The sequence below is a fragment of the Ewingella americana genome (assembly GCF_006438725.1).
GTDB classification, from domain to species: domain Bacteria; phylum Pseudomonadota; class Gammaproteobacteria; order Enterobacterales; family Enterobacteriaceae; genus Ewingella; species Ewingella americana_A.
Window position 1 is genome coordinate 1 of the sequence record NZ_RCZD01000014.1, and the last position, 115,343, is coordinate 115,343.

The following is a 115,343-nucleotide window of genomic DNA, read 5'->3' on the forward strand; positions in this document are numbered from 1 at the left end:
CATTACTCACCCGTCCGCCGCTCGTCACCCAGAGAGCAAGCTCTCCTGTGTTACCGCTCGACTTGCATGTGTTAGGCCTGCCGCCAGCGTTCAATCTGAGCCATGATCAAACTCTTCAATTAAAAGTTCGATTTGCTTCAACTCGTGAAGCGGTGCTCAAAAATTAACTTTCGTAATAATTCACTTAAATGAATTACTGCTTGGTCACTCTTTAAGACTTGATATTTTTTGCCACCGAAGTGGCTGATATCGTCTTGTGAGTGCCCACACAGATTGTCTGATAAATTGTTAAAGAGCATGCCGCTGTTCCGATAAGAATCTTATGCGGCGCGGGAGGCGTATATTACGTTTTCCCGCTGAAGAGTCAAGAGATTATTCATTCGAACATTCTTCTTTTTCTCTTCCTAATCAGGCGACTTCGCAATCGTTGTTCCCGGTCAGTGGAGGCGCATTATAGGGAGTTCTCAGACGGTGGCAACCCCTAAAATACAAATAATTTACCGACAGCTGAATCTTTCAGCAAAAGCTGTTTAAAGCGACAATTCCTGGATGCTTTTAAAGCCATATGCCTGCAAAACAGGCAGCAGAACTTCCGTCTCCGGCGTTGCCGCCATGCAATACGCCAGACTCTCTATTTCAACGCCCTCTTTCTTAGCAGGCATTTTCTGGTGAGAAGTTTCAATCAACCAGTGCGCGCGGCGTGCAATCGCTGAACCGGAGTCAATCAGCCGCGTACCGTCAGGTAATACCTGCGCCAGTTCATCACTCAGCAGCGGAAAGTGCGTACAGCCAAGAACAACGGTGTCAGGCGGCTCTTGCATTCGTAACCAGGGCTGAAGGATTTTCTTTAATACCGGCAATGGCACTGCAGCGCCATGCAACTTCGCCTCAGCGATTTCTACCAGCTCGGCGGAACCCAGCATCAGAATTTTGCAATCCGTCGCAAAGCGGGCGATCAAGTCGTGAGTATAAGGACGCTGAACAGTAGCGCGTGTTGCCAGCAAGCCGACGACACCATTGCGTGTCAGTTTTGCCGCCGGTTTGATGGCAGGAACGACGCCGACGACCGGGCAATCGAATTTGGCTCGCAATGCAGGAAGTGAAACCGTGCTCGCGGTGTTGCAGGCGATAACAATAATAGAAAGGGGATGACGTTTTTCGACTGCGCTGACGATTTCGACCACACGCTCGACAATGAACGCTTCGGACTTCTCACCATAAGGGAAAGCCACATTATCAAAAGCGTATATATAGTGAAGGTCCGGCAACATCTGCCGGACCTCATGATAAACCGACAACCCGCCGACGCCAGAGTCAAACACCAGCACGGTCGGGCGGTCGGGAATTATCGAGTGATCAGAAGGTATAGCTTCCAGTGAGGTAGTATTCCCGGCCAGCAGTTTGGTATCCATATGCCGTCTCGTAATTTTTATCAAACAAGTTAGCAATTCTACCACGAACGGTCAGATGGGAAGTGATTGGATAGGACGCGGCGAGATCGACCGTGCTATAACCTGGCAGACGTCGTTGTTCGCTATTGTATATCGACGTATTGTTGTCGAAACGCTTCCCAAAGTACTGATATGAAACATCCATATCGACGTCAAAGACCGTCCAGTCGAGCTGATACTTGGCTTGCTGTTTGGAACGACGGGCAAGAACCTCATCATCTGAATCACGACGGGCATCTAAATATCCCAGCGTAATACGATGGCTTAATGGACCCGTATCAAAACTCCCGGTCCACTCCACACCCTTCAGGGTTGCGGCTTCGATATTGTAATAGCTGCCTTCAAACGTAGTTTCGTTATAGTCGTAAGTGATCAGATTATCGATCTTGTTACGATATGCAGACAGACGCCAGTTCAATGGCCCGGTGTCCCCTTCCAAACCGGCTTCCCACTGTTTTGACTCTTCAGCTTTTAAATCCTCATTAGAGGAAATGTAATAACGTTTCTGGCCATACATTTGTCCCAGGGTCGGGGCCTGGAAGCCTGTGCCATAAGAAAGCGTGACGCGGTAATCAGGAACAAACTCCCAGGCGGCTGCACTCTGCCATGTCCCATTCCATCCAAACTGATCGCTATCATCACCACGCACCGCACCTTCGAACGTCACGGTGCCAAATTGCTGCTGTCCGGTCAGGTAAACACCCGTGTTATCGCGTTTATAGTCGTCCGAGAGATACTGGTCAGAGGAAGTCAGTTTCTGTTGTTGCCAATCGAGGCCCGCACTCAGCATGCCGTGGCCAATACGATAGGTATTTCCCCATCGAAGATTACGCTGTTCCATATCGTCCAGCGAGGTCCCGTCGCCATAGAGTCCATTCGTGCTGACGTAGTTGTAATCTTTATAGGTTTGATCGCTGGCGGTAAACTCTGTCGCGTAATCACCCTGAGTGAAACGAAGACCGGTATCGTAGGTGTGGTTAAACAGCTGGCGTTCATCACTGCCACCTGAATATCCCGCATCATAGTCAGAGTTGTCACCATAACCATAGCCACGGAAGAAACCTGAAAGCTGGTCATTGAACTGATGTTCAATCCCCGCCCAGAACGATTTACTTCTCCAGCCATCGCGATCACGGTCAACAGAATAGGTGGAATCAGGTTGAACATTGAAACCACGAGTATCCTGAAAAGCGCCCGCGACGGTGACCATCGTGTTATCACCCACTTTCTGCCTGACGCTACCGTCATATTGTTGATAGTGGTTTGAACCGACGCCAGCTTCGACCATCGCGCCAGGGGTTGTGGTTTGCGTAATAATGTTAATCACGCCACCAATGGCATCCGCACCATATACCGCTGAACGTGGGCCGCGAATAAACTCAATACGCTGTACCAGTGAAATGGGAATTTGATTGAGATCGGCAACACCGGTTATCCCAGGTTTAGCCAGCGGAATACCATCAACCAGAACTAATGTATGGCGAGCCTCAGACCCACGCACATATAAAGAAGCGCTTTGCCCCATTCCGCCATTTTGCGCAATATCCACACCCGGCAAGCGGCGCATAGCCTCTAAAATATTTTTCGACTGCCAGCGGTCAATATCATCACGGGTGACAATATCCATTGGTGCTAATACGGTTGAAACAGGCTGTGGAAAACGGTTGGCAGTGACAACGAGGTTATCGCTATTATCCGAAGAAGAGGTACTGTCTTGCGCCCACCCTGAAAAAGCTGTGACAGATAAAACCGTCAGCAGCACGTGCTTTTTAATTGTCATTAATCGAGCATCCAAACTTAATTGGCGGATGCCGCAGAAAGACACCGACGTTTTCGCGACGACAGTGAAGTTGCGACGTAATATCGGCAGGTTTTCGGACTTAGGATTTGTTGGTTATTAATGAAGGAATAATAAACCGCCACCGGGCGATGACTTCCCATCTCTCATTTTTCTATAAAAGAAAAAGAAGACAGTGTCTGCATAAGAAAAATGCTATCGCCGTGCTTTCCCCATACCGCTGCGCGCCAGTTCCGGATTCACACCGGATTCCCTTTTAACTCAGTTATTGAGGCCGAAGGCCAATCCTACGATCAACCCGTTTGGAAATCCAGACATCCATCGTGGAGAAAGAGTATTCCTCTTATAAATACAACAAGACTGGACATAATGGGGACATTCCCTACAATCCCCCGCAAAGTTAGCCAATTTATTGCCCGTTAGACGAGATAACCAATGACGCCTGAAAACCTGCCTATTGAACAATACGACGACCAACTGGCGGAAAAGACCGCACGTCTCGCGGCGATGATGTCGCCTTTTCAGGCACCGGCCCCCGAGGTTTTCCGTTCCCCCGTCAGCCATTACCGCATGCGTGCAGAATTCCGCGTTTGGCATGACGAAGGCGATCTGTACCACATCATGTTTGATCAGCAGACAAAAGCTCGCGTGCGTGTGGACCAGTTCCCCGCTGCCAGCGAGATTATCAACCGCCTAATGCCGGTGCTGATCGCGGCCATCAAGCTGGAACCCGCGCTGCGGCGGAAAATATTCCAGATTGATTATTTATCCACGCGCAGCGGCAAAATTATTGCCTCACTGCTTTACCACCGCAAACTGGATGACGAATGGACGCAGGCCGCGACGGTGCTTCGAGACCAACTGCGCGAGCAGGGGTTTGATGTACAACTGATTGGCCGTGCCTCTAAAACCAAAATCATGCTGGATCAGGACTACATTGATGAAGTGTTACCGGTAGCCGGCCGCGACATGATTTACCGTCAGGTAGAAAACAGCTTTACCCAGCCGAATGCTGAGATGAATATTCAAATGCTGGAGTGGGCGCTGGGCGTAACGGAAGGGTCAACCGGTGACTTGCTGGAGCTGTATTGCGGCAACGGTAACTTCTCGCTGGCCCTGGCGCGTAACTTTAACCGCGTACTGGCGACAGAAATTGCCAAACCCTCGGTCGCAGCGGCGCAGTACAACATCGCAGCTAATCACATCGACAACGTGCAGATCATCCGTATGGCCGCTGAAGACTTCACTCAGGCGATGAACGGCGTGCGCGAGTTCCGCCGTCTGAAAGACATTGAACTGACCGCCTACAACTGCAACACGATTTTTGTCGATCCACCGCGCAGCGGGCTGGATGACGATACGGTGAAAATGGTGCAGGCGTACGACCGCATTCTTTATATCTCCTGCAACCCGGAGACGCTGAGCGCTAACCTAGACACGCTGAGCCACACGCACCGTCTGACCAAACTGGCGTTGTTCGATCAGTTCCCCTATACGCACCACATGGAATGCGGTGTATTGCTGGAAAGAATCTGACTGGCGAACGCTTAACATAGAAAATGGGCACCTCGGCGTGCCCATTTTTATGCAGACGATAATAAAAACCCGTTTTACAGATACACCCGCAGATACTCCGACAGACACAAAATCGCCATCGCCTGTCCGTACGGCATAGAAGTCAGCGCAATTTCACGATAAAAATCCAAATTCGATCCCATTGCCGTCCCAAACGAGGTTTGCGTCAGTTCGCCCGCCGGATTGATGTGTTTAATCACGCCCTGAATGGCTTTTTCCGCCACCGGCGCATAAGAGGCCTCGATATAACGCTTGCGTACTGCTTTCAATATTCCGTAGGCAAAACCCGCGGTCGCAGAGCTTTCGAGATAAGACTGAGGGTCATCGAGCAGCGTATGCCACAGGCCACTGTCATCCTGGCATCTCGCCAGCGCAGCAACCTGACTCTCCAGCACCTGTAACAAATAGCGTCGTGTCGCGTTGTTCTCGGGTAAATCGACCAGTTCGAGAAACTCCGGGATAGCAATCGTCAGCCAGCTGTTACCGCGTGCCCAGCGGGCATTGGCAAAATTATGATGACCGTCGAATGTCCAGCCATGGAACCACAGGCCGGTTTCGCGATCCATCAGATACTGGATATGAACCAGGAACTGATAGGTTGCCTCTTCGACGAATTCCGTGCGGCCTAACAGTTTGCCTATTTTCGCCAACGGCAGCACGCTCATCATCAGCGTGTCATCCCACATTTGCTGATGGTTTTCATTGTTATAAACAATATGCTGCATCGCGCCTTTATCGGTACGCGGCATCTCGTACATCACCCATTCTGCCCAGCGCTCCAGATAAGGCCGCCATGCCGCATTACCGGTTTCCTCATAGCGGTAAGCCAGCGTCAGGAACGGGCTCATGGTGTTGACGTTTTTGGTGGGCGTGCCTTCTGCCAGCCGCGCGGTGAACCAATCATCAATAATCGCGCGCATCTGGTCGTCACCCGTCTGCTGGTAATACTGATAAATTCCATATAAGCCAATGCCATGCGTCCACTCCCAGCCCGCCCAGCCTTTGGTATCGATCACCCGGCCATCGTCAAGACGCAGCAGAAACTCACCGGTTTTATCTTCGATATTGACCAGATTGTCGGTCACTTTGTGGATCAGCCCCTGCAATTCGCTGCGCGAAATAAAATGCTCTGGCTGTCTCAGCAACGCGCTGTGCTTAACTTCAAAAACTTGCATGCGGTTCTCCTTGATTTATAAACGGTGACCGGGCTGTTGTACCGACAGGTCGGGTGCCGTGTGACGAGTCAATTTTTGCGGTGGCGGATTGTGGCGATGCAAATAACCGATGTTGTTATTGCCCCACAGCGATTCGTATTTCATCCCCGTCAGTTCTTCCACCGTGGCGCGGTCCTCCGGCGTAATTTGCTCAGGAAGAATGCGGTTAGCATCACGCATCTTTTGCGTTTCTCTCGCCAGCACGCGGTGAGTTTTCAGGTTGAGGCGGAAATAGAGGGAAATGACGAAGCCCATGGTCAGCATCACCAGCGAACCTATCGTCAGCACACCGAGAATGGTGTGGCCCACCGACGGCAACTGCTCGCTTTTGCCCGAGACAAAACCGGCCAACTGCAAAATAATCCCCACCAGCATGACGGCACCAGCCTGTGAGGCTTTGCGGGTTAACGTCATCACACCGGCGAAAATCCCCTCGCGGCGCTGACCGGTAATGGTTTCATCAACATCAGCAATGTAGGTATAGATGTTCCACGGCACATAGTTGATGCCGCCACGCCCCAAACCCGCCAGTGCCGAAATCAGCAGTAACAGAGACATCGAATCGCTCATGTTGGAGAAATAGAGCACACCGTAAGAGATAACCGCCAGCCCGAATAAACTGACCGCCAACCGGTAAGAAGGTGCAGGGCCGAAGCGGATACAGAGCGGGATCATGGCGATAACCGCCACAAATTGCAGGATGGCCATCATCCCCATCAGGTTCGATGCCACCGTGGCGGTTTGCATCAGCACAAACACCACGTAATAGGTAAACACGGCATTGAAGACGTCCTGAGCGATATAACCGCCGAGGTACAACCCGAGGTGCTGGCGGAAAATCTTGATGCGCAGCGTAGAGGACAACTCTACTTTCAGGCGTTTCAGGCTTTGTGCCAGCGTCAGTTGCTGACGTTCCCGTTCAATTTTTAATGTCGCTTCTGACTTAAGCTCCGCAGGCCGCTCCCAGGTAAAGAAATACACCAGCGTCAATACCAGCGCACAAATCACCGAGAAAACCAGACTCGAATAGAAGAATGAAATTGGATTGTCTTTACCAAGGTGCGAAAGCAGAATGCCCGGCAAAAATGCCGCCAGAATCGCCGAGAGCTGAGCCAGCGCAATGCGTGCGCCAGAAAACTTAGTCTTCTGTTTGAAATCGTCAGTCATTTCCGGCACCAACGTTTCATAAGGCACCAGAATCATGGTGTAGACGATATCGAACAGGAGATAAGTCAGCAGATAATAGACGTATCCCATATCGCCGACCCACATGAAGCTGTAGCTGAACACGCAAGGAATACCGAGAAGAATGAAGAATTTTCGGCGACCAAAACGCTTACCAAGCCAGGTGCCACCGAAGTTATCGGTGAGATAGCCCATCAGCGGACTGAGTACCGCATCCGCCACGCGGGCGGTGGCGAAAATAAAGGTCGCTTCGATGGGACTTAGCCCGCAAAACGTGGTGTAAAAATAGAGAAGCCAGGCGGCAGTCAGCGCCGTGGTCCCGGCGCCGAGGAAATCCCCTGAGCCGTAAGCCAGATAATTTAATAATCCGATTTTGCGTGTTTTCATTACCGTCATGCCCCTGATTGAATCACCGATAGGCCTTGGCAGAATGCAAACGACCTCCGGCCCGTTCTGCCATGATCCAAATTAGCGGGGGGTAGCAATGAAAACCTTTCTCGTTTTGCCACCTGACTAGACTTTATGGCAAAAAAACGAAGATGGGGGCGATCAACTTCTAAATATTGAACATAGGTTCGATATTAATGAAATGGCAGTTCATTAACTTGCGCTGATCAGGCAGTTTTAGCCTATCGGGCTTGGGCAAAAAACAGGAGTAACCAGTCATCAAAAAAGGCAACCCGCAGGTTGCCTTTATGACGGTGTGCGACGCAATATCGCAGAACGTCGGCATCAAATACTTTGCGATTTTCGTCGCTTCAACTTCACACCAATCCAGAAAACCAACGCGACACAAATCACCGACGGCAGGAAGTTGGAACCTATCTGCGGATATTCGGCCCGCACAATGGTGCTGTAAAGCAATAGCCCCAGCAGAAAACAGGCGGCGGCCAGCGTCGGTAAGCCTTTAGGCATTTCACCCTGGTGATAACGCAAATGCAGACAATACACCGCCAGCACCAACGCAATGACCGGGAAAATAGAGAACACGACAACGGAACTGAAAAATGCATCGAACGTACCGCTGATCGACAATCCGGCAATCAAGGCCAGGATCAGGGTGCCATTATCCTGGTTCGGTTGTTCAGTCATTTTCTATTCCTCCGGACTTATTCATGGGGGACACCGCCGTTCTTTCCTGCTGACGGCGATACCAGTAATACGCGCCTTTGGAAATCATCCGCAACTGGAGTACCAGCCGTTCTTCAAGCTGGCGCCGCTGAGCAATGTCGACATCCAGCGCTTCGGCACCGGCGTTGAACACGATGATCACCATTGCTTCTGCCTGCGCTTCAGTAAAACTGCGCGGCATATGGTTTTCGAGTTGCAGATAGTCAGCAAGTTCCGCAATGAAATGCTGAATTTCTCGCGCAACTGCAGCACGAAAGGCGGAAGATGTGCCGGAACGTTCACGCAACAGCAAACGGAAGGCGTTCGGATTGTTACCAATGAACTCCATAAAAGTGGAAACAGATGTGCGGATCACGCTGCCACCTTTGGCAATACGCTGGCGCGCCTGACGCATCAGTTGACGAAGCATTAAGCCGCTCTCATCTACCATAGTCAGACCGAGTTCATCGACGTCACGGAAATGCCGGTAAAAGGAGGTCGGCGCGATCCCTGCCTCACGCGAAACTTCACGCAGACTCAAACTGGCAAAGCTGCGTTCGGCACTGAGTTGGCTGAATGCCGCCTCAATCAGTGAGCGGCGCGTGCGCTCTTTTTGTTGTGCTCTTACGCCCATAACCTTCATACGGAGTCTTTTCTTCTTATTAGCTGTTAGTCCAATGCAATTTCACTATACCAAAGTTTTTGATCGGCCGAGGTAAAGAAACTACAGCATAAAGTGGGTCAGAATGTTGCGGTTTTCCCACGTTTTGACAACTGCATGTAGGGGAAACCAGACTAATATGTTACTTTCTCGTTGTTATTTTGTATAAAAATAGGTTTCGAACCATGCAACAGCAATCTCATTTTGATGCCATCATTATTGGTTCAGGCCCTGGCGGAGAAGGCGCCGCAATGGGACTGGTTAAACAAGGGGCCAGAGTTGCGGTCATCGAACGCTATAATAACGTCGGTGGCGGTTGTACTCACTGGGGCACAATTCCTTCCAAAGCCCTGCGCCACGCCGTCAGCAGAATTATCGAATTCAACCAGAACCCGCTTTACAGTGATAACTCGCGCACCATGAGCTCCAGTTTCCCGGATATTTTGCGCCATGCGGATTCCGTTATTAATCAGCAAACCCGTATGCGTCAGGGTTTCTACGAACGCAACCAATGCCAGCTTTTCGCCGGTGATGCCAGCTTTGTTGACGAACATACCCTCAGTGTTCGCTATGCCGATGGTACCCATGACCAGTTAACTGCCGATAACATTGTTATTGCCTGCGGCTCACGCCCGTATCGCCCGCATGGTGTCGATTTCAGCCATCCGCGCATTTACGACAGCGACTTAATCCTCGAGCTCAGCCACGAACCGCGCCACGTGATCATTTACGGTGCTGGGGTTATCGGTTGCGAATATGCGTCGATCTTCCGTGGTCTGAACGTCAAAGTAGACTTAATTAACACCCGCGACCGCTTACTTTCGTTCCTCGATCAGGAGATGTCAGACGCCCTTTCCTATCACTTCTGGAATAACGGCGTGGTTATCCGCCATAACGAAGAGTTCGAAAAAATCGAAGGTGTCGAAGATGGCGTGATCATGCATCTGAAATCCGGCAAGAAAGTGAAAGCAGACGCCCTGCTGTTTGCCAACGGACGCACCGGTAACACTGACAAACTGGGTCTGGAAAATATTGGTCTGGTCGCCGACAGCCGCGGCTTGCTGAAAGTAAACAGTATGTACCAGACAGCACTGTCGCACATTTATGCGGTCGGTGATGTGATTGGCTACCCGAGTCTGGCTTCTGCCGCTTACGATCAGGGCCGCATTGCCGCGCAGGCGATGATTCAGGGCGAGGCCAAGGTGCATTTGATCGAAAACATTCCGACCGGCATCTATACCATCCCTGAAATCAGCTCCGTCGGTAAAACTGAACAGGAACTGACGTCAATGAAAGTGCCCTACGAAGTGGGTCGCGCGCAGTTTAAACATCTGGCTCGCGCACAAATTGCCGGTATGAATGTGGGAAGCCTGAAGCTGCTCTTCCATCGCGAAACCAAGGAAATCCTGGGTATTCACTGCTTTGGAGAGCGTGCGGCAGAAATTATCCACATCGGTCAGGCCATCATGGAACAGAAAGGCGAAGGCAATACTATCGAGTATTTCGTTAATACCACCTTCAACTATCCGACCATGGCCGAAGCCTACCGCGTTGCCGCGCTAAACGGATTAAACCGCCTGTTTTAATGCAGCGGCTTCCATGTGCGCCTGCATGTGAACCTTAATGGCTTCGGCAAGTTGCTCATAGCGGCCACGCAGCGGGGAACCGGGACGATACACCAATGCAATGGTGCGTCTCGGTTCCGGTTTGTCACACACCAGATAAGTCACACCATCACGGCTGCGTTCTTTGGGTACGGCAAGCGCAGGTAACAGCGTGATCCCACTGCCAGCGGCGACCATATTGCGCAGCGTTTCAAGACTGGTGGCACGAAAATGCGTGTCCTCGTCAGCCCCAGCCTGGAAACAGAATCCCAGAGCCTGATCGCGCAGACAGTGCCCATCTTCCAGCATCAACAACTTTTCACCGGCCAGATCAGCCATCGCCACGCGATCGCGCGATGCCCACGGATGTTCATCATAAATCGCCAGTTTCATCGGCTCATCAAACAGTGGCACTTCGATAAAGGCTTCGCTCTCTTTGACCAGCGCTAAAATCGCACAGTCCAGCTTGCCGCTGTCGAGCTGCGCCAGCAATTGCTGGGTCTGCGCTTCGTGCAGGTACATCTCGAGTTTCGGAAAGGTTTTGTGCAGTGTCGGAATGATTTGCGGCAGCAGATAAGGCCCGACGGTCGGAATAAGTCCGATATGCAGTGGCCCGGACATTGCCTCGCCCTGCTGGCTGGCCATTTCACGTAAGACTTTAACTTCACGCAGAATAGTCCGCGCCTGATCCACCAGCAACAAACCGGCCTGGGTAAATAACACTTTGCGGCTGGTTCTTTCCAGTAGCATCACGCCCAGTTCATCTTCCAGCTTGCGGATCTGCCCGCTTAACGTCGGCTGGCTCACATGACAAGAATCAGCGGCACGGCGAAAATGACGAAACTCAGCCAGTGCGACCAGATACTCTAAATCACGAATATTCATATATACCCCATGCCCATAATGGATCGCGACGATAGCTCGCGGCGATAGATAAGATAGCAATCAACGATTATAACTATCAACAACAATCGTCAATAATGTCCCCCATCGAAACGGCACAGCCAAAAAATCAGTTTTATTTGTTTTTTATTAAGAAAAATTAAGAGGTTATTCATGTTTGTAAGCCACGAAGGGAAACAAGTACCGCAAGTTACGTTCCATACCCGTCAGGGCGATCAGTGGGTGGACCTCACCACCAATGAGCTGTTTAAAAATAAAACAGTGATTGTATTTTCATTGCCGGGAGCTTTCACTCCGACCTGTTCTTCAAGCCATTTGCCACGCTACAACGAACTGGCTGGCGTATTTAAAAGCCATGGCGTAGACAGCATCCTGTGTGTTTCCGTCAACGATACTTTCGTCATGAATGCATGGAAGGCCGAGCAAAGCGCCGCCAACATCACCTTTATTCCTGACGGCAACGGCGAATTCACCAAAGGCATGGGCATGCTGGTCGAAAAAGCTGATTTAGGCTTCGGTCCGCGTTCATGGCGTTACTCCATGCTGGTGCGTAACGGCGTGGTAGAAAAAATGTTTATCGAACCGAACAAACCGGGCGACCCGTTTGAAGTCTCCGACGCCGACACCCTGCTTAAATACCTGGCACCGGATTTTAAAGTGCAGGAATCCGTGTCGATCTTCACCAAACCGGGCTGTCCTTTCTGCTCCAAAGCCAAACAGATGCTGCAAGAACGCGGCATGCAGTACGAAGAGATTGTATTAGGTAAAGATGCGACGACTGTCAGTTTGCGCGCCGTCACCGGCCGTGCAACTGTGCCACAAGTCTTTATCGGAGGCCGCCACATCGGGGGAAGCGACGACCTGGATGTCTATCTGAACAGCGAAGCAGAAGTGTGCGAAGTGGCACAATAAGACGACGCGTTAAGATAAGAATTACGATAATAAAACAGAGTATGACTACGTGAACATTCGGCGGACCTTAGGTCCGCCTTTTTTATGCCTGATGCTAAAACGTTACGCCAACCGCGCTTTCGCTTCACGGATCGCCAGCGCAACCTGCTCAGGCGAGACACCGCCCTTGGCCGCACGCTTGTCGAGACAAGATTGCAGTTCGAGGATGGGGTACACGTCGTCACCAATCACGCTGCTGAACTTCTGCAAGTCCGCCAGCGTCAGGGCTTCCAACGCCTTGCCTTGAGCAATGGCTTCCACCACGGCTTCGCCGACAATATGGTGCGCTTCGCGGAACGGCATACCTTTGGCGACCAGATAATCGGCCAATTCGGTAGAGTTCGCGTAGCCCTGCTGAGCCGCTTCTTTCGCGCGCGGACGTTTCACCTGAATACCATCCAATACCAGCGCCGCCATGTTCAGACAATCCATCCAGGTATCGAGCGCGTCAAACAGCCCTTCTTTGTCTTCTTGCATATCTTTGTTATATGCCAGTGGCAGGCCTTTCATGGTCATCATCATGCCGGTCAGTGCGCCCTGCACACGGCCGCATTTGCCACGAATCAATTCCAGCGCATCCGGGTTTTTCTTCTGCGGCATCAGGGAAGAACCTGACGTCACGCGATCGGACAAATCAACAAACGCCGCTTCACCGCTATTGAAGAAGATCAGATCTTCGGCAAAACGCGACAGGTGAACCATGCTGATGGCCGCATTGGAAAGCAGCTCCATCACGTGGTCACGGTCGGAGACGCTGTCGAGGCTATTGCGGGTGGCAGAGGCAAAGCCTAACCAGCCGGCCAACTGTTCGCGGTCCATCGGATACGCAGTACCGGCCAGTGCGCCGCTGCCCAGCGGGCTGACGTCCAGACGTTTCAGCGTGTCCTGCAAACGGCTTTCATCACGTGCCAGCATTTCGACGTAGGCCATACACCAGTGGGCAAACGTCACCGGCTGCGCACGCTGTAAATGCGTGTAGCCCGGCATCACGGCGTCCTGATTGGCTTCGGCCGTGACGACCAGCGCTTGCTGTAAATGATGAAGCGCTTCGCCGAGCTCAACCACCTGCGCTTTGCACCAGAGTTTGAGGTCAGTGGCTACCTGATCATTACGGCTACGGCCGGTGTGCAGCTTTTTGCCAAGGTCACCGACTTTGTCGATCAGCTTCTGCTCAACCCAGCTGTGAATATCTTCGGCATCGCTTGCCAAAATCGCACGAGGGTTAGCACGAACTTCTTCCAGCAACACGTTCAGTGCGGCTTCCAGTTGCAGCTGTTCGTCAGCGGTCAACACGTTCACGGTGACCAGCGCCTTCGACCAGGCCACTGACCCGACGATATCCTGCTCCGCCAGACGGTAGTCAAAACGCAGTGAATCGTTTAATTCTTTAAACCGTTGATCGGCTGCCTGGCTAAACCGTCCGCCCCAAAGTGCCATAACTTGTACTCCTTTAATTTATGCAAAAGGGCGCAGCATGTGCGCCCTTAATATAATCAATAAATAGGCGTTATTGTCGCAGCCAGTTTGGGTGCGGACAGCGCGCAGGAACCGCAGCGTACATACAGTACGTGAGGATTTCGAGCACTGCCCAAGCCCAAAATGGCAAGTAAAATAGCCTATTTTACTTCTTAGCGTTCAGTGCGCGAATACGTGATGACAGCGAGAACAGGCGAATAAAGCCGCCCGCATGGCTGTGATCATACACTTCGTCTTCACCGAAGGTCGCGAACTCTTCGGAGTACATGCTGTTTGGCGATTGTTTCTGAATTGCCGTCGCGGTGCCTTTATAGAGTTTGATGACCACTTCGCCATTGACGTCCTGCGCCAGCGAATCCGCAGCAGCCTGAATCGACTCACGCAGCGGTGCAAACCAGCGACCATCGTAAACAACATAAGACATTTCATGGCCCAACTGTTCACGCCATTTGAAGCTGTCACGGTCCAGAACCAGTTGCTCAACGCCACGCAGTGCCGCCATCATGATGGTGCCGCCCGGCGTTTCGTAGCAACCACGGGACTTGATGCCGACCAGACGGTTTTCAACGATGTCGATACGGCCGATACCGTGTTTCACGCCCAGCACGTTCAGCGCTTCAAGGCACTGATACGGGCTCAGTTCGACACCGTTCACGGCAACCACTTCACCTTTTGCTACTTTGACGGTGACGGTTTCGGCCTGATCCGGTGCATCTTCCGGTGCAACAGTCCATGCCCAGCAATCTTTGTTGGCTGCATTCCACGGGCTTTCCAGCACGCCGCCTTCGGTGGAAATGTGCCAGGCGTTCTCGTCACGGCTGTAGATTTTTTCCAGCGACGCCGTGGTGGGGATATTACGTTCTTTCAGATAATCGAGCAGGGCTTCACGGGAACGCAAGTCCCATTCACGCCATGGCGCAACCACTTTCAACTGTGGCGCCAACGCGGTGTAAGTGGTTTCGAAACGTACCTGGTCGTTACCTTTACCGGTCGCGCCGTGGCACAGCGCATCTGCGCCCACTTTCAGTGCCAGTTCAACCTGCGCTTTGGCGATCAACGGACGCGCCATTGAAGTACCGAGCAGGTAGCTGCCTTCGTACAAAGCGCCAGATTTCAGCACCGGATAAACGTAGTCTTTGATGAACTCTTCACGCAGGTCAACCACGTGGCACTCAGAGGCACCGGTACGCAGCGCTTTTTGTTCAATGCCTTCCAGATCACCACGTTCCTGACCGATATCCGCCACGAACGCGACAACTTCACAGTCGCCATAGTTTTCTTTCAGCCAGGGAATGATGGCTGAGGTGTCCAGACCGCCGGAGTAAGCCAGAACAATTTTCTTGATGCCTTTGGTTGCTGCCATGATGATTTCCTTTAAAAATTTTATTGATTCAACAAGTCGGTCAATGAGGTTTTACATACGGCGATCACGCCAGAATACGGGTGCCGATCGCGGTACCGTTAAACAGTGCCGGTAACTGCTCGGCGTGACGCCAACTGGCGATGTCTACCGGGCGTCCGAGCGTACGTGCAGCATCCAGCGCGGCGTGAACTTTCACGACCATGCCATCGGTAATAATACCCTGCTCAATCAGCAACTCGGCTTTTTGCGCTGACATTTCTGGAATACGCTGGCCTTTGCCATCAAGAATACCACTGACATCTGACAGCAGGATTAAATCTGCACCCAGCGTTGCCGCCAGGGCCGTCGCGGCCTGATCGGCGTTAACATTCATCAATTGACCCGAAGCGGTGATCCCGATAGAGCTGACAATCGGCAGATATCCGGCTGCGGTCAGCATGTTAATCAGCGCAGGGGAACCGGCTTCGGCTTTGCCGACGTTACCCAACTCTTCGCTCAACTGCGTCACACTGACAGAACCACCGTCGGCCAGGGAGAGGCCAACAGCACTGATGTCATGTTTAATCGCCCATGCCAGCAGGGTTTTGTTGGCACTGCCAGCCAGTGCACCGGTGATAATGTCAATCTGGTCAGCAGGGGTAACACGCAAACCCGCCTTTTTCACCACAGGCAGATTCAGTTTTTTCATCAGCTCATCGACCAGACAACCGCCGCCGTGAACGATTACCAATGGGCGCTGATATTGCTGGCGGTAAGTCACCAGCGCCATGAACAGGCGCTCGAGCGCTTCTTCATTGTCCAGCAACACACCACCTAATTTAATGACTAACGGATTCATAGCTGTTTGCGCCTCAATCGGTTAAAAGTAAGTATTTGATTTTAATATAAGGTTTTTCAAATCAGGGAGAGCGTTTCAGGGAAACCAAATCGCAGGTTCAGACATTGTACTGCCTGCGCTGACGCGCCTTTCAGCAAGTTGTCTTCTGTCGCAACCACAATCAGATGTTCACCTTTCACCGCAAAACCGATATCACAGAACGGCAATCCGACCACGTCTTTCAGCGCCGGAACACCTTGGGTGTACAAACGGACCAGAGGCTTGTCGTGATAAGCATTGTGGAAAGCTTGTGCCACATCCTGCGCCGTCACGTCGGCTTTCAGGCGGCAGGTGATGGTCGCCAGAATACCGCGCGGGAAGTTCCCCAGGTGCGGGGTGAAAATCACCGGCACGCCAAGGTGCTCAACAATTTCCGGGTGATGGCGATGATTAAACAGACCGTAAGGTTGCAGGCTGACTTCACAGAAACTGCTGCCCAAAGAGGCCTTGCGCCCTGCACCGCTGACGCCGCTGGTGGCGTTGATAACCGGCCACTGGCTGTCATTGAGCAAGTCGTTTTCGAGCAAAGGTTTAAGTGCCAGCTGTGAAGCCGTCGGGTAACAGCCCGGCACGGCGATCAGTTGTGCATCTTTGAGTTTGTCAGCCTGCCATTCGGCCAGGCCATATACCGCTTTGTTCAGCCAGTCGAGGTGCTGGTGCTCAAAGCCGTAAAATTCGGAGTAAAACTCAGGTTTTTTGACGCGGAAAGCACCGGACAGATCAAACACCACACAACCGGCCGCCAGAAACTGCGGGGCTAAGTCGTGGCTGACTTCATGCGCCGTGGCCAGAAAAACCACATCCACGCCTTTAGCCGCTTCCTGCACATCTTTCATCGCTAAAACAGGCAGATCAACGATGCCTTTCAACTGTGGATGCAAATCAGAAAGCAATTTTCCTGCATCTGCACTTTGCGCTGAAACCGTTAAACCGGTTATGTTCATATGTGGGTGGCGATTCAGGTAGGCCGCGAGTTCAGCTCCGGCATAACCTGTGGCACCAACAATCAGCGTATTCAACATGGGGTCTGTTCACCTTCTCAACTTAACTGTATGACTCTGCGATACAGCGTACTTCTTAGGTAACAGGGTTCACCGCGTTATACGCCGTTCACCCGCGAAATTTTCGACCATTTCGTTTACCCATCATTCTTCAAGCTTCATCGGCGTTCGTTTGCCGCCTTGATGCAACTCGAATAATTTTGGGTAAGGTACCGAAGGATTTTTTCGGTTTCCTTACGTGCTGGCTTACTGTATTTTTATTCACATAAACTGCATGAATATGAATACTACCCTAACTAAAGGCTGTCAACAGTGAAGATGAAATTACCTCCTTTTATTGAGCTATACCGGGCGTTAATCGCGATACCTTCGATCAGTGCCACCGACAGCGCATTGGATCAGAGTAATGAAACCTTAATCAACGTGTTGGCTGGCTGGTTCCGCGATCTTGGCTTTAAGGTTGAGATCCAACCCGTACCCAACACCCGTAATAAATTCAACATGTTGGCAAGCGTGGGTGAAGGCGCTGGCGGGCTGTTGCTGGCCGGCCATACCGATACCGTTCCCTACGACGATGGCCGCTGGACCCGCGACCCTTTCACCCTGACCGAACACGAAAATAAGCTCTACGGTTTGGGTACGGCGGACATGAAAGGTTTCTTTGCTTTTATCGTCGATGCATTGCGTGATGTCGACACCACCAAACTGACTAAACCGCTATATATTCTGGCGACCGCCGATGAAGAAACCAGCATGGCCGGTGCCAGCTATTTTTCCAAGAATACAGCGATTCGCCCCGACTGCGCGATCATCGGCGAGCCGACGTCACTGAAGCCGGTTCGTGCGCACAAAGGTCACATCTCCAACGCGATTCGTATCACCGGCCAGTCGGGCCATTCGAGCGATCCGGGCCGCGGTGTGAATGCCATCGACCTGATGCATGACGCCATCACTCAGCTGATCGGGCTGCGCAATACATTGAAAGAACGTTACCACCACAGCGGGTTTGTCATTCCTTATCCAACCATGAATTTTGGCCATATCAGCGGCGGTGACGCGGCTAACCGTATTTGTGCCTGCTGCGAGCTGCACATGGATATCCGCCCGCTGCCGGGGCTGACGCTTTCCGATCTCGACGCTCTGTTGCAGGAAGCGCTGGAACCGGTAAGCAGCCGCTGGCCAGGCCGCGTAGCTATCGAAGCGTTACACCCACCGATTCCTGGCTACGAATGCCCGCCGGACCACCAGTTGGTTCAGGTAGTGGAAAAGCTGCTCGGCGTGGAAACGGAGATCGTCAACTATTGCACCGAGGCTCCATTTATTCAGGCGCTGTGCCCAACGCTGGTGCTCGGACCCGGTTCAATAGAACAGGCGCATCAACCGGATGAATACCTTGATACCGCATTTATCAAACCGACCCGTGAGTTGATCACACAGGTTGTGCACCATTTCTGCTACCACTAATTCTGTATTCCCGATGAGACAGAAACAAACAGGGCACCTGCGGGTGCCCTTTGATACTGTACAAAAGCGTGATTAGCCAAACTGATATGCGGCTGGCGATGATGAAAATTCAGCAAATTTGCCAAAAACACCATTTTTATAGTGAGGGAATCGGTCTTTTTGGGGTAAAACAGGTGCTGTTTTTGAAAATGTGATCACGTTCGCAGCGTAAAAATGAATTAAGGCGACAGCGTCTTACGGGTGATAGTTATTTACAGAAAATATAATTTTAAATAAAAGAACGGGTAGAGGGTCAGAGGCGATATGAACGAACAATATTCCGCAATGCGCAGTAACGTCAGTATGTTAGGTACACTGCTTGGCGACACGATCAAAGATACGTTGGGAGAGCATATCCTTGATCGTGTTGAGAAAATTCGTAAGCTTTCCAAATCCTCACGCGCCGGTAATGATGCAGACCGCCAGGAGCTGCTGTCCACGCTGCAAAATTTATCTAATGATGAACTGCTGCCTGTAGCCCGTGCCTTCAGCCAGTTTTTGAATTTAACCAACGTGGCAGAGCAATATCACAGCATTTCGCCGCACGGCGAAGCCGCGAGTAACCCGGAAGCGCTGGCGCAACTGATCGAACGTTTGAAGTCCAAAAACCTGTCCTCCCAACAACTGCGTGATGCGGTTGAACAACTCTCCATCGAGCTGGTATTGACCGCGCACCCGACCGAAATCGCGCGCCGGACGCTGATCCACAAACTGGTAGAAGTAAACAGCTGTCTGAAACAGCTCGACCACAACGATCTGGCCGACTACGAACGCAAACAGATTATGCGCCGTCTGCGCCAGCTGATTGCCCAGTCATGGCATACCGACGAAATTCGCAAATACCGTCCGTCTCCGGTTGATGAAGCCAAATGGGGCTTTGCGGTGGTTGAAAACAGTCTGTGGGAAGGCGTTCCAGCGTTTCTGCGTGAATTCAATGAGCAGTTGGAAACCTCACTCGATTACAAAATGCCGGTGGAAGCCGTACCCGTGCGCTTCACTTCCTGGATGGGCGGCGACCGCGACGGTAACCCTAACGTCACCGCCGATATCACCCGTCACGTGCTGCTGCTGAGCCGCTGGAAAGCCACCGACCTGTTCCTGCGCGATGTCGCGGTATTGGTTTCCGAACTTTCCATGACCGAATGTACGCCAGAACTGCGTGAACTCGCCGATGGTGAAAGTGAGCCGGAAGCTTACCGCGTGATCATGAAACGTCTGCGTGCTCAGCTGCTTTCTACCCAAGCCTATCTGGAAGCGCGTCTGAACGGCGAGCGTCTGCCAACTCCACATGATTTACTGGTGAACAATGAGCAGCTGTGGGAGCCGCTGTACGCGTGTTACCAGTCACTGCAAGCCTGCGGCATGGGCATTATTGCTAATGGCCAGTTGCTTGATACGCTGCGCCGCGTGCGCTGTTTCGGCGTGCCGCTGGTGCGGATCGATATTCGTCAGGAAAGCACCCGTCACACCGATGCCATTGCTGAGATCACCCGTTATCTGGGCCTTGGTGATTACGAAAATTGGTCAGAATCTGACAAACAGGCCTTCCTGATCCGCGAACTGAATTCCCAGCGCCCGCTGGTGCCGCGTTTTTGGGAACCGAGCGCAACGACCAAAGAAGTACTCGATACCTGTCAGGTCATCGCCGAAGCGCCGGAAGGTTCCATTGCTGCCTACGTGATCTCGATGGCGAAAACGCCGTCAGATGTGCTGGCCGTGCATTTATTGCTGAAAGAAGCGGGCTGTCCGTTCACTCTGCCAGTCGCGCCGCTGTTCGAAACTCTCGACGACCTGAACAATGCCGATTCCGTCATGACTCAGTTGCTGAGCCTCGACTGGTACCGTGGTTGCATTCAGGGCAAACAGATGGTGATGATCGGTTATTCCGATTCAGCCAAAGATGCGGGCGTGATGGCGGCCTCATGGGCACAATACCGTGCGCAGGATGCCCTGATCAAAACCTGCGAAAAAGCCGGTGTTCTGCTGACGCTGTTCCACGGACGCGGCGGTTCGATTGGCCGTGGCGGCGCACCTGCCCACGCCGCACTGCTGTCACAACCCCCTGGAAGCCTGAAAGGCGGCCTGCGCGTCACCGAACAGGGCGAGATGATCCGCTTCAAATTCGGCCTGCCGGAAGTGACCATCAGTAGCCTCGCGCTCTATACCGGTGCGATTCTGGAAGCCAACCTGTTACCACCACCGGAGCCGAAAAAGGCCTGGGTGGACATTATGGAGCAGTTGTCTGACGTCTCCTGCACCATGTATCGCGGCTATGTGCGCGAAAATAAAGACTTTGTCCCTTACTTCCGCGCCGCAACGCCGGAACAGGAACTGGGTAAATTGCCACTGGGTTCACGCCCGGCAAAACGTAAAGCTAACGGCGGCGTCGAAAGCCTGCGTGCCATTCCATGGATCTTCGCCTGGACGCAAAACCGTCTGATGCTGCCTGCATGGTTAGGCGCGGGTGCGGGTTTGCAAGCGGTAGTCGATGCCGGTAAACGCGATGAGCTGGAGTCTATGTGCCGCGACTGGCCGTTCTTCTCCACCCGCATCGGTATGCTGGAAATGGTATTTGCCAAAGCTGACCTGTGGCTGGCGGAATACTACGATCAGCGTCTGGTGGACAAAACGCTGTGGCCACTCGGGCAGAAATTGCGTGACCAGTTGGCAAGCGACATCAAAGTGGTATTGGCGATTTCCAACGACGACCATCTGATGGCCGATCTGCCATGGATTGCCGAATCTATCGCGCTGCGTAATGTCTACACTGACCCGCTGAACGTATTGCAGGCTGAATTGCTGCACCGCTCACGTCAGTTAGAAAAAGAGGGCCATACGCCTGACGCCCGTGTTGAGCAGGCGCTGATGGTCACTATCGCGGGTGTGGCAGCCGGTATGCGCAACACCGGCTAGCAGCACCACAAAAAACAAAAAACCGGCGATTATGCCGGTTTTTTTTCGCCTGAAGTTGATGCCAACAGGCGTTTTCCTGAACAGGGAATCAGACCGCAGCGCGAATCGGCGCAGCGGCTTCCGGGCGCACGCCCAGCGTATGGCAAATCGCGTAGCTCATCTCGGCGCGGTTCAGGGTGTAGAAATGGAAGTCCTTCACGCCTTCGCGGCTGAGGATTTTTACCATGTCCATGGCAATATTAGCACCGACCATTTTACGGGTTTCCGGGTCATCATCTAAGCCTTCGAACTGAGCGGTCATCCAGTGCGGTACGCGCACGTTGGTCATGGTGGCAAAGCGGGTCAGCTGTTTGAAGTTCGACACCGGCAGAATGCCCGGCACGATCTCCACGTCGATGCCCTGCCCGGCGCAGCGGTCGCGAAAACGCAGGTAACTTTCTACGTCGAAGAAGAATTGGGTAATGGCGCGGTTGGCACCCGCATCGATTTTACGCTTGAGATTAATCAGGTCAGCCTGTGCGCTTTTGGCTTCCGGGTGGACTTCCGGGTAAGCCGCGACAGAGATATCAAAATCCCCCACACCTTTGAGCAGATGCACCAAATCAGTGGCGTAAAGATCAGGCTTACCGCCGCCCGGTGGTAAATCACCCCGCAGTGCCACGATGTGGCGGATCCCGCTCTGCCAGTAATCCTGGGCAATTTGAATCAGTTCTTCGCGGCTGGCATCAACACAGGTCAGATGCGGTGCAGCTTCCAGCCCGGTGCGCTCTTTGATGCCCTTAATGATGCTGTGCGTGCGGTCGCGCTCGCCGGAGTTAGCGCCGTAAGTCACGGACACAAATTTAGGCTTGAGGCTGCTGAGACGATCAATAGAGCTCCACAACGTATCTTCCATTTCGCTGGTACGCGGCGGGAAAAACTCGAAAGAGACGTTAATTTGACCCTGTAATTCGGCCAGATTCTGATTCAGCGCTTCGCGCTGGTTAGCGTGGAAAAAGCTCATAAACACTACCTCATAGATCACTGCGTTTTCATTATGGTTCTTTATGATAAGCGTCTAGACGTCTAAACGTATGGATAGACAATGAAGGAAGTCGGCAAAACTGTCAACGGCAAAAACGCATCCATCTATGATTAATCTTCACTCAAATTGAAGGAATTTCAAGTTGGGGATTTTGTACGGCGGGAAGTTGAGAGAAATACATGAAACTCCCCCCGGCTGAAGCCGGAGGGAGAGGAACATTAAAGCAGCTGCGCCAGACGGTTAAGATCAGATTGCAGAGCGCCCGCAGTCACATCGCGACCCGCACCGGGGCCACGGATGACCAGTGGATTGTCGCGATACCAGCGGCTTTCAATAGCAAAGACATTATCACAAGGCAATAACGCAGCCAGCGGGTGGTCGTCGCGCACGGCTTCAACACCGACACGCGCTTTGCCGTTAGCATCGAATCGTGCCACGTAACGCAGTACCAGTCCCATTTCACGCGCCGCTTCGAGACGTTGCAGCATTTGCTGGTTCAGCGCTTCGCCATCTTCAAAGAACTGATCCACCGAGCCGGTTTCGCAACCCAGTGGCACCAGAGACTCCACCCGCACCTGCGTAGGTTCGATGTCATAACCCGCTTCGCGCGCCAAAATCACCAGCTTGCGCATCACATCCTGACCGGAGAGGTCAACGCGTGGGTCGGGTTCCGTCAGCCCCTGCTGCCAGGCTAAATCCACCAGCTCAGTGAAAGGCAGCGTGCCGTCGAATTGCAGGAACAACCACGACAACGTGCCGGAGAAAATCCCGCTGATCGCCAGAATGCTGTCGCCGCTATCGCGGAGATCCCGCACGGTATGGTTGACGGGTAAACCCGCGCCGACGGTGGCGTTGTACAGCCAGTGGCTGCCGGTTTTGGCGAAGGCGTCGCGAATCTGACGGTACTGATTGCTGCTGGACGCACCCGCCACTTTATTGGCGCTGATGACGTGAAAACCGTAGCTGGCGAAATCCAGATATTGGTCGGCAAGTTCTGCGCTGGCGGTGACGTCCAGCACCACTAAATCATCATAGGGATGCGCCCGCATCCACAAGAACAGCGACTCTTCATCGTGGTCACGGGCTTCATCATCAAAGAACGCCAACGCGCGGCTGGCATCCAGCCCGTCATAACTCAACAGGCTGCGTTTACTGTCCACCACGCCCGCCAGAACGAATTCAAAACCACTGCGCGCGGAAATATTTTTCTGCTCACGGGCAAAGAGTTCGAGCCAGCGAGAACCGATGTTACCTTTGCCGAACAGCATCAGGCCGATACGTTTTTCCGCACGGAACAGCGTGTTATGCAGACCCTGCACCAAATGCTCTGTCGGCCCGAGGCGCAGCACGGCCACCAGACTGATACCATCTTCCGCCTGCCAGATAAACTCGACCGGTTGGTCTTTCAGTTCCTGATAGAAACGGTGACTGTGCAGTGGGTTCTTGCATACACCGGCACCGACCAACGCCACCATCGCCAACCCTTCGCGCAAAGAGAGACGCCCTGGCAAACCCGCCTCTTCCAACGCCTGCAAGGCGCTGCCGACCACTTCCGAGGTGTAGCAGAGTTGCAGCAGGTTGCGATCCGGATGGATACCGGTCGCCAGCGGTTTGACCTGAGCACGCTTAAGCAGCAGCTCGACATCTTTATGCGCCAGCTGGAAGTCGTGTTGAGAAGGGATGACAATTTCAATCAGGCAGATGTCGTCATGACTGGTGACGATTTTCGCACCGGTCCCGGAGGCCAGCACGCGTTCAATACGGGTTGAGCCTTGCTCGGGCTGATAGCTACAGCGCAGTTGCAGGTCAATGTCGCTAGCGGAAACGGGCTGTAATGTACGGGTATGCAACACGGGTGCGGCCAGACGGGCCAATTCACTGGCTTCGTCGAGGCGCAATAAAGGCAGCAAACAGGCATCTTTCACTTTACGCGGGTCAGCACTGTAAACCCCGGCGACGTCGCTCCAGATAGTGACCCGGTTAACGCCAGCCAGCGCGCCAATCTGCGTAGCTGAGTAGTCGCTGCCGTTACGGCCCAGCAACACCGTTTCACCCGCATCGTTACGCGAGATAAACCCGGTCACTACCAGATATTGCTGCGGATGCTGCGCCAGCAGTTGTTGCAGTAACGGGTAAGAGCGCCCTTCATCAACCTGAGGTTGGGCCGCACGTTCAGCCCGCAGGAAATCACGGGCATCCAGCCAGGCGGCTGGCAGATCTTTGGTTGCCAGCAGTGCGGCCATCAGGCGTGCAGACCACACTTCTCCATGCCCGACCACTTCGGCATAGGCGGCATCGGTGATTTTGCCATCCAGCAGGGATGCCAGACGTTCGAGATCATGAATAAACTTCGCAATAAGCGGTTCTGCCATTTCCGGTGGCAGAAGACCTGTGATCAAGTCACTTTGATAGCGGCGCAAGGCCTGCTGAACCTGATGCGCTGACAGGCGATCGGTCTGACTGAGTTTCAGCCAACTGATCAGCTGGTTAGTGGTGCTGCCCGCTGCGGACACCACCATCATGTCACCTGGATTACCATACTCGGCCATGATCCCGGCCACGCGCAAATAACATTTCACATCAGCCAGACTGCTACCACCAAATTTGTGCAGCTGCCGACTTCCCGCCGGTGCTGCTACCGCTATTGCATTCATGCTTACCTCGTTGCCGCCGCCTGGAATGCATGTTCCAGATCGGCAATCAAATCTTCACTGTCTTCAAGACCTACAGAAATCCTGAGCAAACTGTCGGAGATCCCGGCGGCTTTACGCGCCTCCGGTGCCATGCCCGCGTGGGTCATGGTCGCCGTATGGGAAATCAAGCTTTCAACGCCGCCCAGAGATTCTGCCAGGGTAAATAACGTCAATTCAGAGAGGAAGTGACGCAAACGGGCTTCATCTCCGCCGAATTCAAAACTTATCATTGCGCCAAAGCCATATTGCTGACGGCAGGCAATCTCATGCCCCTGGTTCTCTGGCAGGGAAGGATGATACAGCTTTTTGACCAAGGGTTGTTGCTGTAAATAAGTCACAATGGCCAGCGCATTTTCCTGCTGTTGTTTTACGCGAACGGTCAGCGTGCGCAGGCCGCGCAGCAGTAAATAGCTGTCGAAGGCAGCACCGGTCACGCCGATGTTATTGGCCCACCAGGCAAGTTCCGTCGCGTGCTCAGCCGTTTTGGAAATCACTGTTCCGGCGACGACGTCTGAGTGGCCATTAAGATATTTAGTACATGAATGGACCACTAAATCCGCGCCAAGTTTCAGCGGCTGCTGCAATGCAGGGCTGAGGAAGGTGTTATCGACCACGGTCAGCGCACCGGCGGCGTGTGAAGCATCGCAAATGGCCTGGATATCGACCACGCGCAGCAGCGGATTACTCGGGGTTTCGATCAGCACCAGTTTCGGTTTTTCAGCCAGCGCGGCGGCCAGCGCCTGCGGGTTGCCCTGATCGACAAACAGCACGCGATACGCGCCACGCTTGCTCAGGCTGTCAAACAAACGGTAGCTGCCGCCATAACAGTCATGTGGCGCGACCAGCAGATCGCCAGGCTTGAGAAACACCGTGCACACTAAATGAATCGCCGACATACCGCTGCTGGTCATCACCGCACCGGCTCCGCCTTCGAGATCAGCCAGTGCGCGCTGTACAACATCACGGGACGGATTTCCACGTCGTGAATAGTCGTGGGCTCTTGGCTGATTAAAATCTTCGAAATTGTAGGTGCTGGAAAGATGAATGGGAGGAACGACGCAGCCATATTGCTGGTCACTGTTCAGGCCACTGCCGACGGCAATCGTCGCTTGCTTGAGTGTCATAGTTGTTTCTCTCTGCCGGGATGCTGAGGATGAGGTAACAAAGATTAATCGCTGGCGAGATAGACGTCAATACATCTGGACATCTAAACTTCTTTGCGTATAGATTGAGCAACGAGGCAATACCCGCTAAAATTATAGCGTTATCAGTGACAGAGTGTTCAGGCAGGGCGTAGACAGGCCAGTCCGCGAAAGCGTTCACCGCCCGAATGAACAGCACGGCGCACATTTCTCTGATATTACCCGGTCCCACAGGGACATTTATTTAGTGAGATCAGCGAAAATCGGGCATAATCCCCCGGTTTTCAGAATATTATTTTTTTTGATAAATTTAAGGTGTCCCATGGCTGAGTGGAACGGCGAATATGTCAGCCCTTACGCTGAACACGGTAAGAAAAGCGAACAAGTTAAGAAAATCACGGTATCCATTCCGCTGAAAGTCCTCAAAATTCTCACCGATGAACGCACCCGTCGCCAGGTAAACAACCTGCGTCATGCGACCAACAGTGAATTATTGTGTGAGGCCTTCCTGCACGCCTTTACCGGACAGCCTTTGCCGAATGACGAAGATCTGCGCAAAGAACGCAGTGATGAAATCCCGGAAGCGGCGAAGATCCTGATGCGTGAACTGGGTGTGGATCCCGATACCTGGGAATATTAAGCGACATGATGAACAGCCTGTGCGCTCCGTCGCGCAGGTGAATCATTGACCGTGAGATATGATGTGCTGTGAAGAATGCTTAGCCTGAATAACAGGCAACAAAAAACCCGCCGAGGCGGGTTTTTTTGCTCTCAAACAGCGCTTACTTGCTGCTTGGCATGGTGAAACGCTTGTTGAAGCGGTCAACACGGCCACCGGTAGCGACTTCACGTTGCTTACCAGTGTAGAACGGGTGACATTCGCCACACACGTCCAGGTTCAAATCATGACCCACAGTTGAGTGAGTTTTGATAATATTACCGCATGAGCAAGTTGCAGTAATTTCTACGTATTTAGGGTGAATACCTTGTTTCATGGAAACCTCTTCTTAAGGCCGCGTCGCTATCCAACCCTGTTTTGTCGGACACCACGCGTAGTGGATGATAGGTTTTGATGCGAAATGCATCAAAGGCGGCGAATCATACAGAATCTAACCGGGCCGCGCAATGATGTTCATGCATTTCGAGTGACACAGTGTACACTATCTCGTCATTTTTTTAAAGTCTGGACCCCCGATGCCTGTTGCCCACGTTGCGTTACCCGTTCCGCTCTCCCGCACATTTGACTATCTATTACCTGAGGGTATGCAGGTGGTGAAAGGTTGTCGCGTTAGCGTGCCTTTTGGTAAACGCGACGCCATGGGTATTGTGACGGCAATCAGTGACTCCAGCGAGTTCGGCCTCGAGAAACTTAAGCCGGTACGCGACGTTCTCGACGCCACCAGCCTGTTCACTCCGGATCTGTGGCGCATTCTTCTCTGGGCGAGCGATTACTACCACTTTCCTCTGGGCGAAGTGCTATTCCATGCCCTTCCCGTCTTATTACGCCAGGGAAAACCCGCCGAGCTGACGCCATTATGGCAATGGTTCGCCACCGAACAGGGGCGTGCCACGCCACTCGACAGCCTGAAACGGGCAGCCAAACAGCAGCAGGCCATGGCTGCGTTGATGCAAGGCGGTATTTATCGCCATCAGGTGAGTGACCTCGAACTGACCGATGCCGCACTTCAGGCATTGCGAGCCAAAGGGCTGGCAGATTTACGCAGCATCGCACCAACGACCCAAGACTGGCGGAAGGATTTCAGCGTCATCGGCGAACGCTTGCGGCTCAATACCGAACAGGCAACCGCCGTGGGGGCAATTCGCAGCGAAGATCAGCAATTCTCCGCCTGGTTGCTGGCAGGTGTAACTGGTTCGGGTAAAACGGAAGTTTATTTGAGTGTGCTGGAAAATATTCTGGCGCAGGGCCGTCAGGCGCTGGTGATGGTGCCGGAAATCGGCCTGACGCCACAAACCATCGCCCGTTTTCGCGAAAGGTTCAGTGCGCCTGTCGATGTGCTGCACTCCGGTTTGAACGACAGCGAGCGCCTGGCCGTCTGGCTGCGCGCACGCAATGGCGAAGTAGGGATTGTCATCGGCACGCGATCTTCCTTATTTACCCCTTTTGCCCGGCTCGGCGTGATCATCATTGATGAGGAACATGACGGCTCCTATAAACAACAGGAAGGCTGGCGCTATCACGCCCGCGATTTAGCGGTGTTCCGCGCCCACGAAGAAAATATTCCGATCATCATGGGCTCCGCGACGCCCGCGCTGGAAACACTGCATAACGTCGGACTGGGTAAATACCGCCAGTTGAAGCTAACCAAACGCGCCGGTAATGCCAAACCGCCACAGCAGCATCTGATTGACTTAAAAGGTATGCCGCTGAAAGTCGGTCTTTCACAACCGCTGATCCAGCGTATGCAGCATCACCTGAAAGCAGACAATCAGGTGATGCTATTCCTAAATCGCCGTGGTTACGCCCCGGCGCTGTTGTGCCATGAGTGCGGCTGGATAGCAGAGTGCCAGCGCTGTGATCACTACTACACGCTGCATCAGAATCAACGCCAGTTGCGCTGTCACCACTGCGACAGCCAGCGCGCCGTGCCTCATCAGTGCCCACATTGCGGCTCAACGCAGTTGGTCTCCGTCGGCGTAGGCACCGAGCAACTCGAACACGAACTGGCACCCTTGTTCCCAGATACGCCCATCACCCGCATCGACCGCGATACCACCAGCCGTAAAGGGTCGCTGGAACAACATCTGGCAGAAGTGCATCGCGGCGGCGCGCGTATTCTGATCGGTACGCAAATGCTGGCCAAAGGCCACCACTTCCCGGATGTCACGCTGGTCTCGCTGCTTGACGTCGATGGTGCGTTGTTCTCGGCTGATTTCCGTTCCGCTGAACGTTTCGCCCAGCTTTACACTCAGGTGTCTGGCCGGGCGGGCCGTGCCGGTAAGCCAGGCGAAGTGGTACTACAAACTCATCACCCCGATCATCCATTGCTGAAAGTGTTGCTTGAGCAGGGTTACGACGCCTTTGCCAAACAGACGCTGGCAGAACGTAAGAGCGTGTTTTTACCGCCTTATACCAGTCACATATTGATTCGTTCGGAAGATCACGATAATCAGCAATCCGCGCTGTTTTTACAGCAGTTGCGTAATTTGTTTGAAGCCAGTCCGCTGAAAGATGAATCCCTGTGGATTTTAGGCCCGGTTCCCGCCCTCGCGGCCAAACGCAATGGCCGCTTCCGCTGGCAATTATTGCTACAGCATCCTTCACGCCGGGTTTTGCAGCATTTGATTAAAAGTTCTCAACCTTTGATTAGCAATTTACCACAGGCCAGAAAGGTGAAATGGACGCTGGATGTTGACCCGATCGACAGCTAATGGGTGAAAGCCCTGATGTTTTCTGCGTGATGGATCGAAAAAAGCATCTGCATCACACTTTTCATGCAAATTAGGTAACAAATCCTAACCACAAACTGTTTAGAATGTGATGAGCTACGCAGCCATCGTGAGCCGGACGCGTTAAGCGCCGGATTAACACAGGCTGAATCTCAGGGAACCAGGGTAGCGTTGAGGAAACATCCATGTTGTCGTATCAGAATGATGCAGTTGCAAGGAGAGATGCGTTGGACGAAAAGAAAGAATTAACCGCCGCTACGATGAAAGATGTGGCTGAAATGGCAGGTGTTTCGACAGCAACCGTATCTCGCGCCCTAATGAACCCGGAAAAGGTATCGGCACCGACCCGCCAAAAGGTGGAACAGGCTGTAATGGCTGTGGGCTATTCGCCTCACGCGCTGTCCCGTAACCTTAAACGTAATGAATCCCGCACGATACTGGTGATCGTCCCCGATATTTGCGATCCCTATTTCGCCGATGTGATCCAGGGGATCGAACGCACTGCTGCCGAAAATGGCTATCTGGTGCTGATCGGCGATTGCGCGCAACAGAATCAGCAGGAAAAAACTTTCATCAATCTGATCATTACCAAGCAGATTGACGGCATGCTGCTGCTTGGCTCTGATCTGCCTTTCGATGCCAGTAAAGAAGAACAGCGCAATTTACCGCCGATGGTCATGGCGAATGAATTCGCCCCGGAACTTGAATTACCGACGGTACATATCGACAACCTGACGGCCGCCTATGAAGCTGTACATTACCTGATTGGCTTGGGTCACCAACGCATCGGTTGTATTGCCGGACCAGACCACATGCCGCTGTGCCAGTACCGCTCGCAGGGCTACATTCAGGCTTTGCGCCGTAATGGGCTGACGGTAGAAAGCAGTTATACCTCCAAAGGGGATTTCAGTTACGAGTCTGGCGCGCTGGCGCTGAGCGAACTGATGAGCCAGCCGGTGCCGCCGACGGCAATTTTCTGCCATAACGACGTCATGGCCATTGGCGCAATGTATCAGGCTAAAAAAATGGGTCTGCGCATCCCGCAGGATTTATCAGTGGTTGGCTTTGATGACATCAAACTCAGCCAGTACTTTGATCCTCCACTGACCACCGTGGCACAGCCAAGGTTCCAGCTTGGACGTCAGGCCATGCTATTATTGCTGGAACAGCTCTATGGTAATTCAGTACAAAGCGGCTCGCGTTTGCTGGAAAGCGAACTTGTCGTCCGTGGCAGCACTGCCGCACCCAAGTGCTAATAAGATGTTTCTCCTTCCGCAAGTTTTCGTTTCAGTAACGGCGCAGGGTTGAGTAACATGGCGCACTTCTCTCATCATAACGACACAGCGAAACGATAGTGGCACAAAGAGACTATGTAAGCCGTGGGCGCTCAGGAGCGCGGCGGAAAAGTACCAGCCGGAAGAAAAAAAGCAGTTCCCCGATAATCTCCAAAACCATGGTGGTATTAGCCGTTGCGGTCCTGGTGGTGTTTATCGGTGGCCTCTATTTCATTACGCACAATAAACCTGAAGATGCTGCCATTTTGCCGACGCACCCTGTGCGGCCGGGCAACGGCTTGCCGCCAAAACCGGAAGAGCGCTGGCGTTACATCAAAGAGTTGGAAAACCGGCAGATGGGTGTGGCTGCGCCAACGGAGCCAACCGCAGGTGGAGAAGTACAGACAAAAACTCAGTTGACGCCAGAACAGCGCCAACTGCTTGAGCAAATGCAGGCCGATATGCGCCAGCAGCCAACCACGCTGTCTGAAGTCCCGTATAACGATCCTTCTCAGGTCACGCGCACCGCTCCGGTTCAGCGCCAGACCACGACGCAGCAACCTTATACGCAACCACCGGCTTATCAGCAAAATACGCAACCCCCCGTGACGACGCACAGAAACGTCCAGCCGGTCGTTCCGCAACAGCCAGTCCGTGCTCCACAGGCGCAGGCGCAAGTGCAGACACAGCCGGTTCGCGCTCCGCAAGCACAGGCTCAAACCCAGCCCGTTCAGCCGAAGCCAAAACCGAAAGAGCAGCCGCAAGCGCAACAACAGCAACAGCAACCAGCGGCCATCACGCAGGTCGCACCGGAAAAACCAAAAGACAAACCGAAAGAGCAGGAAAAAACGCAGCACTTCATGGTGCAGTGTGGCTCCTTCAAAGGAACCGATCAGGCAGAATCGCAGCGCGCCAAACTGGCATTTGAAGGCTTTGAAGGCCGGATAACCACCGGTGGCGGCTGGAATCGCGTCGTCATTGGTCCTTACAATAATCGCTCAGGGGCCGACGGCACCCTGTCCCGCCTGAAGAGCGCAGGCATCTCCGGTTGCATTCCCCTCGCAACCGGGGGTTGAAAACCCGTAATCCTTCCCCAATCTATACTTTCAATATGCCTCGTACTCTTGTGTGACACGCAGTGTGTAACACAAGAGCGCGAGGATCTTTTCCGTCTGCAACGAGGAACTGCTCGTGACAACAATTGTAAGTGTACGCCGCAACGGCCAGGTCGTTATCGGTGGTGATGGCCAGGCCACATTGGGAAATACGGTGATGAAGGGCAACGTGAAGAAAGTACGTCGCCTGTATCATGACAAAGTGATCGCCGGTTTCGCTGGTGGTACTGCTGACGCCTTCACGCTGTTTGAGCTGTTCGAGCGCAAGCTGGAAATGCACCAGGGCCATTTGGTGAAAGCCGCCGTGGAACTGGCGAAAGACTGGCGCACCGATCGCATGTTGCGCCGTCTTGAAGCGTTGCTGGCCGTCGCCGATGAAAATGCTTCACTCATCATCAGCGGCAACGGTGACGTGATCCAGCCGGAAAATGACCTGATTGCCATCGGTTCTGGTGGTCCTTACGCTCAGGCCTCTGCCCGCGCGTTGCTGGAAAATACAGAACTGAGCGCCCGCGAGATCGTTGAGAAATCGCTCAGCATCGCTGGTGACATCTGTATCTACACCAACCAATTCCACACCATTGAAGAATTGTCTTCTAAAGCGTAAGGATCGAAAACTATGTCGGAAATGACCCCGCGCGAGATAGTCAGCGAATTAGACAGCTACATCATTGGCCAGGATAAAGCAAAGCGCGCCGTCGCTATCGCCCTGCGCAACCGCTGGCGCCGCATGCAGCTCGACGAAGCACTGCGCCATGAAGTGACGCCAAAAAATATTCTGATGATCGGCCCGACCGGTGTCGGTAAAACCGAAATCGCCCGTCGTCTGGCGAAACTGGCTAATGCGCCGTTCATCAAAGTTGAAGCCACCAAATTCACCGAGGTGGGTTATGTTGGTAAAGAAGTGGATTCTATCATCCGCGACCTTACCGACTCCGCCGTGAAAATGGTGCGCATGCAGTCAATCGATAAGAACCGTCATCGTGCCGAAGAACTGGCCGAAGAACGCATTCTTGATGTGCTGATCCCGTCGGCCAAAAACAACTGGGGCCAGGCCGACGAAGCGCAGGAGCCATCTGCTGCTCGTCAGTCTTTCCGCAAAAAACTGCGCGAAGGCCAGCTCGACGACAAAGAGATTGAAATCAATGTTGCCGCAGCGCCAATGGGCGTTGAAATCATGTCCCCTCCGGGCATGGAAGAGATGACCAACCAGTTGCAGTCTATGTTCCAGAACATGGCCGGTCAGAAACAAAAACCGCGCAAGATGCCCATCAAAGAAGCCTACAAGCTGCTGGTTGAAGAAGAAGCCGCCAAGCTGGTGAACCCGGAAGAGCTGAAAGAACAAGCGATTGAAGCTGTTGAACAGCACGGTATTGTGTTCATTGATGAGATCGACAAAATCTGTAAGCGCGCTGGTCAGAATTCAGGCCCGGACGTCTCACGCGAAGGTGTTCAGCGCGACCTGCTGCCCCTGGTGGAAGGCTGTACGGTGTCGACCAAACACGGCATGGTGAAAACGGACCATATCCTGTTTATCGCATCTGGCGCGTTCCAGACGGCCAAACCATCCGACTTAATTCCGGAATTGCAGGGCCGTTTACCGATCCGCGTTGAGTTACAGGCACTGTCTACTGAAGATTTCGAACGCATCCTGACCGAGCCGAGTGCTTCGCTAACGCATCAGTACAAAGCGTTGATGGCAACGGAGGGCGTTACCATCGATTTCACCCCCGATGGCATTCGCCGTATTGCAGAGGCCGCCTGGCAGGTTAACGAAACCACCGAGAACATCGGTGCGCGTCGTCTGCACACGGTTCTGGAACGTTTGATGGAAGATATCTCCTATGACGCGAGCGAAAGTAGCGGTATTTCCATAAACATTGATGCAGATTATGTTAGAAGCCACCTCGATCAACTGGTAGCTGATGAAGATCTGAGCCGATTTATCTTATAATTTGCTCATACGTTCCGAAAGTGATCCATAGGGAGGCGTTATGCCTCCCTTTGTTATGTCTAAACGGGACTCCTGTTTTACTGAGCGAAAAATAATATGAGCATAATGACTCCCTGCAACACCACATCGCCCGCCAAAGCCTGGCTTGAAAGCCTGAGACTGCGAACCTTGCCCCTGGCCTTTGCCTCTATTGTGATGGGATCGGCGATTGCCAGCCTGCAAGGCGTATTTCACCCGCTGATCGCACTGCTGGCATTAGTGACCGCTGGCCTGCTGCAAATCCTGTCTAACCTGGCCAATGACTACGGCGATGCGGAAAAAGGCAGCGATACGCCGGACCGCATCGGGCCATTGCGCGGTATGCAAAAAGGGTTGATCACCGCCCCGCAGATGAAGCAGGCCATCATGCTGACGGTCGCACTGACGGTTATTTCCGGTATTGGCCTGATTGCCGTCGCCTGCCAAAAGCCCAGCGACGTGTTCGGCTTTCTTATCCTCGGCTTACTGTCGATTGGCGCTGCCATCACCTACACCGTAGGTACGCGCCCATATGGGTATATGGGGCTGGGCGATATCTCGGTGCTCATTTTCTTTGGCTGGATAAGCGTGGCCGGAACGTTCTATCTGCAGGCAGGTCATTTCGACTGGATCGTGATGTTACCAGCGACGGCGACAGGTTTGCTGGCAACGGCCGTGCTGAATATCAACAATCTGCGCGATATCGACACCGACAGCGCCAACGGTAAAAATACGCTGGCCGTACGTCTCGGGCCGAAAAATGCCCGCCGGTATCACGCAGTGATCGTCTCTGCGGCCGTCATTTGCCTGGCGCTGTTTGCTTTACTCTATCTGCACGGCTGGTCTGGATGGCTATTTGTTCTGGCGATTCCGATGCTGGCGAAACATGTTTCTCAGGTGATGCGTGAGCAATCCACCGAGGGCATCCGCCCCCTTCTGGAAAAAATGGTGAAAGCGGCATTACTGACTAATGTGCTGTTTGCGTTGGGTCTGTTGCTCAATTAAGAGGCTGAGCGCCGTTCATGCACTTGGCAAAATTTAACAATTGATGATTTTGCCAACACCCTTCAGAAAGGGATATACTGAAGACTCATGCAGCAACCAGATGAAATCCTATGAAATACGATACTTCCGAACTGTGCGACATCTATCACGAAGAAGTGAATGTCGTTGAACCCTTGTTCTCCAACTTTGGTGGACGTACTTCATTTGGCGGGCAGATCACCACGGTGAAGTGCTTCGAAGACAATGGCTTGCTTTATGATTTGCTCGAGCAAAACGGCTTAGGACGGGTTCTGGTGGTTGACGGCGGTGGGTCTGTTCGCCGTGCGTTAATCGATGCAGACCTGGCTGCGCTGGGGCTGGAAAATCAGTGGGAAGGTATCCTGATTTACGGCGCAGTCCGTCAGGTGGATGATTTGCAGGAGCTCGATATCGGCATTCAGGCGATGGCCGCCATTCCAGCGGGTGCGGCAAGTGAAGGCATTGGCGAGAGTGATATCCGCGTGAATTTCGGTGGCGTGACCTTCTTTACCGGTGACCACCTTTACGCTGATAACACCGGCATTATTCTGTCAGAAGACCCACTCGACATCGAGTAAGCCCCTTCCTGCGGCGGGTTCAGCGCAATAAAAAGGACGCCATGGCGTCCTTTTTTAATGGGAAAAAATCGGTATTCAGACTTCTTCCATTTTGCCCAACAGTGCACGCAGACGATCCTGCCACACGTGTTGTTCGTCTTTCAGCTGTGCATTTTCACGCACCAGCGATTCATGATTGCCGCTCGCTTGCTGAACTTCCTGAGAGAGTGTGTTGTTCTGCTCTTTCAGCTCTTCAATTTCCATCTGCAGCAAGGTAATGGTATCAATCGCTTGCTGAACTTTTGCTTCTAATTTCTCAAATACTTCAAATGACATTCTTCGGTCCCCTTATGTTCGCAAGGCGCACATCTTGTAAGTTCTGCCGCATCATCCGGATACGGCTCAAAAATTCTCGCACCGCGTAGATTTTCCTGATGTTTTCTGAAGAAAACGCCGTCAAACCTATCGATGTCTTGAAACACGATTGTATGTAGCCAGTCTTGCCCTGTCTAGCAACATACCGGCCCTACACGCAGTCTGTTGCAATTTTCTCGTCAAAACCATCAGCAAATGCTTAAAAAGCACGAGTTGTCGCGAGAATCTCAGGCTAATTTCGCATAACGTGCCCGGACATGGGGACTCAGAATGTCGGATGGACAAAACCCGCTGCAGAATACGAGACCACCAACAAGCGACAAACTGGGCACGGGAACGGTTTTTTAGGCGGGATAGAAAGCGCAAAACACTCGAATTCGCTCATTTTTATGACACAACACACAAATTTTGATTTCGCTATTTCTCGTTTATGCTCGTTAACGATAAATTCACATTACGTTCTCATTTGATGAAGAACGTCTTATTCCGATTACGTTCACGTACTTCTAGTAAGAAAAATTATAACTAACCCTTAACATCATCCTTTATAGGATCCGACTATGAGCCAAACCATGAGTTCCACATTAAAAGGTCAGTGCATCGCTGAGTTTCTGGGTACCGGGCTTATCATCTTTTTCGGTGCCGGATGCGTAGCTGCACTGAAACTTGCCGGGGCAGTTTTTGGTCAGTGGGAAATCAGCATCATTTGGGGTCTGGGTGTGGCAATGGCCATCTACCTGACCGCAGCGATTTCCGGCGCTCACCTCAATCCTGCTGTAACCGTCGCGCTGTGTCTGTTTGCAAACTTTGAAGGACGCAAAGTTCTGCCTTACATCATCGCGCAGGTTGCCGGTGCCTTTTGCGCCGCTGCACTGGTCTACGGTCTGTACTACAACCTGTTCATCGATTTCGAACAAAGTCACCACATGGTACGCGGCAGCGTGGAAAGTCTGAATCTGGCCGGTATTTTCTCCACCTACCCGAACCCGCACATCAGCGTCATGCAGGCGTTTATCGTTGAAGTGGTGATCACCGCGATTCTGATGGCCTTAATCCTCGGCCTGACCGACGACGGCAACGGCATCCCGCGTGGCCCGCTGGCACCCCTGCTGATCGGTATTCTGATCGCGGTTATCGGTGCATCAATGGGTCCGTTGACTGGTTTCGCCCTTAACCCGGCACGTGACTTCGGTCCTAAGGTATTCGCCTACTTCGCAGGTTGGGGCAAAGTCGCCTTCACCGGTGCCCGCGACATTCCTTACTTCCTGGTGCCGATTTTTGGCCCACTGATTGGTGCATCGCTCGGCGCCTTCGGTTATAAAGCGCTGATTGGTCGCCACCTGCCTTACGAAATCCATGAGGCAGAAGAAGAAGCTCTCCAACAGCCAGCAAAACAACGCAAAGCCTGATCGGCTAAACTGTTCACAGCACTCTCATTCGTAGGAATATTATTATGTCAGCAGATACGACTCACGAAAAAAAATATATCGTCGCGCTCGATCAAGGTACCACCAGCTCCCGCGCCGTCGTCCTGGACCATGATGCAAACATCATCAGTGTGTCACAGCGTGAATTCACCCAGATTTACCCGAAATCTGGCTGGGTGGAACACGACCCGATGGAAATCTGGGCTTCACAAAGTTCGGTCCTGGTAGAAGTGCTGGCGAAAGCCGACATCAACTCAGACCAAATCGCCGGTATCGGTATTACCAACCAGCGTGAAACCACCATCGTGTGGGAAAAAGAGACCGGTAAACCGATTTATAACGCCATTGTCTGGCAGTGCCGTCGTACTGCAGAAATCTGCGAAAAGCTGAAGAAAGACGGTATGGAAGAGTACATCCGTCATAACACCGGCCTGGTGGTTGACCCGTATTTCTCCGGCACAAAACTGAAGTGGATCCTCGATAACGTTGAAGGCTCCCGCGAACGTGCGGCACGCGGCGAACTGCTGTTCGGTACCGTTGATACCTGGCTGGTATGGAAAATGACTCAGGGACGCGTTCACGTTACGGATTACACCAACGCCTCCCGTACCATGATGTTCAATATTCACAGCCTGGAATGGGATGAACGCATGCTGGAAGTGCTGGATATCCCGCGCGCTATGCTGCCGGAAGTTCGCTCTTCGTCTGAGATTTATGGCCAGACCAACATCGGGGGTAAAGGCGGTACGCGTATTCCTATCGCCGGTATTGCCGGTGACCAGCAGGCCGCACTGTATGGCCAGCTGTGCGTACAACCAGGTATGGCGAAAAATACCTATGGCACCGGCTGCTTCTTGCTGATGAATACCGGTACCGAAGCCGTGGAATCCAAAAACGGCCTGCTGACCACCATTGCCTGTGGCCCAAGAGGCGAAGTGAACTATGCACTGGAAGGTGCAGTATTTGTCGGCGGTGCATCGATTCAATGGCTGCGTGACGAGCTGAAACTGATCAGCGATGCCACTGACTCTGAATATTTCGCCAGCAAAGTGAAAGACACCAACGGCGTTTACGTGGTGCCTGCGTTCACTGGCCTCGGTGCACCTTATTGGGACCCGTATGCCCGTGGCGCGATCTTCGGCCTGAGCCGTGGCGCTAACAGCAACCACATCATCCGTGCAACGCTGGAATCTATCGCCTACCAAACCCGCGACGTGCTGGACGCCATGCAGGCCGATTCCGGCACCCGCCTACAATCTCTGCGTGTTGACGGTGGTGCTGTAGCAAACAACTTCCTGATGCAGTTCCAGTCAGACATTCTCGGCACCCGCGTTGAGCGCCCTGCGGTGCTGGAAGTCACGGCTCTCGGTTCTGCGTTCCTGGCCGGTCTGGCCGTTGGTTTCTGGAGCGATCTGGAAGAAGTGCGCAGCAAAGCGACAATTGAACGCGAATTCCGCCCAAGCATTGAGACCACCGAACGCAATGTGCGCTACAAAGGCTGGCAGAAAGCCGTTGCCCGCGTACGTTCATGGGAAGATCACGACGAATAATCGCCAGTTGCTGTCACCAACATCTTTTCTACGTTCAAAACTCCCCGTCCGGGGAGTTTTTTTATGCGTCTTCCCACTGTGCTAAAATCTGCGGAACAGATGAGCCGTTGCCTCACCGACCTCTTTTTTCTTTCTACAGGCTTTCCAATGAAACGTGAATTAGCAATAGAGTTTTCCCGCGTGACCGAAGCCGCCGCACTGGCCGGTTATAAGTGGCTGGGTCGCGGTGACAAAAATCTCGCCGACAACGCCGCCGTGCAGGCGATGCGCATCATGCTCAATAATGTCGATATCGACGGCACCATTGTGATTGGCGAAGGCGAAATTGATGAAGCACCGATGCTCTTCATCGGCGAAAAGGTCGGGACCGGCAACGGTGAGGCTGTCGATATCGCGGTCGACCCGATTGAAGGCACGCGCATGACCGCCATGGGCCAATCCAATGCCCTTGCCGTTCTGGCGGTGGGCGACAAGGGTTCGTTCCTCAATGCGCCAGATATGTACATGGAAAAGATCGCCGTCGGCCCTGGTGCAAAAGGCGTCATTAACCTGAACCTGACGCTGGCTGAAAACCTCGCCAATGTGGCTAAAGCACTGAATAAACCGCTGACCGAACTCACCGTGGCCGTGTTGGCAAAACCGCGTCACGACGATGCCATCCGTGAAATGCTGGCTGCCGGTGTACGCGTTTTCGCCTTCCCGGACGGCGATGTGGCCGCCACTATTCTGACCTGTATGCCGGAAAGTGAAGTTGATGTGTTGTACGGCATTGGCGGCGCGCCGGAAGGGGTGATCTCCGCGGCGGTTATCCGCGCGCTGGATGGTGATATGCAGGGCCGTTTATTAGCGCGTCATGACGTGAAAGGCGATACACCTGAAAACCGCCGCATCGGTGAGGAAGAGCTGACGCGTTGCAAAGCGATGGGTATCGAAGCAGGCAAAGTGCTGAAGCTGGATGATATGGCACGTAACGATAACGTGATTTTCTCCGCGACCGGCATCACCAAAGGCGATTTGCTGGAAGGCATCAGCCGTCAGGGCAATATGGCGACCACCGAAACGTTGCTGATCCGTGGCAAATCACGCACTATCCGCCGTATTCGCTCTACGCACTATCTCGACCGTAAAGACGTGGCGCTGCATGAGTTTATCATCTGACTGATATGCAGAAAGCAAAAAGCAGAGCCGTGTTTTGGCTCTGCTTTTTTATACGCCTGGCATAAGGCTAAATTGTATGTCCCTGTTCCTGCTGGCGATTCGCCATCGGCCACCAGCAGAGTAAGATCAGTAGCGCCATAGCAAACATCAGCAGGCCCAGACTGAACTGGCCGGTTTGCGGCAACATCGCGGACATCCATGCTGCCAGCCCCGAACCGATGTTCTGCATACCGCCGACCAGCGCACCTGCCGCTCCCGCCAGATAGGGGAAAGGTTCCATCGCGCCGGTGGTCGCCAGCGGGAATAACATCCCTGCGCCAAAGAAGAACAGCGACGCAGGCACGATCAGCGTCCAGATGTTCATCACGCCCAGCCAGCCAGGGAGCCACATCAACAGCCCGGCCAGCAGACAACTCAATACCGAGTGCCACATTAATTGCTGGAAGCTTTTTTCAGAGCGCCCGGCGTACCAGGCACCAAAGAAAGCGGCGGGAATAGGCAGAATAAACAGAATGCTGACGGTCATGGCATTCAGCCCCAGGACACCGCCCATCAGCACACCGCAGCTGGCTTCAAATACCGCCACCCCTGCCAGTGCACCGATCAACATCACCATATAGCGGCTGAAGTTACCGTCCGCCAGCAGCAGTCGCAGGCTACTCAGCATCCCGCGCGGCTCATGACTGACAGGTCGGGTTTCCGGCAGCCAGCGGTACATCGAAAATGCGACGCCCGCGCAGAGCAACAACAGAAAACCAAAGCTGGCCCGCCAGCCCAACCAGGCAGAGAGTGCCCCGCCAATCAGCGGCGCAATCAGTGGGCTGACCAGAATACCCATATTCAGCAGGCTGTTGGCCTGGCGTAAGGCACCACCGCTGTATAAATCACGCGGCATGGTACGGGCCATTACCCCGGCAACGCCGGTACCCATTCCCTGAACGGCACTTGCCACAATTAACAACGTCAGGCTTTGCGCCAGCATAGCGCCCGCCGCGCCCACCAGGAAAATCATCATACCGGTGAGGATCACCGGTTTGCGTCCCACCTTGTCTGACAGCGGACCATAAATCAGCTGCGATGACCCATAGGCTATTAAATAGGCCGCCATCACCCGTTGCACCGCGCCCGGTTTTACCGACAAACTCTGCGCCATATCTGCGATATTTGGCACATAAATGGTTTGCGCCATCTGCCCTACCGCAACCAGCAAAACCAACATCACAAGCAGGTGAATATTTTCCAGTTTTTTCATTTTTCAGTTCATTAATCAATCGAAACACCAGATATCAGCATAATTAGCCGGTATTGGCGCGGGGAGGCCGTCGGGCGCATAAATTAACAAACTGGGGTGAATAAGCGAGTGTCTGACGGAAAACTGTCTTTACATCACTGGTGGGCCTGAGTGCCATCTTCGTAAAGATAACTGTACGACTGCGAAGTAGTCTAACCACCGGTGATCAGCCTGATAACATTTAATCGATAATCGATTCAGAGAATGTGAAATAAAATCAGCGGGGTAAATCGGGCAGCAGATTTCTGCTCCCGGCACAGACCTGCAACGGGAGCACTTTTTTATGGCGGATTGGGTTAACGGTAAAGTCACCAAAATTGAAAACTGGACCGACAGTTTGTTCAGCATCACGGTGAGCGCTCCGGTCGATGCATTCAGCGCAGGGCAGTTCGCCAAACTGTCGATGGAGATTGAGGGAGAACGCGTGCAGCGGGCCTATTCCTACGTCAACGCACCCAGCGACCCGAATCTGGAGTTCTATCTGGTCACCGTCCCGGAGGGCAAACTCAGCCCGCGTCTGCATGCGCTGGAGATTGGCAGCGAAATCCAGGTGACCAAAGAAGCCGCAGGTTTTTTCGTTATCGACGAAGTACCGGAGTGTGACACGTTGTGGATGCTGGCGACCGGCACGGCGATCGGCCCTTATTTATCGATTTTGCAGGAAGGAATTGGGCTGGAGAGATTCCAGAATATCGTTCTGGTCCATGCCGCTCGCTTCTCGCAGGACCTCAGCTATTTGCCGTTGATGCAACAGCTACAGCAGCGTTACAACGGCAAACTGCATATCCAGACCGTTGTCAGCCGTGAGAAAACGCCGGGCTCGCTGACCGGGCGCGTTCCTGCGCTGATTGAAGACGGCACGCTCGAGGCCGCCGTCGGCCTGAAAATGGAGGCCGAAAATAGCCACATTATGCTGTGCGGTAACCCGCAGATGGTGCGCGATACCCAGCAAATTCTCAAGGACAGCCGTGGTATGCGCAAGCATCTCAAACGCAAACCGGGCCATATGACCAGCGAACATTACTGGTAAGTATCCGACAGCGCGATTATTTGAGTTTGACGTTTTCCGGTTCCGGGCCAAAACGATTTGCGCCCGGCGTACCGGCGAATACGCCGCAATCGATAATCAGCATCCCAAACAGAATGACCGGGATCAGCCGCCCCACCACCCATTGCCATAGCACCGGGATCATGTCCCAGTGACCAGCCGCCAGCATCCACGCCAGAATAAACAAAAAAGCCCATAAGGCAGAGCGGTTGCGGTCATGCAGGCGTTTGACCATCACCGCCGCCGTCGGCCAGAGTAAAACGACCACGGCAAATGCCGCCGATTTGATCTCAATCCACTGGCGATCGGCAAAGGTAAATGCCGCCACCATCAATACCAGCCAACTGGCCATCCAAATCCAAAAATCACGGCGGCCCATGCGACCATTAAACGAAAATAAGGCGTGTTGCAGTGTCATCGGGCATTGATCCCATCAAGTGTCGTAGCAGGTGTAAGCAGCAAAAAAGTTGGCGCAAAGTGTAACCCAGCCGGGAGGCGTGACGGCAATGTTTACGTACTCCTTTTGACATTGCCCCCGGATCCCCGCTTTAATCGACCATCGTCTCAAAACAAGAACAACGTTATGACCGCAAAATTCTTTATACGTCTGGCTCTGCCCGCACTGCTCCTGCTTTCTGGTCTGAATCTGGCGCGTGCCGAAATGCCAGCCGACCACCAGACCGTCGAAGAGATGCCCAAAGCCCCTTATTTACTCGCCGGTGCGCCAACGTTTGAAATGACGCTGGTGAGTTTCCGTGAAAAGTACAACGCGGCCAACCCGACTCAGCAGATCAACGAATTCCGCGCCATCAGTGATAAATCCGCCAATGAGCCGCTGACCCGTGCGGCCAGCAAGATTAATGAAAATCTCTACGCGTCGACGGCGCTCGAGAAAGGCACTGGCAAAATTAAAACCCTTCAAATTACCTATCTGCCCATTCAGGGACCTGAACAGAAGGCCGCACGCTCGCTCGCTATAAATTATATGGCCAATCTGATGCGGCAGTTCGATGCCAGTCTGTCAGTCGAACAAAGTGTGGCAAAAGTGGCCTCGCTGATTGACAAAGGTAAAGGGCAGCAATTTTATCAACAACAGCTGGGTGCCATCCGTTATGTGATCTCCGATAACGGCGAGAAAGGGCTGACCTTCGCAGTTGAACCCGTAAAACTGGCGCTGTCATGAACGCCGGCATGACGGCAATTAATGACAAAAAGCAAAGCCTTTACCACCAATCATCTCTATACTGTTGGGCAGGTAATCTGCTTGTTTGGCAGAAATTTTAATCGACACTCGCGTCCCCTTTTGGAGGAAAAAACATGCGACATCCATTAGTGATGGGTAACTGGAAGCTGAACGGTAGTACCCACATGGTTAACGAACTGATCGCTGCATTGCGCACCGAATTGACCACGGTTGAAGGTTGTGGCGTTGCTATCGCACCACCAGAAGTTTACCTGTCACAGGCTAAACACGCACTGGCGGGCAGCCGTATTGCCTTAGGCGCACAGAACGTTGATGCCAACCTGTCCGGCGCATTCACCGGTGAAATCTCTGCCGACATGCTGAAAGATATCGGTGCGAAATACATCATCATCGGCCACTCAGAACGCCGTACTTATCACAAAGAAACTGATGAGTTAATTGCTAAGAAATTTGGCGTACTGAAAACTGCAGGTCTGACCCCTGTGCTGTGCATCGGTGAAACCGAAGCAGAAAACGAAGCAGGCCAAACTGAAGCCGTTTGCGCTAAACAACTCGACGCAGTACTGAACACCCTGGGTGCGAAAGCGTTCGAAGGCGTAGTGGTTGCTTACGAGCCAGTTTGGGCTATCGGTACCGGCAAATCTGCCACCCCAGCGCAAGCTCAGGCCGTTCACAAATTCATCCGTGATCATATCGCCAAGCAAGATGCTGAAATCGCTAAACAAGTGATCATCCAATACGGCGGTTCTGTGAACGACAAAAACGCAGCAGAACTGTTTGCTCAGCCTGATATCGATGGCGCGCTGGTCGGCGGTGCATCTCTGAAAGCTGATGCCTTCGCAGTTATCGTGAAAGCAGCAGCAGAAGCGAAAAAAGCGTAAGTTTTGCTTTAACGCTGCATAAAAAAACCCCGACTTCATAATGAAATCGGGGTTTTTTATTAGGTGAATCCCATGCCCTAAATAATTGGCGTTGTACCAGGGCGGCAAGAGAGCGAATCCCGAATCACGGACTCAAGTCAGTGATCCGGGTGAGTAAACGCAGCCAACACAGGTACAACTTCAAGTATGACGGGCATTAGCGCTTACTGATTTGGTCGAAGATACCACCGGTAGAGAAGTGATCCTTCTGCGCCTCGGCCCAGGTACCAGCGACCTGCTCAATGGTGAACAGTTTCAGCTGTGGAAATTCTGCGGCAAATTTCTTCTCGACGGCTGCGTCACGCGGGCGGTAGTAATTTTCCGCAGCAATGGTCTGCCCTTCCGGTGAATAGAGATATTTCAGGTAAGCATCAGCCACGTCGCGGGTACCCCGCTTATCAACGACCTTGTCCACCACCGAAACCGTTGGTTCTGCCAGAATAGACTCACTCGGCGTCACGATTTCAAATTTATCTTTGCCCACCTCTTTGGTGGCCAGCAACGCTTCGTTTTCCCAGGCAATAAGCACATCACCGATGCCACGCTCAACGAAGGTATTGGTTGCACCACGTGCGCCGGAGTCCAGCACTTCGACGTTTTTATATAATGCTTTGACGAAGTCCTGCGCTTTGGCTTTGTCATTATTATTGTGATGCAGGGCATAACCCCATGCTGCCAGATAGTTCCAGCGTGCGCCGCCTGAGGTTTTCGGGTTCGGCGTAATGATCGACACGCCCGGTTTGATCAAATCATTCCAGTCATGAATTTGTTTCGGGTTGCCCTTCTTCACCAGGAAAACGATGGTCGAGGTATAAGGTGCAGAATTATCCGGCAGACGTTTGATCCAGTTCTTATCAATGCGGCCGCGCTCGGCGATGGCGTCCACATCATAGGCCAGTGCCAGCGTTACCACATCGGCTTCAATACCGTTAATGACTGACGTTGCCTGCTTGCCTGAACCGCCATGCGATTGACGAACGGTCACGGTGTCGCCGGTTTTACCTTGCCAGTATTTGCTGAAAGCCTTGTTGTATTGCTCATAGAGTTCACGCGTCGGATCATATGACACGTTCAGGATTTGAATATCTTTGGCAATGGCTCCCGTTGCGACCAGCAGTAATGCCAGACCTACACCCCATTTATTCATCGCACTTTCTCCCAGAAATAGTCTCAATAGATTGGATTTACCGAATCAGATAGAGAGAGCCTGCCAGAGAAAAATAAAACAATTAAAGATTAAAAGGTGTTCTGCTATTCCATTCAGGAATAAAGAAATGATGTACATAAAAAAAGCCCCCGCAAGCGGAGGCTCTCTGACTGAGGCGATAATCTGTTTTAGAACAGTTTTTTCGCCGTGTCGTACCAGTCTTCTTTGAATTTACTTTTCTTATTCTCAGGAGAGATACAAACCGAGATCAATTCATGCACCATTTTCTCGTTTTGTACACCCACACAGAAGCCACCCAGTGAGTAGTCGCGGTCTTTCTCCAACAGCAGATCGACAGCATAAGCGCCCATACGGGAAGCTAAAATACGGTCATAAGCAACCGGCGCACCACCGCGCTGAATGTGGCCCAGGACTGTGCCTCGGGTTTCACGGCAGGTTTCTTTCTCAATATATTTAGCCAGCTCATCGATATCATCCAGCTTTTCTGTGATGGCCACGATGGCGTGCTTTTTACCTTTCGCGATGCCGGCTTTGATTTCAGCAACCAGATCATCACGTTTGAACTCAACTTCTGGAATCGCGATAAACTCGCAACCACCGGCAATGGCAGCAGCCAAAGTCAAATCACCGCAATAGCGGCCCATCACTTCAACGATAGAGATACGCTGGTGTGAAGAAGAGGTATCACGTAAGCGGTCGATAGCTTCAACCACTGTACCCAAAGCAGTGAAGAAACCGATGGTGTAGTCAGTACCGGCCACATCGTTATCGATAGTGCCTGGCAAACCGATACAGCGAATACCGCCTTCTTTAGTCAGCAGATCTGCACCGGCATAAGAACCGTCACCACCGATAACCACCAGGCCATCGATACCACGGTCTTTCATATTCTGCAGGGCAATTTTGCGTTTTTCCGGATCACGAAACTCAGGGAAACGCGCAGAACCCAGGAAAGTACCGCCGCGGTTAATCATATCGGACACGCTATAGCGGTCCAGTTTTCTCATGCGGTTTTCATACATGCCAAGGTAGCCATCTTCAATACCGAAAACTTCCAACTCTGCTGACAACGCTGCGCGTACAACACCGCGAATGGCAGCATTCATGCCTGGCGCATCGCCACCACTTGTCAGTACACCGATTTTTTTAATCATGACTACCTCTGAACTTGTAGATGCAATTTCTTTAGAATTCTTGAGCATGCCTTTTGGCCCGGATATTACTGGTACTCGTTGGCGAATGCCGTTTGATGCTAATAGTATAACAAAACGTCATTGCTGAATTGATTCAAGTCAGCAAGAATTCGCTTACTCTGCTAACCCTTGGGCAATTTACCGATCCACCCTGTTTTTACAACATATTTTCCGCGAACATCTGAGGGTTTCCTGTCGGCGGGTGACGACATCACGGTATCAAAATATGCTTTAAATGTAGCCGGCAACCGCGAAAACCAAAAGAATCTGGGGCAGCTAAAACGTCGTCAGCAGAAACATTTACCCTAAGAATAGCATTTTTCAGGGATACATCTGACTGATAATGCGAGATAAGTGGTAAATGGCTGAGCAGGAGAACAGAGGGTACGGCGCAGGTTTCTGCACGCGGCAATACGCCTGCGCTGTAGCATTTTGAGAGATAACGCCAATATGAATAGAGCCCCGGTGGCAAATTTTGGGTTAAAAATATGAGGGCTGATAGACCGAAAACAGATACCAGGCGCCGAGAAATCACTCAACTCATTGATTTTATGTAATTATACATCTCTTCTTTAGCTTATCCGTTCGCGTAAATAGATAATATGGCATAACGCGCCCGTATAACTGGCTGGACAAACTGGGCCTGGACAAAAAAATTTGGCTGAGCGTAGGCGATATTCTGTGTTTCAGGTGGACGCTATAGATATGTATCTATTTACATTGGCGATTGCTGATTCTACTGAGATTACCTTATATTTCCAGCAGCTTATTTTATTGGCCTGGGATTGCCCCACCAGACCGAAATATTGTTCCCAAGCATTACTATGGGTTAACAAGTCTGAAAACATTTTCCCGAGTTCAGTTGCTGTCCAAACTGTTTTATAGCCATAACACCCCGTGGGAGCTGGCAACTTACGACTGATATATTGATCTAATGAATATTTTCCCTCATATGCCATGAGTACCGTATAAACTCTTCCCCATGGATGTTCGTGCTGATACCAGGGAATGACGACAAAGTGATGAATTGTTGTGGCTCTAACCCCTTCAAGCAAAAAATGCCAGACTGCTGTCTCTGAATTTGCGCCGATAAACCCGAGTAAATTATTTATTTTCCCTTGTGTAAACACTTCCTTTTTGATGACCTCACCACTCGATAAATCATTTTGTACTTTTCCATAAATAGCATGCCCTATTTCAACCGATACCGCAGGGCAGTTTAATATACCCATAAGTTTTTTATGACTTAGAATAGTGTCTATCAGTTTTCTTCCTGAATTACTCATGCGAACTCATCCTATAAAGGGGTTTAAATGTGCGTTATTTATCGTGAAAGCAATGATAATAAAATCATATGATTATGGTCGGCATATTGTCTCTATAGTCCTTCTAATCTTGAAACCTGCTCCACCAGGTCTTGAATGGGTGGGCGTTTTAAAAATTGGAAAGATTTTTAGAAAATAGTCACCATTCATATAAGTGATATAAATAACAGTTTCATTTATGTTATGCAATCCCTTAAATACAGTGCAGATTAACTCTGTAAGAAGAGACGTGTTACTTTATTACGCCCAACAGTCATGGATTAAAAATGATTGCAGCATGCCGCTCTTGCACATAAACCCCACGCCATTTTTGAAAAAATCGGTCAGGCCGTTGAGTATTTAAATATCCTGTTGGAATAGGTGGAAACCGTTTCAACACTTTCAGTCATGTACCATACTTAAGCAGTCACGAGCTATTCCTATAGCCCGTCTAGCCGATTAGTGTGATTTTTTATTTCCTCACTTTCTCTCTCAAGAGATTAAGCGTGTATAAATATTTATTCACCAGATAAATATTTGATTAAAGAAAATCATTCTTTATCAATACCTAACTTGTTAAATTATTCAGTCACGCTATTTTCCACATTTATATTTAGCCAAGGGAGCGTGGGTGAGTAGTCTCTAATGTGACTGAGGCTTTTTAAAATACATCAGCAAGGGGAATGAATTGTTGGGATACTCAATCTGTTGAAGGTAGATTTAGCGGTTGATAAAAAAAACCCACCTTTCGGTGGGGAAGACAGGGACATTGTCTATGGCAAGGAAAAACAGGGGTATTACTGGGTACTCATACTACTTGGCTTCTGGGCAGAAGTAGGGCGTAAGCCAGCCATCTGCTGCTGCATTTCTTGCATGCGCTGCTGATGTTTCTGGTTTAATAGGTTTTTCTGTTCAGGGCTTAGGAGATTGAACATTTGGTTGCGAATGCGGGCCATTTCGACCTGACGATCCACCTGCTCCTGCGCCATCACTTCGGCCTGTGCCCTGACAGCTTTTTGATCAAAATTTTCAGCCGTAACCAGTTTGTGCATCACTTCCAGCTGATCGACATTAATATGAGGTAAGTCTTTACGCGCCTGATGCATAAGATCACGCATCTGCTGGCGTTGCTGCTCAGTCAGGTTAACGCCATCAAACATGGTGTTGCGTTCCTGAGGTTTGTCCAGCATGTTGGTGTCGTGAGCGGCAGGGGCCACAGGCATCACGTTAGCGGTATCCGCTAAAACGACACCGGAACTCAGTGTCAGCATTGAGGCCGTAACTAATGCAGCTACCTTAGACATCACTCACTCCTATAGTCTTTATCGCTTATCGCGAATCATTGAAAAGCAGTCTAAACCTGCCGCTGCAAACAAGCGTCAGTGCTTGTAAAAGTACGTAAAGTCATGGAATAGCGGCAATTGATGACGTATTTTGCGTCTAGAGGTAAATACAATGAATAAAATTTTGTTGGTTGATGACGACCGTGAACTGACTTCACTCTTGAAAGAATTGCTTGAAATGGAAGGCTTTAATGTCGTGGTTGCTTACGATGGTGAGCAAGCATTGGAAAAGCTGGATAACAGCATCGATTTACTGTTACTCGATGTCATGATGCCGAAGAAAAACGGCATTGAAACCCTGAAAGAGTTACGCCAGCGCCATCAGACGCCGGTGATTATGCTGACAGCGCGCGGAAGCGAGCTGGATCGTGTGCTGGGTCTCGAACTCGGTGCCGATGACTATTTGGCTAAACCTTTTAACGATCGTGAACTGGTCGCGCGCATACGCGCTATGCTGCGGCGCTCAAACTGGAGCGAGCAACAGCAAGCTGGAGAAAATAACGGTTCCCCGACACTGGAAGTTGACGGGCTACAACTCAATCCTGGCCGCCAGGAAGCCAGCTTTGGCGGTGTCGCACTGGATCTGACCGGCACGGAATTCACTCTGCTTTATCTGCTGGCGAAGCATTTAGGTCAGGTAGTCTCTCGTGAACATCTCAGTCAGGAAGTGCTGGGCAAACGCCTGACGCCATTTGACCGCGCCATCGATATGCATATTTCGAATCTTCGCCGAAAACTGCCCGATCGTCAGGATGGACACCCATGGTTTAAAACCCTGCGTGGACGCGGGTATCTGATGGTATCTGCTACATGATCAACAGCCTGACGGCACGCATCTTTGCTATTTTCTGGTTTACCGTCGCCTTAGTATTGATGCTGGTCCTAATGGTGCCAAAGCTCGATTCACGCCAGTTAACTCCGCTGCTCGACAACGAACAGCGGCAGGGCCTGATGATAGAGCAGCATGTAGAAGCCGAACTGGCAGGCGACCCGGCCAACGACCTGATGTGGTGGCGCCGCTTGTTCCGCGCTATCGACAAATGGGCGCCGCCCGGCCAGCGTCTGCTGCTGGTCACCAGCGAAGGTCGGGTGATTGGCGCGCAGCGTAATGAAATGCAGATTGTCCGTAACTTTATCGGCCAGTCTGATAACTCCGATCGTCCCAAAAAGAAAAAATATGGCCGCGTCGAAATGGTCGGTCCTTTTTCTGTGCGTGACGGCGAAGATAACTATCAGCTTTACCTGTTACGACCGGCCAGCAGCCCACAGTCAGACTTCATCAACCTGATGTTTGACCGTCCATTGCTGTTGCTGATTGTCACCATGTTAATCAGCTCACCGTTGCTGCTGTGGCTCTCATGGAGTCTGGCCAAACCGGCCCGTAAGCTGAAAAACGCCGCTGATGACGTAGCGCGCGGTAATCTTAAGCAACATCCTGAACTGGAAGCCGGACCGCAGGAGTTCCTCGCCACCGGTGCCAGTTTTAACCAGATGGTCAGCGCACTGGAACGCATGGTCAACGCGCAACAGCGCCTGATTTCGGACATCTCGCACGAGTTAAGAACGCCGCTGACGCGGCTGCAGTTGGCCACCGCACTGATGCGTCGCCGTCATGGTGAAGGGAAAGAGCTGCAACGCATTGAAATGGAAGCACAACGCCTCGACAGCATGATCAATGACTTGTTGGTATTGTCCCGCAGTCAGCATAAAAACGAGCTGACGCGCGAGATACTGAAAGCCAATGATCTTTGGGCTGATGTCATTGATAACGCACAGTTCGAAGCTGAGCAGATGGGCAAAACGCTGGAAGTACCTGCCCCTCCAGGCCCGTGGAAGCTGTTCGGTAACCCAGCGGCACTCGACAGTGCCCTGGAAAACATCGTGCGTAATGCTCTGCGTTACTCCAATACTCACATTGCGCTGAATTTTTCCTGTGACAGCGACGGCATCACCATCACGGTGGATGATGACGGTCCGGGTGTCAGTGAAACCGATCGGGAGCAGATTTTCCGGCCCTTCTACCGGACTGACGAAGCACGTGATCGGGAGTCTGGCGGTACGGGGCTGGGGCTGGCGATTGTCGATACTGCCGTTCAGCAGCATCGCGGTTGGGTAAAAGCCGAGGACAGTCCGCTCGGCGGTCTGCGTCTTATCATGTGGCTACCGCTGCATCAGCGTTGAGATTCTGCTATTCTGCGTCCCTCTAACAGGGGGGCGCATGCTTAATATCGTATTATTTGAACCAGAAATCCCACCCAATACGGGCAACATTATCCGTCTGTGTGCCAATACCGGCTTCCAGCTACATCTGATCAAACCACTCGGTTTTGGCTGGGATGACAAAAAATTGCGTCGTGCCGGGCTCGATTACCATGAATTCGCCAGCATCAGGCATCACGCCAACTATGATGCTTTTCTTGACAGCGAAAATCCGCAGCGCATCTTTGCCGTGACGACCAAAGGCACGCCAGCGCACAGCGCGGTCAGTTATCACGAAGGGGATTTTCTATTATTTGGCCCGGAGACGCGCGGGCTACCGGCGAGCATTCTGGACAATTTGCCCGCAGAGCAAAAAATCCGCATTCCGATGCAACCCGAAAGCCGCAGCATGAATTTGTCAAACGCAGTTTCTGTGGTGGTGTACGAAGCCTGGCGCCAACTAGGGTATTCCGGCGCAATCATCAAAGCCTGACGTCAAGACCTAAAGAAATGGCACGTGAACACATGCCATTGTCAGGCTCAAATTCCGTCGCCGAATTCAAAACCCTGAGTAATACCGTTGAAGTGCTGATCCATATCCATGGATGGTCGTTCACTTTCAGGACGCCCGACGATACGTGCCGGAACCCCCGCAGCTGTGGTGTGAGCCGGAACGGATTGCAGTACGACAGAACCCGCGCCAATCTTGGCTCCGACGCCCACTTCAATGTTACCCAGGATTTTAGCTCCTGCGCCAATCATCACGCCTTCACGGATTTTCGGGTGCCGGTCACCACAGGTCTTACCCGTACCGCCGAGCGTGACGGATTGCAGAATCGACACGTCATTTTCAACCACAGCCGTTTCACCAATCACGATGCCGGTGGCGTGGTCGAGCATGATGCCGCAACCAATCCGGGCCGCCGGGTGAATATCAACGCCAAAGGTCACCGAAATTTGATTCTGGAAGTAGATGGCCAGCGCCTGGCGGTCCTGTTTCCACAGCCAGTTACCTATGCGATAAGCCTGCAGAGCGTGGAAGCCTTTCAGATACAATAACGGCGTGGAGTATTTATCCACCGCGGCATCACGCTGATGCACGGCGAGGATGTCACGGGCAGCGGAAAGCGTCATCTGCGCGTCGTTACGGTAGGCTTCTTCGACCACTTCACGAATAGCGATAGCGGGCATAATCGGGCTGCCCAGCTTGTTTGCCAGAATGTAGCTTAACGCGCTGTCGAGATTTTCATGCTTGAGCAACGTCGCATGAAAAAAGCTCGCCAGCATAGGTTCACACTCAGCCAGCGCTCTCGCCTCTGATTTAATGTTTTTCCAGACCAGTTCCAGCTCTTCTAACGACATCACTGTTCCTTACGGATAAATAAAGTATGAGGCGACGGGGTAATAAAAAGCCGCTCTATTGGGTTGCCAATAGAGAGGCTCTGACTCAGCACGGGGTCAGTGGCTGCTTGTTTCATCTTTACTGGCACGGGCCAGTAAACTGATGGCCGCTTCGCGGGCATCTTTGTGACAATACAGCACCTGATAGATCTGCTCAGTGATCGGCATTTCAACGTTAAAACGCTGCGCCAACGCCCGGACTTCTTTGGTATTACGGTAGCCTTCGACCACCTGACCAATCTGATCCTGTGCGCCCTGAACATCCATCCCCTGACCGAGCATAATACCAAACCGACGATTACGAGATTGGTTATCTGTGCAGGTTAACACCAAATCACCCAGCCCTGCCATGCCCATGAAAGTGGAAGGGTCAGCGCCCAGCGCCGAGCCCAAACGACTCATTTCAGCCAGGCCACGGGTGATCAATGCCGTGCGGGCATTGGCCCCAAAACCTATCCCATCTGACATGCCAGCACCGATGGCGATGACGTTTTTCACCGCCCCGCCCAGTTGAACGCCGATGAAATCGGGATTGCTGTACACGCGGAAGCTTTTACCGCAATGCAGCAGTTGCTGGAGGTCTTCAGCAAATTCAGCATCGGTCGACGCCAGCGCAATAGCGGTTGGCATTCCCGCGGCAAGCTCTTTAGCAAAGGTCGGGCCAGAAACCACGGCGAGCGGAATACTCTCACCCAGCGCTTCACGGGCGACATCCTGTAGCAGGCGTCCGGTTTCAGCTTCCAGACCTTTGGTAGCCCAGACAATGCGGGCATCGGTGCGCAGATGCGGTTTTATCTGCCGCAGCACATCACCAAAGACATGGCTGGGAACCACCACCAGTACGTTACGGCTGGCGGCCAAGGCCAGAGAAAGATCGGTTTCCAGCACTAAGCTGTCAGGGAAAGGAACATCGGGCAAAAATGCCTGATTGCAGCGGGCAGCTTGTAACGTGCGGATATTTTCGGCGTTATGCCCCCACAACACGACGTTGTGGCCATTTCTGGCAAGGGTTATTGCTAAAGCGGTGCCGTAAGAGCCGGCACCGATCACAGTCATTGAAGCATTGACGGTTTTCATCAGGCATCCTGATGTGGTTCTGCACCTTCGCCATCAGCCTGCTGTTGCAGATAGTTCATGAACAGCGCGTCAAAGTTAACAGGTGCCAGGTTGAGCTGCGGGAAAGTACCGCGCGATACCAGGCTGGTAATGCACTCACGGGCATAAGGGAACAGGATGTTCGGGCAGTAAGCACCCAGGCAATGCGCCAGTTGATTCCCGTCAATACCAGAGATGGAGAAAATGCCGCCTTGCTGAACTTCACACAGGAACGCAGTGTCGTCGCCCAGTGAAGAAGTCACGGTAACGCGCAATACAACTTCATATACGTCATCACCCAACTGGCTTGAAGCCGTATCAAGATCAAGTTTAACTTCTGGCTGCCAGTCTTGCTGGAAAACCTGAGGCGCATTTGGCGCTTCGAAGGAGATATCTTTGGTATAGATACGCTGGATCTGGAAAGCCATCTCGGTGTTGTTTTGTTCTGACATGTGAGTAGTACCCTTAAGTTAACAGTCCTTTTAAACACTTAATGAATATGCACAGCAGCAGGATGTCGCTTACAGCAACGGATCCAGCCCGCCTTGCGCATCAAGTGCATGTAAATCGTCGCAGCCACCAATGTGCTGCCCGCCGATAAAAATCTGAGGTACGGTAGAACGGCCGCTACGTGCGATCATTTTTTCACGTTTGTCCGCATCACCGTCAATGGCAATCTCATCAAATGCTGCGCCTTTGCTGTTGAGCAACGCTTTCGCACGATGGCAGTAAGGACAGGTTGCCTTGGTGTAAATTTCAATTTTAGCCACGGATACCACCTCTAAATCGTTGATGTTGGTACTGCTTATCATGCCCGGTGATTATTTACCGCGCGCCAAAGGCAGATTTTCACCGCTCCAGCCTGAGATCCCATCTTTCAGAGTATAGACATGCTCGAAGCCAGCGCTGATCAAGCCTTCTGCCGCGGTACGAGAAGAAGTGCCATTGGCGCAAACGACGATCACCGGCTGAGCTTTATGCTTGGTGAGTTCGCCTAAGTTGTTGTTCTTGATGTCAGTACTCAACACGTTTAAGGACGTGGAGATATGACCTTTACGGAATTCTTCACGCGCACGCACGTCAACCACGACAGCGTCTTCTTTGTTGATCAGGCGGGTCGCTTCACCACGGGTGATCTCTTTGACTTTAGAAAAACGTGTTTTAAAGGTGGTCACAATCACTGCAATCAGCAACGCAACCCACGCCAGGCTGAGAACCGGATGCGCACTAATGAACGGCATAATATCTTGCATGGGGTGTAGCAACTCCCGTCTGTTGGGGGAAAATTCAAGGCTTGAGAGTATACCTGCGCGCTGCGGCAAATACAGCCAGTAAGCATCTCCAAATGCCACAAACTGCGGCATATCTCGAAAAACTAACACGCATTTATGCCCAAAGTTAATCCAAACATTGCGTCATCTTTGATCTCTCATGGCTATTCGTGTTTGCCCGCTGAGGTAAAATCCCCCGGCAAAAGTGGAAATAGCCGCGCCGGCTCCGCGCCCGGATGCAAATCCCGGTAACCGGCGAGCCTATTTCGCATTTACTCTTTCAACGAGGCTATTTGACATGTCGAGCAACAAAAACCCCATGGTATTGGTCATTCTGGACGGCTACGGCCATCGCGAAGAGCAACAGGACAACGCCATTCTGAATGCAAAAACCCCGGTGATGGACAACCTGTGGAACACCTACCCGCATACGCTGATCGCCGCATCAGGTCTGGATGTCGGTTTGCCTGAGGGTCAGATGGGTAACTCCGAAGTCGGTCACGTCAATCTGGGCGCAGGCCGCATCGTTTATCAGGATTTGACCCGCCTCGACAAAGAAATCAAAGACGGGGACTTCTTCGAAAACGCCGTGCTTGCTGCCGCCGTTGACCGTGCCGTAAGCGCAGATAAAGCGGTGCATATTATGGGCCTGCTCTCTGCGGGCGGCGTTCATAGCCACGAAGATCACATTATGGCGATGGTCGAGATGGCCCATCGTCGCGGTGCCAAAGCGATTTACCTGCATGCTTTCCTGGATGGCCGCGACACCCCGCCACGCAGCGCCGAAGCGGCTTTAAAACGCTTTAGTGAAAAATTCGCGCAAATCGGCACCGGCCGTATCGCGTCAATTATTGGCCGTTACTACGCCATGGACCGCGACAACCGCTGGGACCGTGTACAGTTAGCCTATGACCTGATGACTCAGGCCAAAGGCGCGTTCACCGCAGAAAACGCAGTAACCGCTTTGCAGGCAGCCTATGCGCGTGATGAGAATGACGAATTCGTCAAACCTACGGTTCTGCGTAAAGCAGGCGAAGCGGATGCCGCACTGGATGATGGCGACGCAATGATCTTCATGAACTTCCGCGCTGACCGCGCGCGCGAAATCACCCGTGCCTTCATCAGCCCGGACTTCGACGGTTTTATCCGTGAAAAAGTGATTAATTTCGGTGATTTCGTGATGCTGACCGAATACGCCGCCGACATCGACGCAGCCTGCGCTTACCCGCCAGCTTCGCTGAAAAACACCCTGGGCGAGTGGCTGATGGCGCACGATAAAACCCAGCTGCGTATTTCTGAAACGGAGAAATATGCGCACGTCACCTTCTTCTTTAATGGTGGCATGGAACAGCCTTTCACTGGCGAAGACCGCATTCTGATTAAATCCCCGAACGTGGCAACTTATGATTTGCAGCCGGAAATGAGCTCCGCAGAATTGACCGACAAACTGCTGGGTGCGATTGCCAGCGGCAAATATGACACCATCATTTGTAACTACCCGAATGGTGACATGGTCGGCCATACCGGCATTTATGAAGCAGCGGTGAAAGCAGTTGAGACGCTGGACGCCTGCATCGCTCAGGTTGTTGATGCCGTGAAACACGTGGGCGGTCAGTTACTGATCACCGCCGATCACGGTAATGCAGAACAAATGAGTGATCCGGCTACCGGTCAGGCACACACCGCGCACACCAGCCTGCCAGTTCCGCTGATTTACATCGGTAGTAACGCGCAGGCGGTTGAAGGCGGTAAACTTTCCGACATCGCGCCAACCATGCTGTCGTTGATGGGGATGGAAATCCCGCAGGAAATGAGCGGAAAACCGTTATTTATCGTAAAATAAACCCGCGATAAACCGCGTTTAAAAGGCGTATCTGCATAACCAGATACGCCTTTTTTGTTTGTGCATCAGCCGGTTGATTAGTGTTACGATAACCCGAAGGACAGCCAGATTGTCTATCATCCACGGTCGGCAAGCAGGAAAAAGTTTGAGCAAATTCATCAATTTCAGCGCATTGAGAAACCGCCTTTCGACTAAAGAAAAGGCCACTTCGGGGATCCCGGCATCCACGCTTTTGCTCTGCGCTTCGTTACTTATTCCTCCCTTTGCTGCCCATGCTGATGACAATAAAGACCAGCTTAAAACCCTCCAGCAGAGCATTGCCGAAAAAGAGAAAAGTGTTAAACAGCAGAAACAGCAACGCGGCTCTTTACAGCAACAGTTACAGGCGCAGGAAAAAATCATTGCCTCGGCCAGCCGCGGATTACGTGATACCCAGTCGGCCTTATCCACTCTCGGTAAAGATATTTCCAGCCTGAATACCTCGATAGATAAACTGCAAAAACAGCAAAAAAGTCAGGAAGCCATTCTGGCGAAACAGCTTGATGCTGCTTTCCGTCTCGGCCAGCACAACGGTTTGCAGCTGATTTTCAGCGGTGAAGAGAGCGAACGCAGCGAACGGATCCTGGCCTATTTCGGTTATCTCAACGAAGCGCGCAAGAAATCTATTGAAGAACTTAAGCAGACACGAACCGATCTCGCTTCGCAGCGCGTAACGCTGCAGTCAAAACAAACTCAGCAGAAAAGCGTGCTCAATGAACAGCAAACCCAGCAGCAGAAACTGGAACAAGCCCGTGCAGCCAGAAAACAAACCCTGACCGCACTGGAAAGTTCATTGCAAAAAGATGAGCAAAGCCTGACTGAGCTGCGCGCCAACGAGACACGCCTGCGTGACAAAATTGCCGCCGCCGAACGCGCCGCCCGCGCTCGTGCAGAGAAAGAGGCCAAAGAGGCCGCAGCAGTCCGCGCTAAAGAACAGCAGGCCAAGAAGAAAGGCTCCACCTACAAACCGACCCAGGGCGAACAAGCGCTGGTATCCCGCACCGGCGGCCTTGGCCGACCAGCGGGCCAGGATATGTGGCCTGTGCGTGGATCTGTACTGCACCGCTTCGGCGAACAGTTGCAGGGTGAGCTACGCTGGAAAGGCATCGTCATTTCAGCCCGTGAAGGCAGCGAAGTGAAGGCCATTGCCGATGGCCGCGTTCTGCTAGCCGACTGGCTGCAAGGCTACGGTCTGGTGGTGGTCATTGAACACGGCAAAGGTGATATGAGCCTGTATGGTTACAACCAAAGCGCACTGGTGAATGTGGGTGACCAGGTGAAATCCGGTCAGGCCATCGCATTAGTGGGCACCAGCGGCGGTCAGGGCCAGCCATCGCTGTATTTCGAAATTCGTCGTCAGGGCCAGGCCGTTAACCCACAGCCGTGGTTGGGAAGATAGCATTGCGATATAAAAAGTCCGTTTTAGCCGCACTTTGTGGCACCGCCCTGTTTGCCTGTCAGGCTCAGGCTGCGAAGTTAGCCATTCTTATTGATGATTTTGGTTACCGGCAGCAGAACGAAAATCAGGTGTTGCAGATGCCCAAGGCCGTCTCCATCGCGATTTTCCCTAATGCCCCGGATACACGTGTGATGATGGAAAAAGCCCATCAGCAAGGCCGCGAAATCCTCATCCACCTGCCCATGGCTCCGCTCAGTAAACAGCCGCTGGAAAAAGATACCTTAACGCCGTCGATGAGCCGCGAAGAAGTTAAACGCATTGTCGATAAGGCTATCGCCAGCGTGCCCTATGCCATTGGGATTAATAACCATATGGGCAGCGCGATGACCTCCAGCCTGCCGGGTATGGAAAATGTGATGCAGGCGATGAACGCCCATAATCTGTTTTTCCTCGATAGCATGACGATAGGCAATACCAAGTCCGTGCAGGCTGCGGCCGGAACGCGAGTCAGGGTGATTAAGCGCAACGTCTTCCTGGACGATGTGCAAAACGAAGCAGAGATCCGCCATCAGTTTGAACGTGCGATTCAGCTTGCGCGACGCAACGGTTATGCCATCGCCATCGGCCACCCGCACCCGACTACCGTGCGCGTTCTGCAACAGATGCTACCTAATCTGCCCTCCGACATTGTACTGGTTCGCCCAAGCGATCTGTTGAATGAACCGACGCGCAGCGCACCTGCAGGTAAAGTGCCAGATAAAGTTACCCCACCGAAAACCGTGTTCAAAGGCATACGCCTCTGTTCAGCGAAACAACCGGTCCCACCGGTTTACGCGGATGTGATGGTTAAAACCATTGGTGAAAGCGTCGCGCAACTTCCTGCTGTCACTTTCGTTGAACGCACCTGGCATACCTGGTTTACCAAACAGCCCTGAGCAGTGAATATCAGGAATGCAAAAGGCCAGCACAACGCTGGCCTTTGTTATTTCTGCAGAAAGATTTATTGCCAGTCAAGAATCACTTTACCGGACTGCCCTGAACGCATGGCGTCAAAGCCCTTCTGGAAGTCGTCGATAGAGAAATGGTGGGTGATAAGCGGTGTGAGATCCAAACCGGACTGAATTAATGCAGCCATTTTGTACCAGGTTTCAAACATCTCACGGCCATAAATCCCTTTGATAAACAGGCCTTTGAAGATCACCTGATTCCAGTCAATTGACATATCTGACGGCGGAATACCCAGCAATGCAATCCGGCCTCCGTGGTTCATGGCATTGAGCATGGAACGGAAGGCAGGCGGCGCACCGGACATCTCCAGACCCACATCAAAGCCTTCAGTCATGCCCAGTTCCGCCATCACCTGCTCGATGTTTTCGTTTTTCACATTCACCGCGCGGGTAACGCCCATTTTGCGCGCCAGATCCAGCCGATACTCATTCATATCAGTGATAACAACATGCCGCGCGCCGACGTGTTTGCAAATCGCCGCCGCCATAATGCCAATCGGCCCGGCACCGCATACCAATACATCTTCGCCGACCAAATCAAAGGAGAGTGCGGTATGTACCGCATTGCCCAGTGGGTCAAAAATGGCCGCCAGATCGTCAGAAATATTGTCCGGGATTTTGAAGGCGTTAAAGGCGGGCAATACCAGATACTCAGCAAAAGCGCCCGGGCGATTCACGCCCACGCCTTGCGTGTTACGGCACAGATGCGTGCGCCCACCCCGGCAGTTGCGGCAGTGTCCACAAGTGATATGCCCTTCGCCGGAGACGCGATCCCCCAGCGCAAAGCCTTTCACTTCCTGGCCGATGCCGACCACTTCACCCACATATTCATGCCCCACCACCATCGGAACCGGAATGGTTTTTTGCGACCATTCATCCCAGTTATAAATATGCACGTCGGTGCCACAAATGGCGGTTTTACGGATTTTAATCAACAGATCGTTATGGCCCAACTCCGGCACCGGCGCATCGGTCATCCAGATGCCTTCTTCACGCTTTAACTTTGCTAACGCTTTCATGCAGCTTCCTCAGGCAATAACGCCAAGCTTTTTACCAATGCGGGTGAAGGCGTCCACAGCCTGTTCGATTTGTTCGGTGCTGTGAGCGGCAGACATCTGAGTACGGATGCGCGCCTGGCCTTTTGGCACGACAGGGAAGAAGAAACCGGTGACATAGATGCCTTCATGCTGCAACAAAGAGGCAAACTCCTGCGCCAGTTTGGCCTCACCCAGCATCACGGGAATAATCGCGTGATCGGCACCCGCCAGCGTAAAACCGGCGGCGGTCATTTTTTCGCGGAACAGTTTGGCATTGCTCATCAAACGCTGGCGCAGTTCGCTGCCCTCTTCCAGCATCGACAGGACTTTTAGCGAAGCCGCGACAATTGACGGCGCGAGAGAGTTGGAGAACAGATAAGGACGGGAGCGCTGGCGCAGCCAGTCGATCACCTCTTTTCGCGCAGCGGTGTAACCGCCGGAAGCACCACCCAACGCCTTGCCGAGCGTGCCGGTAATAATGTCTACCCTTCCTATCACGTCGCAATATTCGTGCGTTCCGCGACCGTGCTCACCAACAAAACCGACGGCATGAGAATCATCCACCATCACCAGTGCGTCGTAACGTTCGGCCAGATCGCAAATACCACTCAGGTTGGCGATGACACCATCCATTGAAAAGACGCCATCGGTGGCCACCATGATATGTCGCGCACCGTCTGCTTTGGCTTTTTCTAGACAGGCCTCAAGTTCGGCCATGTCGTTATTGGCATAACGGTAGCGTTTAGCCTTACATAAACGCACACCGTCAATGATCGAGGCATGATTGAGCGCATCAGAAATGATGGCATCTTCCGCGCCGAGCAGGGTTTCGAACAGCCCGCCGTTCGCATCAAAACAGGAGGAATAGAGGATTGCATCGTCCATGCAAAGGAAATCGGCCAGGCGGCCTTCCAGTTCTTTGTGCGCATCCTGTGTTCCACAGATAAAGCGCACCGAAGCCATGCCAAAACCATGGCTGTCGAGGCCGGCCTTGGCAGCAGTGATCAACTCTGGGTGGTTAGCTAAACCGAGGTAATTGTTGGCGCAGAAATTGATGACCGGTTGGCCTCCTACAGTGATTTTCGCCTGCTGAGCGGAGGTAAGGATGCGCTCTTCTTTAAACAGGCCATCAGCACGTGCCTGATCCAGATCTTCTTCCAACTGGCGATAAAACGAAACGGACATAACGTTATCTCCTGAAAATGACTCATTCATCAGACACATTACTAATCCGCCTAAGGAATAACGAGGGAAGCTGCCAGAATATCTTCGTTTTGCAGCATAGTTCACGCCTTAAGACTTGATAGATAAGAATGCGACTTATCGGATAGCTTCCCAATGTGGCCTGCATTATGAAGTGTTATGATATCGCCAACTGTATAAGTCACGCATGGTGCGTGATTTTCTAAATGATTAAAGGTGAGTCCCATGATAATCGTCACTGGCGGCGCTGGTTTTATCGGCAGCAACATCATTAAATCGCTCAATGCTATGGGATACCGCGATATTTTAGTGGTGGACAACCTGAAAGACGGCACCAAATTCGTCAATCTGGTCGATCTGGATATCGCGGATTACTGTGATAAAGAAGATTTCATTGCCAGCATTGTTGCAGGCGATGATCTTGGCGAAATCGATGCGATTTTCCATGAAGGTGCCTGTTCATCCACCACCGAATGGGATGGCAAGTACATGATGGACAATAACTATCAGTACTCGAAAGATATCCTGCATTTCTGTCTGGACCGCGGCATTCCTTTCCTCTACGCCTCGTCCGCCGCGACCTACGGCAGCCAGAGCATCAGCTTTATAGAAGACCGTAAATATGAACAACCGCTGAACGTTTACGGCTACTCCAAATTCCTGTTTGACCAGTACGTGCGTGATATTTTGCCGCAGGCTGAGTCGCAGGTTTGTGGTTTTCGCTACTTCAACGTTTATGGCCCACGCGAAGGCCATAAAGGCAGCATGGCGAGCGTCGCGTTCCATCTGAATAATCAGATTAATGCGGGTGAGAATCCAAAACTGTTCGCCGGTAGCGAAGGCTTCAAGCGTGACTTTATCTACGTTGGCGACGTGGCGGCGGTCAACCTGTGGTTTTGGCAAAACGGCGTTTCCGGCATTTTCAACTGCGGAACCGGGCGTTCAGAGTCTTTCCAGGCTGTGGCAGAAGCGGTCATCGAACACCACCAAACCGGCCACATAGAAACCATTCCCTTCCCGGAAAAATTGAAAGGTCGCTACCAGTCCTTTACGCAGGCCGATATGTCAGCCCTGCGCGCAGCGGGTTATGACAAACCGTTCAAAACCGTCGCCGAAGGCGTGGCTGAATACATGGCCTGGCTGAACCGCGCGGTTTAACACCGGCGTTGAGCAAAGCGTTTATTGACGAATGAGAGTACGGAATGAAAATGCTGGTCATTGGCCCTTCCTGGGTGGGCGACATGATGATGTCGCAAAGTCTTTACCGGACCATTAAGGCCAATGCGCCAGCGGCAGAGATTGATGTCATGGCGCCGGCGTGGTGTCGACCTTTGCTCGACAGAATGCCGGAAGTCAGCCGGGCATTGCCCATGCCTCTGGGCCATGGCGCTCTTGAGCTTGGTGAACGGCGTCGTTTAGGCATTGAGTTACGCGACAACCATTATCAACGCGCTTTCGTGTTGCCGAATTCTTTTAAGTCAGCGCTGGTGCCTTTCTTCGCGAAGATCCCTCAACGTACCGGCTGGCGCGGAGAGATGCGCTACGGTTTGCTCAACGACTTGCGCGTACTGGATAAACAAGCCTTTCCGCTGATGGTTCAGCGCTATGCCGCGCTGGCTTATGATGCAACGCAGATAAAATCCGCCACTGATTTACCTCAGCCTCTGCTTTGGCCACAGTTGCAGGTCGCACAGGCGGAGATTGGCGCGATCAGCGAACAATTTACGCTCTCTGCTTCACGCCCAATCATTGGCTTCTGCCCTGGTGCTGAGTTTGGCCCAGCTAAACGCTGGCCGCATTATCACTACGCAGCATTGGCCGAAAAACTCATCACCGAAGGGTATCAGGTCGTGCTGTTCGGCTCGGTGAAAGATCATCCTGCGGGTGAAGATATCCGTCTGTCATTAACCGTGCAGGCTCAGGCTCTTTGCCTTAATCTGGCCGGTAAAACCTCGCTGGATCAAGCCGTTGTCCTTATTGCCGCCTGTCAGGCGGTGGTCAGCAATGATTCTGGCCTGATGCACGTTGCCGCTGCACTCAATAAACCCTTGGTCGCACTGTACGGCCCGAGCAGCCCGGACTTCACCCCGCCACTGAGCCAGCATGCCAAAGTCATTCGCCTCATCACTGGTTATCACAAGGTGCGTAAAGGCGATGCCGAGCAGGGCTATCACCAGAGTCTGATCGATATTCAACCCGAACAGGTTTATCAGGAACTGTCACAACTGCTGGCTACAAGGATGGAACGTTAATGCGGGTATTGATCGTCAAAACGTCGTCTATGGGCGATGTCCTGCATACGCTTCCAGCCTTAACCGATGCAGCTAAGGCCATCCCCGGCATCTCATTTGACTGGGTCGTGGAAGAAGGCTTTGCGCAGATCCCCAGTTGGCACCCGGCGGTAGATCGCGTTATCCCCGTGGCAATTCGCCGCTGGAGAAAAAACTGGTTTGGTTCTGAAACCCGTCAACAGCGCTGTGACTTTAAAAGAGAATTACAGTTACGCACCTATGACGCGGTCATCGACGCGCAGGGCCTGATTAAGAGTGCTGCGCTGATCACCCGCGTGGCCAAAGGCAAAAAGCACGGCCAGGATGCAAAAAGCGCCCGCGAGCCTTTTGCCAGCTGGTTCTTTAATCAACGTCACGACATTGATAAAAAGCAGCATGCGGTTGAACGTACCCGCGAACTTTTCGCTAAAAGTCTGGGCTATGAAAAACCGACAACACCGGGCGATTACGCGATTGCCACACGTTTTTTGTCACAGCTTCCGGCAGATGCCAACCGCTATCTGGTCTTTCTGCACGCCACAACGCGCGCAGATAAACACTGGCCGGAGAGTCACTGGCGAGAGCTGATAGGGTTACTCCAGGCTAACGGTATTCGTATCAAACTGCCCTGGGGGGCGGAGCATGAATACCAACGGGCACTTAGACTCGCCGAAGGTTTTGAACATGTTGAAGTGCTGCCAAAACTCAACTTGCAACAGGTCGCGGAAATTCTGGCTGGCGCGAAGGCCGTTGTTTCGGTCGATACCGGCCTGAGTCATCTCACCGCCGCCCTGGACCGCCCGAATATCACGCTCTACGGCCCTACGGATCCGGGTTTGATTGGGGGGTATGGAAAAAATCAAATGTCATTAACGGCTGAAGATAAAAATATGGCCAGCATTTCTCCTGCAACCGTAATCGAAGCAATGGAAGGGGTACTTCCATGAAAAAACTGCATATTATCAACTTAGAAAAAATGGGCGGTGTAGAACGCCTCTTTCTTCAGTACGTTAATGAAGATATCGAGAACACCAATGAGATCCTTTGTATCAATAGTGTGGTTGGCAGTGAAATTGAGAAAAAGCTCTCAGGAAAAAAAATCAATTACGTAAACCGTATATTCAATGCTTTTTCAACGCGTTACCCTCAGTTCTTGCGCAAATTTGTATTAAAACGCAAAATTGAAAAAGCCAATGCCGACGTCATTATTGTTTGGGATCTCGTCCCGGTCTTATCGGCAAAACCGGCACGGGGAAAATTAGTTTATTATGATCACGGATGTTCATGGCGATATCCAAAGAACAGCAAAACATTGGGCTTTTTCTCCATGCTCGATGGTGTGATATCGGCATCATGGGCATCCAAACGTGTTATGGAACTTCGTTTCAACCTGCCTTTATCGGTTGAAGTATTACCGAATCGTATTCTGACCCCAACCGGTATTCACCATAGCCCGAAAGTACCACCCGATACACTAAGGATCGGTACTGCATCCAGGCTTGTCACTCTGAAAGGTATCAGTGTGTCACTGCTTATGATGCAAGAACTGATCAGACGCGGGCATAAAGTACAGCTAGAAATTGCGGGGAAAGGTCCTGACCGCGCACTTTTTGAAACCCTGACGGCGAAACTGCAACTGAGTGAGCATGTGATCTTCACGGGTTTCCAAGACAATGTTGCTGATTTTTTCAACCGGACCGACGTGTATATGAGCACACCGATAACAGAGCCTTTCGGCTTATCCTGTCTGGAAGCGCTTTATTTTGGTGTGCCCGTGATCTTCCCACTCGTTGATGGGCAACCGGAAGCCATAAAAGATAAAGAGTGTGGGCTGGGATTAACACCGACTGTCAGTATTGAAGAACATGAAAAACTGACAGGGATACATATCGACTTTCCTTATGATGTTTATGATCCTGTTAAAGACCAACTTGTCGCACCAAAATTGCTTTGCCATATTGATTGCGCCAATGCGATAGAGCAATTATTGCAAAAAGATAACTATCAGCGCATGAGCGAAAATGCATATAGGTTAACCACTGAAGCTCTCGATTACGCTTCATTTAAGACACGATTTGAAGTGATTTTGACTCGTTTTGTCGCAATTGCGTAAGCTACCAGGAATGACTTTTCATGATCAGAAGAGAAACACCCCATCCGATATTTAGCTATCTCATCTATTTCGGATGCTTAGTGAGTTTTTGTACTGTTACATTTAACGTGGATATCGGCCGTAATATTTTTTTTGTAGCCAGCTACTTGGCTTTTATTGCATTTATATTAAATCTAAAATATTACACTCGAAAAGTTGAACTGCTCTATGCGCCAATATCTTGTATTGCAGTAGGCTTAGCATGCATCCTCTGGATTGAAGCCTATAAACAACCCGGTGATTATATAACCATTTACCGTGCCTATATGGTCACGGGTAAACTGCTTATTGCCACAGGTTTTGTTCTTCTAATCTCCCTGAATGAGCGCATTGATTTCAAGAAGTTACTGAAGACTGTGGTAATCGCCTTGGGTCTGGCGGCAAATTCATACGCTATTTATCAAAGTATTGTTAACAATCAGTTGCGCGTAGAGTTGAATTTTGATCGTGCAACCATAGCAGCTTATGTTATTACTGCCATTGATCTTGTCATGTTATATTCTCTGCTACATATTAATAAGAAGCACCGCATAATTTTATTCACCTTAGGTTTCGCGATGTGTTTTATTACAATAATCCATACACAAACCCGTGCAGCAATAATGATGTTCCCCATCATTAGTGTGATCATGTTTCTTTGCGATAAAAATATAAACCGACAGCAAAAAACAATATCTTGTGTCTCGATCTTAATTTTAATACTGTTTAGTGCATTTTTCCTGAAAGGCATCATTCAGCAACGTGTTGAAGCTTTTAAAACAGATATGAACGACATGAACGAACTGTCCCAAACTCAGCGGGATAATTCAATTGGCTCCCGATTGTCCATGTATAAGGTCGGTATTGCAGCAGGAAACCAACATGTTCTCGGCCAGTCAGCGGAACAGAGAAGCGCAGAGATCGCGACGATAGTCCAACAGCAACCTCTGTTGGCGGGTGCATTACCATATACTACGGTACATATGCATAACGAGCTGATTGAGACCTACTCGTTGCGCGGCATATGGGGATGTGTTTTATTGATTGTAATGTATGTGTCCTTGCTGTTGATTTCCCTGAAATCACAAAAAAACACCCTGCTATTCGCTGTGACACTTTCTCTTATTATGTATGGTTTGAGTGATGTGTTATTTTTCAGCTCAGAAGCCACTGTAATATATGGACTCGCTGTTATTTTCAGTGTACTAATCGGTAACAATACGTTTAATCACGCTCTAATTTCGGAAAATGAGAGAAATGCCAACCACTAAGCTACCGCTGCTATCGATCATTGTGCCTTTCCACGATAATGAAAAATTCATTATCGATGCGCTGGAGTCGTTGTTTAAACAGATCAACGATGAAGTGGAAGTGATCATTATAGACGATGGTTCAGAGGACAACTCAAAAACATTAGTTGAGACGTTTCTTCAGTCAGTGTCGATGCGGCGGTTTTCTTTCATCAGCCAAAGTAATCAAGGGATAGCTGAAACCCGGAATGTGGGGCTGCAAACGGCTACCGGTGTCTATGTGACATTTTTAGATGGCGACGATATTCTCAGCCCCTCCTATTACTCTACCCTTGCTCCTTATCTGAAGCAGGATGAATTCGACATTATTGATTTTAATTTCCAGGAATTCACTGGTAATCCCCCGGTCGACAGCGTCCAGATGAATTCAAGCTGCACGCCTTATGATTTTAAAGAGTCAGAAACCGATGGCTTGAAGTCAATTTTTGAACGTTCAAACTGGCACTTATGGAGTCGGATTTTTAGACGGGAATTACTTAAAGGCGATAATTTTGTAAAGGGTCGTCGGTACGAGGATGTGATTTTTACGCCATTCCAATATTTTAAAACTAAGAAAATTGCCCATATTGATGAGCAGCTTTATTTTTATCGCATAAATAACCAAGGTATAACAAGAAATATTCGTGAAAAGGATATCGAGGATATTCTTTTTGCCATGTATAAAATGCTCTATTTTATCAAGACGCATCATAACGATATTGAAATAGCCAATCTGGTCGCTCCGATGATAGAGAATTGTTTTGTCGAAGTGAGGAAAATGACTAAGAAAATTCACGGTTATTACTACTACACACCGACAACCATTGAGCTCTTTAAGTTAGCCGCCAGTGTGTGTAAGGACACAAATCTTTCCCGTAGGAAATATTTTCAGATGAAATACCCAACATTGGATACTTACATCTCTAAAGTAAATTCAATCTTAAAAATAAGATAGATGAGTGGCCATTTTTACTTTAGTTTACGCCCATGTCCAGATGAGTAATTAACTCAGCATACACCCGCTCTGGCTGAATAACCCCCATAGGGCTAATTTTCTCCAGCGCAAGAGTATGTCCTGTACGCGATACCTGAATAATACGATGCAGTTCGTTATCCTGAATAGGCCCCGTAGAACGGGAGTCAGCAGTGACAAAAAGGCTGATAGTTTTTGTCTTTAAAGCAACGGCCAAATGCAACGGTCCTGTGTCACCGGTTACCAATACGTCAAACCCATCAATTATAGTAATCAATTGCTGCAAGTCTGTTTTACCGATCAGATTATCAATAATATCTTTTGTTTTATCAGACAGTTGCTTGAGCATCGCTTCGCCTCGATCCACATCTGTTCCGCCCCCAATCAATACAATCCTGGCGTTAGGATGGTTGCTGGATAACATATCAGCCAGCTTTACAAAGTGTCCGACAGGCCAGCAACGCGACTCCGTCGAAGCGCCTATTTGCATGCCAATGACGGTATGGTCAAGGTCTTTTACTCCGGGCTGATAAGGTGAGGGGATTTCCATAGAAACATTACTGCTGTCACAGCCTAATACGCTGGCCAGTTCAACCTTGCGCCGGACAAAATGTCCATAATAATTGAAAACATAATTTGAAAGCCACTCTTCCATTCCACAAATACCATCCATGTAATTGTCTCTGATGATATAATTCACACCAGACATCACAGCACTTATTACATCGTACGGAAGATGTGAATGAAGAATTAAAGCAAGATCTGGCTGATGTTCTTTTAGCGATGCTACCAGTACAGGGAGTGATTTGACTTTATTATCCCAATAGACAACACGATCATAATGGATACCGTTATCTACCAAATGTTGATTTTTTCGGTGCGCAACTAAAGTGATATAAGCATCAGGGTAGCGCTGTCTAACCGCACGAATAACCGGGGTATTAAACATAAAATCCCCCAATGCTGTCGTGGAATAGATAACAATACTCTCAAATTGGATTTGATTATTAAGGGTTGATTTATCAAGCAACCGGCCATGATTGGCAACATAACGACGTAAAAACCAATTGCTTAACTTTACTTTCCACTTTTTAGACATCTTGATTCACTTTCTTCTGATAATATTCAGCCAGTGTCATACCGACAGTGCGTTCACTAAGCCATGCGAATAGACGCTCCAGGTCCCGATATAATCCTTCAATATCACTTTCCGTTTTAAACGTCGGGCTTCCCCCTGGCATGAACTCGGAGGAGTGCAGCATAAATTCCACAAAATCATGACCTTCGGCGAGACTTTTTTCCGCTACATTCTGCATATTTTCTGCGTTACCCCCTGAAGGACGTAACCAGTGTACAGAGTGAGGGCGCTTCTTCCCTCGTAATGTATTGACGCTTTGTTTCAGGCTATTTATCCAGCCGGGATATTTATACTGAATACTCATCGGGACTTCGAGTAGTGAAGAATTGCCCGATTGGGCGATATTTTCAGGATCGATGAAATAAGAGTTTGACGGAAAATGCCGATAATCTGTTCCGCCGGTTCCTTGGGGGGCACCACGAGAAGTTTGCCAATTTACTTTGGGGGTGACGGAACAATCAACCTGGTAGCCAAACTCAAGCAACAGAGACACATAGTATTCGTCGAGGGCCCATCGGCCAGCGCGGTGGCTTAACATTTTGGTCTGGAATGCGTCCTCCAGCAGCCTGGTCATATATTCAAATTTGGCGCGGATTTGGTCCCTTGGAAATTCAATCAGATAGGGTTTATGGCGCCAGTCATCATCGGTAAGCGGCAACAATGGTGGGCTATTCCAGGCATGAAGATGCATTCCTACTTCACCCTGTCCACGGGCGATAACATCACGCGCAAACTCAACATATTCAGCATCACTCGCCATCTCATAGTTAGTGAGATAGACCGGCTTAAAGCCATGCTTTTCGCAAAGCGTTTGGAAACGCGGAAGAAAACGCGTGTTCTGCGTTAAAATTTGCTCGTGATTTTGCCAAAGGTTGTCGCCTTCAGTGTCGATCGTGATGATAAATGCAGGTTTTGTCATAATACATGCCTGATAATAACGATGGGTTCCAACGGCTTGTTTGTATTGAACGATAAATTACGCCGTGCCTATCAAGCTCAGGCGGAGACGATTTGGACAACATTCAACATGGTTTGTTGCCTATTCTTTGGTATTTTACCGCGCAAGGCAAGAAAGGCGTGGAAGTATAGCCACATCTCCCTGTGTCCTTTAGAATCAAGGTTTGATTTCTCAGATAGTGATGAAAGATGACAAACGCCACATCCCCAGAAACCATCGCACGCCCCCGGCGTATACTCATCATTAAATTGCGTCATCACGGCGATATGTTGCTGACAACCCCCGTCATTAGTACGTTGAAACAACACTATCCCGAAGCCGAAATAGACATGTTGATGTATCTCGAGACCAGGGACATGCTGGCAAGTAATACCTCGCTGACAACACTTTTCACCATCGATCGCACCTGGAAAAAGCAGGGTACATTTGCCCATCTGCGTCATGAAACAGCGTTGATCCGAAGCCTGATGGCGCGCAAGTATGATTTGGTGATCAATCTGGCCGACCAATGGCGAAGCGCATTGGTGACGAAACTAACGGGCGCGCCGGTCAGGGTTGGTTTTGATTTCCCCAAACGTAAAGGCAAACTGTGGCAGCACTGTCACACTCATTTGGTTGATGTTGCCAGCCACAACGCGCTCCATACGGTAGAGCAAAACCTTTCTATCCTGGCACCGTTAGGCCTGACTTCGTCAGTGCTGCAGGTGACGATGAGTTATGGCGCAGAGGATAAAATCAAAGTCGAAAACCTCCTGCGTAAACATAACATCTTGGGCAATTACATCGTGGTCCAGCCAACATCTCGATGGTTCTTCAAATGCTGGACTGATGAAAAAATGGCCGAGACCCTCTCTGCTCTTCAGACCGATGGGATGTCAGTTATCCTTACCAGCGGCCCGGCGGAAAATGAGTTGAAAATGATTGAACGTATTCTCGCCTTGTGTCCAAAAGAGCGCGTGGTCTCTTTCGCAGGTGAGTTAACGCTGAGAGAGTTGGCGGCGCTGATCGATAACGCAGCGTTATTCATCGGCGTTGATTCAGTGCCTATGCATATGGCTGCTGCATTGAAAACACCGCTGGTCGCGTTATTCGGTCCTTCCAAAAGGATTTTCTGGTCCCCATGGCAAGCTGTTGGTGAGGTTATCTGGGCGGGTGATTTCTGCCAACTTCCTGATCCTGATGAAATCGACACCCATACATCAGAACGCTATCTTGATGCGATCCCCGTTGAACCGGTTATTGAAGCCGCGAGAAGATTATTGCCATGAAGCATTTTAGACTGGCGTTAGTCCGCCAAAAGTACCGTCCGGATGGTGGCGCTGAGCGTTTTGTCTCTCGGGCGCTGGAAGCGCTGGAGGGTGAAGACCTGGATTTGAATGTCATTACTCGCGAATGGCTGGGTGAGACTAATCCAAACTGGCATATTCATCTCTGCAATCCCATGAAATGGGGACGGGTAAGCCGTGAGCGGGGCTTTGCCGACGCTGCGCGTCAGATATGGCAGAAAGAAAAATTCGATATTGTACAAAGCCATGAGCGAATTGCCGGATGCGATGTCTATCGCGCAGGTGATGGTGTCCATCGCCGTTGGTTATTGCAACGTAGTCGTTTACTCCCACAATGGCGCAGTCAATTATTGATGGCCGATCGCTTCCATCGTTATGTCATGCGCGCTGAGCAGGAGATGTACTCAGCCCATGAACTTAAAGCGGTCATATGTAATGCCCAGATGATCAAAAATGAAATCATGGCAGACTTTGGCCTGCCTGACGAAAAAATCACCGTTATCTATAATGCCATCGATAACCAGAAATTCTTACCCGCGACTGAGATCCTTCGTCATCAGCTTCGCCAGCAACTTAACATTCCACAATCTGCACACTGCCTGATCTTTGTAGGTTCGGGGTTTGAACGCAAAGGATTAGAGGCGGCTATCCGCGCAATAGCATTGACTAAAAGTATTCTGCTGGTCGTGGGGCAGGACAAAGATGAAAAACGCTATCGCGCTCTGGCGCAGACATTAGGTTGTGAAGATCGAGTACGATTCGCAGGAGTACAAAAGCAAACGCTGCCGTTTTATCAGGCTGCCGATGCTTTACTGCTGCCGACACTTTACGATCCGTTCCCTAACGTTATTTTGGAAGCAATGTCCTGTGGTTTACCGGTTATTACCAGCACAACGTGCGGGGGTGCCGAGTTTATTATACCAGGTAAAAATGGCTTCGTTTGCGATGCCCTTGATATAAAAGCGTTGGCGGAGTCTATTCATGCCCTCCCAACTTCATTATTTGATTCAGGCATGTCGCTTGCTGCGAGAACACGCATTATGAAAGAAACACCAGCACGTCTTTCAGCACAGCTCATTGACCTCTACAAAAGAATATTGGATTGACTATGCGTATTTTAATTATTATTGACGGTTTGCCGGGCGGTGGGGCTGAAAAAGTCGTACTAACTCTATGTCAGGGCATGCAAAATTCAGGCATTGATGTCACTCTTATTTCGCTTCGCGATGTCTGTCACTACACACTACCAGAAAAAATAAACTATAAAGTTGTAGCTGATAATTCACGGACTCCATGGCGGAAACTAACCGAACTTTCGCGCAGAGGCAAGCAGCTGGATAAAGCCGTATTAGAAATCGAAAATGAACGCGGTCGCTTTGATTTGATCTTATCTAACCTACATAAGACCGACCGTATTGTTATGAATAGCCGCATTTATTCCTCTGATCGTCTGTGGTTCTGTATCCACGGAATTCTTTCAAAAACTTATTTAGGCCATCGGAAAGGATTTGACCGCTGGAATAAGCGAAGAAAAATGGCCCGTGTTTATGAACAAAAAAATGTCGTTGCTGTTTCAGAAGCAGTTGGCGTAGATTTAAAAAATAATATCTTGGCTAACCCTCGGAACATACAGGTCATTAATAATCCGTTCAACATCACTGAAATAGAAACGATGGCTGACGAACCTTGCGAAATGGCTGGCCAGGAATATCTGCTTCATGTCGGCCGTTTCCATGTGCAAAAAAGACATGATCGGCTACTGGAAGCCTATGCAAACACAAAATTACAGGCACCACTGGTATTAATCGGGACAGGAAGTGATGCTTATATTAATAAAATCAAGAAATTAGCTGAAACCCTAAACATTGCCGATCGCGTAATTTTTGCAGGGTTTAAAGCCAATCCTTTTCCTTACATTAAGCATGCCCAGCAGTTAATTTTAAGCTCAGATAGCGAAGGCTTCGGTAATGTTCTTGTAGAGGCATTAATTTGTGGAACGCCGGTGGTAAGCACGGCTTGCCCCGGTGGCCCCGTTGAGATACTCAACAGCACAGGGATGAATCGGGGGCTTGCAGAGATCAACACTCAGTCACTCGCTCAAAAGATTGTCGAGATATATACTAACCCACCCTATATTGATCAGAGCTTACTGAAAATATATGAAATTGGTTATATTTGTGAAAAATACAAAAACCTCGCGGGGAAATAGTTAATAAGGCGGCTAATCCGCCTTATTATTACTTTATTTCTGATAAAGACTGCCAGGTTTCATCGACGGTAATATCCATGCATTCCCCGGTTGGGGTCTGCAATATCTTGTATTGCCCTGACCAGGGGTGCCAGGCTTCTTTATCGGTATCACCGAAAAATACCACCAGTTTTTTATGCAGCGCCGAAGCCAGATGCATTTGCCCGCCATCACTGCAAAGTATCGTGCTACATTGTTCAAAACCACCGATTAACTCACCTACTGAGCTTGTTGGGTATAAAGCGACACGGTCGTTTTCACATAATGCCTTCAACTGCTCAGCACGTGCCAGATCACCAATATCATCGGGTGATAAAGTCCCCTGAGGTGACCAGAAAATCAAGACTCCGCAACGAGTATCAGCGGTCATTCTCCGAATGATTTCGGCGTAATTTTCTACTGACCAGCGCCGTTTAGGGCTGCGACTGCTAATGTGCACACCGAAAATATAATCACAGCCTGATAATAGTGCATGACGTTTAGCTGCTGCCGTTGATATTTCGTCAGCACTCAGGTAAACCCTTACTTCTGGTATGGTTATATTATCGTTGCTAATGGATTTTAAATAACTAAAGGTCTTTTCAACCTGATGCTTGCCCGTGAAATCAGCTTCAGTATAAGGAGAGGTTATGCCTTTAACTCCAAGATCTGCCCCAATGATATTCTTCACCCCGGCAAGTTTTGCCATGCGTAAGCTGTATTTACAGGGGGTTGGATTTGCAAGAATGGCGGCGTCGAAGTGGATCGTCCGTAATTTTAAAAATATCTCTGCGCGTTCTAAATAAACGCCCAGCGCGGTTTGATTCTTGGCTCGATGCTTAGCCTTTTTATAAATATAAGTTTTGTGAATATGAGGATTATTCTTAATGACATCCTGACTCACTGAGTTAATCAACAAATAAACATTGGCTTCGGGATATGCTTTTTTAACCCCTTCAATCAATGGCGTCGTACAAACTAAATCGCCAATATTATCCCGACGGATAATCAGTATATTTTTCATTCTAACCCCGTTAACGATATCATCAATGCCGCTTCTCCCCACCCCATATCACGCAAGATTAGCGCCTTTCCCCATGAGGTATGATACTATTCCTAATATCCCATATAAATGAATTTTAAAGCATGTTACTGCGTTTATATCAGGTGTTAGTTTACCTTATTCAGCCCCTTATCTGGATCCGTTTACTTTTACGTAGCCGAAAATCACCCGCTTACCGTAAACGCTGGGCTGAACGTTATGGCTTCTGTAAGGGTAAGGTCGCTCCGGGCGGCATCATGCTGCATTCTGTTTCGGTTGGTGAGACGCTGGCCGCCATCCCGCTAGTGCGTGCGCTGCGCCATCGCTACCCGTCTTTACCTATCACTGTCACCACGATGACACCTACGGGCTCAGAGCGCGTGCAGTCAGCTTTCGGTAAAGATGTACACCATGTCTATCTGCCTTATGATCTGGTCGGTTCCGTCAATCGTTTCCTCGACCAGGTTAACCCAAAGCTGGTGATCATTATGGAAACCGAGTTGTGGCCTAATCTTATAAATGCCCTGCACAACAGAAAAATTCCTTTAGTGATCGCCAATGCCCGCCTTTCTGAACGCTCCGCCAAAGGATATAAAAAGCTCGGCGAACTCATTCGTAAAATCCTGCAACGCATCACGTTGATTGCCGCTCAGAATGAAGAAGATGGCGCCCGCTTCATCGCCCTCGGTCTTAAACGTAATCAGTTGGCAGTCACTGGCAGCCTGAAATTTGACATTTCGGTCACGCCAGAGTTAGCAGCCAAAGCCATTACCCTGCGCAGCCAGTGGGCATCGCGGCGTCAGGTCTGGATTGCAACCAGTACCCATGACGGCGAAGAGTCGCTGTTACTCGAAGCGCATAAAACGCTGTTAAGAACCTTTCCTAATTTATTGCTGATTCTGGTACCTCGTCACCCGGAACGCTTTGCTGTTGCCCGTGAGTTAACGCAGAAAGCCGGCCTCACCTTTACTCAACGCAGCACAGGTGCAGTCCCTTCTGCCGCCACGCAGGTCGTTATTGGGGATACCATGGGCGAGCTTATGCTGCTGTACGGCATTGCAGATATTGCCTTTGTGGGCGGAAGCCTGGTAGAGCGTGGCGGGCATAATCCACTTGAGGCCGCTGCCCACGCCATTCCTGTGCTGATGGGGCCGCATACGATTAATTTCAAAGACATCTGTGCCAAACTGGCAGAGGCTGACGGACTGATCACGGTCACTGATACGACGTCATTAGTGAAAGAAATTTCCACATTACTGACTGACGAAGATTACCGTCTCTACTACGGACGCCATGCGGTTGAAGTGCTTCGCCAAAATCAGGGCGCATTACAGCGTCTGCTCCACCTGCTGGAGCCTTACCTGCCTGTACGGAGCCACTGATGCACGAAAAAAAACGCCTTTCAGTGGTGTTGATCACCTGCAATGAAGCTGAGCTGTTAACCGACTGTCTGACGTCGGTCGCCTGGGCTGATGAAATTGTCGTGCTGGACTCCGGCAGTACTGATGCGACTGAAAAGATCGCACAGCAGTTCGGAGCGAAATTTTACCAGAACACCGACTGGCCGGGCTTTGGGAAGCAGCGACAACTTGCACAACGCTATACCACTGGTGATGTGATTTTGATGATCGATGCGGACGAGCGTGTATCACCGCAACTGCGTCAGTCAATAGAGTCCGTTTTGCCCTCTGTCGATCACCATACTGTTTACAGCCTGGGCCGGCTTAACTTATTCCTTGGCCGATTCATGCGCCACAGCGGCTGGTACCCTGACCGCGTTAACCGCTTATACAGCGCCGCGCATTTTCACTACAACAATGACCTGGTGCATGAGTCGCTCGAAATAGGCACCGCTAACGTGGTAGCGCTGAAAGGCGACCTATTACATCTGACCTGCCGTGACTTCTTCGATTTCCAGCGCAAACAACTCAATTACGCCGAAGCCTGGGCAAATCAGCGCCTTCAACAAGGCCGCCGTTGTAGTTTCCTGTCAATTCTCAGCCACACCTTGGGCGCTTTTTTTAAAACCTGGATCCTGCGTGCAGGTTTTCTCGACGGGAAACAAGGTTTGATTCTGGCGGGTGTGAACGCACAATATACTTTCAACAAATATGCCGCCCTGTGGGCGCTGAGTCACCAACTGCAAAAGTGAGCCATCATGATCACTAAGGCGATTTATCCCGGCACTTTCGACCCAATGACTAACGGTCATTTGGATTTGGTCACCCGCGCGGCATTGATGTTTGATCACGTGATACTGGCGATTGCCGCCAGCCCCAGTAAAAAACCCCTATTCTCGCTGGATGAGCGTGTTGCACTGGCAACAGCCGCCATCTCACATCTCAAAAACGTAGAAGTCATCGGTTTTAGTGATCTCATGGCAACCTTTGCCAAAGACCATAATGCGACAATATTAGTCCGGGGATTACGGGCAGTATCAGATTTCGAATATGAGATGCAACTGGCTAATATGAACCGGCATCTGATGCCTACGCTGGAAAGCGTGTTCATGATGCCATCCAAAGAGTGGTCGTTTATCTCGTCGTCGCTGGTGAAGGAAGTGGCCCGTCACGGTGGCGATATCAGGCCCTTCCTGCCCAACAACATCACTCAGGCACTGCTGAAAAAAATAGCCGAAGGCTAACGCTCATCGCTGACATTTAGGGCAGAAGAACGTGGTGCGCTGAGCCTGTTTCAGGCTGAGTATCGGCGTGCCGCAAGCCCTGCAGGGTTCCCCGGCGCGGCCATAAACCTGTAACTCTTGCGCAAAATAGCCCGGCTTGCCATCAGACTGAAGAAAATCGCGCAATGTAGTACCGCCCTGTTCAATCGAGCGCAAAAGCACGGCTTTGATGGTCTCGACAAGCAATGCCACTTCATCATGTGTCAGGCTATTTGCGGGACGCTCAGGCGAGATCCCCGCGACAAACAGCGATTCGCTGGCATAGATATTCCCCACACCGACCACGATTTTGTTGTCCATCAACCAAGGCTTCACCGGTGATTTTTTACTGCGGGATTTCTCAAACAAATAATCGGCAGAAAAATCCTCACTCAATGGTTCGGGCCCAAGATGCGCCAGCACGCTGCTTGCTTCTAAATCTTCGCACCATAGCCAGGCACCGAAACGTCGCGGGTCGGTATAACGCAGCACATAACCGCTCTCCATAACTAAATCGACGTGATCATGCTTTCCGGCTTCAGTCTCTTCACGCAGTATCCGTAAACTGCCCGACATCCCAAGATGGATGATGATCCACCCGATGTTCAGCTCCAACAGCAGATACTTCGCCCGACGCTGAACGCTAATCACCAGTTGATCGCTCAGGGCGAGAATTTCCTGTGACACAGGCCAGCGCAAGCGCGGGTTACGTACGATAGCGTGCACGATCGTATGCCCGGCCAGATAAGGCTCGATGCCTCTTCGGCTGGTTTCCACTTCAGGCAATTCAGGCATGGTTTCTCCTAAAGAACATCAAGAAAGGTACACGGGGACAAACCGCGACAATATCCAAGGATACGGATACTCAGAAAACAGGCAATAAAAAACCCGGCCGGAGCCGGGTTTTATTAGTCCGCTAAAATTACTTAATTTTAGCTTCTTTATAGATCACATGTTGACGGACAACCGGATCGAATTTCTTCAATTCCAGTTTTTCCGGCTTAGTGCGCTTGTTCTTCGTAGTGGTATAGAAGTGACCAGTACCAGCAGAAGAAACTAGCTTGATCTTCTCGCGAACACCTTTAGCCATGATTCAGTTCCTTAATACTTCTCACCGCGGGTACGCAGATCGGCCAAGACCGTCTCAATACCCTTCTTATCAATAACACGCATACCTTTAGCAGATACGCGCAGAGTTACAAAGCGCTTCTCAGCCTCAACCCAAAAACGGTGTGAGTGCAGGTTTGGCAGAAAACGGCGTTTGGTCGCGTTCATTGCGTGGGAACGGTTGTTACCGCTCACCGGGCGCTTGCCAGTAACTTGGCAGACTCGGGACATGTCTATATCTCCAAAAATCAAATCAGCTCGAGCTTCGTATAGGGTATGGCCGCCTCGTCAGGCTTTTAGAGCCCATCTCAGCAAACTCCACTGAGAACCGACTCACTGTCGTCGGGTAAAAAACCAAATCATCAGGTATGAAACCTGCTGAGATAGGCTCTTAACGCCAAACCCAAGATTCTCAAAGGTGGCGTAGTATACGCTCTGTAGCGTAAGTGCTCAAGTCCCGAACAGCTAAAGATCCTTAAGGATCTTCAAAAAACAAGTCTATATCCAACCGCGCTCGGCAAAAGAGACCGTTTCTCCGTGACCTATGACCAAATGGTCAAGCACACGAATACCCAACAGTTGGCAGGCTTTTATTATCTGCTCGGTTACCCGGATGTCCATTGCGCTGGGTTCAGCTACGCCGGACGGGTGATTATGCGCCAGAATGATGGCTGCCGCATTAACCTTCAGCGCCTCGCGAACAATTTCGCGGGGATGAATTTCTACGCTGCTAATGGTACCAGCAAACATCTCCTCATGGCGAATAACGCGGTGTTGATTGTCGAGAAAAAGTACCAAAAACACCTCTCTTTCGCGGTAAGAGAGAATATTCTGCAGGTATTGCTGAATTATTGCCGGGCTTAGCAGCGCACTTTCGCTGGAAAGCTGGCTGACATGGCACCGTCGTGACAACTCTGACACGGCTGATAACTGGACATACTTCGCCATCCCCAGGCCATAAATAACATTTGCCTCTTCAAACTCTGCCAACATAAGACGATGCAGGGAACCGAAGTGTTTGAGCATATTTTCCGCCAGCTTCATCACATGCACACCTCTTCCCCCCGTACGCAGAAAAATAGCTAGCAGCTCGGTGTCCGATAAAGCCCGTGCACCCAATTTCAATAATTTCTCTCTTGGAGCAAGTTCTCCTTGCCACATATCCCTGTTTTTTTTCACGCACGCTCCTTATTGCGGCAACATACTGCCACACGCGATTGCATGTGCATTGACCACTTTTCAACCTTGCGAGGCATCGCGCAAATAATTAATTCTCTGCCATCAGACAGCGCGGATTGCTGTCATCAATCCGCGTTATGCTAAAATGTCGCTTCTTTCGGCTTAGAATCGGACAATCATGATGACGGGGATCTCCGGCAAACATATTGTGCTCGGTGTCAGTGGCGGCATTGCTGCTTACAAAGCACCTGAGCTGGTACGGCGCTTACGCGACAGGGGGGCTGAAGTGCGTGTGGTCATGACGGACGCAGCGAAATCCTTTATCACACCACTTAGCTTGCAAGCAGTGTCTGGGTATCCGGTGTCTGATGACCTGCTCGACCCTGCGGCCGAAGCAGCAATGGGGCACATTGAGTTAGGCAAATGGGCCGATCTGGTCCTGATTGCACCAGCGACGGCAGATTTGATTGCCCGCATGGCCGCAGGCATGGCCAACGACTTGCTGACTACCGTCTGTCTGGCAACCGCAGCGCCGATTGCCATCCTCCCCGCCATGAATCAACAAATGTACCGGGCGGCGGCCACCCAGGAAAATCTGCAGCGCCTTGCCCTTCGCGGTACGCTGTTATGGGGCCCAGACAGTGGCAGTCAGGCCTGTGGCGACGTCGGCCCTGGCCGAATGCTTGATCCTTTAGTGATTGTGGAGATGGCGAATGAACATTTCGCCCCGCGTCGTGACCTTGCCCATCTGAAGATCATGATCACCGCGGGCCCAACGCGTGAAGCCCTGGATCCGGTCAGGTTCATCACAAATCACAGTTCGGGTAAAATGGGGTTTGCTGTCGCTAAAGCCGCCGCCGATCGTGGTGCGCAGGTTACGCTGATTGCCGGGCCGGTAAGTCAGCCGACACCCGCGCATGTCACGCGTGTTGATGTAGAAAGTGCCCTCGACATGCAGCGAGCTGTTGAGGCGAGTATTACCTCACAGCACATTTTCATCTCCTGCGCGGCGGTTGCAGATTATCGTGCAGAAGCAATTTCCGATGAGAAAATCAAAAAGCAAGGTGATGAAATCACACTGAAATTGGTGAAAAACCCTGACATTGTGGCCAGCATCGGCGCAATGAAAAGCCACCGTCCGTACGTCGTCGGATTTGCCGCAGAAACCCAGAATGTGGAAGAATACGCACGGCAAAAACGAGTTCGTAAAAATCTGGACCTGATTTGCGCCAACGACGTTTCCCTCGCAGGGCATGGTTTCAATGGTGATACCAATGCTTTGCAGCTCTTTTGGCAGGATGGAGAGACCGTTTTGCCGCTTAGCGATAAAACCCTCCTTGGCCAACGTTTACTTGATGAGATAGTCAGCCGTTATGAAGAAAAAAATAGACATTAAGATTCTCGATCCGCGTATCGGTTCGACTTTTCCATTACCGGCTTACGCCACACCAGGTTCAGCCGGGCTTGATTTACGCGCCTGCCTTGATGCGGCCGTTGAATTAAAACCAGGTGAAACGACCCTGTTACCGACGGGTCTGGCTATTCATATCGGTGATGCTAATCTGGCGGCAGTTATTTTGCCTCGCTCGGGTCTCGGTCATAAACATGGTGTAGTGTTAGGCAACCTGGTAGGTCTGATCGACTCAGATTATCAGGGACAGCTAATGGTTTCTGTCTGGAACCGTGGTCAGACAACTTTCATCATCGAACCCGGTGAGCGCATTGCCCAAATGGTCTTCGTGCCCGTCGTTCAGGCAGAATTCAATCTGGTGGAAGACTTCGAAAGCAGCGAACGCGGCGAAGGTGGCTTTGGCCATTCAGGACGCCAATAAGAACCTGTTCAGCACCGCGTTACCCGCGATATTGAACAGATCCTTATCACTACCAGACCACATTGTAATACCCGAAGTCATTGAAGGGTATTGAACTAATAAGCCGCAGGATCGCTATGATTCATGCGGCAAGCGTGTGGTCTCTTATGTTTTAAGCCGTTTTTAGCAAGGGTCTATTCAGACATGGCAGAAAAAGAAACTACCAAAAGGAACCGGCGTGAGGAGATTTTGCAGGCGTTAGCGCAAATGCTCCAGTCCAGCGATGGCAGCCAAAGGATCACAACGGCAAAGCTTGCCGCCAATGTTGGGGTATCTGAAGCTGCACTTTACCGTCATTTTCCCAGTAAAACGCGGATGTTCGATAGCCTGATTGAGTTTATCGAAGACAGTTTGATCACCCGTATTAACCTGATTTTGCAAGATGAGAAAGATACGCTAAACAGACTTCGCCTGATCCTGCTGCTCATTCTTGGCTTTGCGGAGCGCAATCCTGGCCTGACCCGTATTATCACCGGCCATGCATTGATGTTTGAACAGGACAGGCTTCAGGGCCGTATCAATCAGTTGTTTGAACGCATTGAGGTTCAGTTGAGACAAGTCTTGCGAGAGAAGAAAATGCGGGAAGGCAGCGGTTATACCTATGACGAAACGCTGCTGGCAAGCCAGCTACTGGCGTATTGCGAAGGCATGTTGTCACGCTTCGTTCGTTCAGAGTTTAAGTATCGCCCAACTCAGGATTTTGATACCCGTTGGCCGCTGATAGCCGCACAATTGCAGTAAATCGGTATACTTTGTATGAGAAAAGGGCCTTATGGCCCTTTTGTTTTTTGTGCTCAGGGAAGAATGCGTTTACCTTTTGCATCAAGAAGATACGTCAGTAAAGCCGTACCCTCCTTGTCGACCCGGAATTCACCATAGCGGGCGCCAGCAAAACGTTCTGCATGCCCTTCCTGGAAGAAATAGCTCCGGGTGCCAATGTTGAGTCCGTGCTCAGAAAAGTGATATTTCATCACCACGTCCTGCGCCCGCAATATCTGTCCGTGGTCAAACTCCGCCCGAACAGCGCGGCGCTGCGCATCCAGTTCCACAATGACTGTCCCGCTTGCAGGCACGCACGCTGCCCCTGAATCATGACAGGCATCGTTTTGCGCTTGCAGTTGCTGCTGAAGTGATTGGGTAATGGCGTAACGCAGCGCCATATAATCGCCCTGCATCAGCGAGCGTGGATCAACAGGCGCCAGCTCTAAAATCACCACAGCCCCATTTTTAAGCAATTGTTCTTTTTGATAAACCGATAGGTTGGTGGCGATAAGCACGAGCAGCACCACGCCACCAGCCAGCCACTTCATCCAGTGTTTAGTTTTCATTAGCGGCTCCACTGCTGGCTGGCAGTAATTTTTTCGCCGCCATCGCCAGCCCCAGGAGCACAAAGCCCGAGATCAGCAACAGCACCGATTTTTGCAACAAGGTAACGCTGAGGAAGAAGTACCAGTCGATGAGATACAGCATCAGGAAGCAACCGGACACCACCAGCCATCCTCGACTTCCCCTCTGGCGGGCAACCAGTAAAAGCGCCAGCCCAAAACCAATTCCCGGTGCAAAAATAGCCATGGCTGCACAGATAATGGCGGCTGGAAGATACACTACCGTTGCCCGTGACCGGAAAGCACCAGCCTGAACCACCCCGCTCACCACTAAACCAGCGGCGATGCCAAAGCCCATAACGGCAGGAAGATAAGCCGTCACCGAATCGTCCCAGATTAATTCGTCAACAAAATCGGAGTGGACGCCGGCCAGACACAGCAGCATCAGGGCGGTCGGGATACCGTACATCAGGGAAGCCACTCTCTCCCGGTTAACGCTCTCCTGTCGGGAGATAATCCACAGCCAGAACGCCACAATGCAGGCCACCAGCAACGATAACAGACTGACAGCAAACCGTGGTGGCAGAGACACGCTGGCGCTGACACCCGAAGATACAACCAGAATGGAGACAAACGCAGTCACTGCCATAAAGCGATACATCTGGTTCGGCATGGAAAGCGCCATCAATGCCAGCACCGGCAGGAACCAGAGCGACCCGAGAATAAAACTCTCGTCCCATCGAGGATCAACCAGTAAATAGACGCCGAGGCATAACCCGCAGGTGGCTGCGATGGCCCAGGCCAAACCGATATGCTGCTTGCCGATACCCTGCGCCCGCAAAAGCACGGCAGCCAGCACGGCGATCGCTAATGAAGGAATGATCAGGGTGATGCCACTTAGGCTATCCAGTAAGTCAGAGACGTAAAGTATCAACCCCAGCAGCAAAAGAATAATCAGCGCCGCCGCCCAGCCACCAGCCGCCAGCACCGCACGTAAATACCACGGCAAGTCATCGGAGTGATCGCGCTGCTCAATGCTTGTCACCTGCTCGTCGTTAAGAAGTTGATGCTGTCGAAGTTCACACAGCAGGTCGTCCATCTCGCTGGGCGTGATATCAGCCACTTGCTGTGGGTACAACTTACGCCGCCAATGCAACAATACTGCACCACCGCCCGCCAGCCATAGCGCCATCAAACACCCCGCAGCAAAAAGCGTTCCGACGTCCCAGGAACGATCAAACAGCTGCATGATCACGGCACATCCAACGAGCATGACGCTTATCACGCCCAGCGTGAGCACACATAAATCCGGGCGCCGGTAGTGATAATAAAAATATCCGGCCAGCAGGGTCACGGCCCAGATAAGCAGGGATATTTTACTGGCGTACTCACTGCCCCAATATGAGACAGCCTCGGCGGCGGCGGGCGTGATTGTCATCAGCAGGTAGGCCGCCATCACCCGTGGCATCCAGCGGCGTGCCAGCCAGCTATGCGGGTCTTTCCTTGCCGCACGTTCAGATAACGTTTCGCGCAGGATCAGTAAAATCCCCTGAATGGCGAAATAGGCGTAAAGCGTGGTATCAGCCAGCCACGAGAAATGCGTCAGCATGACATCATCAAACAGGGATACCGCACGGCTGGCGTAATAGAGCTGGAAGGTCAGATTGGCGATCACCCAGGTGCAAAACCACAGGGCATTTTGGCGACCAATCAGTGCCAACGGCAGGAGAATACATGCCCATGCGCGAAACAGCTCCCAGCTGTCGGCACCGGTCTGGTATATCTGCCCATACAGTGCAAATAGTCCGCCAAAACTCAGCCCCAATGCCAAAAGTGCCACACGTGATACGGTGTCATACCAGCGTAACCAAACCACCACGGCCAGCGCAATAATCAGTAATTCTGCCAGCGCAAATTTCGCTATCTTCGGCATCGCGGCCCAATTCCAGGCGATGAAAAATATCGCGCCCGCGACCAGCGCCAACACCCCTAACAGAGCGAGAAACAGCGTCAGGAATTTGCGCCAACCCGAGATGTCAGGCTGTACGCCACAATGAATGAGGATTTGTTGGTAAGCAGCCGGCGTTAACCGGCTGGCTTCGGTAGGGGGAGTATTCACTAACGTTGAGAGAGAACGGCAAAGATGTTCTGCCGCCCCGGAAGGCATAACACCATTCTTATGAGACGACAGATCCATACTGACTTCCTTGCAGGGTTATAGACGACGCATTAGATGCCGTATTTTTGCTGATAAGCGCGGACTGATGCCAGGTGGTCAGCCATTTCGGTTTTCTCTTCCAGATACGCAATCAGGTCGGTCAGGGTAATAATCGAGATCACCTTACAGTGATAATCACGCTCAACTTCCTGAATCGCTGAAATATCAGCACGCCCGCGTTCTTGACGGTCGAGTGAAATCATCACGCCCGCCAGGGTTGCCTGATGTTTAGCGATGATCGCCATGGATTCACGGATAGCAGTACCGGCAGTGATCACATCATCCACCAGCATAACGCGGCCTTGCAACGGGCTACCGACCAGCAATCCACCTTCGCCGTGATCTTTGGCTTCTTTACGGTTGAAACAATAAGGAACATCACGATCGTGATGTTCTGCCAGCGCGACTGCCGTGGTGGTGGCAATCGGAATACCTTTGTAAGCCGGTCCGAAGAGTAAATCGAAATCAATATGAGAGTCCATCAAGGCTTCGGCATAGAAGCGCCCCAATAACGCCAGGTCACGCCCGGTATTGAACAAACCCGCATTGAAGAAGTAAGGACTGATGCGGCCAGACTTCAACGTAAACTCGCCAAATTTCAAAACCTGCTTGTTCAATGCGAACTCAATAAACTGGCGCTGATAGGCTTTCATGGGTGTATCTCCTCTCTAAACTGTTCTCATCTGACATTGTCGGCCAACAGGCCATAAAAAAGGCGACTTCTCAGCCGCCTTAAAAACTATTCCGCCAGCGCCGCTTTCTGCGCTGCAAAGATAGTGTTGATTCCCTCTCGTGCCAGGGATAACAAACTCAGTAACTCTTCATGGCTAAACGGCTCACCTTCTGCCGTGCCCTGAACTTCAATCATGCGACCGTCTTCCATCATCACCACATTCATGTCAGTTTCTGCGGCAGAATCTTCAACATACTCAAGGTCACACAACGCTTCACCTTTCACGATACCGACGGAAACAGCAGCCACCAGACCTTTCATCGGATTAGCTTTTAGTTTACCTGCGGCAACCAACTTGTTCAGCGCATCGGCTAATGCGACGCAGGCACCGGAAATCGACGCAGTACGGGTGCCGCCATCGGCCTGCAGGACGTCGCAGTCCAGCGTGATAGTGAATTCACCGAGTTTTTTCAAATCAACAGCCGCGCGCAGGGAGCGGGCAATCAAACGTTGGATCTCCAGAGTACGGCCACCCTGTTTGCCTTTGGCGGCTTCACGGAAATTACGGGTGTGCGTTGAGCGTGGCAACATACCGTATTCGGCAGTGATCCAGCCCTGACCCTGGCCTTTCAGAAAGCGCGGAACACCCTCTTCAACCGTAGCGGTACAAAGCACTTTGGTATCACCAAATTCCACTAAAACTGAGCCTTCAGCATGTTTGGTATAGTTACGGGTCAGTGTCAGGGGGCGCACCTGTTGTGCATTTCGGCCTGCTGGACGCATGGGTTGATCTCCGGGTCGCGATTCATGTTTGGCTGCGCATTATACGGGCTTCATCAGGTAATGCCTATCATGACCCGCCCACCGAAGCTATAATCGCTTCATCTTTACATTAACAGGTACGCAGATATGATCCGAAGTATGACCGCTTATGCCCGCCGCGAAATTAAGGGTAGCTGGGGTAGCGCAGCGTGGGAACTCCGCTCGGTAAACCAACGTTATCTCGAAACTTATATCCGTCTGCCAGAGCAATTTCGCAGCCTGGAGCCGGTTGTCCGCGAACGCATTCGTGCCCGCCTGACCCGAGGCAAAGTCGAATGCAACCTGCGTTTTGATCTCGACCCTGGCGCGCAAAGCGCGCTGCAACTAAATGAAAAACTGGCCAAACAGCTGGTTGAAGCGGCGCAATGGGTCAAAATGCAAAGCGACGAAGGCGAAATTAATCCGCTGGAAGTGCTGCGCTGGCCGGGTGTGATGCTGGCGGAAGAGCAGGATTTAGATGCAATCAGCACCGAACTGCTATTGGCGCTGGATGTTGCCATTGATGACTTCATCGCGGCCCGCGAAAGCGAAGGCGCTGCGCTGAAAGTGATGATCGAACAGCGTCTGGACGGTGTCAGCGCCGAAGTGGTGAAAGTGCGGGCACATATGCCTAATATTCTACAATGGCAGCGCGAGCGCTTGATCAGCAAGCTGGAAGATGCGCAGGTTCAGTTGGAAAATACCCGTCTGGAACAGGAACTGGTTCTGATGGCGCAACGTGTTGACGTAGCTGAAGAGCTGGACAGACTGGAAGCGCATGTCAAAGAAACGCACAAAATCATGAAGAAAGAAGAGGCTGTCGGCCGCCGTCTGGACTTCATGATGCAGGAATTCAACCGTGAGTCGAATACCCTGGCTTCCAAGTCGATCAATTCTGATGTCACAACCTCAGCCATCGAGCTGAAAGTGTTGATCGAACAAATGCGCGAACAGATTCAGAATATCGAGTAATTTCAGTTGATTGAAATAATAAAAAGCCCGCATTCAATCGCGGGCTTTTTACGTTTAGAACCTGGAAAACCGTCGAATCAGTTTTCCCAACGCTTCAACAGTACGCAAGCATTGACGCCACCGAAACCGAAACCGTTAGACAGTGCATAAGTGATGGCATGCGGCTGTGCGGTGTTACCAATAATGTTCAGGCCTTCAGCCACTGGATCTTTATTTTCCAGATTCAGCGTTGGCGGCACGATTTGGTCGCGGATAGCCAGAATAGTGAAGATGGTTTCCAGACCACCCGCCGCACCCAGCAAATGACCGGTCGCCGATTTGGTCGAGGTCACCGCCAGTTTACCGTCAGTGCCGAACAGAGTTTTTATCGCGTTGATTTCACCCAAATCGCCCACTGGCGTTGATGTCGCATGTGCATTCAGATGCTGTATATCCGCAGGCTGTAAGCCGGCCTGACGCAAAGCAATTCTCATTGCACGACCTGCCCCGTTGCCATCTTCGGCACCGGATGTCATGTGATAAGCATCACCGCTGGTACCATAACCGACGATTTCAGCCAAGATGGTCGCGCCACGTGCTTTGGCATGTTCCAGCTCTTCAATCACCAGCATGCCTGCACCTTCACCCATCACAAAACCGTCACGTGCACTATCGAAAGGGCGTGAGGCTTTTTCGGGGTGATCAGTATGGCCGGAGGACATGGCCTTAGCCGCTGCAAAACCACCCAGACTGACCGTATCGATAGCCGCTTCAGCACCACCGCACAACGCCACATCAGCTTCGTCATTACGAATCAAACGCACGGCATCACCAATCGCCTGAACACCGGCTGCACAAGCCGTTACCGGCGCGCCAATCGGGCCTTTAAATTGGTGCTTAATGGAAACCTGACCCGCTGCCAGATTCACCAGGAATGACGGAATGGTGAAAGGTGACAAACGTTTGGCACCACGGCTGTCGTTGGTGCGTACCGCATGTGCGATAGCCGGGAAACCACCGATACCGGAACCGATCACGGTCGCCGTGCGTTCCTGCTGTTCTGGGGTTTCCGCTTTCCAACCCGCATTGGTAATGGCCATATCCGCTGCTGCCATGGCGAACAGAATGAAACGGTCCATTTTTTTCTGATCTTTCGGTACGACAAACAGATCTGGCTCAAAACCCGACTCAGGGTCTTGCTCTTTGGTTAACACTTGCCCGCCGATTTTCACCGACAAAGTTTCAACGATTTCATCAGGCAACACGCGAATACCGGACTGGCCCGCCAGGAGGCGTTTCCAGATAGTTTCGATATCGCAGCCCAGAGGACTCACAGCCCCCATGCCGGTAATAACCACTCGACGATGAGTCATAAAAGGTTCCTCTTTCTTTCTATACGTTCATTTGATGCGCTGAATCGCTGAAAAATAGGTCAGCCACAGCGGGAAGTTATGTCATAAGGAATGACAGTATGTGATGAATTACGATTTTGCAAACCCGTAACCCTGAAAATCTTGTCTCCGCCACTAATTCGACAGACTGCGTAATACCAGGGAAGTAATAGCTATCACGCGTTCTTCCAACTGCTCCGGCGTCTTTTGCTCAAGCATTAGGGGATGGGAAAACGGTGTCATTGCGCTGGTGATCGCCAGACAGACTTCATCCAGGGGCGTTTTACGTTCAAACTCTCCCGACTCTCTGCCATCGACGATAACCTGCTGGATAATACTGTATATCTCAGCACGATGATTTTGCGCAGAAGTCCAGCGCTGTGCCGCCGCGGCCACCGCAATATCGTGCAGTTTGCGGTCTTCAAAAAACAGATCCAGACTTTTGCTCATCAGCGCCTTAAAGATAATCCGAAGGCGTAATGTCGCGGACTCATTGCTATCAGCAATCTCGCGCAACGCGTGATCTATTTGCCCAACGCGCTGTGAACAAACAGCTTCACCAATTGCTTGTTTTGACTCAAAAAACTTATAAATATATGCGCTGGAAACCCCGATGGCTTTTGCCAGATCGGCTACTGACGTTTTGGCGTAACCGTAGTGACGGAAATGGTCAAAAGCAGCATTAATGATCTGTTCGCGCCGTTCATGTTCTGCTGGTCCGCGCTGCGTTAATACAGCCGGAATGTCAGGCTTCATGCATTCCTCCAGGCGAGTACGAGAGTGGTATATCCGGTTACGGATTGGCATTTTGATAAGTGATGAATTTAAATTATCGTAACCTTCTAGCCAACATTTCTCCATACTTATTGCTGTAGAGTTGCATCAGCAGCTAATAAAGCTGATTCTCCCGGCAAGAAAATCATCTACAATTTCTAATGTGATAAATCGATAAAGTAAATCCAGGCCTTTTATATAAGCCAAAAAACATATCTACACATTAGATTTTATAATCCGAAATGACGTGCAGCAGAAAAATTCAGTCGTACTGTGATGCTAATCACTTTACCCTGAGAAACTGTTCATCTTTATAACCACCTATCTTTCAAAACCTGCGAAAATCTATGCTGCTTACCGTTCTCTATATTATTGGTATCACTGCCGAAGCCATGACCGGCGCTTTAGCCGCGGGACGTCGAAAAATGGATACCTTCGGCGTCATCATTATCGCTTCAGCCACGGCAATTGGTGGCGGTTCGGTGCGCGATATGTTGCTGGGGCATTATCCTTTAGGCTGGGTTAAGCACCCTGAATACATTGTGATTGTGGCGGCGGCTGCAATCCTTACCACGCTGCTGGCTCCCTTGATGCGCCATCTGCGGCGCCTTTTTCTCGTTCTCGATGCACTGGGTCTGGTGGTCTTTTCGATTATTGGTACACAGGTCGCCCTGGACATGGGGCATGGCGCGATTATCGCATCGGTTTGTGCTGTCATCACTGGCGTATTTGGCGGCGTATTACGCGACATGATGTGTAATCAAATCCCGCTGGTGTTCCAGAAAGAGATTTATGGCGGTATCTCATTTGCATCAGCCTGGATTTACATCGGCCTGCAATACTTCGCTTTGCCGCACAATTTGGTGGTAATCATCACACTGTTGGCAGGCTTTATTGCACGATTAATTGCACTGCGTTTTCGCCTGGGCTTGCCGGTTTTTAATTACCCGCATTCTGACCACTAGTTATCTACGCTGTTTATGTTGGCCTCTGAACTGTCAGCCGCAACGAAGGCAGGCACGTTTTCCTCTCTCAACATTTCAGTCAGTACTTTTACTTGTGGATGATTTATAAAATCCACAATATCAGTCACCCGTTTTTCCCCTATTCCTGTGGAATGCCGCCACTGCTGCTGCGTAACATTGCTGAGCCGGCTCCAATTTCCGTAGGTTGCCGCTTCCCGGACAGCAAACGCCGGGAAGCCAAGGGCAGAAAGCCACTGTCTGAAGGTTTTTTGTCGCGAGAGTTGTAATTGCGCATAAATTTTCTGTGCTTTTTTGGGGCTGATGCTCGGTACAGAACCCAATGACTCGGGCGTCAATCGCAACCAGTCAGCCAAATTTGTGACTTTTTGTTCCTGAACCAGAGAGCGCCATGTCGCGCCACCAAGACCTGACATATCGAGCCCTTCTGGCCCACTCAACCAAATAAGCCGAGAGATAAATTGCTGCTGACAGTCTGGCATCGGTAAAAAACAGGTGAGGGCGGAATAATCTATGGGCTGCGGCAAAGCTGGCATCGTCCGGTCTTTCACCCGCCAGATAACCTTATCTAATTTCGGGATCCCTTGCCCGGCAAGGGTGATAGCAACCTGATCGCCTGGAACAACATCCCATTGCTTTAAACGCGCCAGAGAACCAATGCTGACTTTGCTAACCGTTTTGTCATCGATTCTGATTTCTTTCAGGTGGAGTAAGACGGTTATTTTCCCTCGCCGCCCTAATGTCGTTTCGATGTCTGTGACTTCAGTCGCCTCTGTCACTGGTGGGTATTTCCAGGCAACCGCCCAGTCAGCAGTATGATTTTTCCAGTACTGCCCGGCGGGTTCTTCGCTTTGGCGGATCACCACGCCATCCGTAGCAAAAGGCAGCGGTAGGTTGAACCACTTATCACGCCATTGAGCAACGTCATCCACTGAAGCAACTTTCCTTGTGAATGCGGCCGTTTGTGCAAAGCCCAACTGGGTCAGGCTAAGCAAGCGGTTCTCCATCATTTGTGGTCCATCGGGCCAGGACCAGATGAACAAACCCAGATTTTTTAAAAGCTCGGATGCCGAACGCCGCATCATGGCACCCGCAACTTTAGAACGAGCATTCATGCCACCCGCCAAGTTTTGCTGATGTCCGGTCATCATCAGATAAAGCTCACCCTGCAAAACTAAAAGTTGCCGCTTATCATTAATAGACGCGGGAATTGCCGTAATGAAAGGGGCTTTATCCGTCCAGTCCTGACCGAATTTACCGTCTCCACGACTGAGTAACGTCACCAGTTTGCCTTCACGGTAGATAAGCGAGACAGCCACACCATCAATTTTTGGCTGTACCCACAAATCCTGATGTCCATGCATCCAGCTTGCCAGCGCTGCTTTATCCCGCATTTTCTTCAGACCCGTGTGAGCGACAGGATGTGCCGTCAAAGTCTGATGTGCAGAAGCCATATCGCGGGGAGGATTAGGTTCATAGTCTGGCTGTTTGGCACATTCCAGCCAAAGGCGCTCTTTAAGACGTAAATTATCATAAGATGCGTCGTCAATCGGGCTCTGCCCTTGCAGATGGTAAATACCATCCCATTGCCCTAACTGCGCAGCCAAATTTTTGGTTTCTTCACGCAGACGTGACTGAGGCCAGTCAGGGCAATCCGCAGCCTGACAAGAGGAGTAAATGAATAATATCAGCAACATTTTGAGTACTTGGCGCATTGGCACCTCCTTGTGGTACCAAGTAAACGCCGGATTTTTAGGGCCTTCCAGCCACATTAATTGATGATGCGATCCATATTCACATCATTAATGTAGGTTGCAGCAAAAAGTCGATATTTTGGAATACGACGCGAGAAAATAACTTACAGCCCTGTTTTATTTTATTCAGGTGCGATGAAATACGTCTGAACGCTGCACCAGAAGCGGCTAGCGTGTATACTGTGCGGAAGATCACTCTTCGCACTTTTCCCATCAACCTATTCAGTTGAAATGTCATCATGGTCCAAGGCACGTTATATATTGTCTCCGCACCGAGTGGAGCAGGTAAATCAAGTCTGATTCAGGCTTTGCTGAAAACACAACCGCTCTACGATACGCAAGTTTCTATTTCACATACGACCCGCGCAGTCCGTCCGGGTGAGAAACATGGCGAGCACTATTTCTTCGTCTCCAAAGAAGAGTTTTGCGGAATGATTGAAAACGATGCGTTCCTGGAGCATGCGGAAGTTTTCGGAAACTATTACGGCACATCACGTGAAGCTATCGAGCAGGTTCTGGCTTCAGGTGTTGACGTGTTTTTGGATATTGACTGGCAGGGTGCTCAGCAGATCCGTAAAAAAATGCCGCAGGCACGCAGTATTTTTGTGCTGCCGCCATCGAAAGACGAACTTGACCGCCGCCTGCGTGGCCGTGGTCAGGACAGCGAAGAAATCATCGCAAAACGCATGGCGCAAGCCGTGGCTGAAATGACCCACTTTGCTGAGTACGACTATTTAATTGTGAATGATGATTTTGATCTGGCACTGTCGGATTTAAAAACCATTATTCGCGCCGAACGTCTTCGTCTGAGCCGTCAAAAGCTTCGTCATGACGGATTAATCACCAAACTATTGGCAGACTGAAGACACTTTCAGTATTATGCCCAGTCTTTCGTCCCCCTGTGGAGTAGCACATATATGGCACGCGTAACTGTTCAAGACGCTGTAGAAAAAATTGGTAACCGTTTTGACCTGGTGTTGGTGGCTGCTCGCCGCGCACGCCAGCTCCAATCTGGTGGTAAAGATCCATTAGTCGCTGAAGAAAACGACAAAGTCACCGTTATCGCTCTGCGAGAAATCGAAGAAGGTCTGATCACGAATAAGATCCTTGATGTTCGCGATCGTCAGGAACAACAGGAGCAGGAAGCCGCAGAGATTCAGGCAGTTACTGCCATCGCTGAAGGTCGTCGTTAATTAACGAAACGGATCTCACTTGTACATCTTTGAAAGCCTGAATCAACTGATTCAAAAATACCTGCCGGAGGAGCAAATCAAGCGCCTCGTGCAGGCCTACCTCGTTGCGCGGGACGCGCACGAGGGGCAGACTCGCTCCAGTGGTGAGCCCTATATTACTCACCCGGTAGCCGTAGCCTGTATTTTGGCTGAAATGAGGCTCGATCACGAGACTCTGATGGCGGCGTTACTACACGACGTTATTGAAGACACGCCTGCGACATATCAAGATATGGAGCAACTGTTCGGTAAAAGTGTGGCCGAGCTGGTTGAAGGCGTTTCGAAGCTGGACAAGCTGAAATTCCGCGATAAGAAAGAAGCTCAGGCGGAAAACTTCCGCAAAATGATCATGGCGATGGTGCAAGACATTCGCGTCATCCTGATCAAACTCGCCGACCGTACCCATAACATGCGCACTCTGGGCTCTTTGCGCCCGGATAAACGCCGTCGTATTGCCCGTGAAACGCTGGAAATCTACAGCCCACTGGCACACCGTTTGGGTATTCATCACCTAAAGACCGAGCTTGAAGAGCTAGGCTTTGAAGCACTTTATCCGAACCGTTACCGCGTAATTAAAGAAGTGGTGAAAGCTGCGCGTGGTAACCGTAAAGAGATGATTCAGAAGATTCTTTCGGAAATAGAAGGGCGTTTAACCGAGGCCGGAATTCAGTGCCGGGTCAGTGGCCGCGAAAAACACCTCTATTCGATTTACTGCAAGATGCATCTGAAAGAGCAACGTTTCCATTCCATCATGGATATTTACGCCTTTCGGGTGATCGTTAAAGAACTCGACACCTGTTATCGCGTTTTAGGTCAGGCTCATAGCTTGTACAAACCGCGCCCTGGTCGGGTAAAAGATTACATCGCTATTCCGAAAGCCAACGGCTATCAATCTCTGCATACCTCGCTTATCGGCCCACACGGCGTGCCGGTTGAGGTTCAGATTCGTACTGAAGATATGGATCAGATGGCAGAGATGGGGGTTGCCGCTCACTGGGCTTATAAAGAGAATGGTGAGAACAGCACCACGGCACAAATTCGTGCCCAGCGTTGGTTACAAAGTTTACTAGAGCTGCAACAAAGCGCTGGCAACTCATTCGAATTTATCGAAAGCGTTAAATCTGACCTGTTCCCAGATGAAATCTACGTATTCACGCCGGAAGGCCGCATCGTCGAGCTGCCAGCTGGCGCGACGCCGGTAGACTTTGCTTATGCCGTACACACCGACATCGGCCATGCCTGTGTTGGCGCACGTGTCGACCGTCAGCCATATCCGCTGTCGCAGCCACTGACCAGCGGCCAGACCGTCGAAATTATTACCGCGCCCGGCGCCCGTCCGAATGCGGCGTGGCTTAATTTTGTCGTGAGCTCACGCGCACGTGCCAAAATTCGCCAGATGCTCAAGAACCTCAAACGTGATGACTCCGTTTCTCTTGGCCGTCGGTTGCTTAATCATGCACTCGGCAGTGGTAAGAAAATTTCCGATCTTCCACCAGAGAATATCAAAAACGAGCTCGACCGAATGAAGCTCTCCGCCATGGATGACTTGCTGGCCGAAATTGGTCTGGGCAACGCCATGAGTGTGGTCGTCGCCAAAAATCTGATGGGCGATCAATCCTCTATGGCAACCAGCGGAACGCGTAATCTGCCGATCAAAGGTGCTGATGGCGTACTGATCACCTTTGCCAAATGCTGCCGCCCTATTCCTGGTGACCCAATTATTGCCCATGTCAGTCCGGGTAAAGGTCTGGTGGTTCACCACGAGTCCTGCCGTAACATTCGCGGTTATCAAAAAGAGCCTGAAAAGTTCATGGCAGTCGACTGGGATGACCAGGAGACTGATCAAGAATTTATCGCCGAAATAAAGGTCGATATGTTCAATCATCAGGGTGCACTGGCGAATTTAACCGCAGCAATCAACGCCGCACAGTCTAATATTCAGAGCCTGAGTACTGAGGAAAAAGATGGCCGTGTTTATAGCGCCTTTATTCGCCTGACAACCCGTGACCGTGTGCACCTGGCAAATATTATGCGTAAAATTCGTGTCATGCCGGATGTGATCAAAGTCAGCCGTAACCGAAACTAACTGTTATGACTCCTGAACGTTATGCGCGCATCTGCGAAATGCTTGCAGCCCGGCAACCAGACTTGACGGTATGCATGGAAGAGGTACATAAGCCGCACAACATTGCTGCGGTAATTCGTACTGCTGATGCCGTCGGCGTGCATGAAATTCACGCAGTTTGGCCATCGAGCCGGATGCGTACTTTAGTCTCGTCGGCAGCTGGCAGTAACAGCTGGGTTCAGGTCAAAACGCATCAAACTATTCGGGATGCGGTCGCCAAAATGAAGGCGAAAGGGATGCAGGTGCTGGCAACACACTTGTCTGACAAAGCCGTCGACTTCCGTACCATCGATTACACCCGCCCAACCTGTATTCTGCTCGGTCAGGAAAAAACCGGTATTACCCCTGAAGCATTGACACTGGCTGACAGCGATATCGTGATTCCTATGGCCGGTATGGTTCAGTCGCTGAATGTCTCCGTAGCCTCTGCGCTGATTCTGTATGAAGCACAGCGCCAGCGAGAAAATGCCGGAATGTATCAACGCCAGACAAGCCCTCTCAGCCTCAAAGAGCAGCAACGCCTGCTGTTTGATGGCGGCTATCCGGTGTTATCAAATGTGGCAAAACGCAAAAAATTACCCCGGCCCTTGATCGATGAAACTGGACAAATTATTGCTGATGACCAGTGGTGGGCCGCCATGCAAATGACGGTTAAAAGATGAAAGGACGCCTGCTCGACGCCATCCCGCTCACGTCGCTTTCTGGTGTAGGAGCAAGTCAGGCAGAGAAACTCGCTAAACTCGGCCTCGAAACTATTCAGGACCTCCTGCTCCACCTCCCCCTGCGTTATGAAGATCGCACACGCCTGTATACCATCAATGATTTGCTGCCCGGAATTTTTGCCACAGTGGAAGGCGAAGTGCTGCGCAGTGATATCAGCTTTGGCCGCCGCCGCATGATGACCTGCCAGATCAGTGATGGTGCCGGCATCGTTACGTTACGCTTCTTTAACTTCAATGCGGCGATGAAAAATAGCCTGGCGACCGGACGTCGTGTTACCGCTTATGGCGAGATAAAACGTGGAACGCAAGGTGCTGAGATTATTCACCCTGAATATCGCATCCAGGGCGAGAATAGTGAGGTTGTTCTGCAGGAGTCGCTAACACCGGTTTATCCCACCACCGAGGGGATACGTCAGGCGACGCTTCGCAAACTGACCGATCAGGCGCTCGAACTGCTTGATACCGTACCCATCGCAGAACTTCTTCCAGAAGAACTGAGTCGATCGTTGATTTCGCTGCCCAAAGCCCTACACCTACTGCACCGCCCACCGCCTGATATACAGTTAGCGGATCTTGAGAAAGGTCAACACCCAGCCCAGCGTCGGCTGATCATGGAAGAGTTACTGGCGCACAATTTAAGCATGCTGGCGGTTCGCGCTGGTACCCGAAGCTACAAAGCATTACCGCTGCACCATGATGACCGCCTTAAAAACCAGTTCTTAGCAGCGCTGCCTTTTAGCCCCACCGGTGCGCAAGATCGCGTTGTGGCCGAAATCGAACAAGATTTAGCTAAGGGCTATCCGATGATGCGGCTGGTTCAGGGCGACGTCGGGTCTGGTAAGACGCTCGTTGCAGCATTAGCGGCACTGTGCGCGATTGCCCAGGGTCAGCAAGTTGGTCTGATGGCGCCTACAGAACTTCTGGCAGAACAGCATGCCAATAACTTCCGTCAGTGGTTCGAACCGCTGGGCATTCAGGTTGGCTGGCTGGCCGGTAAACAAAAAGGCAAAGCGCGACAGGCACAACAAGAGGCGATTGCCAGCGGTCAAGTTTCCATGGTGGTGGGCACGCATGCCATTTTCCAGGAACAGGTTCTGTTTTCATCGCTCGCACTGGTCATTATTGATGAGCAACACAGGTTTGGTGTCCACCAGCGCCTGGCCTTATGGGAAAAGGGAAAACAGCAAGGTTTTCATCCGCATCAGTTAATTATGACAGCCACGCCGATCCCAAGGACGCTGGCCATGACCGCCTACGCCGATCTCGACACTTCCGTGATTGATGAACTGCCACCGGGACGAACGCCAGTGACCACTGTCGCGATCCCTGACACCCGCCGCAGCGATATTATCGCAAGAGTGAAGAGTGCCTGTGAGCAGGAAAATCGACAGGCATATTGGGTCTGCACACTGATCGAAGAGTCGGAAATGCTGGAAGCCCAAGCTGCAGAAGCGACATGGGAGGGGTTAAAAGTTGCTCTGCCTGAGCTAAAAATAGGCCTGGTTCATGGCCGGATGAAATCACAAGAAAAGCAAGCAGTGATGCAGGCTTTCAAACAAGGTGAAGTCCAATTACTTGTCGCGACCACAGTGATCGAGGTTGGGGTAGACGTGCCAAACGCCAGCCTGATGATTATCGAGAATCCTGAACGTCTGGGGCTCGCTCAGTTGCACCAGTTGCGTGGCCGGGTTGGCCGCGGTGCCATCGCTTCACATTGCGTTCTGTTGTATAAAACACCGCTCAGTAAGACAGCGCAAAAAAGGTTGCAGGTTTTGCGCGATAGCAACGATGGTTTTGTGATTGCACAGCAGGACTTAGAAATCCGTGGGCCGGGCGAATTACTCGGAACACGCCAGACCGGCAGCGCCGAATTTAAAGTCGCAGATTTATTACGTGACCAGGCGATGATCCCTGAAGTACAGCGTATTGCCCGCTATCTGCAACAACAGTTTCCCCAGCATGCTCATGCTCTTATCGAACGCTGGTTACCGGAACGCGTGCGATACACCAACGCCTGATATCTTCCCTGCGCCGAGATTGATAGCCTTCCATGGCACTCAATCTCATCACGCGATGGCGGGAAATACCGGCAACAGCAAGAATAATTTGATGACTATTGCGTTGGCGATATCAATGAAGAATGCGCCCACCATAGGTACCACTAAAAAGGCCAGATGTGACGGCCCAAAGCGATTGGTGATGGCCTGCATATTGGCGATTGCCGTGGGCGTCGCCCCCAGCCCGAAGCCGCAGTGCCCCGCCGCCAGTACCGCCGCGTCATAGTTTTTCCCCATAACACGGTAGGTTACGAAGATGGCATACAGCGCCATTGCCAGCGTCTGCACGCCCAGGATAGCCATCATTGGCAATGCCAGTGATGCCATTTCCCACAGCTTGAGGCTCATCAGCGCCATCGCCAGAAACAGCGAAAGGCTGACGTTACCTAATACCGACACTGCGCGATCGAATACCCGATAAAAACCCAACCACGCCAGTAGATTACTGAGGATAACCCCAACAAAGAGTACGCAAACAAAGGTTGGGATCTCGAATGCGGAGCCTTGTAATAGGGCCGAAACATGGCTGCCAGCCGTCAGACAGATAGCAATCAACGCAATGGTTTCCACCATGACCAAAGGCGTGATCATCCGGCCAATTGTCGGTTTTTCGAAGGCGCTCGGGTCGATGGCATCATCCGGCGAACCGTTCGGCGTTGAAGAGTGGCTAACCAGATAGCGCGCAACCGGTCCACCGATAATCCCGCCCAGAACTAAACCAAAAGTCGCACAGGCCATGGCCACTTCTGTGGCATTTTCAAAGCCGTACTTTTCGCTAAATAATTTACTCCAGGCGGCTCCGGTGCCGTGGCCACCGGACAGCGTTATTGAACCAGCCAGCAGTCCCATCAGCGGGTCAAGACCGAGCAGTTTTGCCATGCCGATGCCAATCGCATTTTGCAGTAGCAATAACCCAAGCACCACAAACACCAGCAAGAACAGTGTTTTGCCGCCGGAGCGCAGGCTGGCGAGATTGGCATTCAGGCCAATGGTGGCGAAGAAAGCCAGCATCAGCGGCTCTTTCAGCGACATATCAAAGCTGACCTCCCAACTGAAAAACTGATTGGCCAGCAGCAGCAGGAACGCGACCAGTAAACCACCGGCGACAGGTTCGGGAATAGTGTATTTCTTGAGGAACGAAATCGTCTGGACGCATTTACGTCCCAGAAGGAGAACCAGAGTGGCGGCAACCAACGTGCCATAGGTATCGAGATGAATCATTCAAATACTCCATTTTAGAAAAAATCCAATAATATTATTGAGTTATAAGAACCCCAGTCTGCTGATATTTTTCAGATGTGGAATTAGAAGTCAGATTGCTAACTCAGCGCAAGAAAAACAGCCTGAGAATGCTGTGTAAATCGCAATTAACAGAGCAATAAATCAAGAAAGCAATCGATTGCTTTTATCTTCGTTTTCATTAAAAATGCCCGCTTTGCCGCTTAATGGATGCCCAAATCATGAGTACGCAATCCGCCGAGTCAGACACTCAGCGCCCTGACCTATCCCACACCCCCAACAGCGAATTAATTTACCGTCTCGAGGATCGCCCTCCTCTGCCACAGACCCTGTTTGCGGCCGGCCAACACTTACTGGCGATGTTCGTTGCGGTGATCACTCCTGCACTGCTGATTTGCCAGGCTCTGGGGTTGCCAGCGCAAGACACACAGCACATCATCAGCATGTCGCTGTTCGCGTCAGGACTGGCGTCTATCTTGCAAATTAAAACCTGGGGCCCGGTGGGTTCAGGTCTGCTATCGATTCAGGGCACCAGTTTTAACTTTGTGGCTCCGTTGATCATGGGCGGAATGGCATTGAAAAACGGCGGGGCGGATGTACCAACGATGATGGCGGCACTGTTTGGCACGCTAATGGTTGCTTCCTGCACTGAGATTATTCTGTCGCGTTTCTTGCATCTGGCGCGCCGCATTATTACCCCACTGGTTTCAGGCATCGTGGTGATGATCATCGGCCTTTCGTTGATCCAGGTTGGACTCACCTCTATCGGTGGCGGCTATGCAGCGATGAGTGACCATAGCTTTGGTGCTCCTAAAAATCTGCTGCTCGCCGCCGTTGTTCTGGTGGTGATCATTCTGCTCAACCGGCAGAAAAATCCCTACCTGCGCGTAGCTTCGCTGGTGATCGCCATGGCCGTCGGCTATGCCGCTGCGTGGATGATGGGCATGCTGCCCGCCACCACGCCAGTGACACAAAGTCATTGGATAACACTGCCAACGCCGCTCTATTACGGGCTGGGCTTTGACTGGAATCTACTCATTCCTCTGATGTTGATTTTCATGGTGACATCACTTGAGACGATTGGTGATATCACTGCGACCTCCGATGTGTCCGAGCAGCCGGTAAGTGGCCCGCTCTATATGAAACGCATTAAAGGCGGCGTGCTGGCGAATGGGCTGAACTCCATGCTTTCGGCGGTGTTTAACACTTTCCCAAACTCCTGTTTCGGCCAGAACAATGGCGTGATTCAGTTGACCGGCGTTGCCAGCCGTTATGTGGGGTTCGTGGTTGCGCTGATGCTGATCGTTCTTGGTCTGTTCCCCGCAGTTGCCGGCCTTGTTCAGCACATTCCAGAGCCGGTACTTGGTGGCGCGACCATCGTCATGTTTGGGACTATCGCCGCCTCTGGCGTACGTATTGTGTCGCGCGAGCGTCTTAATCGTCGTGCGATTATGATCATGGCGTTATCGCTGGCCGTCGGGATGGGCGTTTCTCAACAACCGTTGATTCTGCAATTTGCTCCTGACTGGCTGAAAACCCTACTTTCATCGGGTATCGCAGCCGGTGGCATCACAGCCATTGTGTTGAATCTCATATTTCCTCACGAAAAATAAACATCCGCTGTAACCCCTCCAAATGCGGCGAGAGGTCTGGAATCCTCGCCGCATTTTCTTGTCTGAGTCATGCTAACCTATTGAGAAAGGCCACTGTTTACGGCATAAACAGGGTATTATTTCCCTTTCCCCGACGGATATGGATTCAGACGATGAAATTTATCGGCAAAATTTTACTGACGCTAGTCCTGCTGTTGGTGCTGGCAATCGTACTACTTTATGTGTTGTTGCAGACCCGGTGGGCAGCAGGCCAGCTCAGCCAATGGATGAGTAACAACTCCAATTACCGCCTGTCACTCGAAAAAATTGACCACGCCTGGTCCGAACCTGGTCGCATTACGCTCACTGGCGTGAGACTGGGTCAGAAAAACCAACCTGATGCGCTGAATGCTGCACAGGTCAATCTTGATCTGAGCTGGCGTCAGATAACCGAACCGAGATTCTTCGACCGCATTGTTCTGGTCAACGGACGGCTTAATCTCAATCCTTCGGCACTAAATCTCCCTATTCAGGCGAACACCCTCCAGTTGAGTAAAATGACACTATCCGGGGAGGCTGATAGCTGGGCGGTTGACGGCCAACAGGTCAATGCCGGGATTTATCCGTGGCAGCCAAAAGCCGGACATCTGCTGGGTGAAAATACGGAGTTCCAGCTGAGTGCAGCGGCACTCAGCTTAAATGGCATACCCGCAGAGAATGTGCTGGTGCAAGGGCAGATCAATAATAACCAGCTTACGCTGAGTAACTTTGGCGGCGATCTGGCCCGGGGGCAACTGACAGGTAAAGCGAGTCGTGCGCCGGACGGCAGCTGGACAGTGGATAACGTGCGGTTAAGCAATGTGCGGTTACAGACGTCACAACCGCTGGCCGCATTCCTGCAAGACTTCAACCAGCAGCCGAAAGTGATCGTTAAACGCTTTGATTTGATTGATGCGCGCCTGCAAGGCAAGGATTGGGCGTTCAGCGATGTCGATTTGTCGGTTAAAGACGTCACCTTTGAGAGAGGTGACTGGCAGAGTCAGGATGGTGAGGTTTCGCTGAATGCGACCGAAATGATTAATGGTAACCTGCATATCATCGACCCCATCATCAATCTGGATCTTTCCCCGCAAGGGATTACCCTCCGGCAGGTCAGTGCGCGCTGGGAAGGTGGGCTGCTGCGCACCACAGGTAACTGGATACGAAACAGCCACCGCCTGCAATTGAACGAGCTGACCGTCGCAGCGCTTGAATATACGTTGCCGCAAAACTGGCGCCAGCTTTGGATACAAGCCTTACCGGACTGGCTGTCAGAGGTTTACGTTGGAAAGTTAATGACCAATCGTAATTTGATTATTGATATCTCGCCGCAGTTCCCTTTCCAGCTCACCGCGCTGGATGGTTTCGGGACGGATTTACTGCTCGCACGCAATCATCAATGGGGTATCTGGTCGGGCAAACTGAACCTCAATGCCAGTGATGCCACCTTCAATAAAGTCGATGTTCGCCGCCCTTCCCTCGCCCTTGAAGCCACGGACAGCCAGGTGAAATTTACAGAGCTGAGCGCGTTTACCAAAGAGGGGCTGATGGAAGCGACGGCAAGCGTCGATCAACAGCCAGAGCGTAACTTCTCTGTGACGATGAATGGCCGGGCTGTGCCGGTAAATGTTCTGGAAACCTGGGGTTGGCCGCACCTGGACCTGCAGGGCAACGCCAATATGCAGCTCAGTCTGCAAGGGCAGATGCCCGCAAATGTTGATTTTCAGCCCACATTAAGTGGGAAGCTGCACGTATTAGCCGCTGACGGAAAGCAGCTGGATCAGCAAATGAACAAAGGCATTGTGGCTGGTGCTGTCGCACCGTAAATGTCGCAGACTCCCGCTTAGGAAAAACAAAAGGCACCGCTTAGCGGTGCCTTTTGTTTTTCTTTTCAGTGCGCAGCCCGGAAACCTTCGGGATGCATCGATATCGGTGGCTTAAAGCATATCAGTTAATTTGTGGCTCAAGCGGCGCCTCGGGGGCCACCGGTAACACCAGGTAAGTACCTTCAAAAATAGCACCCGAGGTTTCGTCACCCAGCAGATTCACTTCCAACTGAACGCGTGCGCGGCGGCCTTTTGCCAGCCGGTCCAGATCGCCGCTGAGGGAGCTCAGATCGGCAATAGCGCGAGGGCGACCGGTTACCGGGGCGCTATAACGGATATGCGCATCGGCGAGGATGATGGTTCCACCCAGATGGCGTTCGCGCAACAGCAGCCAGATCAACCCCCATCCGGTGAGCGTCGCCAGCGAAAACAGACTTCCGGCAAACAGGGTATGGTGGGGATTCTGATTGCCATTTTCCGGCATAGTCGTCACAAACCGCCGCCCGGTATATTGGCTAATTCGCACACCCATTTTCTCGCTCAATGGAATATGGTCGTACCAGGCTTGTTGTAACTGCCCGCACCAGTCGGGACGATGCAGAATGTCATCCAGTGTTGCAACCGGTTTGATCATCAGAAAGTGGCGCACCGGCGTGGATTGCGGAGTCGTAATTTCGCCCTGGTTCAAAAAGCCCAATTTGGCGAAGAACGCCACGGCATCTTCACGCGCGCTACATACCACACGCTTTACCCCTTCCTGCCGCGCCACAGACTCCAGGGTCATTGCTACCAGCGTACCCAACCCCTTTGCCTGTACATTGGGATCAACCGCCAGGAAGCGGATAGAGGCCTCGTTGTCAGCATTGATGTATAAACGCCCAACAGCCACGGTTTTACCGTTTTCATCCACCACCATTTGGTGGTGCGCCATTGCGTCGTAAGCATCACGCTCGGAGCCTTCCGGCTGATGCAATGGTTTACGCAGCATTTCCCAACGGAATGCGTAATAGGCAGCCAGTTCTTTTTCAGTAACAGGAACTCTCAAATGGTACATAGATACGTTATCTCCGGCGTAATGCCTTTACATTCAGACTTGTAGCCAGAAGGTCACCGGTCCGTCATTAACCAGTGCCACTTTCATGTCGGCAGCAAAGCGCCCGGTTTGGGTCGCTATTCCCTTTTCGCGGCACTCTCCACAAAAATAATCATATAACCGCTCGGCATCCTGTGGCGCGGCACCCCGTGAAAAGCCGGGACGCGTCCCCTTTTGTGTATCTGCCACCAGCGTAAACTGGGAGACCACTAACAGACTGCCGCCCGCTTGCTGGACGTTAAGGTTCATCTTGTCGTTTTCATCACCGAAGATACGGTATCCGATCACCTTATCGCACAATTTTTTGGCTTTCTGCTCATCATCACCCTGCTCGACGCCCAGTAAAATCAGCAATCCGGGACCAATATCCCCGCAGGTTTCGCCATCGATAGTGACGCTGGCACTCAATACCCGCTGAATTAATGCAATCATAAAAACCCTTCAGTCTTTTAAAATTATGACTCTTTAACGGTTAACACGGCGGCGTCAGAGGATTGTAGCTTTCGCAGTGAACGATATTCGCCCAGGGTGACGGTGATCTCTGCCCCTAAAAGCACGATACACCAGCTTACATAAACCCAGAGGAATAAAATCGGGATCACCGCCAGTACGCCATAAATCAGTTGATAGGACGGAAATAGCTGGATATAGAGTGCGAAAACTTTTTTCCCCAACTCGAATAGAGACCCAGCCACTAAAGCGCCCACCAATGCATCCCGGGGAGGAACACGAACCGTAGGAACGACCTGATACAGCAGCCAAAACGAGATCCAGGAGATAAGAAGAGGCAGTACGCGCAGGGTATGGTCGATAATCGAATGGACGCCATTAATGCTTAGCCAGTTTAGAGACAATAAGTACGAACTGATTGCCACGCTGGCCACCAGCAGGATCGGCCCCAGCGTCAGGACCATCCAGTAAACGGCAAACGAAAAGACGATTGGCCTTTTACTTTTACTGTCCCAGATTTTGTTCAGTACGCTGTCAACGGAGGCGATCAGTAACAGTGCAGTGACAATCAGCCCGCATGTGCCGACCGCCGTCATCTTGCTGGAGTTGGCAACAAACTGTTCTAAATAGCGCTGAATAACATCGCCAGTTGCAGGCATGAAGTTATTGAAAATAAAGGTCTTGAGCTGAGCACTGATCTCTGAAAACACCGGAAACAGTGCAAACAATGAAAAGACCACGGCGATCAGCGGCACCAGTGAAAGCAACGAAACATAAGCCAAATGGCCAGCCAGCAGCGTCAGGCCATCTTTATCCGCTCGCTTAAGCAACAGGTGTACAAAATGTAAACCTGTTTTAACTCGATGCCATCGTGTTCTCATTCACGCTCCAATCAGGAAAACCAGGCCGGTACAGTCGTCTTATCCTCCACCAGCACGGCTTCAATACCCATCGACCTGGCGGCTTCTACGTTTTCGATAACATCATCAAAGAAGACAGCCTGACTGGCTGTAATGCCTTCTTTGTTAAGCACATACTCGAAAATTCCAGGCTCAGGCTTACGCATACCCAGATCTTGCGACAGGTACAGTGCATCAGTATTGGCTTCGATCTCTGGAAAATGCTCAGGCCAATAGTTGAGGTGCAGACGGTTAGTATTTGATAGCACCACCACACAATGCCCCTGTTCGCGCAATGTTTTGAACACGGCGATAACCTCAGGTCGCAAGCCGACAAACACCGCCTGCCAACCTAAACTGAATTGTTCAAAACTCAGCGCAATGCCCATCTCATGACTGAGCTCAACCGCGAAATCTTCGTCGCTTATCTCGCCCCGTTCGTGTTTCTGAAACACCTCGCCCATGGAGAATCTCTCGGTCAGCGTCGCCAGGGGCGTGCCGCTGAGATTGCTCCATACACCAAGCACACGTTTGAAATCGATATCAATAATGACGTTTCCCATATCAAAAATGTACAGCATTGCACGCTCCTGATTTCAAAGTTGATGGAATTAACTTTAGCGGGAAAAGGTACACATGAACAGGGAGGGAAGCACGGTGCTGCGAGGTAGCATCAGAAAAAACACAAAATAAAACAGGGCACCCGAAGGCACCCTGCTTTATTGAAAACGGATAATGCGGAAGAAACTTAAGCTTCTTTAGGACCACGCATTGCACGTTTACGGTCGTTCTCGGTCAGGTGACGTTTACGGATACGCACAGACTGAGGCGTCACTTCGACCAGTTCGTCATCATCGATGAATTCCAGAGCTTGCTCCAGAGACATCTTGATGGCAGGAACCAGGGTAGTGGCTTCGTCAGTACCGGACGCACGCATGTTGGTCAGCTTTTTACCGGTCAGGCAGTTCACGGTCAGGTCGTTAGAACGTGAGTGAATACCGATGATCTGGCCTTCATACACTTCTGCGCCGTGGCCCAGGAACAATTTACCGCGGTCTTGCAGGCTGTACAGTGCGAACGCAACTGCTTTACCCTGACCGTTGGAAACCAGCACGCCGTTCTGACGCTGACCGATTTCACCCTGACGCACATCATCGTAATGACTGAATGTGGAGTACAACAGGCCAGTACCAGAAGTCATGGTCATGAATTCAGTACGGAAGCCGATCAGACCACGTGCTGGGATCAGGTAATCCAGACGAATACGACCTTTGCCGTCTGGGATCATGTCCTTAACGTCGCCCTTACGTTCACCCATGGCTTGCATGACTGAACCCTGGTGCTGTTCTTCAATATCCAGCGTCACGTTTTCGAATGGCTCTTGTTTACGACCATCAATCATCTTGTTGATAACTTTTGGACGGGAAACAGCGATTTCGAAACCTTCACGACGCATGTTTTCGATCAGAACTGACAGGTGAAGTTCACCACGGCCGGATACGCGGAACGCATCAGCATCTTCAGTTTCTTCAACGCGCAGTGCCACGTTGTGCACCAGTTCTTTGTTCAGACGGTCAAGGATTTGACGTGAAGTCACATACTTGCCTTCTTTACCACAGAACGGAGAGGTGTTTACGCAGAAGTACATGGTCACTGTTGGTTCATCAACAGATAACGGTGGCAGTGCTTCAACGTTTTGCACATCACAAACGGTATCGGAGATGTTCAACTCACCCAAGCCGGTGATAGCGATGATGTCACCTGCTTCAGCCAGTTGAGTTTCGATACGTTCCAGACCCATGTGGCCCAGCACTTTAGCGACTTTACCGTTACGGGTTTTGCCTTCGCTATCGATGATAGTGACTTGCTGGTTAGGCTTAACCACACCGCGTTTGATGCGGCCAATGCCGATAACACCAACGTAGTTATTGTAGTCCAGCTGAGAAATCTGCATCTGCAGTGGGCCATCACGGTCAACTTTAGGTGCTTCAACATGGTCTACGATTGCCTGGTACAGCGGGGTCATATCTTCGGCCATATCGTTATGGTCGGTACCCGCGATACCCAACAGGGCAGATGCATAAATGATTGGGAAGTCGAGTTGCTCGTCGGTCGCGTCCAGGTTAACGAACAGGTCGAAGACCTGATCAACAACCCAGTCAGGACGTGCGCCAGGACGGTCAACCTTGTTGATTACCACGATCGGCTTCAGACCATTAGCAAACGCTTTTTTGGTCACGAAACGGGTTTGCGGCATTGGGCCATCCATTGCATCCACAACCAGCAGCACCGAGTCAACCATTGACATCACACGCTCAACCTCGCCGCCGAAGTCGGCGTGTCCCGGGGTATCAACGATGTTGATGCGGTAGTCTTTCCAATTAATGGCGGTGTTTTTTGCGAGGATGGTGATCCCACGCTCTTTCTCCAAATCGTTGGAGTCCATTACGCGTTCGGTTGCTTCTACACGCTCTCCGAAAGTACCGGATTGTTGCAGCAGCTTGTCGACCAGGGTGGTTTTACCATGGTCAACGTGGGCAATAATGGCGATGTTACGCAAATTTTCGATCACAGCTTTGCCTCAGGCATTAGAAATAGCGCGCTATTGTACACGTATTAAGCGAGGTTCTAAACAAGATCACAAGGATCTTATCGAAACAACTCAAGAATGGTTACTTTGTGATCCCTTTCACGGTGCAAAGAGACCCCTTCACCGATGTGGCGCACCAAAATAGTGCTCCGCATCTCACAAGGAGCACCAAAAAAGTGCAGCACTCCCGTTATGGTGCATACTCGTAAGGTGCAAAAGCCCCTTAAAATGGCGTTATTGGCATTTTCTCAAAGTTGGCACAGATTTCGCTACCTCTTTTTAGGCGTAAAGATTTATTACAGGGTGAAAACAGGTCTTTCAGAGCAATGAAAGAAACTGTTTAGGTCGCACGCCAGTTCGAGTAGGGTTGTTATTTCCAATAAAATGCCAATCAAATGGTTATTCGTTCCACGACGATAATGAGAAATTCGGGAGAACTAGTATGTCCGCTGAACACGTTTTGACGATGCTGAATGAGCATGAAGTGAAATTCGTAGATTTACGTTTCACTGATACCAAAGGCAAAGAACAGCACGTCACCATTCCATCTCACCAGGTTAATGCTGACTTCTTCGAAGAAGGCAAAATGTTTGATGGTTCTTCAATCGGTGGCTGGAAAGGGATTAACGAATCAGACATGGTTTTGATGCCTGATGCGAGCACTGCTGTTCTCGACCCATTCTACGAAGAACAAACTCTGATCATCCGTTGCGACATCCTTGAGCCAACGACGCTGCAAGGTTATGACCGCGACCCACGTTCGACTTCCAAGCGTGCAGAAGATTTCCTGCGCTCTTCCGGTATCGCGGACACCGTTCTGTTCGGGCCTGAGCCTGAATTCTTCCTGTTTGACGATGTGCGCTTCGGCAGCAGCATCTCCGGCTCCCACGTTGCTATCGATGATATCGAAGGCGCATGGAACTCCGGCACCAAATACGAAGGCGGCAACAAAGGTCACCGTCCAGCCGTTAAAGGCGGTTACTTCCCTGTTCCTCCTGTTGATTCAGGACAAGACATTCGTTCTACCATGTGTTTGACCATGGAAGAGATGGGCCTGGTTGTTGAAGCTCACCACCACGAAGTGGCAACTGCAGGTCAGAACGAAGTGGCTACCCGCTTCAATACCATGACCAAGAAAGCTGACGAAATCCAAATCTACAAATACGTGGTTCACAACGTGGCTCACGCATTTGGTAAAACCGCGACCTTCATGCCTAAACCAATGTTTGGCGATAACGGTTCCGGTATGCACTGCCACATGTCTTTGTCCAAGAACGGTAACAACCTGTTCTCTGGCGACAAATACGGCGGCCTGTCAGAAATGGCACTGTTCTACATTGGCGGTATCATCAAGCACGCTAAAGCCATCAACGCCTACGCTAACCCGACCACCAACTCTTACAAGCGTTTGGTCCCAGGTTATGAAGCGCCAGTGATGTTGGCTTACTCTGCGCGTAACCGCTCAGCGTCTATTCGTATTCCACACGTTTCCAGCCCTAAAGCGGTACGTATCGAAGCACGTTTCCCTGATCCAGCAGCAAACCCATACCTGGCGTTCGCCGCATTGCTGATGGCTGGCCTCGATGGCGTCATCAACAAAATCCATCCGGGCGATGCAATGGATAAAAACCTGTATGACCTGCCACCGGAAGAAGAAGCAGAAATTCCAAAAGTTGCAGGTTCACTGGAAGAAGCACTGAACAGCCTGAACGAAGACCGCGAGTTCCTGACCCGTGGTGGTGTATTCACCGACGATGCTATCGACGCTTATATCGCTCTGCGTAAAGAAGAGATGGATCGCGTTCGCATGACTCCACACCCGGTTGAGTTCGAACTGTACTACAGCGTTTAATGCACGACTCTGCGTCCGTCTCCGGGCGGGCGCAGAGAGAAACATCCGACTGAAGGTCAAAAATAGCGTGTTGAAAGATCTTCAGCGCCCGAATACGTAAGATGTTTTGTTGCCGTGGAAATCTTCAGCCCATCTCCGGATGGGCTTTTTTCTCCACACTCTTTCCTGCTTAACCCATCTGACCCGTGAATTCACCGGGTAGCCGGATAAAATGCACCGTTCAGGTGCGGGAGACTGCGGTATGGCAACTGGCAAGCTGCCCGATGCTGGACAGATCCTCAATTCCCTCATCAACAGCATTCTGTTGTTGGACGACGAACTGGCTGTGCATTATGCCAATCCGGCAGCTCAGCAATTATTAGCGCAAAGTTCCCGTAAACTATTTGGTACACCGTTGCCGGAACTGGTGGGTTATTTCTCTCTCAATATTGAGTTGATGCGCGAAAGTCTGCATGCCGGACAAGGTTTTACAGACAGTGAAGTGACGCTGGTGGTCGATGGCCGTGCGCACGTCCTCTCGCTGACGGCACAGGCACAGCCCGATGGTTTTATCCTGATCGAGCTGGCACCGATGGATAATCAGCGGCGTCTGAGCCAGGAACAGTTACAGCATGCTCAGCAAGTCGCTGCGCGGGATTTGATCCGCGGGCTGGCGCATGAAATTAAAAACCCGCTCGGTGGATTACGTGGCGCGGCACAACTTCTGTCGCGCGCCTTACCGGATCCTGCACTGCTGGAATACACCAAAGTTATTATCGAGCAGGCCGACAGGCTGCGTAATCTGGTGGATCGCTTGCTTGGTCCTCAGCGTCCCAGCCAGCATATAACTCAAAGTATTCATCAAGTCGCGGAGCGTGTTTGTCAGCTGGTCTCGATGGAAAAACCGGATAACGTACAGCTGATTCGTGATTACGATCCCAGCCTGCCGGAACTGGCGCACGACCCGGACCAGATAGAACAAATCCTGCTCAATATTACCCGTAATGCCTTACAGGCTCTGGGTGAGGAAGGCGGATCTATTACATTGCGTACACGCACGGCTTTTCAAATTACCCTGCACGGTGTGCGTTACCGCCTGGCGGCCCGGATAGATATTGAAGATAACGGCCCCGGCGTCCCGGCACATTTGCAGGATACACTTTTTTACCCCATGGTCAGTGGCCGCGAAGGGGGCACAGGGCTGGGCCTGTCCATCGCGCGCAGTTTGATTGATCAGCATTCGGGTAAAGTTGAATTTAACAGTTGGCCAGGACATACCGAATTCTCGGTTTACCTGCCTATTCGCCAGTGAGGTTCTTATGCAACGAGGGATAGTCTGGATCGTCGATGACGATAGCTCCATCCGCTGGGTACTTGAACGTGCCCTCACTGGAGCGGGCTTAAATTGTACCGCCTTTGATAGCGGCAATGATGTGCTTGAAGCCATTGCGACTCAAACCCCTGACGTGTTGTTATCTGACATTCGCATGCCTGGCATGGATGGTTTAGCGCTGCTCAAACAGATAAAACAGCGCCACCCGATGCTTCCGGTCATCATAATGACGGCGCACTCTGATTTGGATGCCGCAGTCAGTGCCTATCAGCAAGGGGCGTTTGATTACCTGCCAAAACCTTTCGATATTGATGAAGCGGTCGCTCTGGTTGAGCGCGCCATCAGTCACTATCAGGAGCAGCAGCAACCCGCAAGAACCCAACCGGCAAGTGGCCCGACGGCAGATATCATCGGCGAAGCACCGGCGATGCAAGATGTGTTTCGTATCATTGGCCGCCTTTCCCGCTCATCGATCAGTGTCCTGATCAACGGCGAGTCAGGTACGGGTAAAGAGCTGGTCGCACACGCGCTGCACCGCCACAGTCCGAGGGCAAAAGCGCCGTTTATCGCGCTGAATATGGCGGCGATCCCGAAAGATTTGATTGAATCAGAACTGTTTGGTCATGAAAAAGGGGCATTTACCGGCGCTAACCAGATCCGTCAGGGACGTTTTGAGCAGGCCGACAACGGCACGCTGTTCCTCGATGAAATCGGCGATATGCCTCTCGACGTACAAACCCGCCTGCTGCGTGTGCTGGCTGACGGGCAGTTTTACCGCGTCGGTGGCTATGCGCCGGTGAAAGTGGACGTGCGAATTATTGCCGCTACCCACCAGAATCTGGAATTGCGGGTGCAGGAAGGCAAATTCCGTGAGGATCTGTTCCACCGTCTGAACGTCATTCGCGTGCACCTGCCACCGCTGCGCGAGCGCCGCGAGGATATTCCGCGTCTGGCGCGCTATTTCCTGCAAGTAGCAGCCAAAGAGCTGGGCGTGGAAGCGAAAAACCTGCACCCGGAAACGGAAACTGCGCTGACCCGCCTGCCGTGGCAAGGCAACGTTCGCCAGTTGGAAAACACCTGTCGCTGGCTGACGGTGATGGCCGCCGGGCAGGAAGTGTTGATACAGGATTTGCCGAGCGAACTGTTTGAAAGCTCTACGCCGGAAGTGGGCGGACAGAGTTTACCGGACAGCTGGGCAACACTGCTCGCACAGTGGGCCGATCGCGCACTGCGTTCCGGTCATCAAAATCTGCTGTCAGAAGCCCAACCCGAAATGGAGCGAACGCTGCTGACCACGGCATTACGCCATACTCAGGGACATAAACAGGAAGCAGCCCGCTTACTTGGCTGGGGGCGCAATACGCTGACCCGCAAGCTTAAAGAGCTGGGAATGGAATAACCGTTTTCAGGTAAACAAAAACAGCCGCTTTTGCGGCTGTTTTTGTTTGTGCGATAAGAGAATCAGATCACGCGGGAGAACTGTTGCTGGCGAACCTGCCGGCGCAGGTAAACGTCAAAACACATACATACGTTGCGGATCAATAGGCGGCCCTGCGGGGTAACACGAATATTGTTCTGGCTCACTTCCACCAGCCGGTCTTTCGCCAGCGGGGCCAGCAAAGCCAGGTCATCAGAAAAATATGAAATAAATTCAATACCATGCCGCTTTTCTATTTCGGCGAAATCCAGTTCAAAGTGACAGATCAACGCTTTGATCACATCGCGACGCAGGCAATCATCCGGGGTCATTTCCAGACCGCGCCACAACGCATGTCCCTGCCCTTCCACCTGAGCATAATAAGTTTTCAGATCTTTTTCGTTCTGCGCATAAGTATCGCCTAACATGCTGATGGCCGACACGCCCAGCCCCAGCAGATCACTGTCACCCTGCGTGGTGTAGCCCTGGAAGTTGCGATGCAATTTCCTCTCCCGCTGAGCCACGGCCAGCTCGTCGTCAGGACGCGCAAAGTGATCCATGCCGATAAAGCGATAACCTGAGCCGGTCAGCGAGGCGATGGTTTCCTGCAAAATCCGCAGTTTTTCCTCAGCGCCCGGTAAATCTTCATCTTTGATTTTACGCTGGGCAGCGAACAGTTTTGGCATATGCGCATAATTGAACACGCTCAGACGGTCGGGGTTTAATTCGGCCACGCGCTGCAATGTATAGGCGAAACTTTCAGCCGTCTGCTTCGGCAGGCCGTAAATCAAATCAATATTAGTGGAGTTAAACCCCAGCGCTTTGGCGCGGGCGATCAGCGCAAAAATGAACGCTTCATCTTGCTCACGGTTTACCAGCCGCTGAACTTCTTTGTTGAAGTCCTGCACACCCATACTCAGGCGATTAAAACCTTCGCTGCGCAGATGGTCGAGCACATCGAGCTCAATTTCACGCGGATCCAACTCCAGAGACATCTCGGCGTCAGGCATGAAGTCGAAATGACCGCGCAGAAGGCCCATCAGACGACTTATCTGGGCTTTAGTCAGATAAGTGGGCGTACCCCCACCCCAGTGGAGCTGACTGACCTGACGGCCCTTAAACAGCTCAGCACGGTGATGGATCTCTTTCTCGAGGACGTTGAGATACTCTTCTGCTTTATGCTGCTGGCGGGTGACCAGTTTATTGCAACCGCAGAAATAGCAGAGCTTATGGCAGAAGGGAATATGGACATACAGGGAGAGTGAGCGTTCTGGATAGCGTTGCGCTGCGCGCCGGAAGGCGGCGTCATTGTAGCTTTCACTGAATTCCAGTGCAGTCGGGTAAGACGTATAGCGCGGACCGGAATAGTTATATTTCTGAATAAGCGCTAAATCCCAGACCGTGGTCTGCGGTAATTCGGCGTTTGATGACGCAGCGTTCGTTGACATAATGCTTGCTCACTCCTTGCGGCGTCTGCTCCTGCCGGTACGCCTGACAGGCAGATGTTTAATCTGCCGGGCAGCGCTTGCATGATACAAACGTGCTTTGGTTTTCGATAACCGGCGTAGTTTAACGAATAACCAAAGCAGATAACATGCGAAGAGTAAGGCCATCGCTGTCGGGATGA

102 protein-coding genes, 1 rRNA gene and 1 riboswitch are annotated in these 115,343 nt (G+C 51.3%); of the genes, 52 read left to right on the forward strand and 51 right to left on the reverse strand.

Features of this window, described 5'->3' with window-relative positions; all coding sequences use genetic code 11:
• The 3 genes from EAH77_RS20760 to btuB form a co-directional block, all read right to left on the reverse strand.
• Positions 1-122 (reverse strand): 16S ribosomal RNA (locus EAH77_RS20760); the annotation flags it as partial.
• Between the two features lie 408 nt (positions 123-530).
• Entirely contained in the window at positions 531-1,412 is an 882-nt protein-coding gene (gene murI / locus EAH77_RS20765; RefSeq protein ID WP_140474704.1) for a glutamate racemase, read from the reverse strand.
• Positions 1,357-3,231: a TonB-dependent vitamin B12 receptor BtuB gene (btuB, locus tag EAH77_RS20770; RefSeq protein ID WP_140474705.1), complete on the reverse strand. Its 1,875-nt coding sequence runs from the start codon at positions 3,229-3,231 to the stop codon at positions 1,357-1,359. The genes murI and btuB overlap by 56 nt, the downstream gene beginning before the upstream one ends.
• A 68-nt stretch (positions 3,232-3,299) precedes the next feature.
• Positions 3,300-3,550, reverse strand: a riboswitch (cobalamin riboswitch).
• A 134-nt stretch (positions 3,551-3,684) separates the two neighbouring features.
• Here btuB and trmA point away from each other — a divergent pair.
• Entirely contained in the window at positions 3,685-4,785 is a 1,101-nt protein-coding gene (trmA, locus tag EAH77_RS20775; protein WP_140474706.1) for a tRNA (uridine(54)-C5)-methyltransferase TrmA, read from the forward strand.
• A gap of 74 nt (positions 4,786-4,859) precedes the next feature.
• Here trmA and EAH77_RS20780 read toward each other — a convergent pair whose 3' ends face one another.
• From EAH77_RS20780 to fabR, 4 genes are all read right to left on the reverse strand, one after another.
• Positions 4,860-5,999 carry a glycoside hydrolase family 88/105 protein gene (locus EAH77_RS20780; RefSeq protein ID WP_140474707.1) on the reverse strand — a complete coding sequence of 380 codons (1,140 nt, stop codon included), beginning with the start codon at positions 5,997-5,999 and terminating at the stop codon, positions 4,860-4,862.
• A 15-nt stretch (positions 6,000-6,014) separates the two neighbouring features.
• Complete coding sequence (locus tag EAH77_RS20785; RefSeq protein WP_140474708.1) at positions 6,015-7,610, reverse strand: MFS transporter; 1,596 nt, start codon at positions 7,608-7,610, stop codon at positions 6,015-6,017.
• A gap of 345 nt (positions 7,611-7,955) precedes the next feature.
• Positions 7,956-8,315 carry a YijD family membrane protein gene (locus EAH77_RS20790; RefSeq protein ID WP_140474709.1) on the reverse strand — a complete coding sequence of 120 codons (360 nt, stop codon included), beginning with the start codon at positions 8,313-8,315 and terminating at the stop codon, positions 7,956-7,958.
• The gene (gene fabR / locus EAH77_RS20795; protein ID WP_140474857.1) at positions 8,308-8,967 is read right to left on the reverse strand and encodes an HTH-type transcriptional repressor FabR; all 660 of its coding nucleotides are present in this window, start codon (positions 8,965-8,967) and stop codon (positions 8,308-8,310) included. Before fabR ends, EAH77_RS20790 begins: the two co-directional genes overlap by 8 nt.
• A gap of 212 nt (positions 8,968-9,179) precedes the next feature.
• On the opposite strand from fabR, the gene sthA reads away from it, so the two are divergent.
• Positions 9,180-10,580 (forward strand): Si-specific NAD(P)(+) transhydrogenase, encoded by a 1,401-nt coding sequence (gene sthA / locus EAH77_RS20800; protein ID WP_140474710.1) that lies wholly within the window; start codon positions 9,180-9,182, stop codon positions 10,578-10,580.
• On the opposite strand, the gene oxyR is transcribed toward sthA, so the two are convergent.
• The gene (gene oxyR / locus EAH77_RS20805; RefSeq protein WP_140474711.1) at positions 10,563-11,483 is read right to left on the reverse strand and encodes a DNA-binding transcriptional regulator OxyR; all 921 of its coding nucleotides are present in this window, start codon (positions 11,481-11,483) and stop codon (positions 10,563-10,565) included. The two genes, sthA and oxyR, sit on opposite strands and share 18 nt — an antisense overlap.
• A gap of 171 nt (positions 11,484-11,654) precedes the next feature.
• Between oxyR and EAH77_RS20810 the strand changes: the two genes are divergently transcribed.
• Entirely contained in the window at positions 11,655-12,413 is a 759-nt protein-coding gene (locus EAH77_RS20810) for a glutathione peroxidase (RefSeq protein WP_140474712.1), read from the forward strand.
• Between the two features lie 102 nt (positions 12,414-12,515).
• Here EAH77_RS20810 and argH read toward each other — a convergent pair whose 3' ends face one another.
• The 4 genes from argH to argC all read right to left on the reverse strand — a co-directional run bounded on the left by argH (position 12,516) and on the right by argC (position 17,190).
• Positions 12,516-13,889 (reverse strand): argininosuccinate lyase, encoded by a 1,374-nt coding sequence (gene argH / locus EAH77_RS20815; RefSeq protein ID WP_140474713.1) that lies wholly within the window; start codon positions 13,887-13,889, stop codon positions 12,516-12,518.
• Positions 13,890-14,073: 184 nt separating this feature from the next.
• Positions 14,074-15,291 (reverse strand): argininosuccinate synthase, encoded by a 1,218-nt coding sequence (locus EAH77_RS20820; protein ID WP_140474714.1) that lies wholly within the window; start codon positions 15,289-15,291, stop codon positions 14,074-14,076.
• A gap of 64 nt (positions 15,292-15,355) precedes the next feature.
• A complete protein-coding gene (argB, locus tag EAH77_RS20825; RefSeq protein ID WP_140474715.1) occupies positions 15,356-16,129 on the reverse strand; it encodes an acetylglutamate kinase in 774 nt (257 codons plus the stop codon).
• Between the two features lie 56 nt (positions 16,130-16,185).
• Positions 16,186-17,190 carry an N-acetyl-gamma-glutamyl-phosphate reductase gene (gene argC / locus EAH77_RS20830; RefSeq protein WP_140474716.1) on the reverse strand — a complete coding sequence of 335 codons (1,005 nt, stop codon included), beginning with the start codon at positions 17,188-17,190 and terminating at the stop codon, positions 16,186-16,188.
• Positions 17,191-17,481: 291 nt separating this feature from the next.
• Between argC and argE the strand changes: the two genes are divergently transcribed.
• Positions 17,482-18,633: an acetylornithine deacetylase gene (gene argE, locus EAH77_RS20835; RefSeq protein ID WP_140474717.1), complete on the forward strand. Its 1,152-nt coding sequence runs from the start codon at positions 17,482-17,484 to the stop codon at positions 18,631-18,633.
• Between the two features lie 303 nt (positions 18,634-18,936).
• Positions 18,937-21,585 carry a phosphoenolpyruvate carboxylase gene (gene ppc, locus EAH77_RS20840; protein ID WP_140474718.1) on the forward strand — a complete coding sequence of 883 codons (2,649 nt, stop codon included), beginning with the start codon at positions 18,937-18,939 and terminating at the stop codon, positions 21,583-21,585.
• 88 nt (positions 21,586-21,673) lie between these two features.
• Here ppc and metF read toward each other — a convergent pair whose 3' ends face one another.
• The 3 genes from metF to metB form a co-directional block, all read right to left on the reverse strand.
• Positions 21,674-22,588: a methylenetetrahydrofolate reductase gene (metF, locus tag EAH77_RS20845; RefSeq protein WP_140474719.1), complete on the reverse strand. Its 915-nt coding sequence runs from the start codon at positions 22,586-22,588 to the stop codon at positions 21,674-21,676.
• Between the two features lie 239 nt (positions 22,589-22,827).
• Entirely contained in the window at positions 22,828-25,263 is a 2,436-nt protein-coding gene (locus EAH77_RS20850) for a bifunctional aspartate kinase/homoserine dehydrogenase II (RefSeq protein ID WP_140474720.1), read from the reverse strand.
• A gap of 2 nt (positions 25,264-25,265) precedes the next feature.
• Positions 25,266-26,426 carry a cystathionine gamma-synthase gene (metB, locus tag EAH77_RS20855; RefSeq protein WP_140474721.1) on the reverse strand — a complete coding sequence of 387 codons (1,161 nt, stop codon included), beginning with the start codon at positions 26,424-26,426 and terminating at the stop codon, positions 25,266-25,268.
• 340 nt (positions 26,427-26,766) lie between these two features.
• Here metB and metJ point away from each other — a divergent pair, with 340 nt between their 5' ends.
• Entirely contained in the window at positions 26,767-27,084 is a 318-nt protein-coding gene (gene metJ / locus EAH77_RS20865; protein WP_004392248.1) for a met regulon transcriptional regulator MetJ, read from the forward strand.
• Between the two features lie 142 nt (positions 27,085-27,226).
• Here metJ and rpmE read toward each other — a convergent pair whose 3' ends face one another.
• Positions 27,227-27,439, reverse strand: a complete 213-nt coding sequence (gene rpmE / locus EAH77_RS20870) for a 50S ribosomal protein L31 (protein ID WP_140474723.1) — start codon at positions 27,437-27,439, stop codon at positions 27,227-27,229.
• A 199-nt stretch (positions 27,440-27,638) separates the two neighbouring features.
• Between rpmE and priA the strand changes: the two genes are divergently transcribed.
• The 7 genes from priA (at position 27,639) to rraA (ending at position 35,814) form a co-directional block, all read left to right on the forward strand.
• Positions 27,639-29,834 (forward strand): primosomal protein N', encoded by a 2,196-nt coding sequence (gene priA / locus EAH77_RS20875; RefSeq protein ID WP_140474724.1) that lies wholly within the window; start codon positions 27,639-27,641, stop codon positions 29,832-29,834.
• A 245-nt stretch (positions 29,835-30,079) separates the two neighbouring features.
• Complete coding sequence (cytR, locus tag EAH77_RS20880) at positions 30,080-31,108, forward strand: DNA-binding transcriptional regulator CytR (protein WP_140474725.1); 1,029 nt, start codon at positions 30,080-30,082, stop codon at positions 31,106-31,108.
• 98 nt (positions 31,109-31,206) lie between these two features.
• On the forward strand, positions 31,207-32,202 hold the full coding sequence (ftsN, locus tag EAH77_RS20885) for a cell division protein FtsN (protein WP_140474726.1): 996 nt from the start codon (positions 31,207-31,209) through the stop codon (positions 32,200-32,202).
• A 115-nt stretch (positions 32,203-32,317) separates the two neighbouring features.
• Positions 32,318-32,848: an ATP-dependent protease subunit HslV gene (hslV, locus tag EAH77_RS20890; RefSeq protein ID WP_140474727.1), complete on the forward strand. Its 531-nt coding sequence runs from the start codon at positions 32,318-32,320 to the stop codon at positions 32,846-32,848.
• 12 nt (positions 32,849-32,860) lie between these two features.
• Positions 32,861-34,195: an HslU--HslV peptidase ATPase subunit gene (gene hslU / locus EAH77_RS20895; RefSeq protein WP_140474728.1), complete on the forward strand. Its 1,335-nt coding sequence runs from the start codon at positions 32,861-32,863 to the stop codon at positions 34,193-34,195.
• Positions 34,196-34,291: 96 nt separating this feature from the next.
• The gene (locus EAH77_RS20900; protein ID WP_140474729.1) at positions 34,292-35,218 is read left to right on the forward strand and encodes a 1,4-dihydroxy-2-naphthoate polyprenyltransferase; all 927 of its coding nucleotides are present in this window, start codon (positions 34,292-34,294) and stop codon (positions 35,216-35,218) included.
• Between the two features lie 110 nt (positions 35,219-35,328).
• On the forward strand, positions 35,329-35,814 hold the full coding sequence (gene rraA / locus EAH77_RS20905) for a ribonuclease E activity regulator RraA (RefSeq protein WP_140474730.1): 486 nt from the start codon (positions 35,329-35,331) through the stop codon (positions 35,812-35,814).
• Positions 35,815-35,889: 75 nt separating this feature from the next.
• Here the strand turns inward: rraA and zapB are convergent, their stop codons facing one another.
• A complete protein-coding gene (zapB, locus tag EAH77_RS20910; protein ID WP_140474731.1) occupies positions 35,890-36,129 on the reverse strand; it encodes a cell division protein ZapB in 240 nt (79 codons plus the stop codon).
• 599 nt (positions 36,130-36,728) lie between these two features.
• Here zapB and EAH77_RS20915 point away from each other — a divergent pair.
• The 3 genes from EAH77_RS20915 to glpX all read left to right on the forward strand — a co-directional run bounded on the left by EAH77_RS20915 (position 36,729) and on the right by glpX (position 40,303).
• A complete protein-coding gene (locus tag EAH77_RS20915) occupies positions 36,729-37,577 on the forward strand; it encodes an MIP/aquaporin family protein (protein WP_140474732.1) in 849 nt (282 codons plus the stop codon).
• A 44-nt stretch (positions 37,578-37,621) separates the two neighbouring features.
• The gene (gene glpK / locus EAH77_RS20920) at positions 37,622-39,145 is read left to right on the forward strand and encodes a glycerol kinase GlpK (protein WP_140474733.1); all 1,524 of its coding nucleotides are present in this window, start codon (positions 37,622-37,624) and stop codon (positions 39,143-39,145) included.
• A gap of 147 nt (positions 39,146-39,292) precedes the next feature.
• Entirely contained in the window at positions 39,293-40,303 is a 1,011-nt protein-coding gene (gene glpX / locus EAH77_RS20925; protein ID WP_140474734.1) for a class II fructose-bisphosphatase, read from the forward strand.
• Between the two features lie 67 nt (positions 40,304-40,370).
• Here glpX and emrD read toward each other — a convergent pair whose 3' ends face one another.
• Complete coding sequence (emrD, locus tag EAH77_RS20930; protein WP_140474735.1) at positions 40,371-41,555, reverse strand: multidrug efflux MFS transporter EmrD; 1,185 nt, start codon at positions 41,553-41,555, stop codon at positions 40,371-40,373.
• A gap of 322 nt (positions 41,556-41,877) precedes the next feature.
• On the opposite strand from emrD, the gene fpr reads away from it, so the two are divergent.
• On the forward strand, positions 41,878-42,624 hold the full coding sequence (gene fpr / locus EAH77_RS20935; protein ID WP_140474736.1) for a ferredoxin--NADP(+) reductase: 747 nt from the start codon (positions 41,878-41,880) through the stop codon (positions 42,622-42,624).
• A gap of 16 nt (positions 42,625-42,640) precedes the next feature.
• Here fpr and EAH77_RS20940 read toward each other — a convergent pair whose 3' ends face one another.
• Positions 42,641-43,060, reverse strand: coding sequence for a DUF805 domain-containing protein (locus EAH77_RS20940; protein WP_140474737.1), 420 nt, complete (start codon positions 43,058-43,060; stop codon positions 42,641-42,643).
• A 165-nt stretch (positions 43,061-43,225) separates the two neighbouring features.
• Between EAH77_RS20940 and EAH77_RS20945 the strand changes: the two genes are divergently transcribed.
• Positions 43,226-43,825: a DUF1454 family protein gene (locus EAH77_RS20945; protein WP_140474738.1), complete on the forward strand. Its 600-nt coding sequence runs from the start codon at positions 43,226-43,228 to the stop codon at positions 43,823-43,825.
• Positions 43,826-43,959: 134 nt separating this feature from the next.
• Complete coding sequence (gene tpiA, locus EAH77_RS20950; protein ID WP_140474739.1) at positions 43,960-44,727, forward strand: triose-phosphate isomerase; 768 nt, start codon at positions 43,960-43,962, stop codon at positions 44,725-44,727.
• 196 nt (positions 44,728-44,923) lie between these two features.
• Here the strand turns inward: tpiA and EAH77_RS20955 are convergent, their stop codons facing one another.
• The 4 genes from EAH77_RS20955 to cpxP all read right to left on the reverse strand — a co-directional run bounded on the left by EAH77_RS20955 (position 44,924) and on the right by cpxP (position 49,735).
• Positions 44,924-45,913: a sulfate ABC transporter substrate-binding protein gene (locus EAH77_RS20955; protein WP_140474740.1), complete on the reverse strand. Its 990-nt coding sequence runs from the start codon at positions 45,911-45,913 to the stop codon at positions 44,924-44,926.
• Between the two features lie 188 nt (positions 45,914-46,101).
• A complete protein-coding gene (gene pfkA, locus EAH77_RS20960; protein WP_140474741.1) occupies positions 46,102-47,088 on the reverse strand; it encodes a 6-phosphofructokinase in 987 nt (328 codons plus the stop codon).
• Positions 47,089-47,813: 725 nt separating this feature from the next.
• The gene (locus tag EAH77_RS20965) at positions 47,814-48,413 is read right to left on the reverse strand and encodes a hypothetical protein (RefSeq protein WP_140474742.1); all 600 of its coding nucleotides are present in this window, start codon (positions 48,411-48,413) and stop codon (positions 47,814-47,816) included.
• An 815-nt stretch (positions 48,414-49,228) separates the two neighbouring features.
• Positions 49,229-49,735, reverse strand: coding sequence for a cell-envelope stress modulator CpxP (gene cpxP / locus EAH77_RS20970; protein ID WP_140474743.1), 507 nt, complete (start codon positions 49,733-49,735; stop codon positions 49,229-49,231).
• Positions 49,736-49,886: 151 nt separating this feature from the next.
• Here cpxP and cpxR point away from each other — a divergent pair, with 151 nt between their 5' ends.
• From cpxR to trmL, 3 genes are read left to right on the forward strand one after another with little or no spacing between them, the layout of a single operon-like run.
• Entirely contained in the window at positions 49,887-50,588 is a 702-nt protein-coding gene (gene cpxR, locus EAH77_RS20975) for an envelope stress response regulator transcription factor CpxR (RefSeq protein WP_140474744.1), read from the forward strand.
• The gene (cpxA, locus tag EAH77_RS20980) at positions 50,585-51,955 is read left to right on the forward strand and encodes an envelope stress sensor histidine kinase CpxA (protein ID WP_140474745.1); all 1,371 of its coding nucleotides are present in this window, start codon (positions 50,585-50,587) and stop codon (positions 51,953-51,955) included. Before cpxR ends, cpxA begins: the two co-directional genes overlap by 4 nt.
• 37 nt (positions 51,956-51,992) lie before the next feature.
• Positions 51,993-52,466, forward strand: a complete 474-nt coding sequence (gene trmL, locus EAH77_RS20985; RefSeq protein ID WP_140474746.1) for a tRNA (uridine(34)/cytosine(34)/5-carboxymethylaminomethyluridine(34)-2'-O)-methyltransferase TrmL — start codon at positions 51,993-51,995, stop codon at positions 52,464-52,466.
• A gap of 47 nt (positions 52,467-52,513) precedes the next feature.
• Here the strand turns inward: trmL and cysE are convergent, their stop codons facing one another.
• From cysE to EAH77_RS21010, 5 genes are all read right to left on the reverse strand, one after another.
• On the reverse strand, positions 52,514-53,335 hold the full coding sequence (cysE, locus tag EAH77_RS20990) for a serine O-acetyltransferase (protein ID WP_140474747.1): 822 nt from the start codon (positions 53,333-53,335) through the stop codon (positions 52,514-52,516).
• A gap of 96 nt (positions 53,336-53,431) precedes the next feature.
• Positions 53,432-54,451 carry an NAD(P)H-dependent glycerol-3-phosphate dehydrogenase gene (gpsA, locus tag EAH77_RS20995; RefSeq protein WP_140474748.1) on the reverse strand — a complete coding sequence of 340 codons (1,020 nt, stop codon included), beginning with the start codon at positions 54,449-54,451 and terminating at the stop codon, positions 53,432-53,434.
• Positions 54,451-54,921 (reverse strand): protein-export chaperone SecB, encoded by a 471-nt coding sequence (gene secB, locus EAH77_RS21000; RefSeq protein WP_140474749.1) that lies wholly within the window; start codon positions 54,919-54,921, stop codon positions 54,451-54,453. The genes gpsA and secB overlap by 1 nt, the downstream gene beginning before the upstream one ends.
• A 69-nt stretch (positions 54,922-54,990) precedes the next feature.
• Positions 54,991-55,239 (reverse strand): glutaredoxin 3, encoded by a 249-nt coding sequence (grxC, locus tag EAH77_RS21005; RefSeq protein WP_140474750.1) that lies wholly within the window; start codon positions 55,237-55,239, stop codon positions 54,991-54,993.
• 51 nt (positions 55,240-55,290) lie between these two features.
• Positions 55,291-55,722 (reverse strand): rhodanese-like domain-containing protein, encoded by a 432-nt coding sequence (locus tag EAH77_RS21010; RefSeq protein ID WP_140474751.1) that lies wholly within the window; start codon positions 55,720-55,722, stop codon positions 55,291-55,293.
• Between the two features lie 316 nt (positions 55,723-56,038).
• Between EAH77_RS21010 and gpmM the strand changes: the two genes are divergently transcribed.
• The 3 genes from gpmM to EAH77_RS21025 all read left to right on the forward strand — a co-directional run bounded on the left by gpmM (position 56,039) and on the right by EAH77_RS21025 (position 59,956).
• On the forward strand, positions 56,039-57,583 hold the full coding sequence (gene gpmM, locus EAH77_RS21015) for a 2,3-bisphosphoglycerate-independent phosphoglycerate mutase (protein ID WP_140474752.1): 1,545 nt from the start codon (positions 56,039-56,041) through the stop codon (positions 57,581-57,583).
• Positions 57,584-57,755: 172 nt separating this feature from the next.
• Complete coding sequence (gene envC / locus EAH77_RS21020; protein WP_277752574.1) at positions 57,756-59,021, forward strand: murein hydrolase activator EnvC; 1,266 nt, start codon at positions 57,756-57,758, stop codon at positions 59,019-59,021.
• A gap of 2 nt (positions 59,022-59,023) precedes the next feature.
• Complete coding sequence (locus tag EAH77_RS21025) at positions 59,024-59,956, forward strand: divergent polysaccharide deacetylase family protein (protein ID WP_140474754.1); 933 nt, start codon at positions 59,024-59,026, stop codon at positions 59,954-59,956.
• Between the two features lie 65 nt (positions 59,957-60,021).
• Here EAH77_RS21025 and tdh read toward each other — a convergent pair whose 3' ends face one another.
• Both tdh and EAH77_RS21035 read right to left on the reverse strand, forming a co-directional pair.
• A complete protein-coding gene (gene tdh / locus EAH77_RS21030; RefSeq protein WP_140474755.1) occupies positions 60,022-61,047 on the reverse strand; it encodes an L-threonine 3-dehydrogenase in 1,026 nt (341 codons plus the stop codon).
• Positions 61,048-61,056: 9 nt separating this feature from the next.
• On the reverse strand, positions 61,057-62,250 hold the full coding sequence (locus tag EAH77_RS21035; protein ID WP_140474756.1) for a glycine C-acetyltransferase: 1,194 nt from the start codon (positions 62,248-62,250) through the stop codon (positions 61,057-61,059).
• 243 nt (positions 62,251-62,493) lie between these two features.
• Here EAH77_RS21035 and rfaD point away from each other — a divergent pair, with 243 nt between their 5' ends.
• The 6 genes from rfaD to EAH77_RS21065 are packed head-to-tail and all read left to right on the forward strand — an operon-like array spanning position 62,494 to position 68,913.
• On the forward strand, positions 62,494-63,426 hold the full coding sequence (gene rfaD / locus EAH77_RS21040; RefSeq protein ID WP_140474757.1) for an ADP-glyceromanno-heptose 6-epimerase: 933 nt from the start codon (positions 62,494-62,496) through the stop codon (positions 63,424-63,426).
• A gap of 44 nt (positions 63,427-63,470) precedes the next feature.
• Complete coding sequence (gene rfaF / locus EAH77_RS21045; RefSeq protein WP_140474759.1) at positions 63,471-64,520, forward strand: ADP-heptose--LPS heptosyltransferase RfaF; 1,050 nt, start codon at positions 63,471-63,473, stop codon at positions 64,518-64,520.
• Positions 64,520-65,485 carry a lipopolysaccharide heptosyltransferase RfaC gene (rfaC, locus tag EAH77_RS21050; RefSeq protein ID WP_140474761.1) on the forward strand — a complete coding sequence of 322 codons (966 nt, stop codon included), beginning with the start codon at positions 64,520-64,522 and terminating at the stop codon, positions 65,483-65,485. The genes rfaF and rfaC overlap by 1 nt, the downstream gene beginning before the upstream one ends.
• Positions 65,482-66,651, forward strand: coding sequence for a glycosyltransferase (locus EAH77_RS21055; protein WP_140474763.1), 1,170 nt, complete (start codon positions 65,482-65,484; stop codon positions 66,649-66,651). The genes rfaC and EAH77_RS21055 overlap by 4 nt, the downstream gene beginning before the upstream one ends.
• A gap of 20 nt (positions 66,652-66,671) precedes the next feature.
• Positions 66,672-67,940, forward strand: a complete 1,269-nt coding sequence (locus EAH77_RS21060) for an O-antigen ligase family protein (protein WP_140474765.1) — start codon at positions 66,672-66,674, stop codon at positions 67,938-67,940.
• Positions 67,927-68,913 (forward strand): glycosyltransferase, encoded by a 987-nt coding sequence (locus tag EAH77_RS21065; RefSeq protein ID WP_140474767.1) that lies wholly within the window; start codon positions 67,927-67,929, stop codon positions 68,911-68,913. The genes EAH77_RS21060 and EAH77_RS21065 overlap by 14 nt, the downstream gene beginning before the upstream one ends.
• 19 nt (positions 68,914-68,932) lie before the next feature.
• On the opposite strand, the gene EAH77_RS21070 is transcribed toward EAH77_RS21065, so the two are convergent.
• Entirely contained in the window at positions 68,933-70,030 is a 1,098-nt protein-coding gene (locus EAH77_RS21070; protein ID WP_140474769.1) for a glycosyltransferase family 9 protein, read from the reverse strand.
• On the reverse strand, positions 70,023-70,988 hold the full coding sequence (locus EAH77_RS21075) for a polysaccharide deacetylase family protein (protein WP_140474771.1): 966 nt from the start codon (positions 70,986-70,988) through the stop codon (positions 70,023-70,025). The genes EAH77_RS21070 and EAH77_RS21075 overlap by 8 nt, the downstream gene beginning before the upstream one ends.
• 227 nt (positions 70,989-71,215) lie before the next feature.
• Here EAH77_RS21075 and rfaQ point away from each other — a divergent pair, with 227 nt between their 5' ends.
• The 3 genes from rfaQ to EAH77_RS21090 are packed head-to-tail and all read left to right on the forward strand — an operon-like array spanning position 71,216 to position 74,522.
• A complete protein-coding gene (gene rfaQ / locus EAH77_RS21080; protein ID WP_140474773.1) occupies positions 71,216-72,295 on the forward strand; it encodes a putative lipopolysaccharide heptosyltransferase III in 1,080 nt (359 codons plus the stop codon).
• The gene (locus EAH77_RS21085) at positions 72,292-73,419 is read left to right on the forward strand and encodes a glycosyltransferase family 4 protein (protein ID WP_140474775.1); all 1,128 of its coding nucleotides are present in this window, start codon (positions 72,292-72,294) and stop codon (positions 73,417-73,419) included. The genes rfaQ and EAH77_RS21085 overlap by 4 nt, the downstream gene beginning before the upstream one ends.
• Positions 73,420-73,421: 2 nt before the next feature.
• Entirely contained in the window at positions 73,422-74,522 is a 1,101-nt protein-coding gene (locus tag EAH77_RS21090; protein ID WP_140474777.1) for a glycosyltransferase, read from the forward strand.
• Positions 74,523-74,550: 28 nt separating this feature from the next.
• Here EAH77_RS21090 and EAH77_RS21095 read toward each other — a convergent pair whose 3' ends face one another.
• Entirely contained in the window at positions 74,551-75,564 is a 1,014-nt protein-coding gene (locus tag EAH77_RS21095) for a glycosyltransferase family 9 protein (protein WP_140474779.1), read from the reverse strand.
• A 122-nt stretch (positions 75,565-75,686) separates the two neighbouring features.
• On the opposite strand from EAH77_RS21095, the gene waaA reads away from it, so the two are divergent.
• The 3 genes from waaA to coaD are packed head-to-tail and all read left to right on the forward strand — an operon-like array spanning position 75,687 to position 78,226.
• Positions 75,687-76,964: a lipid IV(A) 3-deoxy-D-manno-octulosonic acid transferase gene (waaA, locus tag EAH77_RS21100; RefSeq protein WP_140474781.1), complete on the forward strand. Its 1,278-nt coding sequence runs from the start codon at positions 75,687-75,689 to the stop codon at positions 76,962-76,964.
• Positions 76,964-77,734, forward strand: coding sequence for a glycosyltransferase family 2 protein (locus tag EAH77_RS21105; protein WP_140474783.1), 771 nt, complete (start codon positions 76,964-76,966; stop codon positions 77,732-77,734). Before waaA ends, EAH77_RS21105 begins: the two co-directional genes overlap by 1 nt.
• Before the next feature lie 6 nt (positions 77,735-77,740).
• Complete coding sequence (gene coaD, locus EAH77_RS21110; protein WP_140474785.1) at positions 77,741-78,226, forward strand: pantetheine-phosphate adenylyltransferase; 486 nt, start codon at positions 77,741-77,743, stop codon at positions 78,224-78,226.
• Between the two features lie 3 nt (positions 78,227-78,229).
• On the opposite strand, the gene mutM is transcribed toward coaD, so the two are convergent.
• The 4 genes from mutM to radC form a co-directional block, all read right to left on the reverse strand.
• Positions 78,230-79,039 (reverse strand): bifunctional DNA-formamidopyrimidine glycosylase/DNA-(apurinic or apyrimidinic site) lyase, encoded by an 810-nt coding sequence (gene mutM / locus EAH77_RS21115; protein ID WP_140474787.1) that lies wholly within the window; start codon positions 79,037-79,039, stop codon positions 78,230-78,232.
• Between the two features lie 127 nt (positions 79,040-79,166).
• A complete protein-coding gene (rpmG, locus tag EAH77_RS21120) occupies positions 79,167-79,334 on the reverse strand; it encodes a 50S ribosomal protein L33 (RefSeq protein WP_004392084.1) in 168 nt (55 codons plus the stop codon).
• Positions 79,335-79,345: 11 nt separating this feature from the next.
• Entirely contained in the window at positions 79,346-79,582 is a 237-nt protein-coding gene (gene rpmB / locus EAH77_RS21125) for a 50S ribosomal protein L28 (protein ID WP_004953342.1), read from the reverse strand.
• 267 nt (positions 79,583-79,849) lie between these two features.
• Positions 79,850-80,512: a RadC family protein gene (gene radC, locus EAH77_RS21130; RefSeq protein WP_140474859.1), complete on the reverse strand. Its 663-nt coding sequence runs from the start codon at positions 80,510-80,512 to the stop codon at positions 79,850-79,852.
• 196 nt (positions 80,513-80,708) lie between these two features.
• Here radC and coaBC point away from each other — a divergent pair, with 196 nt between their 5' ends.
• From coaBC to slmA, 3 genes are all read left to right on the forward strand, one after another.
• Positions 80,709-81,926, forward strand: coding sequence for a bifunctional phosphopantothenoylcysteine decarboxylase/phosphopantothenate--cysteine ligase CoaBC (coaBC, locus tag EAH77_RS21135; protein ID WP_161985838.1), 1,218 nt, complete (start codon positions 80,709-80,711; stop codon positions 81,924-81,926).
• Complete coding sequence (gene dut / locus EAH77_RS21140) at positions 81,904-82,362, forward strand: dUTP diphosphatase (RefSeq protein ID WP_140474789.1); 459 nt, start codon at positions 81,904-81,906, stop codon at positions 82,360-82,362. Before coaBC ends, dut begins: the two co-directional genes overlap by 23 nt.
• 183 nt (positions 82,363-82,545) lie before the next feature.
• A complete protein-coding gene (slmA, locus tag EAH77_RS21145; RefSeq protein ID WP_140474791.1) occupies positions 82,546-83,142 on the forward strand; it encodes a nucleoid occlusion factor SlmA in 597 nt (198 codons plus the stop codon).
• A gap of 53 nt (positions 83,143-83,195) precedes the next feature.
• Here the strand turns inward: slmA and EAH77_RS21150 are convergent, their stop codons facing one another.
• The 4 genes from EAH77_RS21150 to rph all read right to left on the reverse strand — a co-directional run bounded on the left by EAH77_RS21150 (position 83,196) and on the right by rph (position 87,400).
• The gene (locus tag EAH77_RS21150; protein ID WP_140474793.1) at positions 83,196-83,729 is read right to left on the reverse strand and encodes a GDYXXLXY domain-containing protein; all 534 of its coding nucleotides are present in this window, start codon (positions 83,727-83,729) and stop codon (positions 83,196-83,198) included.
• On the reverse strand, positions 83,719-85,923 hold the full coding sequence (locus tag EAH77_RS21155) for a DUF4401 domain-containing protein (protein WP_140474795.1): 2,205 nt from the start codon (positions 85,921-85,923) through the stop codon (positions 83,719-83,721). Before EAH77_RS21155 ends, EAH77_RS21150 begins: the two co-directional genes overlap by 11 nt.
• A 32-nt stretch (positions 85,924-85,955) precedes the next feature.
• Positions 85,956-86,597, reverse strand: coding sequence for an orotate phosphoribosyltransferase (gene pyrE, locus EAH77_RS21160; RefSeq protein ID WP_140474797.1), 642 nt, complete (start codon positions 86,595-86,597; stop codon positions 85,956-85,958).
• 86 nt (positions 86,598-86,683) lie between these two features.
• Positions 86,684-87,400: a ribonuclease PH gene (rph, locus tag EAH77_RS21165; protein ID WP_140474799.1), complete on the reverse strand. Its 717-nt coding sequence runs from the start codon at positions 87,398-87,400 to the stop codon at positions 86,684-86,686.
• 126 nt (positions 87,401-87,526) lie between these two features.
• Here rph and EAH77_RS21170 point away from each other — a divergent pair, with 126 nt between their 5' ends.
• Entirely contained in the window at positions 87,527-88,390 is an 864-nt protein-coding gene (locus tag EAH77_RS21170) for a YicC/YloC family endoribonuclease (RefSeq protein ID WP_140474801.1), read from the forward strand.
• A gap of 77 nt (positions 88,391-88,467) precedes the next feature.
• On the opposite strand, the gene fabF is transcribed toward EAH77_RS21170, so the two are convergent.
• Both fabF and EAH77_RS21180 read right to left on the reverse strand, forming a co-directional pair.
• Positions 88,468-89,742, reverse strand: coding sequence for a beta-ketoacyl-ACP synthase II (gene fabF, locus EAH77_RS21175; protein ID WP_140474803.1), 1,275 nt, complete (start codon positions 89,740-89,742; stop codon positions 88,468-88,470).
• Between the two features lie 153 nt (positions 89,743-89,895).
• Positions 89,896-90,516 (reverse strand): TetR/AcrR family transcriptional regulator, encoded by a 621-nt coding sequence (locus EAH77_RS21180; RefSeq protein WP_140474805.1) that lies wholly within the window; start codon positions 90,514-90,516, stop codon positions 89,896-89,898.
• A gap of 365 nt (positions 90,517-90,881) precedes the next feature.
• Between EAH77_RS21180 and EAH77_RS21185 the strand changes: the two genes are divergently transcribed.
• Entirely contained in the window at positions 90,882-91,499 is a 618-nt protein-coding gene (locus EAH77_RS21185) for a trimeric intracellular cation channel family protein (protein ID WP_140474807.1), read from the forward strand.
• Here the strand turns inward: EAH77_RS21185 and ligB are convergent.
• Positions 91,496-93,289 (reverse strand): NAD-dependent DNA ligase LigB, encoded by a 1,794-nt coding sequence (gene ligB / locus EAH77_RS21190; protein ID WP_241673508.1) that lies wholly within the window; start codon positions 93,287-93,289, stop codon positions 91,496-91,498. The genes EAH77_RS21185 and ligB overlap by 4 nt on opposite strands.
• Positions 93,290-93,510: 221 nt before the next feature.
• On the opposite strand from ligB, the gene gmk reads away from it, so the two are divergent.
• The 5 genes from gmk to recG are packed head-to-tail and all read left to right on the forward strand — an operon-like array spanning position 93,511 to position 99,368.
• Positions 93,511-94,134 (forward strand): guanylate kinase, encoded by a 624-nt coding sequence (gene gmk / locus EAH77_RS21195; protein WP_140474809.1) that lies wholly within the window; start codon positions 93,511-93,513, stop codon positions 94,132-94,134.
• A 54-nt stretch (positions 94,135-94,188) separates the two neighbouring features.
• Positions 94,189-94,464 (forward strand): DNA-directed RNA polymerase subunit omega, encoded by a 276-nt coding sequence (gene rpoZ, locus EAH77_RS21200; protein ID WP_056777549.1) that lies wholly within the window; start codon positions 94,189-94,191, stop codon positions 94,462-94,464.
• 19 nt (positions 94,465-94,483) lie between these two features.
• Positions 94,484-96,589: a bifunctional GTP diphosphokinase/guanosine-3',5'-bis pyrophosphate 3'-pyrophosphohydrolase gene (gene spoT, locus EAH77_RS21205; RefSeq protein WP_140474811.1), complete on the forward strand. Its 2,106-nt coding sequence runs from the start codon at positions 94,484-94,486 to the stop codon at positions 96,587-96,589.
• Positions 96,590-96,594: 5 nt separating this feature from the next.
• A complete protein-coding gene (trmH, locus tag EAH77_RS21210; protein ID WP_140474813.1) occupies positions 96,595-97,290 on the forward strand; it encodes a tRNA (guanosine(18)-2'-O)-methyltransferase TrmH in 696 nt (231 codons plus the stop codon).
• Positions 97,287-99,368 carry an ATP-dependent DNA helicase RecG gene (gene recG, locus EAH77_RS21215; protein WP_140474815.1) on the forward strand — a complete coding sequence of 694 codons (2,082 nt, stop codon included), beginning with the start codon at positions 97,287-97,289 and terminating at the stop codon, positions 99,366-99,368. The genes trmH and recG overlap by 4 nt, the downstream gene beginning before the upstream one ends.
• Positions 99,369-99,416: 48 nt before the next feature.
• Here recG and gltS read toward each other — a convergent pair whose 3' ends face one another.
• Positions 99,417-100,628 carry a sodium/glutamate symporter gene (gene gltS, locus EAH77_RS21220; protein ID WP_140474817.1) on the reverse strand — a complete coding sequence of 404 codons (1,212 nt, stop codon included), beginning with the start codon at positions 100,626-100,628 and terminating at the stop codon, positions 99,417-99,419.
• A gap of 239 nt (positions 100,629-100,867) precedes the next feature.
• On the opposite strand from gltS, the gene EAH77_RS21225 reads away from it, so the two are divergent.
• Both EAH77_RS21225 and EAH77_RS21230 read left to right on the forward strand, forming a co-directional pair.
• A complete protein-coding gene (locus tag EAH77_RS21225; RefSeq protein ID WP_140474819.1) occupies positions 100,868-102,259 on the forward strand; it encodes a nucleobase:cation symporter-2 family protein in 1,392 nt (463 codons plus the stop codon).
• Between the two features lie 152 nt (positions 102,260-102,411).
• A complete protein-coding gene (locus EAH77_RS21230; RefSeq protein ID WP_140474821.1) occupies positions 102,412-104,103 on the forward strand; it encodes an AsmA family protein in 1,692 nt (563 codons plus the stop codon).
• Positions 104,104-104,224: 121 nt separating this feature from the next.
• Here EAH77_RS21230 and fabY read toward each other — a convergent pair whose 3' ends face one another.
• From fabY to typA, 5 genes are all read right to left on the reverse strand, one after another.
• On the reverse strand, positions 104,225-105,157 hold the full coding sequence (gene fabY / locus EAH77_RS21235; RefSeq protein ID WP_140474823.1) for a fatty acid biosynthesis protein FabY: 933 nt from the start codon (positions 105,155-105,157) through the stop codon (positions 104,225-104,227).
• Between the two features lie 33 nt (positions 105,158-105,190).
• A complete protein-coding gene (dtd, locus tag EAH77_RS21240) occupies positions 105,191-105,628 on the reverse strand; it encodes a D-aminoacyl-tRNA deacylase (RefSeq protein ID WP_140474825.1) in 438 nt (145 codons plus the stop codon).
• Positions 105,629-105,651: 23 nt separating this feature from the next.
• Positions 105,652-106,527, reverse strand: a complete 876-nt coding sequence (locus EAH77_RS21245; protein WP_140474827.1) for a virulence factor BrkB family protein — start codon at positions 106,525-106,527, stop codon at positions 105,652-105,654.
• A gap of 11 nt (positions 106,528-106,538) precedes the next feature.
• The gene (gene yihX, locus EAH77_RS21250) at positions 106,539-107,126 is read right to left on the reverse strand and encodes a glucose-1-phosphatase (RefSeq protein WP_140474829.1); all 588 of its coding nucleotides are present in this window, start codon (positions 107,124-107,126) and stop codon (positions 106,539-106,541) included.
• 167 nt (positions 107,127-107,293) lie between these two features.
• The gene (typA, locus tag EAH77_RS21255; protein ID WP_140474831.1) at positions 107,294-109,117 is read right to left on the reverse strand and encodes a ribosome-dependent GTPase TypA; all 1,824 of its coding nucleotides are present in this window, start codon (positions 109,115-109,117) and stop codon (positions 107,294-107,296) included.
• A gap of 460 nt (positions 109,118-109,577) precedes the next feature.
• On the opposite strand from typA, the gene glnA reads away from it, so the two are divergent.
• The 3 genes from glnA to glnG all read left to right on the forward strand — a co-directional run bounded on the left by glnA (position 109,578) and on the right by glnG (position 113,698).
• Positions 109,578-110,987 (forward strand): glutamate--ammonia ligase, encoded by a 1,410-nt coding sequence (gene glnA, locus EAH77_RS21260; protein ID WP_140474833.1) that lies wholly within the window; start codon positions 109,578-109,580, stop codon positions 110,985-110,987.
• Positions 110,988-111,228: 241 nt separating this feature from the next.
• Positions 111,229-112,278 carry a nitrogen regulation protein NR(II) gene (glnL, locus tag EAH77_RS21265; RefSeq protein WP_140474835.1) on the forward strand — a complete coding sequence of 350 codons (1,050 nt, stop codon included), beginning with the start codon at positions 111,229-111,231 and terminating at the stop codon, positions 112,276-112,278.
• A gap of 7 nt (positions 112,279-112,285) precedes the next feature.
• The gene (gene glnG / locus EAH77_RS21270; RefSeq protein WP_140474837.1) at positions 112,286-113,698 is read left to right on the forward strand and encodes a nitrogen regulation protein NR(I); all 1,413 of its coding nucleotides are present in this window, start codon (positions 112,286-112,288) and stop codon (positions 113,696-113,698) included.
• 62 nt (positions 113,699-113,760) lie between these two features.
• Here the strand turns inward: glnG and hemN are convergent, their stop codons facing one another.
• Entirely contained in the window at positions 113,761-115,164 is a 1,404-nt protein-coding gene (gene hemN, locus EAH77_RS21275) for an oxygen-independent coproporphyrinogen III oxidase (RefSeq protein WP_140474839.1), read from the reverse strand.
• Positions 115,165-115,343 lie beyond the last annotated feature (179 nt).

What these genes read in the sequence shown, in the direction of transcription:
- murI (WP_140474704.1), bottom strand. Translation starts at nt 1,412, where the DNA reads ATGGATACCAAACTGCTGGCCGGGAATACTACCTCACTGGAAGCTATA.
- btuB (WP_140474705.1), bottom strand. Translation starts at nt 3,231, where the DNA reads ATGACAATTAAAAAGCACGTGCTGCTGACGGTTTTATCTGTCACAGCT.
- trmA (WP_140474706.1), top strand. Translation starts at nt 3,685, where the DNA reads ATGACGCCTGAAAACCTGCCTATTGAACAATACGACGACCAACTGGCG.
- EAH77_RS20780 (WP_140474707.1), bottom strand. Translation starts at nt 5,999, where the DNA reads ATGCAAGTTTTTGAAGTTAAGCACAGCGCGTTGCTGAGACAGCCAGAG.
- EAH77_RS20785 (WP_140474708.1), bottom strand. Translation starts at nt 7,610, where the DNA reads ATGAAAACACGCAAAATCGGATTATTAAATTATCTGGCTTACGGCTCA.
- EAH77_RS20790 (WP_140474709.1), bottom strand. Translation starts at nt 8,315, where the DNA reads ATGACTGAACAACCGAACCAGGATAATGGCACCCTGATCCTGGCCTTG.
- fabR (WP_140474857.1), bottom strand. Translation starts at nt 8,967, where the DNA reads ATGGGCGTAAGAGCACAACAAAAAGAGCGCACGCGCCGCTCACTGATT.
- sthA (WP_140474710.1), top strand. Translation starts at nt 9,180, where the DNA reads ATGCAACAGCAATCTCATTTTGATGCCATCATTATTGGTTCAGGCCCT.
- oxyR (WP_140474711.1), bottom strand. Translation starts at nt 11,483, where the DNA reads ATGAATATTCGTGATTTAGAGTATCTGGTCGCACTGGCTGAGTTTCGT.
- EAH77_RS20810 (WP_140474712.1), top strand. Translation starts at nt 11,655, where the DNA reads ATGTTTGTAAGCCACGAAGGGAAACAAGTACCGCAAGTTACGTTCCAT.
- argH (WP_140474713.1), bottom strand. Translation starts at nt 13,889, where the DNA reads ATGGCACTTTGGGGCGGACGGTTTAGCCAGGCAGCCGATCAACGGTTT.
- EAH77_RS20820 (WP_140474714.1), bottom strand. Translation starts at nt 15,291, where the DNA reads ATGGCAGCAACCAAAGGCATCAAGAAAATTGTTCTGGCTTACTCCGGC.
- argB (WP_140474715.1), bottom strand. Translation starts at nt 16,129, where the DNA reads ATGAATCCGTTAGTCATTAAATTAGGTGGTGTGTTGCTGGACAATGAA.
- argC (WP_140474716.1), bottom strand. Translation starts at nt 17,190, where the DNA reads ATGTTGAATACGCTGATTGTTGGTGCCACAGGTTATGCCGGAGCTGAA.
- ppc (WP_140474718.1), top strand. Translation starts at nt 18,937, where the DNA reads ATGAACGAACAATATTCCGCAATGCGCAGTAACGTCAGTATGTTAGGT.
- metF (WP_140474719.1), bottom strand. Translation starts at nt 22,588, where the DNA reads ATGAGCTTTTTCCACGCTAACCAGCGCGAAGCGCTGAATCAGAATCTG.
- EAH77_RS20850 (WP_140474720.1), bottom strand. Translation starts at nt 25,263, where the DNA reads ATGAATGCAATAGCGGTAGCAGCACCGGCGGGAAGTCGGCAGCTGCAC.
- metB (WP_140474721.1), bottom strand. Translation starts at nt 26,426, where the DNA reads ATGACACTCAAGCAAGCGACGATTGCCGTCGGCAGTGGCCTGAACAGT.
- metJ (WP_004392248.1), top strand. Translation starts at nt 26,767, where the DNA reads ATGGCTGAGTGGAACGGCGAATATGTCAGCCCTTACGCTGAACACGGT.
- rpmE (WP_140474723.1), bottom strand. Translation starts at nt 27,439, where the DNA reads ATGAAACAAGGTATTCACCCTAAATACGTAGAAATTACTGCAACTTGC.
- priA (WP_140474724.1), top strand. Translation starts at nt 27,639, where the DNA reads ATGCCTGTTGCCCACGTTGCGTTACCCGTTCCGCTCTCCCGCACATTT.
- hslU (WP_140474728.1), top strand. Translation starts at nt 32,861, where the DNA reads ATGTCGGAAATGACCCCGCGCGAGATAGTCAGCGAATTAGACAGCTAC.
- EAH77_RS20900 (WP_140474729.1), top strand. Translation starts at nt 34,292, where the DNA reads ATGAGCATAATGACTCCCTGCAACACCACATCGCCCGCCAAAGCCTGG.
- rraA (WP_140474730.1), top strand. Translation starts at nt 35,329, where the DNA reads ATGAAATACGATACTTCCGAACTGTGCGACATCTATCACGAAGAAGTG.
- zapB (WP_140474731.1), bottom strand. Translation starts at nt 36,129, where the DNA reads ATGTCATTTGAAGTATTTGAGAAATTAGAAGCAAAAGTTCAGCAAGCG.
- EAH77_RS20915 (WP_140474732.1), top strand. Translation starts at nt 36,729, where the DNA reads ATGAGCCAAACCATGAGTTCCACATTAAAAGGTCAGTGCATCGCTGAG.
- glpK (WP_140474733.1), top strand. Translation starts at nt 37,622, where the DNA reads ATGTCAGCAGATACGACTCACGAAAAAAAATATATCGTCGCGCTCGAT.
- glpX (WP_140474734.1), top strand. Translation starts at nt 39,293, where the DNA reads ATGAAACGTGAATTAGCAATAGAGTTTTCCCGCGTGACCGAAGCCGCC.
- emrD (WP_140474735.1), bottom strand. Translation starts at nt 41,555, where the DNA reads ATGAAAAAACTGGAAAATATTCACCTGCTTGTGATGTTGGTTTTGCTG.
- fpr (WP_140474736.1), top strand. Translation starts at nt 41,878, where the DNA reads ATGGCGGATTGGGTTAACGGTAAAGTCACCAAAATTGAAAACTGGACC.
- EAH77_RS20940 (WP_140474737.1), bottom strand. Translation starts at nt 43,060, where the DNA reads ATGACACTGCAACACGCCTTATTTTCGTTTAATGGTCGCATGGGCCGC.
- EAH77_RS20945 (WP_140474738.1), top strand. Translation starts at nt 43,226, where the DNA reads ATGACCGCAAAATTCTTTATACGTCTGGCTCTGCCCGCACTGCTCCTG.
- tpiA (WP_140474739.1), top strand. Translation starts at nt 43,960, where the DNA reads ATGCGACATCCATTAGTGATGGGTAACTGGAAGCTGAACGGTAGTACC.
- EAH77_RS20955 (WP_140474740.1), bottom strand. Translation starts at nt 45,913, where the DNA reads ATGAATAAATGGGGTGTAGGTCTGGCATTACTGCTGGTCGCAACGGGA.
- pfkA (WP_140474741.1), bottom strand. Translation starts at nt 47,088, where the DNA reads ATGATTAAAAAAATCGGTGTACTGACAAGTGGTGGCGATGCGCCAGGC.
- EAH77_RS20965 (WP_140474742.1), bottom strand. Translation starts at nt 48,413, where the DNA reads ATGAGTAATTCAGGAAGAAAACTGATAGACACTATTCTAAGTCATAAA.
- cpxP (WP_140474743.1), bottom strand. Translation starts at nt 49,735, where the DNA reads ATGTCTAAGGTAGCTGCATTAGTTACGGCCTCAATGCTGACACTGAGT.
- cpxR (WP_140474744.1), top strand. Translation starts at nt 49,887, where the DNA reads ATGAATAAAATTTTGTTGGTTGATGACGACCGTGAACTGACTTCACTC.
- cpxA (WP_140474745.1), top strand. Translation starts at nt 50,585, where the DNA reads ATGATCAACAGCCTGACGGCACGCATCTTTGCTATTTTCTGGTTTACC.
- trmL (WP_140474746.1), top strand. Translation starts at nt 51,993, where the DNA reads ATGCTTAATATCGTATTATTTGAACCAGAAATCCCACCCAATACGGGC.
- cysE (WP_140474747.1), bottom strand. Translation starts at nt 53,335, where the DNA reads ATGTCGTTAGAAGAGCTGGAACTGGTCTGGAAAAACATTAAATCAGAG.
- gpsA (WP_140474748.1), bottom strand. Translation starts at nt 54,451, where the DNA reads ATGAAAACCGTCAATGCTTCAATGACTGTGATCGGTGCCGGCTCTTAC.
- secB (WP_140474749.1), bottom strand. Translation starts at nt 54,921, where the DNA reads ATGTCAGAACAAAACAACACCGAGATGGCTTTCCAGATCCAGCGTATC.
- EAH77_RS21010 (WP_140474751.1), bottom strand. Translation starts at nt 55,722, where the DNA reads ATGCAAGATATTATGCCGTTCATTAGTGCGCATCCGGTTCTCAGCCTG.
- gpmM (WP_140474752.1), top strand. Translation starts at nt 56,039, where the DNA reads ATGTCGAGCAACAAAAACCCCATGGTATTGGTCATTCTGGACGGCTAC.
- tdh (WP_140474755.1), bottom strand. Translation starts at nt 61,047, where the DNA reads ATGAAAGCGTTAGCAAAGTTAAAGCGTGAAGAAGGCATCTGGATGACC.
- EAH77_RS21035 (WP_140474756.1), bottom strand. Translation starts at nt 62,250, where the DNA reads ATGTCCGTTTCGTTTTATCGCCAGTTGGAAGAAGATCTGGATCAGGCA.
- rfaD (WP_140474757.1), top strand. Translation starts at nt 62,494, where the DNA reads ATGATAATCGTCACTGGCGGCGCTGGTTTTATCGGCAGCAACATCATT.
- rfaF (WP_140474759.1), top strand. Translation starts at nt 63,471, where the DNA reads ATGAAAATGCTGGTCATTGGCCCTTCCTGGGTGGGCGACATGATGATG.
- rfaC (WP_140474761.1), top strand. Translation starts at nt 64,520, where the DNA reads ATGCGGGTATTGATCGTCAAAACGTCGTCTATGGGCGATGTCCTGCAT.
- EAH77_RS21055 (WP_140474763.1), top strand. Translation starts at nt 65,482, where the DNA reads ATGAAAAAACTGCATATTATCAACTTAGAAAAAATGGGCGGTGTAGAA.
- EAH77_RS21060 (WP_140474765.1), top strand. Translation starts at nt 66,672, where the DNA reads ATGATCAGAAGAGAAACACCCCATCCGATATTTAGCTATCTCATCTAT.
- EAH77_RS21065 (WP_140474767.1), top strand. Translation starts at nt 67,927, where the DNA reads ATGCCAACCACTAAGCTACCGCTGCTATCGATCATTGTGCCTTTCCAC.
- EAH77_RS21070 (WP_140474769.1), bottom strand. Translation starts at nt 70,030, where the DNA reads ATGTCTAAAAAGTGGAAAGTAAAGTTAAGCAATTGGTTTTTACGTCGT.
- EAH77_RS21075 (WP_140474771.1), bottom strand. Translation starts at nt 70,988, where the DNA reads ATGACAAAACCTGCATTTATCATCACGATCGACACTGAAGGCGACAAC.
- rfaQ (WP_140474773.1), top strand. Translation starts at nt 71,216, where the DNA reads ATGACAAACGCCACATCCCCAGAAACCATCGCACGCCCCCGGCGTATA.
- EAH77_RS21085 (WP_140474775.1), top strand. Translation starts at nt 72,292, where the DNA reads ATGAAGCATTTTAGACTGGCGTTAGTCCGCCAAAAGTACCGTCCGGAT.
- EAH77_RS21090 (WP_140474777.1), top strand. Translation starts at nt 73,422, where the DNA reads ATGCGTATTTTAATTATTATTGACGGTTTGCCGGGCGGTGGGGCTGAA.
- EAH77_RS21095 (WP_140474779.1), bottom strand. Translation starts at nt 75,564, where the DNA reads ATGAAAAATATACTGATTATCCGTCGGGATAATATTGGCGATTTAGTT.
- waaA (WP_140474781.1), top strand. Translation starts at nt 75,687, where the DNA reads ATGTTACTGCGTTTATATCAGGTGTTAGTTTACCTTATTCAGCCCCTT.
- EAH77_RS21105 (WP_140474783.1), top strand. Translation starts at nt 76,964, where the DNA reads ATGCACGAAAAAAAACGCCTTTCAGTGGTGTTGATCACCTGCAATGAA.
- coaD (WP_140474785.1), top strand. Translation starts at nt 77,741, where the DNA reads ATGATCACTAAGGCGATTTATCCCGGCACTTTCGACCCAATGACTAAC.
- mutM (WP_140474787.1), bottom strand. Translation starts at nt 79,039, where the DNA reads ATGCCTGAATTGCCTGAAGTGGAAACCAGCCGAAGAGGCATCGAGCCT.
- rpmG (WP_004392084.1), bottom strand. Translation starts at nt 79,334, where the DNA reads ATGGCTAAAGGTGTTCGCGAGAAGATCAAGCTAGTTTCTTCTGCTGGT.
- rpmB (WP_004953342.1), bottom strand. Translation starts at nt 79,582, where the DNA reads ATGTCCCGAGTCTGCCAAGTTACTGGCAAGCGCCCGGTGAGCGGTAAC.
- radC (WP_140474859.1), bottom strand. Translation starts at nt 80,512, where the DNA reads ATGTGGCAAGGAGAACTTGCTCCAAGAGAGAAATTATTGAAATTGGGT.
- coaBC (WP_161985838.1), top strand. Translation starts at nt 80,709, where the DNA reads ATGATGACGGGGATCTCCGGCAAACATATTGTGCTCGGTGTCAGTGGC.
- dut (WP_140474789.1), top strand. Translation starts at nt 81,904, where the DNA reads ATGAAGAAAAAAATAGACATTAAGATTCTCGATCCGCGTATCGGTTCG.
- slmA (WP_140474791.1), top strand. Translation starts at nt 82,546, where the DNA reads ATGGCAGAAAAAGAAACTACCAAAAGGAACCGGCGTGAGGAGATTTTG.
- EAH77_RS21150 (WP_140474793.1), bottom strand. Translation starts at nt 83,729, where the DNA reads ATGAAAACTAAACACTGGATGAAGTGGCTGGCTGGTGGCGTGGTGCTG.
- EAH77_RS21155 (WP_140474795.1), bottom strand. Translation starts at nt 85,923, where the DNA reads ATGGATCTGTCGTCTCATAAGAATGGTGTTATGCCTTCCGGGGCGGCA.
- pyrE (WP_140474797.1), bottom strand. Translation starts at nt 86,597, where the DNA reads ATGAAAGCCTATCAGCGCCAGTTTATTGAGTTCGCATTGAACAAGCAG.
- rph (WP_140474799.1), bottom strand. Translation starts at nt 87,400, where the DNA reads ATGCGTCCAGCAGGCCGAAATGCACAACAGGTGCGCCCCCTGACACTG.
- EAH77_RS21170 (WP_140474801.1), top strand. Translation starts at nt 87,527, where the DNA reads ATGATCCGAAGTATGACCGCTTATGCCCGCCGCGAAATTAAGGGTAGC.
- fabF (WP_140474803.1), bottom strand. Translation starts at nt 89,742, where the DNA reads ATGACTCATCGTCGAGTGGTTATTACCGGCATGGGGGCTGTGAGTCCT.
- EAH77_RS21180 (WP_140474805.1), bottom strand. Translation starts at nt 90,516, where the DNA reads ATGAAGCCTGACATTCCGGCTGTATTAACGCAGCGCGGACCAGCAGAA.
- EAH77_RS21185 (WP_140474807.1), top strand. Translation starts at nt 90,882, where the DNA reads ATGCTGCTTACCGTTCTCTATATTATTGGTATCACTGCCGAAGCCATG.
- ligB (WP_241673508.1), bottom strand. Translation starts at nt 93,289, where the DNA reads ATGTGGCTGGAAGGCCCTAAAAATCCGGCGTTTACTTGGTACCACAAG.
- gmk (WP_140474809.1), top strand. Translation starts at nt 93,511, where the DNA reads ATGGTCCAAGGCACGTTATATATTGTCTCCGCACCGAGTGGAGCAGGT.
- rpoZ (WP_056777549.1), top strand. Translation starts at nt 94,189, where the DNA reads ATGGCACGCGTAACTGTTCAAGACGCTGTAGAAAAAATTGGTAACCGT.
- trmH (WP_140474813.1), top strand. Translation starts at nt 96,595, where the DNA reads ATGACTCCTGAACGTTATGCGCGCATCTGCGAAATGCTTGCAGCCCGG.
- recG (WP_140474815.1), top strand. Translation starts at nt 97,287, where the DNA reads ATGAAAGGACGCCTGCTCGACGCCATCCCGCTCACGTCGCTTTCTGGT.
- gltS (WP_140474817.1), bottom strand. Translation starts at nt 100,628, where the DNA reads ATGATTCATCTCGATACCTATGGCACGTTGGTTGCCGCCACTCTGGTT.
- EAH77_RS21225 (WP_140474819.1), top strand. Translation starts at nt 100,868, where the DNA reads ATGAGTACGCAATCCGCCGAGTCAGACACTCAGCGCCCTGACCTATCC.
- EAH77_RS21230 (WP_140474821.1), top strand. Translation starts at nt 102,412, where the DNA reads ATGAAATTTATCGGCAAAATTTTACTGACGCTAGTCCTGCTGTTGGTG.
- fabY (WP_140474823.1), bottom strand. Translation starts at nt 105,157, where the DNA reads ATGTACCATTTGAGAGTTCCTGTTACTGAAAAAGAACTGGCTGCCTAT.
- dtd (WP_140474825.1), bottom strand. Translation starts at nt 105,628, where the DNA reads ATGATTGCATTAATTCAGCGGGTATTGAGTGCCAGCGTCACTATCGAT.
- EAH77_RS21245 (WP_140474827.1), bottom strand. Translation starts at nt 106,527, where the DNA reads ATGAGAACACGATGGCATCGAGTTAAAACAGGTTTACATTTTGTACAC.
- yihX (WP_140474829.1), bottom strand. Translation starts at nt 107,126, where the DNA reads ATGCTGTACATTTTTGATATGGGAAACGTCATTATTGATATCGATTTC.
- glnA (WP_140474833.1), top strand. Translation starts at nt 109,578, where the DNA reads ATGTCCGCTGAACACGTTTTGACGATGCTGAATGAGCATGAAGTGAAA.
- glnL (WP_140474835.1), top strand. Translation starts at nt 111,229, where the DNA reads ATGGCAACTGGCAAGCTGCCCGATGCTGGACAGATCCTCAATTCCCTC.
- glnG (WP_140474837.1), top strand. Translation starts at nt 112,286, where the DNA reads ATGCAACGAGGGATAGTCTGGATCGTCGATGACGATAGCTCCATCCGC.
- hemN (WP_140474839.1), bottom strand. Translation starts at nt 115,164, where the DNA reads ATGTCAACGAACGCTGCGTCATCAAACGCCGAATTACCGCAGACCACG.